Annotated in this window: 100 protein-coding genes; 57 read left to right on the top strand and 43 right to left on the bottom strand. The window is 36.7% G+C overall.

The window, feature by feature from the left end:
• On the top strand, positions 1–305 hold a 305-nt coding region (locus M899_RS18615; RefSeq protein WP_021272710.1), incomplete at its 5' end, for a hypothetical protein.
• Positions 302–946 (top strand): tRNA (adenine(22)-N(1))-methyltransferase TrmK, encoded by a 645-nt coding sequence (locus M899_RS16570; RefSeq protein WP_021272688.1) that lies wholly within the window; start codon positions 302–304, stop codon positions 944–946. The genes M899_RS18615 and M899_RS16570, both read left to right, overlap by 4 nt.
• Here M899_RS16570 and M899_RS16575 read toward each other — a convergent pair.
• The 3 genes from M899_RS16575 to M899_RS16585 all read right to left on the bottom strand — a co-directional run bounded on the left by M899_RS16575 (position 943) and on the right by M899_RS16585 (position 2,154).
• On the bottom strand, positions 943–1,224 hold the full coding sequence (locus tag M899_RS16575; RefSeq protein ID WP_021272684.1) for a hypothetical protein: 282 nt from the start codon (positions 1,222–1,224) through the stop codon (positions 943–945). The two genes, M899_RS16570 and M899_RS16575, sit on opposite strands and share 4 nt — an antisense overlap.
• Positions 1,225–1,312: 88 nt before the next feature.
• Positions 1,313–1,633: an AzlD domain-containing protein gene (locus tag M899_RS16580; protein ID WP_021272735.1), complete on the bottom strand. Its 321-nt coding sequence runs from the start codon at positions 1,631–1,633 to the stop codon at positions 1,313–1,315.
• Positions 1,630–2,154, bottom strand: coding sequence for an AzlC family ABC transporter permease (locus tag M899_RS16585; protein ID WP_021272739.1), 525 nt, complete (start codon positions 2,152–2,154; stop codon positions 1,630–1,632). Before M899_RS16585 ends, M899_RS16580 begins: the two co-directional genes overlap by 4 nt.
• Positions 2,155–2,249: 95 nt before the next feature.
• Here M899_RS16585 and M899_RS16590 point away from each other — a divergent pair, with 95 nt between their 5' ends.
• Complete coding sequence (locus M899_RS16590) at positions 2,250–4,361, top strand: patatin-like phospholipase family protein (RefSeq protein WP_021272740.1); 2,112 nt, start codon at positions 2,250–2,252, stop codon at positions 4,359–4,361.
• Between the two features lie 98 nt (positions 4,362–4,459).
• Positions 4,460–5,215: a ZIP family metal transporter gene (locus M899_RS16595; RefSeq protein WP_155897252.1), complete on the top strand. Its 756-nt coding sequence runs from the start codon at positions 4,460–4,462 to the stop codon at positions 5,213–5,215.
• A 42-nt stretch (positions 5,216–5,257) separates the two neighbouring features.
• Here M899_RS16595 and M899_RS16600 read toward each other — a convergent pair whose 3' ends face one another.
• On the bottom strand, positions 5,258–6,130 hold the full coding sequence (locus M899_RS16600; protein WP_021272708.1) for a trypsin-like serine peptidase: 873 nt from the start codon (positions 6,128–6,130) through the stop codon (positions 5,258–5,260).
• A 226-nt stretch (positions 6,131–6,356) separates the two neighbouring features.
• On the opposite strand from M899_RS16600, the gene M899_RS16605 reads away from it, so the two are divergent.
• The 5 genes from M899_RS16605 (at position 6,357) to M899_RS16625 (ending at position 11,007) form a co-directional block, all read left to right on the top strand.
• Positions 6,357–7,556: a hypothetical protein gene (locus tag M899_RS16605; protein WP_021272728.1), complete on the top strand. Its 1,200-nt coding sequence runs from the start codon at positions 6,357–6,359 to the stop codon at positions 7,554–7,556.
• An 85-nt stretch (positions 7,557–7,641) separates the two neighbouring features.
• Positions 7,642–8,415 (top strand): ABC transporter substrate-binding protein, encoded by a 774-nt coding sequence (locus tag M899_RS18620; protein ID WP_021272718.1) that lies wholly within the window; start codon positions 7,642–7,644, stop codon positions 8,413–8,415.
• Between the two features lie 12 nt (positions 8,416–8,427).
• Positions 8,428–9,102, top strand: coding sequence for an amino acid ABC transporter permease (locus tag M899_RS18625; protein WP_021272736.1), 675 nt, complete (start codon positions 8,428–8,430; stop codon positions 9,100–9,102).
• Between the two features lies 1 nt (position 9,103).
• Positions 9,104–9,868 carry an amino acid ABC transporter ATP-binding protein gene (locus M899_RS16620; RefSeq protein ID WP_021272669.1) on the top strand — a complete coding sequence of 255 codons (765 nt, stop codon included), beginning with the start codon at positions 9,104–9,106 and terminating at the stop codon, positions 9,866–9,868.
• 98 nt (positions 9,869–9,966) lie between these two features.
• Positions 9,967–11,007, top strand: coding sequence for a hypothetical protein (locus tag M899_RS16625; RefSeq protein ID WP_021272651.1), 1,041 nt, complete (start codon positions 9,967–9,969; stop codon positions 11,005–11,007).
• Here M899_RS16625 and M899_RS16630 read toward each other — a convergent pair.
• Together M899_RS16630 and M899_RS18125 are read right to left on the bottom strand one after the other, a co-directional pair.
• Positions 10,988–11,329, bottom strand: coding sequence for a DMT family protein (locus M899_RS16630; protein WP_034730139.1), 342 nt, complete (start codon positions 11,327–11,329; stop codon positions 10,988–10,990). The genes M899_RS16625 and M899_RS16630 overlap by 20 nt on opposite strands.
• Positions 11,326–13,281, bottom strand: coding sequence for a DEAD/DEAH box helicase (locus tag M899_RS18125; RefSeq protein WP_021272645.1), 1,956 nt, complete (start codon positions 13,279–13,281; stop codon positions 11,326–11,328). The genes M899_RS16630 and M899_RS18125 overlap by 4 nt, the downstream gene beginning before the upstream one ends.
• Positions 13,282–13,424: 143 nt before the next feature.
• On the opposite strand from M899_RS18125, the gene M899_RS16640 reads away from it, so the two are divergent.
• The 3 genes from M899_RS16640 (at position 13,425) to M899_RS16650 (ending at position 17,437) form a co-directional block, all read left to right on the top strand.
• Positions 13,425–14,315 carry a CorA family divalent cation transporter gene (locus M899_RS16640; RefSeq protein ID WP_021272672.1) on the top strand — a complete coding sequence of 297 codons (891 nt, stop codon included), beginning with the start codon at positions 13,425–13,427 and terminating at the stop codon, positions 14,313–14,315.
• 87 nt (positions 14,316–14,402) lie between these two features.
• Positions 14,403–16,211, top strand: a complete 1,809-nt coding sequence (gene recQ / locus M899_RS16645; RefSeq protein ID WP_021272674.1) for a DNA helicase RecQ — start codon at positions 14,403–14,405, stop codon at positions 16,209–16,211.
• On the top strand, positions 16,211–17,437 hold the full coding sequence (locus M899_RS16650) for a DEAD/DEAH box helicase (RefSeq protein ID WP_021272737.1): 1,227 nt from the start codon (positions 16,211–16,213) through the stop codon (positions 17,435–17,437). The genes recQ and M899_RS16650 overlap by 1 nt, the downstream gene beginning before the upstream one ends.
• Here M899_RS16650 and M899_RS16655 read toward each other — a convergent pair whose 3' ends face one another.
• The 3 genes from M899_RS16655 to M899_RS16665 are packed head-to-tail and all read right to left on the bottom strand — an operon-like array spanning position 17,438 to position 19,646.
• Entirely contained in the window at positions 17,438–18,178 is a 741-nt protein-coding gene (locus M899_RS16655; protein ID WP_021272711.1) for a Bax inhibitor-1/YccA family protein, read from the bottom strand.
• A 3-nt stretch (positions 18,179–18,181) separates the two neighbouring features.
• The gene (locus tag M899_RS16660; protein WP_021272730.1) at positions 18,182–19,018 is read right to left on the bottom strand and encodes an ion channel; all 837 of its coding nucleotides are present in this window, start codon (positions 19,016–19,018) and stop codon (positions 18,182–18,184) included.
• Between the two features lie 40 nt (positions 19,019–19,058).
• Positions 19,059–19,646, bottom strand: a complete 588-nt coding sequence (locus M899_RS16665; protein WP_021272726.1) for a YkgJ family cysteine cluster protein — start codon at positions 19,644–19,646, stop codon at positions 19,059–19,061.
• 135 nt (positions 19,647–19,781) lie between these two features.
• On the opposite strand from M899_RS16665, the gene M899_RS18130 reads away from it, so the two are divergent.
• Complete coding sequence (locus tag M899_RS18130; protein WP_021272671.1) at positions 19,782–20,819, top strand: YceI family protein; 1,038 nt, start codon at positions 19,782–19,784, stop codon at positions 20,817–20,819.
• Positions 20,820–20,847: 28 nt separating this feature from the next.
• Here M899_RS18130 and M899_RS16675 read toward each other — a convergent pair whose 3' ends face one another.
• From M899_RS16675 to M899_RS16695, 5 genes are all read right to left on the bottom strand, one after another.
• Positions 20,848–23,358, bottom strand: coding sequence for an ABC transporter permease (locus tag M899_RS16675; RefSeq protein WP_021272709.1), 2,511 nt, complete (start codon positions 23,356–23,358; stop codon positions 20,848–20,850).
• The gene (locus M899_RS16680; RefSeq protein WP_021272647.1) at positions 23,336–24,013 is read right to left on the bottom strand and encodes an ABC transporter ATP-binding protein; all 678 of its coding nucleotides are present in this window, start codon (positions 24,011–24,013) and stop codon (positions 23,336–23,338) included. The genes M899_RS16675 and M899_RS16680 overlap by 23 nt, the downstream gene beginning before the upstream one ends.
• Positions 24,010–24,627 (bottom strand): arylesterase, encoded by a 618-nt coding sequence (locus M899_RS16685; protein WP_021272661.1) that lies wholly within the window; start codon positions 24,625–24,627, stop codon positions 24,010–24,012. The genes M899_RS16680 and M899_RS16685 overlap by 4 nt, the downstream gene beginning before the upstream one ends.
• A 92-nt stretch (positions 24,628–24,719) precedes the next feature.
• Complete coding sequence (ilvA, locus tag M899_RS16690; protein ID WP_021272713.1) at positions 24,720–25,928, bottom strand: threonine ammonia-lyase; 1,209 nt, start codon at positions 25,926–25,928, stop codon at positions 24,720–24,722.
• Between the two features lie 68 nt (positions 25,929–25,996).
• Positions 25,997–26,512, bottom strand: coding sequence for an FxsA family protein (locus M899_RS16695; protein ID WP_021272741.1), 516 nt, complete (start codon positions 26,510–26,512; stop codon positions 25,997–25,999).
• A gap of 174 nt (positions 26,513–26,686) precedes the next feature.
• On the opposite strand from M899_RS16695, the gene M899_RS16700 reads away from it, so the two are divergent.
• Entirely contained in the window at positions 26,687–27,157 is a 471-nt protein-coding gene (locus M899_RS16700) for a GAF domain-containing protein (RefSeq protein ID WP_021272698.1), read from the top strand.
• On the opposite strand, the gene M899_RS16705 is transcribed toward M899_RS16700, so the two are convergent.
• Positions 27,149–27,568 (bottom strand): pyridoxamine 5'-phosphate oxidase family protein, encoded by a 420-nt coding sequence (locus tag M899_RS16705; RefSeq protein ID WP_021272699.1) that lies wholly within the window; start codon positions 27,566–27,568, stop codon positions 27,149–27,151. The genes M899_RS16700 and M899_RS16705 overlap by 9 nt on opposite strands.
• 108 nt (positions 27,569–27,676) lie before the next feature.
• On the opposite strand from M899_RS16705, the gene M899_RS16710 reads away from it, so the two are divergent.
• Complete coding sequence (locus M899_RS16710; RefSeq protein WP_021272652.1) at positions 27,677–28,315, top strand: hypothetical protein; 639 nt, start codon at positions 27,677–27,679, stop codon at positions 28,313–28,315.
• 410 nt (positions 28,316–28,725) lie between these two features.
• Here M899_RS16710 and M899_RS16720 read toward each other — a convergent pair whose 3' ends face one another.
• From M899_RS16720 to M899_RS16735, 4 genes are all read right to left on the bottom strand, one after another.
• Positions 28,726–29,103, bottom strand: a complete 378-nt coding sequence (locus M899_RS16720; RefSeq protein WP_081653875.1) for a response regulator — start codon at positions 29,101–29,103, stop codon at positions 28,726–28,728.
• A 104-nt stretch (positions 29,104–29,207) separates the two neighbouring features.
• On the bottom strand, positions 29,208–30,578 hold the full coding sequence (locus M899_RS16725; protein ID WP_021272700.1) for an NAD(P)H-binding protein: 1,371 nt from the start codon (positions 30,576–30,578) through the stop codon (positions 29,208–29,210).
• A 3-nt stretch (positions 30,579–30,581) separates the two neighbouring features.
• Positions 30,582–31,577 (bottom strand): DUF2817 domain-containing protein, encoded by a 996-nt coding sequence (locus tag M899_RS16730; RefSeq protein ID WP_021272706.1) that lies wholly within the window; start codon positions 31,575–31,577, stop codon positions 30,582–30,584.
• A 19-nt stretch (positions 31,578–31,596) separates the two neighbouring features.
• Positions 31,597–32,397 carry an SDR family oxidoreductase gene (locus M899_RS16735; protein ID WP_021272742.1) on the bottom strand — a complete coding sequence of 267 codons (801 nt, stop codon included), beginning with the start codon at positions 32,395–32,397 and terminating at the stop codon, positions 31,597–31,599.
• A 61-nt stretch (positions 32,398–32,458) separates the two neighbouring features.
• Between M899_RS16735 and M899_RS16740 the strand changes: the two genes are divergently transcribed.
• The 7 genes from M899_RS16740 to M899_RS16770 all read left to right on the top strand — a co-directional run bounded on the left by M899_RS16740 (position 32,459) and on the right by M899_RS16770 (position 41,521).
• Positions 32,459–34,183: a DEAD/DEAH box helicase gene (locus M899_RS16740; RefSeq protein ID WP_034730144.1), complete on the top strand. Its 1,725-nt coding sequence runs from the start codon at positions 32,459–32,461 to the stop codon at positions 34,181–34,183.
• 43 nt (positions 34,184–34,226) lie between these two features.
• On the top strand, positions 34,227–37,292 hold the full coding sequence (locus M899_RS16745; RefSeq protein ID WP_021272657.1) for an AAA family ATPase: 3,066 nt from the start codon (positions 34,227–34,229) through the stop codon (positions 37,290–37,292).
• Positions 37,282–38,109, top strand: a complete 828-nt coding sequence (locus tag M899_RS16750) for a mechanosensitive ion channel family protein (RefSeq protein ID WP_021272683.1) — start codon at positions 37,282–37,284, stop codon at positions 38,107–38,109. Before M899_RS16745 ends, M899_RS16750 begins: the two co-directional genes overlap by 11 nt.
• Positions 38,110–38,289: 180 nt before the next feature.
• On the top strand, positions 38,290–39,630 hold the full coding sequence (locus M899_RS16755) for a sensor histidine kinase (RefSeq protein WP_034730147.1): 1,341 nt from the start codon (positions 38,290–38,292) through the stop codon (positions 39,628–39,630).
• A gap of 209 nt (positions 39,631–39,839) precedes the next feature.
• On the top strand, positions 39,840–40,142 hold the full coding sequence (locus tag M899_RS16760; RefSeq protein ID WP_021272712.1) for an RNA recognition motif domain-containing protein: 303 nt from the start codon (positions 39,840–39,842) through the stop codon (positions 40,140–40,142).
• Positions 40,143–40,266: 124 nt separating this feature from the next.
• Positions 40,267–40,974, top strand: a complete 708-nt coding sequence (locus M899_RS16765; protein WP_021272697.1) for a pirin family protein — start codon at positions 40,267–40,269, stop codon at positions 40,972–40,974.
• Positions 40,975–40,984: 10 nt separating this feature from the next.
• A complete protein-coding gene (locus M899_RS16770) occupies positions 40,985–41,521 on the top strand; it encodes a YceI family protein (RefSeq protein ID WP_021272673.1) in 537 nt (178 codons plus the stop codon).
• A 31-nt stretch (positions 41,522–41,552) separates the two neighbouring features.
• Here the strand turns inward: M899_RS16770 and M899_RS16775 are convergent, their stop codons facing one another.
• On the bottom strand, positions 41,553–42,440 hold the full coding sequence (locus M899_RS16775; protein WP_021272686.1) for a LysR family transcriptional regulator: 888 nt from the start codon (positions 42,438–42,440) through the stop codon (positions 41,553–41,555).
• A 104-nt stretch (positions 42,441–42,544) separates the two neighbouring features.
• On the opposite strand from M899_RS16775, the gene M899_RS16780 reads away from it, so the two are divergent.
• The 3 genes from M899_RS16780 to M899_RS16790 all read left to right on the top strand — a co-directional run bounded on the left by M899_RS16780 (position 42,545) and on the right by M899_RS16790 (position 46,422).
• A complete protein-coding gene (locus M899_RS16780) occupies positions 42,545–43,882 on the top strand; it encodes an MATE family efflux transporter (RefSeq protein ID WP_021272677.1) in 1,338 nt (445 codons plus the stop codon).
• A gap of 60 nt (positions 43,883–43,942) precedes the next feature.
• Positions 43,943–44,149 (top strand): hypothetical protein, encoded by a 207-nt coding sequence (locus tag M899_RS16785; protein ID WP_021272721.1) that lies wholly within the window; start codon positions 43,943–43,945, stop codon positions 44,147–44,149.
• A 104-nt stretch (positions 44,150–44,253) separates the two neighbouring features.
• Positions 44,254–46,422: a UvrD-helicase domain-containing protein gene (locus M899_RS16790; RefSeq protein WP_021272704.1), complete on the top strand. Its 2,169-nt coding sequence runs from the start codon at positions 44,254–44,256 to the stop codon at positions 46,420–46,422.
• Here M899_RS16790 and M899_RS16795 read toward each other — a convergent pair.
• On the bottom strand, positions 46,419–47,036 hold the full coding sequence (locus tag M899_RS16795) for a 2OG-Fe(II) oxygenase (protein ID WP_021272724.1): 618 nt from the start codon (positions 47,034–47,036) through the stop codon (positions 46,419–46,421). The genes M899_RS16790 and M899_RS16795 overlap by 4 nt on opposite strands.
• Before the next feature lie 199 nt (positions 47,037–47,235).
• Here M899_RS16795 and M899_RS16800 point away from each other — a divergent pair, with 199 nt between their 5' ends.
• Positions 47,236–48,201, top strand: coding sequence for a deoxyhypusine synthase family protein (locus M899_RS16800; RefSeq protein ID WP_021272646.1), 966 nt, complete (start codon positions 47,236–47,238; stop codon positions 48,199–48,201).
• On the opposite strand, the gene M899_RS16805 is transcribed toward M899_RS16800, so the two are convergent.
• A complete protein-coding gene (locus M899_RS16805; RefSeq protein WP_021272675.1) occupies positions 48,202–48,441 on the bottom strand; it encodes a hypothetical protein in 240 nt (79 codons plus the stop codon). It lies immediately after the preceding gene.
• 125 nt (positions 48,442–48,566) lie between these two features.
• Between M899_RS16805 and M899_RS16810 the strand changes: the two genes are divergently transcribed.
• Both M899_RS16810 and M899_RS16815 read left to right on the top strand, forming a co-directional pair.
• Positions 48,567–49,283 carry a protein kinase domain-containing protein gene (locus M899_RS16810; protein ID WP_021272667.1) on the top strand — a complete coding sequence of 239 codons (717 nt, stop codon included), beginning with the start codon at positions 48,567–48,569 and terminating at the stop codon, positions 49,281–49,283.
• 69 nt (positions 49,284–49,352) lie between these two features.
• On the top strand, positions 49,353–49,745 hold the full coding sequence (locus M899_RS16815) for an HIT domain-containing protein (RefSeq protein WP_021272663.1): 393 nt from the start codon (positions 49,353–49,355) through the stop codon (positions 49,743–49,745).
• On the opposite strand, the gene M899_RS16820 is transcribed toward M899_RS16815, so the two are convergent.
• From M899_RS16820 to rimI, 3 genes are read right to left on the bottom strand one after another with little or no spacing between them, the layout of a single operon-like run.
• Positions 49,742–50,233 carry a GreA/GreB family elongation factor gene (locus tag M899_RS16820; protein ID WP_021272681.1) on the bottom strand — a complete coding sequence of 164 codons (492 nt, stop codon included), beginning with the start codon at positions 50,231–50,233 and terminating at the stop codon, positions 49,742–49,744. The genes M899_RS16815 and M899_RS16820 overlap by 4 nt on opposite strands.
• The gene (locus M899_RS16825) at positions 50,226–50,495 is read right to left on the bottom strand and encodes a GIY-YIG nuclease family protein (protein WP_021272732.1); all 270 of its coding nucleotides are present in this window, start codon (positions 50,493–50,495) and stop codon (positions 50,226–50,228) included. The genes M899_RS16820 and M899_RS16825 overlap by 8 nt, the downstream gene beginning before the upstream one ends.
• Positions 50,492–51,592, bottom strand: a complete 1,101-nt coding sequence (gene rimI / locus M899_RS16830) for a ribosomal protein S18-alanine N-acetyltransferase (RefSeq protein ID WP_021272658.1) — start codon at positions 51,590–51,592, stop codon at positions 50,492–50,494. The genes M899_RS16825 and rimI overlap by 4 nt, the downstream gene beginning before the upstream one ends.
• An 86-nt stretch (positions 51,593–51,678) precedes the next feature.
• On the opposite strand from rimI, the gene M899_RS16835 reads away from it, so the two are divergent.
• The 10 genes from M899_RS16835 (at position 51,679) to M899_RS16880 (ending at position 61,930) form a co-directional block, all read left to right on the top strand.
• Complete coding sequence (locus tag M899_RS16835; protein WP_034730158.1) at positions 51,679–53,163, top strand: RimK family protein; 1,485 nt, start codon at positions 51,679–51,681, stop codon at positions 53,161–53,163.
• Positions 53,164–53,210: 47 nt separating this feature from the next.
• Entirely contained in the window at positions 53,211–53,456 is a 246-nt protein-coding gene (locus tag M899_RS18815; RefSeq protein WP_369795344.1) for an HNH endonuclease, read from the top strand.
• A 130-nt stretch (positions 53,457–53,586) separates the two neighbouring features.
• Positions 53,587–55,206, top strand: coding sequence for an ABC-F family ATP-binding cassette domain-containing protein (locus tag M899_RS16845; protein WP_021272653.1), 1,620 nt, complete (start codon positions 53,587–53,589; stop codon positions 55,204–55,206).
• The gene (locus M899_RS16850; RefSeq protein WP_021272731.1) at positions 55,206–55,478 is read left to right on the top strand and encodes a peptidylprolyl isomerase; all 273 of its coding nucleotides are present in this window, start codon (positions 55,206–55,208) and stop codon (positions 55,476–55,478) included. Before M899_RS16845 ends, M899_RS16850 begins: the two co-directional genes overlap by 1 nt.
• 36 nt (positions 55,479–55,514) lie before the next feature.
• Positions 55,515–56,195, top strand: a complete 681-nt coding sequence (locus tag M899_RS16855; protein WP_034730163.1) for a hypothetical protein — start codon at positions 55,515–55,517, stop codon at positions 56,193–56,195.
• Between the two features lie 84 nt (positions 56,196–56,279).
• A complete protein-coding gene (locus M899_RS16860) occupies positions 56,280–57,746 on the top strand; it encodes a sodium:solute symporter family protein (RefSeq protein WP_021272691.1) in 1,467 nt (488 codons plus the stop codon).
• Between the two features lie 44 nt (positions 57,747–57,790).
• Positions 57,791–59,194: a coniferyl aldehyde dehydrogenase gene (locus M899_RS16865; protein WP_021272665.1), complete on the top strand. Its 1,404-nt coding sequence runs from the start codon at positions 57,791–57,793 to the stop codon at positions 59,192–59,194.
• Positions 59,195–59,265: 71 nt separating this feature from the next.
• Positions 59,266–59,484, top strand: a complete 219-nt coding sequence (locus tag M899_RS16870; protein WP_021272727.1) for a heavy-metal-associated domain-containing protein — start codon at positions 59,266–59,268, stop codon at positions 59,482–59,484.
• Complete coding sequence (locus tag M899_RS16875; RefSeq protein WP_021272723.1) at positions 59,484–61,652, top strand: heavy metal translocating P-type ATPase; 2,169 nt, start codon at positions 59,484–59,486, stop codon at positions 61,650–61,652. The genes M899_RS16870 and M899_RS16875 overlap by 1 nt, the downstream gene beginning before the upstream one ends.
• Positions 61,652–61,930, top strand: coding sequence for a metal-sensitive transcriptional regulator (locus M899_RS16880; protein ID WP_021272676.1), 279 nt, complete (start codon positions 61,652–61,654; stop codon positions 61,928–61,930). Before M899_RS16875 ends, M899_RS16880 begins: the two co-directional genes overlap by 1 nt.
• Here the strand turns inward: M899_RS16880 and M899_RS16885 are convergent.
• Positions 61,910–62,437, bottom strand: coding sequence for a hypothetical protein (locus tag M899_RS16885; protein ID WP_021272678.1), 528 nt, complete (start codon positions 62,435–62,437; stop codon positions 61,910–61,912). The two genes, M899_RS16880 and M899_RS16885, sit on opposite strands and share 21 nt — an antisense overlap.
• Complete coding sequence (locus M899_RS18135) at positions 62,430–62,954, bottom strand: RNA polymerase sigma factor (protein ID WP_021272745.1); 525 nt, start codon at positions 62,952–62,954, stop codon at positions 62,430–62,432. The genes M899_RS16885 and M899_RS18135 overlap by 8 nt, the downstream gene beginning before the upstream one ends.
• A 160-nt stretch (positions 62,955–63,114) precedes the next feature.
• Between M899_RS18135 and M899_RS16895 the strand changes: the two genes are divergently transcribed.
• The 8 genes from M899_RS16895 (at position 63,115) to M899_RS16930 (ending at position 72,506) form a co-directional block, all read left to right on the top strand.
• The gene (locus tag M899_RS16895; RefSeq protein ID WP_021272664.1) at positions 63,115–64,332 is read left to right on the top strand and encodes a TolC family protein; all 1,218 of its coding nucleotides are present in this window, start codon (positions 63,115–63,117) and stop codon (positions 64,330–64,332) included.
• Complete coding sequence (locus tag M899_RS16900) at positions 64,322–65,677, top strand: efflux RND transporter periplasmic adaptor subunit (protein ID WP_021272725.1); 1,356 nt, start codon at positions 64,322–64,324, stop codon at positions 65,675–65,677. Before M899_RS16895 ends, M899_RS16900 begins: the two co-directional genes overlap by 11 nt.
• Complete coding sequence (locus tag M899_RS16905) at positions 65,677–68,793, top strand: efflux RND transporter permease subunit (RefSeq protein ID WP_034730167.1); 3,117 nt, start codon at positions 65,677–65,679, stop codon at positions 68,791–68,793. The genes M899_RS16900 and M899_RS16905 overlap by 1 nt, the downstream gene beginning before the upstream one ends.
• The gene (locus tag M899_RS16910) at positions 68,793–69,275 is read left to right on the top strand and encodes a DUF3347 domain-containing protein (protein ID WP_021272648.1); all 483 of its coding nucleotides are present in this window, start codon (positions 68,793–68,795) and stop codon (positions 69,273–69,275) included. Before M899_RS16905 ends, M899_RS16910 begins: the two co-directional genes overlap by 1 nt.
• A gap of 43 nt (positions 69,276–69,318) precedes the next feature.
• Positions 69,319–69,672 (top strand): hypothetical protein, encoded by a 354-nt coding sequence (locus M899_RS16915; RefSeq protein ID WP_021272687.1) that lies wholly within the window; start codon positions 69,319–69,321, stop codon positions 69,670–69,672.
• A gap of 69 nt (positions 69,673–69,741) precedes the next feature.
• Positions 69,742–70,812 (top strand): hypothetical protein, encoded by a 1,071-nt coding sequence (locus M899_RS16920; protein WP_021272662.1) that lies wholly within the window; start codon positions 69,742–69,744, stop codon positions 70,810–70,812.
• 8 nt (positions 70,813–70,820) lie between these two features.
• Positions 70,821–71,693, top strand: coding sequence for a metal ABC transporter substrate-binding protein (locus M899_RS16925; protein ID WP_021272743.1), 873 nt, complete (start codon positions 70,821–70,823; stop codon positions 71,691–71,693).
• Between the two features lie 12 nt (positions 71,694–71,705).
• The gene (locus M899_RS16930; RefSeq protein WP_021272649.1) at positions 71,706–72,506 is read left to right on the top strand and encodes a metal ABC transporter permease; all 801 of its coding nucleotides are present in this window, start codon (positions 71,706–71,708) and stop codon (positions 72,504–72,506) included.
• On the opposite strand, the gene M899_RS16935 is transcribed toward M899_RS16930, so the two are convergent.
• Complete coding sequence (locus tag M899_RS16935) at positions 72,499–74,487, bottom strand: prolyl oligopeptidase family serine peptidase (RefSeq protein ID WP_021272654.1); 1,989 nt, start codon at positions 74,485–74,487, stop codon at positions 72,499–72,501. The genes M899_RS16930 and M899_RS16935 overlap by 8 nt on opposite strands.
• Before the next feature lie 195 nt (positions 74,488–74,682).
• Here M899_RS16935 and M899_RS16940 point away from each other — a divergent pair, with 195 nt between their 5' ends.
• The gene (locus M899_RS16940) at positions 74,683–76,077 is read left to right on the top strand and encodes a S8/S53 family peptidase (protein WP_021272744.1); all 1,395 of its coding nucleotides are present in this window, start codon (positions 74,683–74,685) and stop codon (positions 76,075–76,077) included.
• A gap of 33 nt (positions 76,078–76,110) precedes the next feature.
• On the opposite strand, the gene M899_RS16945 is transcribed toward M899_RS16940, so the two are convergent.
• Positions 76,111–76,869 carry a nucleoside-specific channel-forming protein Tsx gene (locus M899_RS16945; RefSeq protein ID WP_021272701.1) on the bottom strand — a complete coding sequence of 253 codons (759 nt, stop codon included), beginning with the start codon at positions 76,867–76,869 and terminating at the stop codon, positions 76,111–76,113.
• 60 nt (positions 76,870–76,929) lie between these two features.
• Positions 76,930–78,690, bottom strand: a complete 1,761-nt coding sequence (gene adeD, locus M899_RS16950) for an adenine deaminase (RefSeq protein WP_034730222.1) — start codon at positions 78,688–78,690, stop codon at positions 76,930–76,932.
• Between the two features lie 88 nt (positions 78,691–78,778).
• Between adeD and M899_RS16955 the strand changes: the two genes are divergently transcribed.
• Positions 78,779–79,558 carry a hypothetical protein gene (locus M899_RS16955; protein ID WP_021272717.1) on the top strand — a complete coding sequence of 260 codons (780 nt, stop codon included), beginning with the start codon at positions 78,779–78,781 and terminating at the stop codon, positions 79,556–79,558.
• On the opposite strand, the gene M899_RS16960 is transcribed toward M899_RS16955, so the two are convergent.
• Positions 79,555–79,809, bottom strand: coding sequence for a zinc-ribbon domain-containing protein (locus M899_RS16960; protein WP_021272696.1), 255 nt, complete (start codon positions 79,807–79,809; stop codon positions 79,555–79,557). The genes M899_RS16955 and M899_RS16960 overlap by 4 nt on opposite strands.
• 82 nt (positions 79,810–79,891) lie before the next feature.
• On the opposite strand from M899_RS16960, the gene M899_RS16965 reads away from it, so the two are divergent.
• Together M899_RS16965 and M899_RS16970 are read left to right on the top strand one after the other, a co-directional pair.
• On the top strand, positions 79,892–80,653 hold the full coding sequence (locus M899_RS16965) for a sulfite exporter TauE/SafE family protein (RefSeq protein WP_021272666.1): 762 nt from the start codon (positions 79,892–79,894) through the stop codon (positions 80,651–80,653).
• Positions 80,654–80,666: 13 nt separating this feature from the next.
• The gene (locus tag M899_RS16970; RefSeq protein WP_021272659.1) at positions 80,667–81,746 is read left to right on the top strand and encodes an esterase-like activity of phytase family protein; all 1,080 of its coding nucleotides are present in this window, start codon (positions 80,667–80,669) and stop codon (positions 81,744–81,746) included.
• Here M899_RS16970 and M899_RS16975 read toward each other — a convergent pair.
• Complete coding sequence (locus M899_RS16975) at positions 81,730–82,485, bottom strand: trypsin-like serine peptidase (protein ID WP_021272650.1); 756 nt, start codon at positions 82,483–82,485, stop codon at positions 81,730–81,732. The two genes, M899_RS16970 and M899_RS16975, sit on opposite strands and share 17 nt — an antisense overlap.
• 162 nt (positions 82,486–82,647) lie before the next feature.
• Between M899_RS16975 and M899_RS16980 the strand changes: the two genes are divergently transcribed.
• Entirely contained in the window at positions 82,648–83,688 is a 1,041-nt protein-coding gene (locus M899_RS16980) for a cell wall hydrolase (RefSeq protein ID WP_021272685.1), read from the top strand.
• Positions 83,689–83,693: 5 nt separating this feature from the next.
• Positions 83,694–84,089: a hypothetical protein gene (locus M899_RS16985; protein WP_021272690.1), complete on the top strand. Its 396-nt coding sequence runs from the start codon at positions 83,694–83,696 to the stop codon at positions 84,087–84,089.
• Here M899_RS16985 and M899_RS16990 read toward each other — a convergent pair whose 3' ends face one another.
• From M899_RS16990 to M899_RS17010, 5 genes are all read right to left on the bottom strand, one after another.
• Positions 84,090–84,995: a spore coat protein U domain-containing protein gene (locus tag M899_RS16990; protein WP_021272707.1), complete on the bottom strand. Its 906-nt coding sequence runs from the start codon at positions 84,993–84,995 to the stop codon at positions 84,090–84,092.
• 12 nt (positions 84,996–85,007) lie between these two features.
• Positions 85,008–87,422, bottom strand: a complete 2,415-nt coding sequence (locus M899_RS16995; protein ID WP_021272705.1) for a fimbria/pilus outer membrane usher protein — start codon at positions 87,420–87,422, stop codon at positions 85,008–85,010.
• Positions 87,415–88,104 (bottom strand): fimbria/pilus periplasmic chaperone, encoded by a 690-nt coding sequence (locus M899_RS17000; protein WP_021272716.1) that lies wholly within the window; start codon positions 88,102–88,104, stop codon positions 87,415–87,417. The genes M899_RS16995 and M899_RS17000 overlap by 8 nt, the downstream gene beginning before the upstream one ends.
• 70 nt (positions 88,105–88,174) lie before the next feature.
• Positions 88,175–88,453, bottom strand: a complete 279-nt coding sequence (locus M899_RS17005) for a hypothetical protein (protein ID WP_155897253.1) — start codon at positions 88,451–88,453, stop codon at positions 88,175–88,177.
• 94 nt (positions 88,454–88,547) lie between these two features.
• Complete coding sequence (locus M899_RS17010) at positions 88,548–89,015, bottom strand: hypothetical protein (protein WP_021272733.1); 468 nt, start codon at positions 89,013–89,015, stop codon at positions 88,548–88,550.
• Positions 89,016–89,305: 290 nt separating this feature from the next.
• On the opposite strand from M899_RS17010, the gene M899_RS17015 reads away from it, so the two are divergent.
• Together M899_RS17015 and M899_RS17020 are read left to right on the top strand one after the other, a co-directional pair.
• On the top strand, positions 89,306–89,893 hold the full coding sequence (locus tag M899_RS17015) for a MarC family protein (RefSeq protein ID WP_021272702.1): 588 nt from the start codon (positions 89,306–89,308) through the stop codon (positions 89,891–89,893).
• A 223-nt stretch (positions 89,894–90,116) separates the two neighbouring features.
• Positions 90,117–90,953 (top strand): helix-turn-helix domain-containing protein, encoded by an 837-nt coding sequence (locus tag M899_RS17020; protein ID WP_021272695.1) that lies wholly within the window; start codon positions 90,117–90,119, stop codon positions 90,951–90,953.
• A gap of 4 nt (positions 90,954–90,957) precedes the next feature.
• On the opposite strand, the gene M899_RS17025 is transcribed toward M899_RS17020, so the two are convergent.
• Complete coding sequence (locus M899_RS17025) at positions 90,958–92,097, bottom strand: MFS transporter (protein WP_021272720.1); 1,140 nt, start codon at positions 92,095–92,097, stop codon at positions 90,958–90,960.
• A 17-nt stretch (positions 92,098–92,114) separates the two neighbouring features.
• Positions 92,115–94,601 (bottom strand): U32 family peptidase, encoded by a 2,487-nt coding sequence (locus tag M899_RS17030; RefSeq protein WP_021272714.1) that lies wholly within the window; start codon positions 94,599–94,601, stop codon positions 92,115–92,117.
• 138 nt (positions 94,602–94,739) lie between these two features.
• Here M899_RS17030 and M899_RS17035 point away from each other — a divergent pair, with 138 nt between their 5' ends.
• Together M899_RS17035 and M899_RS17040 are read left to right on the top strand one after the other, a co-directional pair.
• Positions 94,740–95,315, top strand: a complete 576-nt coding sequence (locus M899_RS17035; protein WP_021272692.1) for a glutathione S-transferase family protein — start codon at positions 94,740–94,742, stop codon at positions 95,313–95,315.
• 3 nt (positions 95,316–95,318) lie between these two features.
• A complete protein-coding gene (locus M899_RS17040) occupies positions 95,319–95,930 on the top strand; it encodes a LysE family translocator (RefSeq protein ID WP_021272660.1) in 612 nt (203 codons plus the stop codon).
• A gap of 26 nt (positions 95,931–95,956) precedes the next feature.
• On the opposite strand, the gene M899_RS17045 is transcribed toward M899_RS17040, so the two are convergent.
• The 4 genes from M899_RS17045 to rlmN all read right to left on the bottom strand — a co-directional run bounded on the left by M899_RS17045 (position 95,957) and on the right by rlmN (position 99,757).
• Positions 95,957–96,649 carry a DUF481 domain-containing protein gene (locus M899_RS17045; protein WP_021272668.1) on the bottom strand — a complete coding sequence of 231 codons (693 nt, stop codon included), beginning with the start codon at positions 96,647–96,649 and terminating at the stop codon, positions 95,957–95,959.
• Positions 96,650–96,722: 73 nt separating this feature from the next.
• Positions 96,723–97,712: a hypothetical protein gene (locus M899_RS17050; protein WP_021272680.1), complete on the bottom strand. Its 990-nt coding sequence runs from the start codon at positions 97,710–97,712 to the stop codon at positions 96,723–96,725.
• 11 nt (positions 97,713–97,723) lie between these two features.
• Positions 97,724–98,584: a DUF4423 domain-containing protein gene (locus tag M899_RS17055; protein WP_021272738.1), complete on the bottom strand. Its 861-nt coding sequence runs from the start codon at positions 98,582–98,584 to the stop codon at positions 97,724–97,726.
• Between the two features lie 87 nt (positions 98,585–98,671).
• The gene (rlmN, locus tag M899_RS17060; RefSeq protein WP_021272682.1) at positions 98,672–99,757 is read right to left on the bottom strand and encodes a 23S rRNA (adenine(2503)-C(2))-methyltransferase RlmN; all 1,086 of its coding nucleotides are present in this window, start codon (positions 99,755–99,757) and stop codon (positions 98,672–98,674) included.
• Between the two features lie 198 nt (positions 99,758–99,955).
• On the opposite strand from rlmN, the gene M899_RS17065 reads away from it, so the two are divergent.
• On the top strand, positions 99,956–100,560 hold a 605-nt coding region (locus M899_RS17065), incomplete at its 3' end, for a hypothetical protein (RefSeq protein WP_155897254.1).

Consider the following 100,560-nt stretch of genomic DNA (forward strand, 5'->3'; position numbering starts at 1 on the left):
TGAATGTCGAAAAACTTAAGAAAAAAAGAATCGATGCGATTATTATCGATCAGTACAATCTTTTCTATCTTGATCCCAAGCACCAATTAAAAGTTTTACCTAATTCCCTAAAAGTTTTGCCACTAATGTTAGCGGGTAAAAAAGAGAATGTTGAGTACTTCAATAAACTTCTTATTAAATATAAAGAAAAGAAAAGTATCCAAGAAATGATAGAGTTGAGGTTGAAAGAGTTAGGTCACTTTTATATCGCAAATCATAGAAATTATTTTCTTACTCAATATTTTAATATGCCTTCTTATCTATGAAAAAAGTTTCTAAACGTATTGAGATCATCGCAAATATCCTTGAGGCAGAAGATAAAAATGTCTGGGATTTATGTTGTGATCACGGACAGCTCGGTTCCTATTTACTCGAAAATAAAAATGTTCGAAAAGTTTTCTTTGTGGATAGAGTTCCAAAAATTATGGATTCATTAGAGAAAATTCTTAATCACTCTTTTTCTAAAGAAAGGTTTGAATGTCAGACTCTTGATGCTCATGAAATTGATCCTACACCTAATGATGTCATTACAATTTGTGGCGTAGGGGGACAGCTCGCGATTTCTTTGATGAATGCTTTTTTAAAGAAATTAAAAGAAAGTGAATCGACTTATCTTATCTGTGCTCATTATCATATGTATGATTTGCGTTTGTTTTTAAGAGATAATCATTTGAAATTAATTTCGGAGAAATTAATTGAGGATCAGGGGAGAATGTATGAGCTTCTCTATGTTTCACATATGGGAAGTGAGGAAATTCCTCTTATTGGCAGTAAAATGTGGGATTTTTCAAATCTCCATCATATACGCTATTTAGATAAAACTCTTTCTCACTATCAAAAAAAAGGGCACCAAGAAAGTGCCCCATATCTTTTGTACAAAAACTTAAAAGATTCTCTTAAAAATTAATATGATTCGTAGTCTTCAGAAGAATCATAGACTTCTTCGCTCTGAGGCTCTGTCATGGGAGCTTCTCCAGATTCTTCTTCATCATATTCTTCTTCATTCATTTTCATATTAGGCTTTTTCATTTCGCCTTCCATGGGATTTACCATTGAATCCATAGAATCAATTGTTGGTTCTTGTTCCATCATCTCTGGTTCACTTTCGTAATCCTGCGCCATTGACGGCACATTGAACGCCAAAAGAAAAACAAAGAGGGGTAATAGGCCAATTAACTTCTTCATTAACACGTCCTTTGTTATCTCTTCATATTTTAACCAAAAATGTAGGATATTCAATTTTAAAAGACTCTGCCTCTCTAAGTGTTGAGAATTACGATGCAATAAATTTCAATAAGGTCATATAAATGGCCGTGGCAGAGAAAATACTCAAGAGAGTTCTTTCAAAGAGATAGTGAATCGCGAAGGCATAAACGCCTACAGCAACACGGATAATGTATTCTGGATTAGTTGAAAAATCGCGGTAGCAATAGACGATTAGAAAGAAAATGATTAAGTCTGTTAAATTCTTTTTGAAAAATTTATGAGCAAAAAATTTCGAAAAACTTTTTTGAAAAATTAAAGGAAGCAGTCTCGTAAGTTGAGTTGAGACGATGAGAATTAGAGTGAATGCAATTTTTTCAGTTATCGTCATATTTTCTTTCTCTTCATATTAGCGGCAAAGATAACAATAAAAAGAGCGATCAAAGAAAACTCGGCACCTTTACTCATTTCAATTACTGTTGCTGGTGCCATACTTCCAGCGACACAACCCAATATCCAGTAGAAGTGATTTAAGGCAAAAACTTTAAACCATTCATTATTAGTAAAGTTAACTTCATCATAAAAACTCATCATCCCATAGTTTTCATCTGTAAGTGCCATTAGCAAATAGGTTCGTTTCCAATTCTTTTGAAAGAGTCCTATTTTATTTAAAACATAGAAAATATGGCGTAAATTTAAAGTGAAAATTGTTATGAAGAGAAATGTCCAACTATAATCTGCTTTATAAAATTCTAGAGCGATAAATTGCGCTGCCCCTGCAAAACAAAATGTCGCAATCAAAAGTGCTTCAAATGGACTACCACCTTTGGCCTGAAATAAAATTCCGTAGGTCAATCCAAGGGTAAGATAACCTGTAGCAACGGGTAGAGATTTTATAAAATATTCTTTCATAGGAATATTTTAAAGATATTAATCAGCGCCGCAAGATTTTTCTTAAATTGATTTGTTTCTTTCCACTATCAAATCCTTTCATTACAATATTTTTTATGAAATTAATTACACTTTTCTTTTTTTTACTTCTAAGTACAAGCACAATTGCGGCGAGAAATTTTTCGCAAACAACAAGTGGAGGCGTTTCCCTTGGAGCTTACCAATCTGGGTATTTGTACTATCTGTCTAATTTTATAAAAAAAGAAAATGGCGCACACGTTACCACTGATGTTTTCACTGGTGCATCTGCAGGGGGAATTAATTCACTTATCACATTGATGGAAACATGCTCTGAAGATTTCTCGAATCCTATGGATTCTACGCATTGGAAATTTTGGGAGGGAATTGGATTAAATTCTATTTTTAAGGACAAAGATGTTAAGTCCTATAGTATTTTTAATAGACCAAACTCTCTTCCTTCATTGCAGGCATTAAGACTGAAATGGTTTAGAGGACTCAAAAAGGGATGTACTGTATACCTAGGTCTTTCAGTCACTCGTTTAAAAGAAGAGATTGTTCATTTAAATGAGAACTTAACTTTGGCCAAGCTTAAAGAGAATCTATCTTTCAAAATCACTGGTCAAGGACCAGGGATTGCACCGAAAGTCGAAAATTTTCCAATTAATCACAGTGGAAATATGGCCCTACCATTTTCAAAAAATGATGATTTAAAAAATTATGATTTACTTGAAAATATTCTTTATGCTTCTTCTGCTTTTCCTTTGGCCTTTTCTCCTGTTGAGGTTCAATACTGCTTAGTCAAAGCAGGTGAAAGAAGTTGTGAAGGAAAAGAAATTAGAGATAGCTTATTTGTAGACGGAGGAATTTTCGATAATACTCCTCTAAATTTTGCTAATAAAATTTTAAAATATTTGAAAAAGGATCAGCGATATGAACATATTGTTATGGATTCGAGTTCACATATTCTCACTGTGGAAAATAACGATAAAAAAGAGGCCCTCTCTGATGTCGATATTACAGAACTGACATACTCTTTATTTTCACGTTTTGTTAATGCTTCACAAAATTATGAGCTTTTAGATTTTGTTAATAATAACCCAGAAAAGTTAAAGAAAGTTCTCGGCACACGAAATGAGTATTCATTAATTAGTACTCCTTTATTTCATTTCTTTGGCTTTTTTGAAACAAGTTTCAGAGAGTTCGACTTCTACTTGGGAATGAATGATGCCCGTCAATTCATTCAACACCAGTTAAAACTTGAAGACACTCTTCTAAAAGAGCTTACAGCTAGAGATCAGTTGAAACTATCGTGTTTGGAAAACAAGGTGCATTGCTCTAAAGTTAATGACCAAAAATTCTTACAGCTTTTTCAAATCTCTCTTTATAAACTTTATTCATATTGTGACCCCAAGATTTTAAAGGACAATGAAGTTAAGGTCTTTAGTCATGAATGTAATCTTGCATTGAAAGGTAATAGTGTTCCCATTGTTTATAAGCACAAACTGAAAGATTGGCGTAAATTTGATGATGAAGGACCTCTTAGTTATTCAATAAGACTTCTTACCGCCCTCGATTTTAAATTCGATGAAATTATTAAAAGTGATGATCGCAGAGTTGTATTAAAAGATATTAAGAGCAAAATTAATCATATGCTTTCAATTTTTATCAGTAAGCAAAAAGACGATTTCTTTTTCAAGCGTGAATCTCTTGGGAAGAATGTTGTTGATTTAATTGCATACACGACTAAAAAGAATTATTGGTTTGTAAATTTTGGAAAATCACTTGAAATTGGCTACAAGTTAAATCCATCGGATTCAATTTTTTTAGATGATTTCAACTTGAGTCTTTCATTGATGTATCAAAGTACATTTCCATCAATAAACTCGGATCGTGTTGAACAGTCACTCATTCCAATGGCCGGTCTTTCATATCAAGTACCTTATTTAAGTTCTCTGGCCTATCAATTTTCATTGGGCCTTAAATATGGTTATCAATTTTCAACAGGAGATGATTCAGGAAAAGGAGAGTGCCAAAATGATTCTAGAAGCATTGTAGAATGCTCCACCAGCGTGAAGCAGTTTTATGCTTCATTGATGTTTTTAGATAAGTTAGGGCTGACCTATGCTTATCAATTTTATAGAAACCCTATAACTGACTCACATATTAGAGATAAGTACCTGTTTTTAACGGTTTACATCGATCTTTAATAGATTTAGCTTATTGGTCCATCACTATTATATAATTTATTTCAATCGCCTTTCTTGCGATCATAGATACATGACCACTTTGGGGTGGGGGAGTTTCTATGAATACAATTTTTGGATTAGCAGTGATAGGTGGGGTGGTGAGCTTATTAAGTACATCGCTCGGAGCTGCATTAACCACATTTTTCACATCATCAAATTCTAAGGTAAAAAAGCTGAGTATATCGATGGATTTTACTTTAGGGGTTATGCTTTCAGCAGTGGCCTTTTCCCTTGTCGGCCCTGAACTTGTTGCTTCTTTTAATGAACAAAGCAAGCTGAGATTAGTATTAGCATCTTTCTTTGTGGGGATTCTTTTCATTGGTCTTCTAAATAAGTTTGTAAATTTCAAGATGGATCACAATAAAGGACAAAGCAAAGTTTTTAATTCATCAAAGATTGTTTTGGCGTTGGCACTTATTTTACACAATTTGCCAGAAGGTATGGGGGCCGGAGCTAGTCTTGCGGCCATGGACTTTGCAAAAGCTCTTCCTATTCAAGTTGTCATTGCTGTTCAAAATATCGTTGAAGGACTTGTTTTAGCATTGTGTTTTATATCTTTTGGTCTTTCTACTAAGAAGGCCATAGCGTTTAGTATTGGATCAGGTCTCGTCGAATTATTAGGTGCCATTATCGCAGGAATCGCATTAAATTTCTCATTAATGTGGTTGCCAGCTCTTTTATCAGTGGCCGGTGGGGCAATGTTGATGTCAGTGCTTATTGAATTTCAAGAGGGGATTAAAGAGTATCGAACTTTTTCTAAATATCAATTTTTATCGGGGATCTTAATAGTGCCTGCTATCAATATGTTTTTTTAGGTAAAAAAAAAGGGTGTCTAAGACACCCTTCTTTTTTAGATATTAGTTTCTAAAGAAGTCGATACTTGTGATTTTTGTAACGTCTTCACCGCGGCACTCTTCCATTCCACAGTAAACAGGAGCTTGACATGACTTACCGTCTTCCCCTCTTCTCCAAGTATAGTCAGTGTGACCTCTTACAAGGATACCTTCAACTTCACCACTTGTAGCATTGAATACAGCTGAACCTGAGTTACCAGCAAATGTATCAAGGTTTGCTACGAAGTAAACATCATTGCTACTTGTTCTTACGAATGCATCGTCAGCAACTTTTGTTGGAAGACCTGTTGGGTGACCAATAACAAGAATTTCCTCTCCAACTTGAATATCCCCAGACTTTCTGAAAGTAAGGGCCTCTCTGTCAGTAACAACTCTATCAAGTTCAATAACAGCGTAGTCATCTTGAGTTGAAGAAATTAGTTTTCTTTCAACTAGTTTAGAACAAGTGTATACACTGCTCTTAGGAACAGTATATTCAGTTTGGTTTTCAGAAGTTTTAGCAAAGTCGAAAACCCAAGCAGTTCTCTTACATGCAGATTGAGAAGTAACACAGTGACCAGCAGTTACCATATATTGCTTATCATTGTGCTCAACTAAGAAACCAGAACAGCTTGCAGAAGTTACCTGACCATTAAATTTCTCATCAGAGCAAACTTTAAGTTTTGATCCAGTTAGTTTGTATGTATCGCTTGAAATTTCTTGTAGGTTGCCAGTACTAACCATACCAGCTGTTGATTTTGCTAGTTTAAGGTGTAGTGGGTTAGTTACTTCGAAAATGTCTAATCTATTATCTTCTCCATAAACTACCTTATCCATGGCGTTTACGTTCACGTTAAGAAGTAAAACAGATGCTGTAAAAATCGTCCATAATTTCATAAATCATCCTTGTAATTTTGTTCGAGGTTTCATTATCAGTGATATCAATCTTTTTATGAAGTACTTTTTAGTACTTGTTTCTTGTTGAAAGAAAATATTAGAAATGTAGAAGACTGTTTTAGTTGGTTATTTGAGAATTCTTAAATTCTGTTTTTCTAATTACTTAACTTAAAGAATCTCAATCTAAGTCCGATAAACAGGGAAAGGTTTTTTATTAGGATTTGAAATGAGTCAAAAAGAAGCAAAAGCTGTTTGGTGGATATTCTGTGTTATTTATTTCATCATACTTCTTGCGGTATTCGTTCTCCATGCAGCTGTTGGATTCAATATTGAGAACCTAGGTTCTTTAAAATATACGTTAGTCTTTATGGTGCTGGTCTACTTCTTTATTAAGATGATCGCAAAGCACTTCCACGCTCAATGCAGCCCTGTTAAGTATTACTTTATTACTTTGGTCATTTTAGGATTGAATTTTCTTTTTCAGAATTCATATGTGAACAAGTACAATTATACTTTTAAAATGGAAGATGAGAAATTCAACCATATTGGTCCGTTCAAAATGGCCAAACTTCCGTCTACAAGAGTTTATCTGGCCATATATGGCGCAGTTGATGCTCTTTCTTTTCGCAGCATTGATAAGGAGATGATGGATTATATGAGAGAACATCTCGTTGAGTTTTCTCTTTATGAAGAAATGAAAATTCTTTTAGATCCAGAGCATATCAAAAATACATGTAAGTTTTTTGCTAATGAAAATAATCCTGAAATAGAGTGCGCTAAGCATTTGATGACGACAATTAATGATCGTTATACTTTTTTGGCCACTGGAACATTTCTAAAAATCCATTTGTTATCAGATTTTGCAAGACTGTGTCTGGAGAGAAATTCAAACGAGAGATTTCAAAAAATTCTCGATCTTAGAATGGCAAATTATGCATACCGCCTCATCTATGAAACGATGGATATTGATCTCAAGACTATGAAAGAGGCCTCACTTTTGGGCTTTGGTTACAGACATGAAAATAAAAATAAACTGACACGTGTGGATCGATATCTTGTTTTAAGAGATATTCAGGCCATCCGCGAAATAGTATTAAATCTTGAAAAAAGTGGGCAAGACACAGTAGATAGTTATCTCCAAGATAAAGACTCTTCTGAACTCTTGCGTTTTAGTGAACTTTGGTACGATGACATTGCTCGTTTAAAAATTGCCGCAAAAAAATATAGTGGTCCACTCTACAGTGAATCTGAATCTGATTTTATGGAAATCTTTTCAAAAGTAAGATCAGAGTCATTGGTCTATAAATTAATGTCTCAGGTATTTTCATTGGAAACCAATCTTGATGGAAAGAACTATTTACTGGGCCTAGAAAAAAATTCTAAACAGAATCGTTTCATTAAATTGGTACAATCTTTAGATAAATAGTGACCGATCGTTTTCGGCGGATATTTTTTATTCTGGATATCTAGACAAAATGCTCCTAAAATTAAATAAATTTTAGGAGATTATTATGAAACACATTCTTATTTGTCTATGTTCTCTCTTTTTAACTTCTCAACTTACATTTGCAAAAGGTGATCTTGCTGCTCTTCAAAAAAGAGGAGTTCTAAAGGTCGCTGTTGATACGACGTATCCCCCAATGGAATACGAAGATGAAAATGGGAAAACGATTGGCTTTGATGTTGATATGGCAACAGAGCTGGCTAAACGCATGGGTGTTAAGGCCGAATTTGTTGTTATGCCATGGGATGGTATTTTGGCCGGACTAACGGGGAAGAGATACGATGTCATTATATCGAGTATGAATATTACTCAGGACAGATTAAAAGTTGTTAACTTTGTTGAGTACGCAAAAATGGGACAGATCTTCATCTCAAGACAAAAAGATGAACCTGTAAAGACCGTGAAAGATCTTGCAGGAAAAGTTGTTGCAGTTCAACGAGATACAACTTCGAGTGAAGCTGTAGATGGTTTCAAAAAAGATGTCAAAATTAAAGATATTAAAACTTTTGTCGCTGCAACGGATACATTCTCAGCATTGAAATCACGTCAAGCTGATGTCATCGTAATTGATGAGCCTGTTGGAAATTATTATGTGGCCCTTGATTCTAAAACATTTGTTGTTACTGGACAGGCCATTGCTCCTGAGCCTATTGGTATTGCAATTCGTAAATCTGACAGCGAAGTTTATGCTGAGATTTCAAAAGTAATGGCGGCGATGAAAAAAGATGGTTCATTTAATACAATTTATAAAAAATGGTTTGGGACTGAACCAAAAAATTAAAAGTAGGATAGTTTGGAACAGTTAGGATTTTTAGATTTTTCTTTTCAAGTCGTTATCCCAAGACTCATTCAGGGGATGGGGATAACGCTTCAATTAACTCTTATTAGTGCGGCCTGTGGGCTTTTTATTGGATTATTACTCGCTCTTTTTAGAATTAGTAAAAATCCAATACTAGGTGCTTTCTCTATAAGCTATATTACTTTCTTTAGAGGGACGCCGCTTCTTTTACAAATTCTTTTCATCTATTTCGCAGTTCCCACTATCTTTGATATCACGCTGGATTCATTTCCCGCAGGTGTTCTGGGGTTGAGTTTGAATTGTGGTGCTTATTTTGCTGAGATCTTTCGCTCGGCCATCGAGTCTGTGCATAAAGGACAACTCGAAGCGGCCAGAGCACTTGGTCTTGGTTACTGGCAATCAATGATTAGAATCATTATCCCACAAACTTTTAAGAGACTTATTCCACCTATTGTAAATGAGCTTGCGGCCCTATCAAAAGATACATCACTTGTCTCTGTTATCTCTCTTGCTGAACTTCTCTATACAACTCAGAGATTAGGGGCAAAGTATTTAAGACCTTGGGAAGTCTATTTTTGGGCAGCAGTTGGTTACTTATGTATTGTTTTGATGTTCACACTCATCTCAACATATGCTGAGAGACGATTAGAGAGTAAGGGTGGAGTTTAATATGAAAGAAATCATTCAAGTTAAAAATTTGAGAAAAAGTTTTGGCCACCAAGAAATTTTAAAAGGAATTGATCTCTCAATTAACAAAGGTGAAGTTCTGGTTGTCATCGGCCCAAGTGGTTCAGGGAAATCAACACTTCTTAGATGCGTAAATCACTTAGAGGTTCCAACTTCTGGTGTCGTTTATTTCAATGGTGAATCTATTGGCGTTATCGAAAAAAATGGTAAGCACGTTAAGAGAAAAGAAAGTGAACTAGATAAGCAGCGCTCACATATCGGAATGGTTTTTCAATCGTTCAATTTATTTCCACATATGACTGTTTTGCAAAATATTATTGAAGCGCCAATTAGGGCAAAGAAAATGGATAAGGATAAGGCCATTGCTCTTGCAAAGGAGCTTTTGGCCAAAGTTGGCCTGGATGAAAAGGCCGATGCTTATCCGCGCTCTCTATCTGGAGGCCAACAACAGCGTGTGGCCATTGCTCGTGCCTTGGCCATGGAGCCAACTGTTATGCTCTTTGATGAACCGACTTCGGCCTTGGATCCTGAGCTTGTGGGCGAAGTTCTTGAAGTTATGAAAGATCTCGCAAGAGAGGGCATGACCATGATGGTGGTAACCCATGAGATGGGCTTTGCGAAGGAAGTGGGCACCGAAGTGGTTTTTATGGATCATGGCCAAATAGTTGAAAAAGGGAAGCCTGAGGATGTCTTTTCACACCCTAAGGAGCCGAGAACACAACAATTTCTGGCAAAAATCCTCCATTAGAAAAGTGTCTATTAAATAGTATTACCTTATAGATTTTTCTATCTTAAGGTAAATTTTTAGGGTTTGAGGTAGGGTGAACTCCACACAATGGAGCACATATGAAATTCATCCTACTGGCCCTAATATCAAACCTTATTCTCGTTAATTGCTTTGCTATTGATTTAACTGAAGAGATAAAGCTCTTAAATCGTGACTACGGTAGAGTCATGGATTATCCCATTGTTATCTTTGATAAGAAGGAAGTTGTACCCCTGGTGGCAGGAAAATCGGAGAGTGAGAGCTCAGATATTATTAAAAAATATCTCTTAGATAAATATGAAATTCAGGCGACCGATAATGAAGCGTATAATTTAGTTCCTTATTTCACAGTCATGAATGGCTCCGCAGTTGCTCTTCCTTTTTTTCAAGGAACGTGGAGAGATAAGCGAGTTCATTTTTGTGCGGTATTACCTAATGGAAATGATAATGATCTAAAATCTGAAGTGAGACGTATCTTAGGTCACGATTCAAGAACAAACGTTTATGACGGTTTTGATTTTTCTTATTTTGAAGAGAATTTCACACTAGAAGAGCTTTATCTTTTTTCACTTTATCATGAACTTTCTCATTGTTTAGATACTTACTTTTTACCAAAAAATTATGAAGGTGAGCCAAGTGGGCACGGAGTCCATAAGTCGGAATCATTTGCTGAAGTTAATGCACTTTTCTTGCTAGCACAAAGAAAAGGCATGAAGAGGCTGGGAGCAAAAAGAAGTCTTATACGTACGACTTATTCAAAATACATGGGCCCTTATTTTGCAGATAGTGACACTCCCATTTTTGGCGGTCAGCTTGTTAAACAAGGAGGTGTGATCTACTTCCTAACGCCAGCGATCTTGGCCGCTCAGAGACAACTTGAGAATTTTAATAGAGATGTTGTTGATTACAATCTCCAGCAAACACTTGAGTTATCGCGAGAAATTGTCGATCACCACGCCATTAACTCAAGAAGTTTTCACGCTCTTTTTATGGCCTACCAAGATGGATTTGAAGATGCGGGAGATCACTACAAGAAAATGGCCCAAGAAGTTCCTGAGCTCTTTTTAAATACATACTATGATCTAATATATTATCAGACGATTATTGAGGCGAGTCTCTAAAAATAAAGAAGACGGCCATCATCAAACACAGGCCCGCATACAAATAATTTTTTGTAATGGGGGCCTTCATATAAAGAATACTAAAAACCACAAATACAATCATCGTAATGACTTCTTGAATGATTTTTAACTGCGCCAGAGTGAAGTAATTTGACCCAATTCGGTTAGCAGGGATTTGAAAACAATATTCAAAAAAAGCAATGGCCCAGCTAATTACAATAACTGTAAATAGAGGGCCAGATTTATGATTTTTGAGATGACCATACCATGCGAAGGTCATGAAGATATTCGAGAGAGTAAGTAACAGAACAGTTCTTATCATGCATTTTCAGACTTTAAGCTAATTTCAATTCGCTTAAGTCTTCCATCTCCAATTGAATTTGTTTGAACATGCGTATCTTTGCTTAGGTACTCGTGAACAACTCTTCTCTCGGCCGGATTAAGCGGCTTCATTAGAATTGGTTTTTTACCTTTTAGTACTTTACTCTTAAGACCATCTACGATGTCAGTAAGAGACTTTTCTACTTTCTTAGAGTCAGTCGAGCGTGCGATCACCTTTAAGTTTCTTGGCATTTGAGTTTTATTGATAAGGTAGGCCCTTGCCAATTGTTCAAAAGCACTTAAAAGCTCGCCGTTATTTTTAATCAGAACTTTTTCATCTGCACCTGTAAAATTTAAGAAAACAGTATTCTTTTCAAAACTAACTTTTACAAAAATTTTCAGTCTTAAGTACTTAATAATTTCGATTAAAAAAGGAGTCACTAATTTCTTATAGATTGGTTTTAAAGTTACTTCATAAGTATTAGTTCTTGGTCCAAAGAAGAAGAATTTCTTACGTCCAAGTTTTTTAATAGCAATATTTAAAAGGTCTTTGTCATTAATCTGAAAATACCCTAGAGCACTTGTGATAATATCATCTTCACTAGAGGCCATGATTTCAAAACGTCGAGATGATTTTTCTTCAGCAATTGATGGAACAAAACTAGGATATTCTGCGGCAACAATTGGCTTAAGGTTAACAGGTTTGTCGTCAAATCCTCTTTTGTCTTTTTTACCACCACGACGATCAGATGATTTCTCACTATCTTTATCGACAAGTCTAAGTGTCTTGTAATCAATTTTTGGTTTAGGACAAATATCTTCAGCAAAAGAAGATTCATCTAGATCAAGCAGAGGGATTTTTGAATTAATATATTCATAAATCGCATCAAGGCATTGGCAATCTTCAAATGAACAGAAGCTGATGGCCTCTCCCGATTTACCAGCACGTCCAGTTCTACCAATTCTATGAACATAGTTCGCAGCTTCAATAGGCAGATCAAAGTTCACCACAAAGTTAACGTCTTTAATATCAAGACCTCTTGCCGCAACATCAGTACAAACAAGAATAGTAACTTCCTTAGAGCGGAAATCTTCCATCAGTTTAGTTCTTTTTTGTTGTTGCAAACGACCAGAGATTGGCTTGGCCTTAAATCCCATTTGAATCAGCCATTCAGCAAGAAGGTGAGTCTGGTATTGTGTATTACAGAAAATAATTGCGTAAGCATCTTCATGACGACGAAGGAGATTTACAAGAAGTGGCATCTTCTCATCACTTTCAATCATCGCAATCTTATGATCAATATGATCCACAAGAATTTTATCTTCGTTAAGTCTTAGCTCTTTTGGGTGAGAGTGGAATTTGTAGGCCGTCGACAAAACGTCCATATTTGTTGTGGCCGAAACCATGACAAGTTGTCTCTCTCTTGGAACTTTATTTAAAACAAATTCGATATCTTTTTTGAAACCCATGTCGAAAAGTCTATCGGCCTCATCAAAAACAACACCCTGACATTTTGTACAGTCGATCATTTTTTGTTTAACGAGGTCAACTAAACGACCTGGAGTGGCAACGATGACTTGAGGGTTACCTTCAAGAATCTCTTTTTGCTTATCAATGCTCTCGCCACCAATAACGCAAACTGTACGTAGACCTAAGTCTGCTCCAATTTGGCTGAATACTTTATCCGTTTGTTGGGCGAGCTCTCTTGTCGGGCTGATGACAAAGTAGAGACCTTCCATATTATTTTGAATAAGCTTTTGTGTGATGGGAATGGCAAATGATCCCGTCTTACCGCTACCTGTTTCTGCTAGGGCGAAAATATCATCACCTGCAAGAACTGGTTCAAGCGTCATTTCTTGAATACCAGAGGCGTGTGTAAAACCAATTTTTTCAAGTGCGTTAATAAGAGTTGAGTCTAACTGAAATTCTGTAAATGCTAATTTTTTATCCATGGCCCTTTATACCCGAATTTTATCCTTCTGACTAAATATTGTTCGTAAAACCCTAAAAAAAACTTGATTAAGGCATTTTTGATTCCAATGTGCCCTAACTGTTAGTTATAATTACTTTAAAAGTATGAAGCTGCGGAGGAATCATGAAAAATCTAGAGGAAATTGTACAAGGGATAAATCCTGTTTATGAGCAGTATTTAAATAACCCTGAGCAACATTCTGGTTTTTTCATTGAAGATGACTTTCAGCTACTAATCTTGCGTGGATTGAAATTTGACGCAGAGGGATTACATATCCATTCCTACGGCTTTTTGATTAAAGAGCACAATATCTACGCTTATAATCGCAAGGATCAATGTTTGTATGAAATAGATAATTCTTACCTCGGTCTTTATGAGCGCATTAGGCCTTACTATGATCGAAACCATAAAATTTTGGGAAGTTATATCGAGGAGATTGATAAAGTTGAAGATGAACTTTATGCGATGAGAGCTCCTGCCCACTTTATGGAGACGTGGTTTAATTTGAAAAAAGATGTGTCGCGCATTGAGCGCTACTATTCTCGAAATATCGATGTCATTGATGAGTTTTTAGAGTGGGTGGAGAAGTTTGATTTCACAGGTCTTTCTGAGTTTAGATCTATTCGTGAGAAAATTGCTTCTCAAATTGCCCAGTGTCAGTCGCAAATGAATAAACTCGAATCGCTATATAATTATTTTATTTCAATCAAGAATGACCGATTAAATAAAAATATTTATCTGCTCACAATCATTTCGGGGATTTTCTTACCGCTAAATCTTATTGTAGGTTTTTTCGGTATGAATACTGAGAATCTTTTTTTCAAAGAAAATCCTTTTGGAACTAATTATGTGCTTATGATATTGGCTGGGGTCTTCTTGTTTTTCATTATCGGTTTTCCGATCGTGAAATTTGCTGATTTTATCTTGTCTAAGGTTTTTGGGCGTAGCCGCATTTACAAAAACATTTCCAAAAAAGTAGAAAATATCTCAGATGCATTCAAGCTCGACTTGTAATTTCAGTTAACTAGCATATCTGGAGGCCCCATCGTATTGGCTAGACGCATAAGCTGTGGTAGTTTTCGTTAAATCAAGTTGGGAATAATGGACAGACAGAAACAACTCAAAAAATTGCTCAAAGAAGTCTTTGGCTACAAGGACTTTCGTCTTGAGCAATCTAATATCATAAATTCAGTTCTAGATGGCAATGATACCATGGCCATTATGCCTACAGGTGGTGGGAAGTCTTTGTGCTATCAGATACCAGCACTTTTTGGCGATGGGCTTTGTGTTGTAATCTCACCATTGATTTCTTTGATGAAAGATCAAGTTATCAACTTGAAACAAAATGGTGTCGAAGGCCATTTTTTAAATAGCTCCCTTTCCAGCGACGAAAGAAGGGAAGTTGAGAGAAAATTGAGAAGAGGGGAAGTTAAAATCCTCTATATCGCTCCCGAAGGAATTTTATCTCAGTATATTTTAAATCTTTTAAGTGAAGTGAAGTTGAATCTCTTTGCTATTGATGAGGCTCATTGTGTATCACAATGGGGCCATGAGTTTAGAAAAGATTATACAAAACTCTCAATTTTGAAAGATACTTTTCCAAGTGTGCCGATCCTGGCCCTTACTGCAACTGCTGATAAGCGTACCCGTGAGGATATGGCCCATCAGTTGCGATTGAAAAACTTCAATACCTATATTTGTTCTTTTGATAGACCAAATATTCAATATACGATTTGTGAAAGAGAAAATGAAATTGAACAGCTTGATGAATTCATTCAAAAATTTCATAAAAATGACACTGGTATTGTGTACTGTCTTTCGCGGAAAAAAGTTGAAACGATTACAGAGAAGTTAAAAGATCTTGGTTATCACGCCATTTCCTACCATGCAGGTCTTTCGTCTGAAGAGAGAAATCGCAATCAAGAAATTTTCTCAAGTGCAGATCAAGTAATCGTCGTTGCAACAATTGCTTTTGGAATGGGGATTGATCGTCCTGATGTGCGCTTTGTTGCCCATTTAGATTTGCCCAAGAGCTTAGAGAGTTACTATCAAGAAACGGGTCGTGCTGGACGTGATGGAAAAGAGGCCAGCGCTTGGATGCTTTATGGCCTATCAGATGTGGTAAAGCTTTCTCGTATGCTTGAGATGACAGAGGCCAGTGAAGAATACAAACAGTATGCCCGCTTTAAATTAGATTTCATGTTGTCATTATGTGAAACAACTAGTTGTCGCAGAAAAATGCTTCTAAGTTACTTTGATGAACATATTGATGATTGCGGCAACTGTGATTGTTGCCTAGAACCTCAAGAAATGTGGGATGCCACAAAAGAAGCGCAGATGATGCTCTCATGTGTTTATCGTACAGGTCAGCTTTATGGTTCTAGCTATCTCATCGAAGTTCTAAGAGGCAGCAAAAATGCCAAAGTTCTCGATAGAGGTCACGATACTCTAAGTGTTTATGGCATAGGTAAAGATGTCGATAAAAAAGTTTGGGATGCTTTATTGAGACAGCTTCTCATGACTAATTATATTGCCATTAAAAATTTCGAATATAGAACACTCGCTCTAACTTCTCGTAGTAAAGAACTTCTAAGAGGTGAAGTGTCTCTTAAACTTCGTAAGAAAAAAGAAGAAGGCCAAGTTAAAATTATTCAAAAAATCCTATCGGGAAGTGCTCATACAAGTCATGGGCGCGAGGATCTGTTTGAAAAACTAAGAGGCCTTCGAATGGATATTGCTAAAGAAATGAAAGTCCCACCTTATGTGATTTTTAACGACAAAACTCTTCATGATATGTGCAATATCATGCCAAGATCAAAAGATGAGATGTTGATGGTTAATGGCGTAGGGCAAAGTAAGCATGAAAAATATGGTGACCAATTTTTAAAGGTCATAGGAGAGTATATTTAATGAAATTCAGTGATATGGCCCTTTGTGAAACTTTGCTGAAAAATGTAGAAAAGCTTCACTATAAGAGTCCAACACCTATTCAAGAAAAATCTATTCCTCATCTATTATTAGGAAAAGATCTTATTGGAGTAGCTGAAACAGGTTCAGGAAAAACAGCTTCGTTTTTATTACCGCTTCTTCAATATTTTCATTTGAATCCTCGCGAATTGAATGAAAAGCGCAAGATTAAAGCTCTTATTTTGGCCCCTACAAGAGAGCTTGCTCATCAAATCAATGATAGTATCTCTCGTTATGGGAAAGGTCTTGGGCTTAAGTCGACAGTTATCATCGGTGGTGTTGGTCCCAATCCACAGCTTAAAGAGATTAAATTAGGTGTTGATATTCTCGTTGCAACAACTGGCCGCTTAGTTGATTTTTTACGCACAGATGAAGTCGATCTTTCTCTCGTAGAATATTTTGTTTTAGATGAAGCTGATAAAATGCTTGATCTTGGATTTAGTGCAGACGTTGAGAGAATTGTAAAAAAACTCCCTAAAAAAAGACAAACGGCCATCTATTCGGCAACAATGCCTGATCGTGTAGATGAGTTGTGTGAGAAAATTCTTACTGATCCAATTCGAGTTGAAGTTGGAATTCAAAATGTTCCAATTGATAGAATTGAGCAGAAAATTTATTTTGTTCGTACAGAGAAAAAAGAGCGACTCTTGGCCGTTCTTCTTGATAAAGAGAATATTAAAAAGGCCCTTGTCTTCACTAGAACAAAAGAAGCCGCTAATCAACTCGTTATCGATATAGCAAGGCATGGATTTAAGGCGCTTGCTATTCATGGCAATAAAACAAATGGTGCCCGCATGAAATCACTTAATGATTTCAAAAAAGGGGAAATTGAAGTTCTTATAGCTACCGATATTGCGGCCCGAGGAATTGATGTTCCTGATGTTGAATGTGTTTTTAATTTTGAACTTCCAAATGAAGTTGAAAACTATGTCCATAGAATCGGAAGAACAGCGAGAGCAGGTAAGAATGGTCGCGCTATTAGCTTTTGTGATATGGATGAAGAAGAAGAATATCTTACAGCTATTGAAGATTATTTAGAGTTTTCAATCCCTGTTGATGAAAATCTGCCTTATCTTGGTGGAAATAATGTCATCAAAAGAACAAAGCACAATAAAAAAAGGCCACAACAAAAAGGTGGCCCTGTTAAGAAGACAAATAAGAGAAGGTAATTACCTTCTCTTATTTAATTTTGATAGAAGTCTTAGAATTTCAAGATATAACCAAATAAGTGTAATCAGTAGACCAAAGGCCGAGAACCATTCCATATATTTTGGAGATCTCATTCTGGCCGATTGCTCGATAAAATCAAAATCCATAATTAAATTCAAGGCCGCAAGACCAACTACAAATAAACTAAAGCCAATTCCAATTGGGCCAGCTGAGTGAATCATTGGAATTGATGTTCCAAAAAATGACATGATAAAGCCTACGAGATAGACAATACCAATGGCCGCAGTCCCAAAGAAAACACATTTTTTAAACATTGGAGTGGCCTTTAGAAAGCCCCAACGATAACTCAGTAGCATTACGGCAAAAACAGCAAAAGTCAGAGTTACAGCATTGAAGACAATTCCAGGCATACGCAGTTCATACATTGAAGAAATTGTACCAAGAATAACACCTTCAACTAGTGCGTATACAGGTGCCGTGATTGGGGCCCAATTCTTTTTGAAGATCGTCACTAAGTAAAGTACGAAACCAAAGATAGCACTTCCAATAATCATTGGCATAACATTGCCAACGAGTCCTTCTGTCATTATTTGGTTCCATGTATAAATAAAAGTACAAAGAAGAAGTGCAAAGAGAATGAGCGTTTTATTAACAGTTCCAGTGATTGTCATATTATCACTTGAAGCTCCTGCCATATTATAGTTTTTTGTTTGAAGCATTGGATTTGATGATCGGAACATAAGTTACTCCTCGTATACTTTATTAAAATTTGCAAAATCAATTGTGCGTGATCCATCTTCTTCACGATTTAAAATATCAGCGAAGCGAGCACCACAGATGATGTCGTTAGATTGATACATTTTCACAGCGTGAATTGTTTGACCATAAGTATCGTCAAGACCTAAAAGTGAAACAACAAGTTCAATTGTCGAAGAAGAAATTTTTTCATCTGACATTTCAAATAATGGGCTATTCTCATCTATGATGTGAACACCTGTTAAACTTAATGAGAAAAATGGTGTTTTAGATTTTCTTAATTTTAACTCTTCAAATTTTCTAAGATGAATCCCTTCTTTAGAAACTGTATCATAGAGCATTGTAAGACCAATTTCAGCATTCATGATACGGTTGCTGCGAGCATTGGCCAAGCGAAACATTAGGGCCCTTTGTCCTTCAAAATTTGTGATAATCATATTTTTAGTGAACATGATATGGACTTTTGGCAAAGAGAACTTGGAAAAAATAAGGCCCGTCATTAAGGCAATTGAGAGCATACCGCTAAACATTTCTATGACAGAGATAAGGTTTCCGTAAAAGCTAATGGGGTGTATTGAGCCATAGCCAACAGTCGAGAGCGTTTGGACGCTAAAGAAAAAGCTATTAAGAAATGTGTGTTCGCCACTTATTGAATTTGGCATTACAAAGTACAGGGTGGCGAAAATAATATTTAATGAAAAGTACACTAAAAGAAAGAAGAGAATGAACTTAGCCCAACTTAGTTTCATCAGGTGAAAGTAAAGATCATCTTTTAATGAAAGAGGGGCATTCTTTTTCTTTATATTGTATAGGTTTTCGCGCATGTATTAATTCTAGTGGTAGTCTTTAACATACGCAATGACTCTAGGCGCTACGATTTCCTTCAAAATATGTAATGGACAGAACCTTTATAAGGGCCAATTTTAGGGCCTCATTTATAGGGTAAAGCTTATTGCCTAAATAGGGGTCGAGGAGTGTGATTTTTTTTGCGAAATCCCCAATGACAGGAGCGTCAATGGGGTCTAGGTTTTTTATTGTTTCAGGAAAGGCTTCCTTAATATATTTACAGATACTCATGCTTTTGTTGCCGTTTTTATCTCTCAGGGCGGCGGCCCCAAAAGATCGGCAAACAGATGGTCGAAACTCGTAATTCGTGCAATGTCCTTTTTTACCGTCCAGCGAAAGGCGTTTGTAGAAGACACAGACAAAGTCTTGTGAATTTTCTAATTGTTGTAGAAATTGTTCTGCGAACTCTACGCCGTTTTTATCTACAACTGAAAACGCCGTTGGAAGCATTTCTAAAATACTTGCACTGATTTCAGGACTAAGGCAGCATGCCCCGCACCCACTTAAACAAGGAAGTCCCATTTGTTGTTGATAGTTGGAGAAAGTCTCATTGGACTCTCTATAGATCGACTCAATATGCCCCGCGATTTCTCTATGCCAATTCATTGCAAAACCTACACACGTAAAAGCCGAGACGAATTCTATTTAGAAATAAAATTTTGGCAAGAAAAATCGTTCGAAATAGGTGTCCCACCTGTCTTTTTTTCAGTAGAATGGCGGTGTTTACTTAAAGGAGTTCATATGAAGTTTTTAATAGCTAATATGCTGTTTCTATTGGCATTTAATGCCTTTGCTAGTGAAAAATGGGCCATCAACCGCCACCATTCAGAAATTGTTTTTAAAGTTCCCTATATGAGTCTTTCAGAAGTCTCTGGTCGTTTCCAGATGTTTAGAGGGAGTATGGACTACGATAGAAATAGAGACGAGTTTAATAATGTCTCAATTGATATTGACGTCTCTTCAATTTTCACTGGCAATAAAATGCGTGATGAGCATTTACGAGAAAATGATTTTTTCGCTGTTGGGACTTATCCTACAATTACTTTCAAATCAAAGAGCATTGTTGAAAATAAGGGTGAGTTGAAAGTGATCGGAGATATGACAATTCATGGAGTCACAAAAGAGGTGGTCTTTACTGGAAAGAAAACGCCATTAGAAAGAGATACATGGGGTTACGAAAATATTTTTGTTGGCCTGCAAACAGATCTTCAAAGAGAAGATTTTGGACTTGTTTGGAATAAGACATTAGAGGCCAGTGGTTATCTTGTAGGAAAGACTGTCAAAGTTAATGTTACTTTTCAAATTCAACCTCTCGCTCGAATGACTCCTTTTAGCAAGCATAAGATTCCAGATACAAAAACGATACGTCTGCGTGAACAATATGCTCGTGGTGAAATCTCATTAGAGAAATATAAAGAATTATCAGGTGAGAAAACGGCCTATGAGGTGATTGTAGACACAGAAGATAAGCCTGTTAAAGAAGTTGAATTACTAAAAGAAAACGATAAACCTAAGGCCATTATTGCAGAAGCTCAGTCTCATAAAGAAAATTATCAACAGTTTAATAAAAACGGTCCACTGTACTACCTTAGTTCAATTGCTCTAGGTGTATTGGCCCTTTTTGGAACCGTTTCTTCATTTGTCTTTGTTGGAAGAAAGTTCTCTAATGTTGGTTTGAAATACACCCTTCAAGGTGTCATTGTTGTGATCTTTTCGTTGGCCTTCTATATTGTTGTGTTCGACGATTTTATGGCCTTAACAACATCTTTGTTTCAATAAAGTATGCCTCTTACGAGGCATACTCATTTTATAGATCAGAAAAAACGTCGTGTACTTTTTTTGTAACGATTCTTGATACAACCGTAGAGTTGATAAAGTAAATTACTGCCAAGATTGTAAGAGAGATAATACTTATTTCTAAAGTATTGAATGAGAATGTGCTCTTAAAGATGACTCTTGATAATGTAAAGGCCATCACTAGGCTCATTGTGACTCCCGCTAAAACTCCCAAGAATGATTGGATCAGAATTTCTTCATTGAGAATGCGAGAAATTCTTTCTCCTTTTAGACCCAGAATTTTGTATAAAGATATGTCTACGGCCCTTGTTCTTGCCTGATGGGAGATCAAAGAGAATACGACTAAAAGACCCGCGACAAAAGTCACTGCGGCCATGATAAGTAGAATTATACTCATGCTCTCTATGATGCCAGAAATCTTATCGACAACTCTCTTAACATCAATAACAGAGACGTTAGAGAGATCTTTTGCCGTTTCACTTTGAAAGGCATTAATGTCACTATCTTTGGGGTTTGAGAGGGCCATAAGATAAGTTTTTGGAGCATCTTCAAGAACACCTGGTCCAAAGTTGATAAAAAAGTTGGGAAGAAAGCTCGTCCAACGAACTTGTCTAAGTCCAACGACCTTGGCCTTAATGGGTATGTCTAGAATATCGAAGAGAAGCATATCATTTAATTTTGCTCCAATTCTTGACGCATAGTTTTGTTCTAGCGTGACCTCTGCAAATGGATCTTCTGGTGAATAAGAATGAGGAAGCCTTCCTTCAATTAATATTTCACTTGGTCCAATTGTATTTCTAAAAGTCAGATTGACTCCTCTGTTTCTCATTCGAACTTCACGCTGTTCTTCACGAGTGAGGGCCTCTTTTGTATCTGTTTTGAGGATTTCTCCATTAATTGAAATAAGTCTGGCACTTACCATTGGTGAGAGGCTTAATTCTCCCATTTCATATTTTTTTGCCAAAGAAGTTAGACTGCCAATTTGTTCTTCTTGAATGTCAAAAAGAAATAAAGATGGGCCATTCCCTTTGGTTGGCATTTCCAGCTCTTTTTCAAGTGAGCTTTTAATTGTTGGGATAAGAATCATCAAGAATGTAGAAAGAAAGATCGAACTAAAGACAAAAAGTGTCGTTACTCTGTGGCGTACAATATAAGTAAGAGCAAGCTTTCTTTCGAGTGGCCTTTTAGAGCGAGGGACACTGATTTTTTGAAGTAAGATATTTCCCAAAGGAAAGCCAATAATAGTCAGAACGCTAAATGTTCCTACAAAAATTGATCCAATGATAAATGAATTAGAAAGATAGACACTGACTACCCAGTAAAAAAGTACCATTGGCAAAAAGAGAAAATAATCGCGCCATTTCTTTTGAACTTCATCTGTAAAAGAAAAGAGAATCTTATAATCAATTCCAAGATATGGCAGTAAGAGTGCTGGAGCAAGTATTAGAGTCGAACCAATTCCAATTGCCAGTACTACAAAGATGCTTTTCATATTTAGTGAAAAGCTAACTTCTTGACCAGATACGCTAGTCAGTATCGTTGAAATAAGTGGAGAAGCTCCAAGTCCAAGAAGTGTTCCAATAACACTTCCGACTAATCCTAAAATGAGAAGTTCTCCGAAATAAATGAAGAAGATTTTACTTTTTTTGAGTCCAAGGAATTTAAATATGGCAAATTCCTTTCTTCTTTCGTGAAGAAAGCTTCTAAATAGATAGATGAGACCAAAAGAACTTAGAAAGAGCCCACATAGGCTAACGAGACCTAAAAAATCATTGAGATAAGTAAGAACTCTCGACACTTGCTGGCTTGTTGTCGCAGGAATTTCTACACGTATAGCATTGTCATCGATCTCTTTTGTTATTTCTTCTTTAACTTTATCGAGGTCTTTAACTTTGTTTCCAAGTTTAAAGTAATATGAATAAAATGCGGTTGAGCCTTTTTGAAGAAGTTTTGCTCTTTCTAATCCTTCAAGTGAAATATATCCACGTGGCGCCAGAGCACCAAATTGCATATTTTGACCTGGATCATCGGCAATAAAATCTTTTACCTTGAATTGGGCCTCACCAATTTTAAGAAGCTCTCCAACTTTCAAACCCATTTGTGGAATGAGCTCCTGATACAAATAGATCTCGTCGTCTTTCATATCTTTTAGTTCATTACCACTTAAAAGAGTGATCTTTCCGTAATAGGGAAAGCCTTCACCCATGGCCTTGATATTGATTAGTTTTGACTGTCCATTATAAAGACCCATGGAAAAGAGTGAGACGACCTTAGTGCTTGCTTCTACAGGAAGTCTTTGGCGGATGAGTTCTTCTTTGTCTGAATGAATTTTAATGCGTGAGCTTAGGGCCAAATCTGCACCTAAAATCGCTTTGGACTTTGAGGCAAGCTCTTCATTAAAACCTTGTTTTAAAAATTCAATGGCCGCAAGACCCATAAGACCAATCGCTAGGTTTAGAACAAATAAGAGTATAAACTTTGGAGAGCTCTTGAGTTCTCTATGAATTATTTTCAAGATCATGAAGAGTTCCATTTTCTAGGATTAGAATTCGATCACATTTGTGAGCTAGCTCTTGGTTGTGAGTCACTAGGATAAGCGCCATATCTGTGTTTTTAACAAGATCAAAAATAAGTCCCATCACTTCGTCACCAGTCTTTTCATCTAAGCTTCCACTAGGCTCATCGGCAAGGAGAACATTGGGTGTGTTGACAATTGATCTGGCGATAGCAACTCTTTGTTTTTCACCACCACTTAGTTCAGAAGGAAAGTGAGACGCTCTTTGATCTATTCCAACTTTTTTTAGGGCCTCGATGGCCTTTTCTTCTGCTGCTTCGACATTATTAATTTCAAGAGGAAGCATTACATTTTCTAGTGCACTTAAATGTTCAATCAGATGGAATTGTTGAAAGATAACGCCAATTTTTTTTGAGCGAAGCTCTGTGATTTTGTTTTCGCTTAAGTGAGTGATCTCTGTGCCATCGTAAAAGATTTGACCAAAGTCAGCTCTATCAATTCCACATAAAAGTGAAAGAAGTGTTGATTTTCCACTACCTGATTTTCCGAGAATAGCGATGGATTCTCCTCTTTCTACTGCGAGATCTAGGCCTCTAAGTACTTCAATGATATTTTGACCTTGTTTGTATTTTCTTTCTATTCCTACTGCTTCAATAATCATTTCTTTTCCTTTAAAACCGAAAGTAGAGTTGGCATAACATTCTTGGCCATTTGCACATGACCTTTCTCATTAGGGTGAATTCCATCTTCTTGGTTGTAGTCTTTTTCTCCGGCCACTTTTTCCAGAAGAAAGGGAACAGACTTTAGATGGTGTTTTGTGAGAAGATCGCTAAACATTTTTTTAAATGAACTCGTATATTGTTCTCCATAATTTGGAGGCATTTGCATACCGACTAAGATCACTTGGATATTATTTTCTTTGGCAATACTGATTGTTTGTTCAAGATTCTTTTTAGTGTCTTCTACTTTAAATCCGCGTAGACCATCATTGGCCCCAAGAGCAAGCACTAAGACTTGTGGTTTTGCTTTCAAATACCATTTAAGTCTTGAAGGCCCACTTGCTGAAGTTGAACCGGAGATACTGCCATTGATTATTTTGGCATCAATTTTATGAGTTTCTTTTAACTCTTTTTCTACCAGTGAAGGGTAGGAGTGTTCTTTTTGAACTCCGTAACCTGCTGTAAGAGAATCCCCGATGAAGAGGACATTGGTTTGCGCAAAAGTAATTGTATTTAGTAAAACTAAACTTACAATTAGAAGGGGTTTCATATTCATTGTTCAATCCTTGTAAGCAATTATTTTAACCCGAAACTGCACTTAGTGTCCTAAGTGCAATGTCAATTCTTTGTCATAAGTTCAATTCACGTTTAAGAGCGAGTCACCTCAAGCCCTTTATCTTTGATGGCCTTAATCACAGTTTCAATGTGTTCTTGGCCCTTCGTCTCAAGAGTGAAGTGAACGGCCGTTTGACCGAGATGCGTATTTGAGAATGTTCTGTTGTGATAGATATCAACAATATTAGCGCCAAAGCTTGCCACAATTGTTGCAATTTCCGCAATGATTCCAGGAGAGTCAGGAACTATAATTTTAAGACTACAAAGTCTTCCATCCTCAGAAAGTCCTCTTTCAAGAACTTTTGAAAGGAAATTCAAATCAATATTTCCACCTGAGATAACAATTCCAACTTTTTTATTTTTTATATTATCAATTTTTCCGGCCATAAGAGCTGCAAACCCAACACTTCCAGCACCCTCAACTAAAACCTTTTCAATTTCTAGAAGTTTCATAATAGCATGGGCCATTTCAAGCTCTGTAACGGTGACAATTTCATCAACGTATTTTTTAACAATCGAAAAAGTATTCTCTTTTACTGTTGTAACGGCAATGCCGTCAGCAATTGTTTTTTTCTTATCGATTGTAACAATCTTTCCTTCTTCAACCGATTTTTTCATGGCCGGCATTTGTTCTGCCTCAACACCAACGATGCGAATATTCGGATTTTGTTCTTTTAATGCAGTGGCCACTCCTGAAATAAGACCGCCACCACCGATCGGAACAATAACAACATCTAAATCTTTATTGGCCTCATACATTTCTAGACCAATCGTTCCTTGGCCAGCAATAATATCAAAATCATTAAAAGGGTGAATAAATGTTTGACCGGTTTGTTTTTGAATTTCTAATGCTTTTTGGTAAGCATCATCATAAAAATTTCCATGAAGTATTACTTGGGCACCAAATTTTTTTGTCCCTTGGATTTTGGAAAGTGGAGTTGTTTCAGGCATTACGATTGTCGCCTTTATTCCAAATTTCTTGGCCGCAAGAGCTACACCTTGAGCGTGATTTCCTGCCGAAGAGGCAATGACACCTTTACTTCTTTCTTCTTCAGATAGTTTGCCAATTCTATTTAAGGCACCACGAACTTTATAGGCCCCTGTAAACTGCAAGTTTTCTAATTTTAAGTAAACTTTGCAATCAACAAGCTCACTTAACATCGTTGAGTAGGTGGTAGGTGTTTTGATAATTTGCGAGTCGATACGCTCTTTGGCGTTTTCAATATCATTTAATGTGATCATAGGGGTCTCATAAGTTATTTTGTTCCCCTATGATAGTTCACACAATGTCTTTAGAGAAGAAAATGCGATTATTTTTTTTCGTGAAATTCCGCCTCAAATGTATCTGGTGCAACTTGTCTTGGACCATTCGGGCGAGCGTAGTTTGTCCCATTTTCATAGCTGTTATATGAAAAACCACCACCACGCCCCATGCCAAAAGTTGAAAATTGGACATTTCCTGATTGGATGGCCTTGGCAAAGTATTTTTGAGCAAAGGCGGCCAGAATGTGACGTGAACCTGGAACAACCATGGCAAGTCCCATAATATCAGTGACAAAGCCCGGAGTCATAAGAAGAAGACCACCTGCGAAAATCATAAGTCCATGGATGATTTGTTGGGCCGGGATTGCGCCAGTCTGAAGTTTTTGTTGGATTTCCGCTAAGATACTAAGACCTTGCGAGCGAGCTAGTCCAGCACCAACAAATCCTGTCGTTAGAACGATTATCAATGTATTTATTCCCCCAATTTCACCGCCAATAGAAAAAAGTAGATAAATCTCCAAGGCCGGCAAAAGGGTAAATAGAAAAACTAAAGGTAAAAACATAATGCCTCAATTGTTATTTGTAGAACCATAAAATGGTATTGCTTACATATATGTCAAGGTTTGAGGCCAATTTATCGAAATTCCTACAAAAAATTTACATTTAATTGATTTGTGAAAAAAAAGTGTCACATTTAAAATAGGTTCAGCACAGATGTTTATTTTGAAAAGGTCAATATGAGTAACAAAACGAAAGAACAAAACTACGAACTCCTTTTAAAAGAAGCGAAGGCGCTCTTGTTGCCAAGTGATCACTTTGTTTCTCGTTTAGCAAATGCTTGTGCTCTTATTCAAAAATACTTCAATCACCATTGGGTTGGTTTTTATCTCGTTGATGATAGTAAAAATATGCTTTACTTAGGCCCATTCCAAGGACCTATTGCCTGCACCCAGATTCCTTTTGATAAGGGAGTGTGTGGATCTGCTTGGGCAAGAAGGGAAACGTTGGTTGTTGATGATGTTCATCAATTCCCTGGGCATATCGCTTGCAGCTCTCTTTCAAATTCTGAGATTGTTGTTCCAATGATTAACGATGAGAACAAAGTGATAGGAGTTCTAGATATTGATTCAGTTAATTTTGGCTCGTTTAATAAAACCGACAAAGAATCTCTAGAGTCTTTGTGTCGTATGATTTGCCAATCAGTTTAAATCAAGCCAATTAATTTTTCCAAAACCTTGAATGAAGTGGGCCTGTGAAATTGTAATTTCACAAAAGTAGAAACCGTGGGTATTTGAAAAATTCTTAGAATTTGGAAATTGTTCGAAGTATAAATCTTGATATTTGAAATCACCTTGATGAATTTTTGCTTCTCCCATTAGGCATATTCTTTTTTCACTTTGTGGATTTTCTTTAGAACTATCGTAAAGAGTAAATGAAGTTTTAGAATTACTTACAATATTTTTATAATGTTGGGCGAGAGTAGAAATATAGATAATAATTTTGTTTTCATGGCGAACAAAGGGGACTATCGAGCCATAAGGATGACCGTCCATAAGTGTTCCTAAGACTGCACTTTTTTGAGTATCGATGAAATTAAAGGCCTCTTGTTTTAAAGTCATTTCAAATCCTTATGTAGTTTTATAAAGTATAACTATCTTCTTTGTTAATTTGAAGACATCTTATCGAAAATTGTCTATCATAACTCAAAATAATTGAAGGATTGAATGATGAAATATATAGCACTTTTTTTTACGATGGTATTTTGTTTTACATCTGCTTCATTGGCCAATAACTGGCAACATGTGGCCACCTATGAAGGTGTAGAGCTTTATAGTATGGAACACAATGAGCAGGGGCTTCTACCATTTAAGGCCGTAAGAGAATCAGAATTTCCGATTGAAAGCTTTGTGAAGTTGTTGATTGATTATGAACATAAATCAAAATGGGCACCTAAGTTAAAAAATGTAAAACTTCATAAAGAGCTTGGGGCCAATAAATATATCTTTAGTGAATATTACACAACTCCATGGCCGTTTTATGATCGCGAATTTTTACTACAAGGTGAAATTAAAAAAGTTGGTAGCAAAGTTATTTTTGAAGGAATTGAAATTCCTGATGATTCATTTAAAGATAATGATCATGTGAAGGCCAATGTACGTGTGCTAACTGTAACACTAACTCCTAATAAGTCTGGGACTCATATTGAATTTGAATTTATTGGCGACATGGGTGGGGCCATCCCTCATTTTGTATCGAATATTATTCAAAAAAAATGGCCAGTGCGTTTTATTCAAGCAATGGAAAAAACAATTAAAGAAGGCGACGTGAGAAATACTAAGGCCTATAACTCATTTGTCGCTAATTAATGAAATCTGCGAGTGTTCTATTTGTTATATTATTACATTTAATAATAGGGCCACTCGCTCAAATTTTTGTTCTTGTCTTTGTTCTTTACCTCTTTTTTGAAGTCTTATTTTCGAAGCGAAAAAGAAAAAATAGTGCGCTATCAATTCCAATGGTTATTCTTTTAGGTGTGAGCTTTAGATTTTACTTTATTTGGTATGGAGACTATCGCTTAAAAGAAGAAGGGGACAAGGTAAGAAAATATTTCATTAAAAATTTGCATTATCCCACAAAAATTGATGCTAGGCTTTTTACCTGCTTATTTTGCGAGGGGGTTAAGTATGAAACAAAATTGGACAATCAAAAGTATCCTATACTCTATTACAATCTTTCTTATCCATTTGAGCGAAGACGGTTTGTCTTTGATCCAAATTCAAGCGACAAGATCAAAGATTTTTGAAATTAGAGTGTGAAGTTGATATGGCTTCACCAGTGCAAAGCTAATTTCTTTTCCAATCAATTTAACCAACTCCTCCGTGAAAAAGGCACTTACCATAATTACTGGAGTCGCCACATTAACATGTTTGTAGCTTGAGCGAATGGCATAGATAAAGTCTTTGCCCGTCCCAGTCTTCAAATGCATGTCTGTCACAATACAATCGAATTTTTGCATGGAGGCCTTAAATAGTGCTTCACTCAGAGTCGCACAGTGAGTGACATGAATATTGTTCTCACTGAGCTCATCAATCAAACACTCGGCAAGCATGGGATCGTCTTCAATGTATAAAATGTTTTTCCCCAATTTATTCATATAGTAATTGTAAATTATTCTTGAAAATCTGAGTCAAGCAAACACACTTACAGGAGGTTAGCCTCTGAAAAAAGTTAAAAAGCTGCCATGATTAAAAGGCGATCTTATTTATTATTAAGTTTTTCTTTTAGATGTTTTGAAAAAGCATTCATAACCCATTTGTGGGCCAAGGCCTGGGAAAAACGATAGACGTACCAAGGAAGAGCGGGGATGAATTCGTGTATGGCCGCCAGTGTATATTTCTTATGATCCACTTGTCTAAATTCTAACCAACCAGTATTTGTCGTGCGACTTAAAACTCCACCTACTATGTGAAATTTTCTGCGATCTTCTTCAATATCACTTGGAATATATTGTAAAATGAGAAGTGGACTCTCTATCATCGGAAGGTTGAATGAAATAATATTTTCATCCTGTTTATTTTCTTTTACATGCACAATCGTTTTCATGTAATGAGGCAGCCAATTTAAGTATTCGTCAGCAATTTCACCACAATTGGCATTTATTTCATTTCCTAATCTTTGAACAGAGCGTACAGAATTTTCTTGCTGAACAGCTCTTTGCTTTCTAGGGATTTTTTCTTCAGAAAGATTGAATTTTCCAAGCATAGAGTAGAACGTTTTGTGTTCAATTAATTTTGATACTCTTGGATCACTGTTACTCACTGGTAAATCGCAGAGTAGACTATCTAATAAAGGAGAAACAAGTTCATAAGAGGATTGACCAAAGATTGTGACCCATAGTTTTGAAAATTCAATTGAAGTAACTGGTACAGAAAGTAATAGGGGTGACTTATTAAGTTTACTGGCCATCTGAATGATCAAATCTCTGTAGTTTAAATCCTCACCCGTAACCACATTCAAGGTTGAGTTTTTAAAATCTTCATTATCAATCATATTAGATATAACTCTAATGAGGTCACTTATGTAAATGACTTGGGTTCTATTCTGAGTCCACTGTGGTAGTACCATTATTGGTAGATTCAACACAAGATGACGTAAAATTTCAAATGAAGAACCACCATTACCCACAACCATTCCTGCCCTTAGGACAGTGACAGGTACACCACTACTTCTGAGAACTCCTTCTACTTCGTTTCTACTTTTTAAGTGCTCACTAATATGGCCTTCGGGAACAATCCCTCCAAGGTAAATGATTTGCTTAATGTTATTTTCTTTTGCAGCTCTTGCAAAATTATCTGCAAGCAAAAGGTCTGTGTCTTCGAAATCACCTTGAAAAAGACGAGTAGATGGCATCATAGAATGAACGAGATAGATAGCAACATCAGCATCTTTAAGTGAATTTGATGTGCTTGTTAATGAGAATAAATCAGTTTTACGCCATTCAATATTATCTTCGTTCTTTCTATCGGAGCGTGAAAGGGCAATGATGTCAAAATCAGTTTTAATTTTTTCAATGAGATTTTTTCCAACAAAGCCTGTGGCGCCGGCAATGGCAATTTTCAATTTTTCCATGGCCTATTTTACAGCAGCACTTGTAGTATTTGGAACCTGTATAGGCTTTGTCGGGCCGAATTTTTTTATACTTTGAGGTGTTCTTTCGATTTTCTTAAGAGAGTAGAGCAAAGATCTTACAATGTGGGTCATCATCTTCATTTGCCTTTGGGGAGGCATTTGCTTTTCACCTTTATTTGTTTTCAACATACCTGGATATTCAAGAGTATAAGAATAGGGAATACCTAGATTGTTATAATATGTTTTTAGTGTGCCTAAGGATTGGGAAAGAGTCTCACCTGGGGAAAAAAGTGTATAGGAGCCATTTTGCCCAGGAAATTCATTGAGTCTTTCTCCTTCTTCGGTTTTGGGAAAAAGGAGGTCCTTTTTTTGCAATGACTTTAGCGCCTCTCTGGCAAGCCCTCTGTCTTCATCGGCCTTAATGGCAAAGAACTCACTCTTGGTATTTGCCCCATGTAAGTCAATGGCCATATCAAAGTCACTATCTTTTGCTAAAAGCTCTCTTAGAGCACTTGAAGCTTCAACCCAATGCCCATCTTTAAATGATCGATTTAAGTCGATATCGGCCCTTGTTCTTCTTGTACTATCGATAAGTCCCGTTGGATTTATCATAGGTATGAAAGTAAATTCAAAATCTTTAAACTCATCTCTATTTTTTAGAAGTGTTTCAAGAAAATTCATGGCCGTTATGACACCCATAGGTTCATTGCCATGGACGCCACTAGATATCATAATACGATATTTTTTTCTTTGATCTTTGTAATGAAAAACATTGAGGGCCAAAAGATCTTCACCTTCAGAAGTCCCAAACTTGTGAATCTTTATGTGTTCAGGAAATTGCTTTTGAATTTCATAGAGTCGTTTATAAGTTGCAGATACATCCAAAACAGGAGCAACATTTCGTTCTTTATTTTGAAATGTTGATAAAAGATCCAAGCAATTTTTGGCAAATGTATTATGAACAAAGGTAAGAATTGTAAAAATGATTAGTGCTCTCATTGAGCACTAATCGACATTTTTAATGGCGTCCTTTAAACTTTTCCATTGATGAGTTAACCCCAAAAAAAGAGAGAAGAGCATCAAAAACTCGCGGCGGCAATATCTTGATTAAAAAGATCGAGTAAACGAAAATGGGAAGGACTACTCTGTCGTCTTTATGGATAATCGCTCTGTAAATTTTCTCCACAACGTAGTCAGGTTTTAGAATGGGCAGAAGAAATGGAAACCTCGTTTTTACACCATCAAACATCCCAGTGTTGATATAAAATGGACAGATGGCCGTTGTTCTCACCCTTGATTTCATTTCTTTCAATTCTAGTCTTAGGCTTTCATCCATACTTAAAATGGCCGCCTTACTAGCAGCATAGTCTGATAGTTTCGGCACTCCAACAAGAGAGCTGGCCGAGCAAAGATTAATAATATGACCTTCATTTCTTTTGATCATAGATTTAGCTGCTGATTGTGCGAGAAAGAAGGGTGCGAAGACGTTTACTTGGAAAGTTTTTTCAACATCGCTTTTTTCCAAATCAATGAAATTCTTGCCTGAAACAACTCCAGCATTATTAACTAAAATATCAACAGGTCTCTCTCCGTTTTCTATATAGTTTTGAACTTTCACCATTTCAAACTTATCGCATAGATCGGCAGCAATAGTTGTAAAAGAGTCCGAAAACGCGATGTTTTCGTCCGCGAAGTTGTCAAGGCCAGTTTTATTCAAATCAATTAGTGTTACATAGAGACCGTGGGTTAAACATTTTTTTGCGAGAAGTTTTCCTATTCCACTGGCCGCGCCTGTGATGACGATATGCTTTTTACTCATATTTTCCTCTGTCAAAAGATTATCTCTTGCTATTTGGATATGGTACTGGCACTTTTTCAATATGTACAAATTAAGACCTTATCAAAATGAAGCTGTGGCCAGTGTCGTCAAACACTTTAGGCGCCATAAAACACCTGCGGTTGTCGTTTTACCAACTGGAGCGGGGAAAAGTTTGGTCATTGCTGAGTTGGCACGTATAGCCAAAGGTCGTGTTCTTGTACTTACTCACGTCAAAGAGCTCGTTGAACAAAATTATCTAAAATACAAAAGTTACGATCTCGTTGCGGGCATTTATTCCGCAGGACTTGGGCGAAAAGAAAAGAGCGAAAAAGTTATCTTTTCTTCAATTCAATCCGTTGCCAGAGCATCGGAAGATTTCTTTGAGAATTTCTCTCTTGTGATTGTCGATGAGTGTCACCGCATTTCTCTAGATGAAAAAACTCAATATCAACAAGTCTTTGATATTCTCAAAAAGAAAAACGACAAAGTTTTCTTCTTGGGACTTACCGCCACTCCCTATCGTCTTGGAATGGGGTGGATTTATAACTATCACTATAAAGGCTCTCTCAAAAGCGAAGGTGATTGCTTTTTTCGCGACTGTATCTATGAACTCCCATTAAGTTATATGATCGATAATGGCTATCTCACTCGACCTGTTAAGATCGATTCACCTGTAGCTTGTTATGATTTTAGTAAATTAGAACTTGATAAAAAGACTGGGCTCTATTCTATTTCAGATATTGAAGAAATTCTAAAGGATAATGAACGGGTTACTCCTGGGATTATTGGCCATATCATCGAAACGGCCCAAGAAAGACAAGGAGTGATGATTTTTACCTCCACAGTTCGCCATGCTCGAGAAATTTTGGGCCTACTGCCTCTTGGTCAAAGTGAAATTGTTACAGGTGATACTCCGATAAAAGAAAGAGATGAAATCATCAATAACTTCAAAGATAAGAAAATTAAATATCTTGTGAATGTCTCCGTTTTAACAACGGGCTTCGATGCCCCCCATGTTGATCTTATTGCGGTTTTAAGACCCACCGAATCTGTTGGTCTCTATCAACAAATCGTGGGCAGGGGGCTGCGTCTTGCTGCCAATAAAGAAGACTGCCTGATTCTTGATTATACTGGGCAAGGGCATAATTTATTCTCGCCAGAAGTAGGCGATATCCCGCCAGATAAAGAAAGTGTACCTGTTGAAGTTCCATGTCCAGAATGTGGGCATAATAATTTATTCTGGGGAAAAGTGGATGATGAAGGTGAAGTGGTTGAGCACTTTGGAAGAAAGTGTAGAGGTGCTCACGAAGATCCAGTCACCCTTCACATTGAAGCTTGTGGTTTCCGTTTTCGTTTTAAAATTTGTGAAGATTGTGGCGCTGAAAATGATATTGCCGCAAGAGTCTGCAATGGATGTGATGCGACTTTAGTTGATCCAGATAAAAAACTACAAGAAGCGATGAAATTAACGAATGCTCATGTGCTACGAGTTGATTTTATGGATTTCATGAAAACAACGGATCGCAAAGGCAGAGAAAGATTAGAAATTCGCTATTATGATTACGATGGCCAATTCTTGGCAGAATTCTATTTTTTAAATGGAAAGTCTTCTCAGTTAGCGTTTTATCATAATTTTGTACGACCTCATTTGAAATATCCGGGAAGAGTTTATGATTCTTTGGACATAGACAGAGCGATTTTATTAAAAGATCACTTTCGAACTCCTAAATTTGTCATAGCTAGAAAAGTTGAAAGATATTGGAAAATTAGGGAAAAAGTTTTTTAAAAATACCGATGACTTTATTTTTTTTCTTCTCTAAGATTAAGAGATGAAAAGAATATTTATTGTCTTATTGTACCTCATTCCTTTTATCTCATTTGCAAATTCAACTTGCCCAGTTAAGAGTAAGTTGATTGATCAGTACGAAACGAAAAAGGACTTTTATTCAAAATCCATCGAAGGAATCGATCAGATTCTGAGTGGGAATTTCACAACTCAGATGCCTTTAACCACGATTTTTGGTCCTGAAATCGCGGGCGAGGATGTTCAAACTCTAATAACGACATATAAAAAACAAGTAGAAGACATTTCACACGTCCCTGATGAATTAGAATATCTTGCCAATTGCCTAAGAGAAGTTAAAGAAGATACCAAGTATATTGAGTTGATCAATTCTTGGCGCAGACTTTATTTAAAGAAAATTGAGCTTCTTGAAAAAAACAGCAATTTAGATAGCCTCTTGAAGAAGACCATGGCCAATGCTCAGGCGCTACCTGAATTTGCAGATAAAATAAGCCGTGAAAAAGAACAAGATGAAAAACTAAAGCAAGAGATCACTGAAAAGATTAGTGATACCCAGGCCCAAATGGTGGCCACAGAAGATCAAAATTTAAAAGACATAAAAGCGGCCATTGTTGAATTGGAAAAAGTGAAGGTTCAAATACTAAATATCAACTTGGCCCAAGCAAAAATCCTTGAAGATGAATTGCGCTTTTATAAAGACAAGTCTCTTGTGGTTGGCCGCGTTTCCGGAGAAATCGACAAGATTAAAGGGGTGGCCTTAGAAGATACTTTCTTTGAAGTTACGACGATTTGGGAAGATGTTGTAAAAAAAGGATTTCATCTTTTTTCAAAACAGTTAAAGTCCCTAAACTTTCCAGAAATGCCATCGAGATCAAATTTTGCTGAAAGTAGTGATGAGGCAAAAAAAGAAATTGAAAATATAAACCGTGTTGTTCTTGAAATAGAAAATCTTAAAGAAAAGACTCTCGCATCTATTTCATTGAAGAGTGATCAAGAACTCCAAATGCACTACAATTTGTTGTTTCAGGTTAGTTCCACAAGACAGGCCCTTTATGAAAGGTTAGGAAAGAGTTTTATTTTTGAGAAAGTCTTTACCATGAGATTTTGGCAAGATTTAAAATATGAGCTGTTGTCAGTGCCCTACAAGATTGTATCTTTTCTGTATTCGCGAGTCATTTATGTCAAAGATGCACTTTCTCTAGGTAAAAAAGGAGTGCGTCGCCTTATTTTTGATGGGCTTGGATTTGTTGTATTTTTACTTGGTCTTTACGTCATTTCTCTGGGTGTTAATTATTCAGAACATAAAATTGATAAAGTAAAGAGTGCGCTTCTAATCTCTGAAAAATTTCGTTCTACAGGAAGACTGTTTTCTATTTGGTGGCAAAGGTTACGCCCGGCCTATCGCTTACTCTTATGGCTCTATATTACTTATCTTATAGAGAATCATTATTACTTCACTCATATTGAAGATTTGCGCTTTATTATCCCATTTGTACAAGTCTTTATTGTCTATTCAATCTTTAAAATTGCCATTGTTGGTTTTTTAAGTTCAATTGCTATTCTCGAAATTCGCAATATCCACGCCTTTAGAATTAAGGCCTATCACTCTGCCAATTCACTCGGAAAGATTTTCCTTTACTACTTTATTTCATTAATTCTACTGGAAGAAAGTTTGGGGAAAGTTTACGTTTATTCAATTATTTCTCTAATGGCCTTTGGTCTTACTCTTTATAGAGTCAGTATTCTTGCGACAGATTGGCACGACACTATTTTAAGATTTCTTGAAAAGAAAGTTTCGACAAAGGTTTACACTCTAATTGAGATGATTGAAAAAAAATGCCCTCCCTGGATGGCCTCTTTTGTTCTCTTAATTATCAGTGTTATTGTCATGCTCTTTAATGTCTTTATTTCATTAACAGAAAATCTCGAAGTTTCTAAGAAATTATCGGCCAAGTTATTTAGAAGACAACTTGAGAACATTGAAGTCGCAACAGTTGAAGTCGGTCGTGATAAATTACCCCAAGATTACTTAGATATTTTCACGATACGCTCTCTAGAAGAGTCAGATCTACTCATTGCTCCGGACCCTCAATTATCCCAAGGTATTTGTGATGAGATCAATGAATGGCTGGGCGAGCGCGCTGAAGAGCATTCACTGGTTCTCTATGGTGACAAGGGTGTTGGGAAGACGACGCTCATGAAATATGTCATGAGTACTTATGAGGACAACAATGATGTGAATGTTATCTATCATAAGGTTCCTGCCAAATTAGCGACGAGAGATGGACTGCGAAATTATATTAAAGAACTTCTTGGTTTCAAAGAAGAAGAGCGATTTGATATTTTAAGTATCGATAATAGATTAGAGAAAAAAACGGTGGTCTTTTTAGATGAAGTTCAAAATGTTTTTTTATCTCGCTCTGGAGGATTTGAGGCCTATAACGAGCTAATAAATCTTGTGAATCTTGGGACAAAAAATATATTTTGGTGCTTTTCTTTCAATCGTTATAGTTGGATTTACTTAGATAGGGCCTTTGGAAGAAATCAGTTTTTCAGAAATGTTTTTGCCTTATCAGGTTGGTCTGATGAGAGAATTAAAGAGCTTATTATGAAACGTCATAATAAGACCGATTATAAATTGTCTTTTGATTTTCTCATTAGCGCCACAAATGGAAGTGAAGAAATTGATAGTTATGCTTCCATTGAATCCCGTTTTTTTAAACTTCTATGGGAGCTCTCTAACGGAAACCCTCGATGCGCAATCTCTCTATGGGTTTCAGCCCTGAGAAAAAGAGGAGAGAAGTCATTTGTCGTAAATGTTCCCAAACTCTACGATGGTGATGAATTAATGGGTCTTTCTGATGATACGCTCTTTGTTTTGGCAGAGGTCTTAAAGCATGAAAACCTCTCAGCGAAGGAAATTACATTAACAACATATTTACCAATAGGTCTTGTACGCAATGCTATTAAAGTCGCCTCTGAAGGGGGGCTACTCTATAAAGACACAAGAGGGCGTTTTATGCTCGATATCTTGAGTCAGTACAGTATTATTAAATTTTTAAAGTCAAAGAATTTCATCTATGGAAACTAATTCAGAAAAAAGCGTTCTCTATGTTTTAGACATTTTGAAGATTGATAAAATCATCATGTTTGCATTGGCCATTTTTGCCATTGTGCTCTTTGTGAGACTACTCAACCACTGGTCTATATATGTGCAGAAGAAGTTTTCATCTAAGAGATTAATGATCTTACAAGTTACAACTATCATCTCATTCATTGCATATCTTTTTGGCTCAGTTGGTTTTTTCTATATAATATTTGAGCCCACAAAAGAAATTATGGTGGCAGTTGGTGGTACTGCGGCCGTAGCTTTCGGTTTTGCTCTAAAGGATCTCGTTGGTTCTGTTATTGCTGGTTTCATTTTATTATTTGATCGTCCATTTCAAGTGGGAGATCGTGTTGAATTTGATAGCTATTACGGTGAAATTAAGAGTATTGGCCTACGAACAGTTCGTTTACAGACCTTAGATGATAATCAGATTACAATTCCAAATTTAAAATTTTTATCTGACTGTGTATCAAGTGGAAATACTGGTGCCCTAGATATGATGATTGTTAGCACTTTTTATGTTTCCATTTTTGAAGACTTATCAAAGGTCAAAGACATCCTCTATGAAGTCGTTATCACAAGTCGATTCGCTTATCTCGAAAAGAATGTTTCTATTGCGTTTGAAGAGATCGCCATTTCAAATACTTTTGCCATCAAAGTTGGGGTAAAGGCCTATGTTTTAGATGTAAAATATGAAAAGGCCTTCCAAAGTGATGTGGTTTCCCGTGGTAATTTGGAGCTCAATAATCATGGCATAAAAAGGCCAATATTGCCTCAAGTTCAAGGCGAGAGCGTATAAATTAGATTTCCTAATAATTGCTCTGCTAGAAACCAATTGATTAGGATACTACTATCTAGATTTCTTGATGAAGATGTAAAAAAGTATATGAGGTTTTACTCTTTTTGTTTTTAAGCATAAATTGGCTTATTATTTTAAGTTATCAAATGGCCATTTTTATAAATGAGATAAGAAGGGAAGATGAATATTAACCTCAATTTAGTAGGTGAATTCAAAGATAAGGTTAGTGAATCTTATTTCCAGAATGAACTCTGGAAGAAGAATAAGCACTATACTTTTCTTTCTTACTTCCTATGCTGCCTCTTCTTTCTTTTCGCAGGGATTCTAGGCGATTATCAGCGCCCCTTTTACTTTGGTAGTGCCAACGATCTTTCTGTCATCAGAATTGTATTACTTGTTTTTTCGATAGTGTTCTTCATTGTTGAACGCAATAGTGTCACTCGCCCAAAGTTTCTTGAGTGGTGGTTAGGCACAATGAAGATAACTTCAACTCTTGTTATTCTTATTTTAACGATTTGGACTAAGGGGACAAGCTTAACTCTTCTTCCAGGAATTATGATGATGGTCGGTTCATTTTTTATGATTCTACCCGGTCGTATTCATTCAACAGTTTTTTGCGCCATCATTTTATTTTTAACATTTACCTTTTTCCAAGAACCAACGGCAACTTTTGGATTTCAACTGCATCGCTATATGATTTTCATGCTTTTTGCGATTGAAGTTCTATTATTGTTTTTCAAAATTAAATCAGACTCTTTATTGCGTCGTGAATTTATGACAAATCTCAATTTAGAAGAAGTCAATTTGGCCAAGGATAAAATTCTTGCGACTCTTGCTCACGATATTCGCAATCCTCTTTCAATCATTCAAATGCGCTCTGAGAGGTCATTAAAACGTGCAAATAATATTAATGATGAAATGATCATTAAGGACCAAAACTCAATTATGGTTTCTATTCGCAATATCGATTCGCTCATTAAAGAGCTTCTTGATTGGGCCTTAACTGAATTAACACATGGTAGTTTGGTATTAAAAAGTGCCTCAGTGAAATCGACCATCAAACATGCCATCGACTTTTTAGATGAAAGCATTATGGATAAAGGAATCGTTTTAAAGTTTGATGCTGAAGATTGTGTTTTCGAACATGATCCAAAAATGCTTGCGACTTGTGTGCGCAATATTGTTTCAAATGCGATTAAATTTTCTCCCTCAAAAAGTTGTATAAGTGTGCGTGGTATGGCCAAAGATTCGGCCCGCTATATAATTGAGATTCAAGATGAAGGTAACGGCATCTCTCATGAAGTTATGGAAAAGATTCTTTCTGGTTCATTAACTATTTCTCAAAAAGGTGAACGTGGTGAAAAAGGGGTGGGTTTAGGCCTAAAGTTGGTCCTAAATGTCATCAAAAGGCATCGTGGGAAGATGGAAATTGAGTCTGAAAGGGGGAAGGGGACGACCTTTCGACTTGTCCTGCCTTTAGAGAACCTTCGTAAAAACATAGGGTTATCGGAAATAGTATAAAAAAATATTTTTTTTACGATGAAATATCCTCTACCCGCATCAAATAGATTATGATACTTAAGTATTGTTTCTTTTTCTGTGAGGCGAAAAGGTCATACCGACCTGAAAATTTAAGTAACTAATCTAATAAAAATTCCATTACATTTTTTATATAAACTTTTTCCCTATTGGGAAAAGATAAATAACGAGTTTGTTTTTAAGGAGCAACAATGAGCGCAAAAATTTATGTAGGTAACCTTTCTTATTCAGTTGACGATGCACAACTTACTGAGTTGTTCTCTCAATTCGGGACTGTAAAGTCTGCAAAGGTTATCAAAGATCGTGAAACTGGTCGCGCCAAAGGTTTCGCGTTTGTAGAAATGTCTTCTGCTGATGAAGCACAAGAAGCTATTTCTGAACTAGATGGTAAAGAGTCTTTCGGTCGCAATCTTAAAGTTAATGAAGCTAAAGATGACGATCGTCCAAAAAGATCTTTCAACGGTCCAAAAAGAAATTTTTCTGAAAGAAGATAATATCTAAGAGGGTCGGCCAGTCCGGCCCTTTTTTTAATGATAGCTTAAATCTATCATTTCGTTTCAAAAGTAATAATATCTATAAATCGAATCTTAGTTCACAATAAGTCCAGTGGAGGATTTTATGAAGACAACAAGATTTGATTCAAACTCAAGAGGTCACGCCAATCACGGTTGGTTAGAGGCCAGACATACCTTTAGCTTCGCAAACTATTACAACCCTAAGAGAATGGGCTTTGGTGCCCTGAGAGTTCTCAATGACGATATTATAGCTCCTAAAATGGGTTTTGGGCTTCACCCCCACAGCAATATGGAGATCATTTCAATTCCTTTGGCCGGCTCTCTTGCACACGCCGATAGTATGGGTCACGAGAAAGTTATCCGTAAAGGTGAGGTTCAAGTTATGTCTGCGGGAACAGGAATAGTTCACAGTGAGTACAACCACTCACATCAAGAAAATGTCAATTTATTGCAAATTTGGGTTCTGCCTAGAGACATAAATGTTGAGCCCCGTTATGATCAAAGGGAGTTTTCTTTAGAGCAAAGAAAGAACAAATGGCAACTTGTTGTTTCGCCAGATGGCCGTGACAACAGTTTGATGGTTCACCAAGATACTTTCTTTTCTTTAACAGAATTAGATGCTCAAACTGAAATCAATTACAGTTCACCCGTTTCTGGGCTTGGAACTTATGTTTTTGTAATTAGTGGTAATATTGAACTTCTTGGGGAAGAACTCGACAATAGAGATGCTTTATCGATTGAAGGGACCCAAGAACTAAAAATAAAAGCAAATGAAAAAAGTGAAATTCTAATTATAAATGTACCTATTTAAGGAGATTAAAATGAAAAGGTTATTTGTATTAATTGCAGCGATGGCTTCTCTTACAGCATTTGGTGCTGATGTTGATGTAAAAAACAGTGTTTTCCAATGGACAGGAAAAAAAGTAACTGGACAACATACGGGAAAAATCTTTCTTAAAAGCGGAAGTGTTGAAGTTGAAAAAGAAAAGTTAACAGGCGGATCATTTGTTATTGATGTAAATACAGTAACTGTTGAAGACCTATCTGGTGAATGGAAAGATAAATTTCTTACTCACATGAAAAGCCCGGACTTTTTTACTGTAGATAAATTTCCTGAAGCAAAACTTGTTATCAAGTCTGTGAAAGGAAATGATGTTACTGCTGATTTAACAATCAAAGGGAAAACAAACCCAGTTAACTTCAAATACAAAAAAGATGGAAATGCATTTTCTGGAACTCTCGTTTTTGATAGAACAAAATTTGATATGGTTTACGGTTCGGGAGACTTCTTCAAAGGTCTTGGCGATAAGATGATCTATAATGATGTTTCACTTGAATTTAAAGTCGTAACAAAATAAATAAGGAAGGCCACTTTTGTGGCCTTTTTTATTAATCAAATACATATTTCTTTTCTTCTAAATATTCTAAAAATGCTCTAGTTTTCGATGAAAGAAACTCTCTAGAAGGATAAATTGCATATAGGGGAACATCTCCCGCTTGCCAGTCTGTCATAACTTTATTCAAAGGCCCATTTTTGAAATCAGATTGAAACATAAAGTTTGGTAGCAAACCAATGCCAACTCCATTAATAATTGCATTACGAATGATCAGAAGATTGTTTGCCCCAAGACGCGGATTTTTTATCAAGAGCTGACATTCTTCTTCTCCATTTTTTAATTTCACATCTTTAGCGTGGAGACTCATATTAGTTACCCATGGCAGAGACTCTAATTCTTTGGGGTGCTTCATTTGTTTTATTTTTTTAGCGAAATCGTTATTGGCAACAATTGAAAATTTACCAAGGCCAACTTGTTTACAGATAAGATTTGAGTTTTGAATTTTCCCTGGCCTTAGGGCCAAATCAAACCTTTCTTTAACGATATCTTTTTTAATCGTAGAGATGTCTAAGTCAATTTGGATGTCGGGATATTTTTTGAGAAAGCCTGGGATGATTTCAAATGAAACAAATTGTCCTAATGCAATGGCGGTCGTAATTCTAAGTCTTCCTTGGGGTGCACTGTTTAGTGATTGCACCGCCATCTTTGCATCATTGAGACCATCCATTAAATTATGTGTTCTTTCGTAAAAAGCTCGACCCTCTTCGGTCAAAGAAAGTGAACGGGTGGTTCTGTTAAGGAGCTTAACTTCGAGAGCTTTTTCGAGATTGGCGATGCGACGACTGACAAGAGACTTTTGTAATCTCAATGATTCAGCTGCTTTAGTAAAGCTTCCATACTCAAGGAGCTTCACAAATAAATAAACATCATTCAAGTCCATAGACCCTCCCATTGTCCTAATTATAGGACAATGAGTTTTATTTTAAAGCATTTATTTCAGTATCTGAAACTAATATACTAGTAATGTTGCTATGGAGGCCTACCTTGAAAGCTAAACTCACTACAGGCAATGAAGTGAAACATCTTTTGAATCTCTCTCTACCCATGATGGTAGGCATCCTCGCAATATTCGGGTTTAACCTGGTTGATACGTATTTTGTCGGTCAGCTTGGTAGCACTGAGCTGGCCGCCATCTCTTTTACCTTTCCAGTCGTATCCATTTTAGGAAGTATCGCTTTTGGCCTAGGCCTTGGTGTTACAAGTCTTATTTCCCGTGCAATTGGCAGGGGGGATCACGAGTATGTAAAAGAGATTGCAACAGATGGATTGTCCCTCGCTTTTTTAACGATTACAGTTGTCAGCGTAATTTGTTACTTCAACATTGATCCTATTTTTAGACTTCTCGGTGCTAGTGATGAGCTTCTTCCCTATATTCGCGACTACATGGAAATTTGGTTTTTCACGATGCTCTTTGTTGTCGTACCAATGGTAGGCAATGGGGCCATTAGAGCAACAGGAAATACAAAATTTCCCGCTATCATTATGATCGCTGCTGGAGTGATTAACTTTATTCTCGATCCGATTATGATTTTTGGACTTTATGGAATGCCGAGAATGGAGTTGCAAGGGGCCGCTCTTGCGACTGTGATTTCACGCTTTTTTTCTATGTGTGCAGCTATTTTCTTTTTGCACTATAAACTCAAGATGTTAACGAATCCGTTTCGTCAATTCTCTAGTGTTCTTAAAAACTGGCGCGCCATTTTAGACCTTGGGATTCCAGGGGCCCTAAATAATGCTATTATTCCGCTTTCGCTTGGATTTATCACAAGACTTGTATCGGCCCATGGTAATGACGCCGTGGCAGGTTTTGGTGTGGCCACACGAATTGAATCTTTCATTATGATTTGTATTATTGGGGTGGCAGCGAGTTTGTCTCCCTTTATTGGCCAAAATTGGGGAGCAAGAGAATTTGCTCGTATTGAAAAGGCCATGCTGACTTCAAATATTTTTGCTTTCTTGTGGTCTATATTTGCTTTTGGTGTTTTCTATATTTTCTCAGGTCCGATTGTGGCCGCTTTCTCTCAAAGTGCGGCCGTTCAAAATGTGGCGAAGTTTTATTTAGAAATTATGATTTTGACCTTCATTTTTGCAGGCATCATGCTCAATATAAATTCTTCATTTAATGCGATTGGTCGACCAAAGGTTTCACTAGTTCTGACCCTTGTAAGGATTGGAATTCTTTATGTGCCTCTGGCCTATATCCTAGACAGCTTTTTCAGTGAGAAGGGGATTTTTGTTGCTGGGGCCCTAGCAAATGTCCTTGTTGGTCTAGGGGCCATGGTTGTTTATAAGAATAAATTTTTTAACAGTAGGACTTTGTAGTTTCCCAATCCCTTGAAATTTGCTATCAGTGTTTAAATTTCTTTTATGGAAGGAGCATTGATGAAAGATTTTAGTGATTTAAGCGAATGGAGCCCAAAGAGATTGAGAACTCTTCGCAACAATCTAAATAACAGAATTGAAACGTTTAAGAATAATCCAAATAACCCAAAAGCACTTCAACCAAGTCACGCGCTTTATGGTATGGAAGAAGGCGAGTGCCAAGAGCTTCTTAAAAAAGTAAGAGAATTACTTCTTAAATTAAAATAAGGTCCAAAGTTGGACCTTTTCTATACTCTCGATTCAATTGTTCTAAAAATGTTCTCATTATTCACATTTTCATTATAATAAAAGGGATAGACTAAGGAGTCCCATTGTCCGCAGAAAGTTTGAATTCTTATTTTCAAAAAATTGAAGAACATCTTGTCCAAGTACAAAATGTTATCAACAAAATTCCCACGCTTAATCTCGATACTCTCTATCGTTTAGAAAAAGATATGGAGGCCCTACGCCTTGAGGCAAAATATTGTAAGGCCGATGATTTGCCTGGGATTATGGATCAGATGAACAACCTTCATAATCTCATTGTGAAGTTTTCAAAACCATTGAAACTCCCAGATGGCGCTTCACCGTTTTTTGGGCATATGAGAATTTTTCAAGATAAAAAAGAAAAAGATATTTATCTTGGCCACGTTTCTTTGATGCATGAACAAATGAAATTCAAGATTATCGATTGGAAACGCGCACCACTGGCGAAAGTTTTCTATCAATACGATGAAGGCGATGACTTTGACTTTGATGTAGAAGATCGAACAGTTGAAGGACAAATCTTAGAAAAATCCGTTATTACAATTGTAAATGGAAAGTTGTATCGCATTGATCGCAACGATGAGACCTATGTGAAGAAAGAGGGGAAATGGACTTCTTCAAATGAAGAAAAAGTTCATCTCTCTGGTGGTCAAGGTCAGTCTTATGGTGAGATTGCCATTGGGACAGGAAATACTGATCACAAAAATCCTGATGTTATTTCAATGCTCGATAAAGAGCAGTTTAAAATCGTTGAGGCCGACGCTAAGGCCCCTTTACTTATTGTTGGGGGAGCGGGAAGTGGAAAAACGACAGTTGCCCTTTATCGCATGGCAAGGCTGCTTGAAAATAGGGCCTTTGGTGAGAGCGAAGCAGTGATTATTGTTCCAAATCTTGGGCTTATTCGACTTGCTGAAACTCTTTTAGAGAAAATGGGACTCTACTCAGTCAAAGTTCGCGCTTTAGATGAAGTCTTTTCAACATTAGTAAGACAGGCCGTAAAGGGTGTTCCTGCTAAGGTTTACGAAGAAGCACCATTGGTATCAGGAATAATTAAAAGACATCATTCGACACTACACATCTTATCTCGTTATGTGCAAAAGATTGAAAGAGACCTTATCCACGATTTGAAAAAAATTGATCTGGATCTAACTTTCCAAAGGATGAAAGGTCCTGTGGGCAGAAGACTTGAAGAGCTCTCTTTTAGGGCCGATGGAATTAAAGCGATTAAACTTAAAGAAATGAGACAAAATCTCAATAATATTTTAGAGCTTTATTTTAATTTCCTATCTAGTTCTGTTTTTCAAGCTCAGATTGTTGAGGCCTCTGGTGATGTCATTAGTCAGCGCATGATGAGTGAATTTAGTCATCACTTCAATCGTCAAATTAATAGCTTTGATAGTGATAAGGAATATCTTGAAAGAGAAATTGAAGGCGTTCAAAAGAGCCATGGTCATCTCGATATGGATGACTATCCATTGTTGTTGGAATTAAGAAGACAAGTTTGGGGATCGTTCTTAAGTGATCGCTCTGGGGCACAAAAACAATACAAGCATATTTTCCTCGATGAGGCGCAAGAGCTCTCTCCTGTACAATTGGGAATTGTTGGTGGCCTTATTCATAAGGAAGGAAATATCACTGTTGCTGGAGATGCTGTTCAACAAATTGATCCAACGATTAGTTTCGATTCTTGGGATAAAGTTCTTGATCATCTTGGTGTTGAAAATGTCGGAGTAACAGAGCTTAATGTTTCATACCGCTCGCCAAAAGAAGTTGTGGAATTTTCACATCAGGTTCTTGGACCTCTCAGCACAGGGGAGCTTCCTAAGACGAAGAAAACATCTGGACCTGTTGTTAAAACTCAAATTCAACATCTTGGTCATGCAACTGTGGTTATTGGTAAGGCCCTTGAAGATCTCGTTAAGAGGGAGCCAAAAGCGACTGTGGCCATTATTTGTAATAAGCTCGACGCTGCAAGAACTATTGCTGACGACCTTGGTGACTTGCCAAATGTAAGACTTGTGGAAAATGCCGATTTCAAGTTTACACCGGGAATTGATGTGACGAGCGTTGATCAAATTAGAGGGCTCGAGTTTGATTATGTCATTATTCCAGATTGTGATCGTGTGAATTACCCAGAAAATGCTCGCGCTAGAAAGAGGCTTCACCTTGCGGCCACTAGGGCCATGCACCAGTTGTGGGTTTTGTATCCAAGTGAGAGAACTCTTTTATTCTAAAAGATCATCTCATCATCGCGCACCCAAGACGTAATGGCCCATCTTTCATCATGGGATACAGTCACTTCATGATAAATATCCTCACTTAAAAAACAGACAAAGGTCCCTGATTCAGGGGCCACGACGGTCTCAACTTGCATCTTGTCTTCGGGGGAGTAAATAATGAGCTCGCCTTCACCCTTTGGTGCGGTATTGAGGTAGAGGATACAGGTTATTTTCCTATTCTTAGAGTCTTGGTGGAAATCGATATGCTTTTTGTAAAAGGAGCCATTTTTATAGAGTGAAAAATGGGATTCGTGTCGTTTTAATGATTGGAAGAAGTGGTAGTTAACGGCCTCTCTGAGCGATGTTAGGAACTCATCGTAGAGGCCTAACTGCGGGATCTCGTCCCAGCTCTCTATCCACATAATATTATCAGTTCGAATGTTTGTGCGTTGTTTTTGGTTTGTTGCCCTGCCTGTTTCGGCCTTTTTGAAGAGGTCCATTTCCCACTGCTTTTGGGCATAAGCAGTGAGTTCATGGCAAAAGTCTTGGTCGATAAGCCTCTTTCCCACAAAGTATTTCTTTGTCTCAAGGGACTCTAAAATTGTTGAAAAGCTCTCAATCAATGCCATGGGTGGTTCTCTAAAAATGTTCGAGATAAATACACCGAATTAATAGTGTAATTCAAGCGGAAAGTGGCCGTGTCGTCAAAATTAGTTTAGACTCCAAAATATACATTCATTTGTCAGCATTTGGTCGAATTTGATTGTCAAAAAATCACTTTGGGACTAAATGATGGGACTAAAATTAAACACTTTCCACGGGAATTGCATGAGCACTATTACTAATTTTATCGAGCACAATTACAGACACTTTAACGCTGCTGCATTAAGAGATGCTGCTAGAGCGTACAAGAAGCATATTGAAGATGGTAAGCCAATGATTATCACTCTTGCTGGTGCTATGAGTACTGCAGAATTAGGTCTAAGCTTAGCAGACATGATTCGCGAAGGAAAAGTTCAAGCGATTTCTTGTACAGGTGCAAACTTGGAAGAAGATGTATTCAACCTTGTTGCTCACAATCACTATGAGCGTATCCCTAACTATAGAAACTTAACAGAAGAGCAAGAAGAAGATCTTCTTAATCGTCACCTAAACCGTGTAACTGATACTTGTATTCCAGAAGAAGAGGCCATCAGAAGAATTGAGCGCGCTGTTTTAAAATCGTGGCAAAAAGCTTCAGATGCAGGAACGTCAAAATTCCCACACGAGTACTTATACGAAATTCTTCTTTCTGGTGAACTAGAAGAAAAATATCAAATTGATAAAAAGAATTCATGGCTACTTGCTGCTGCTGAAAAAAATCTTCCAATGATCGTTCCGGGTTGGGAAGATTCAACTCTTGGTAATATTTTTGCTGGTAGAGTTATCGAAGGAAAAATTAAAAGAGAGTGTATGAAGACGGGAATCGATTATATGATCTTCCTATCGAAGTGGTACCCTGAAAACTGTGGAAAAACAGGAATTGGTTTCTTCCAAATCGGTGGAGGTATCGCAGGTGATTTCCCAATTTGTGTAGTACCAATGATTGAACAAGATCTTGAGCTAGATGTTCCTAAGTGGAATTTTTTCTGCCAAATCTCAGACTCAACAACAAGTTACGGGTCTTACTCTGGAGCGGTTCCTAACGAGAAAATTACTTGGGGTAAACTAGAGACAAGCTCGCCTAAGTTTATTATTGAGTCGGACGCAACGATTGTTGCGCCCCTGATTTTCGCTTACGTTCTAGGACGTTAATTACTCAACTTCGTAAATTTCTTCAGAAGGGGCATCAGCAGGTGCTGTTGATTCCTCTTCTTCTTCAGAAGTTACTGAAAACGGTGAAGATTCAGATGAAGAAGATGATTCTTCATTGTATTGTTGAGAGTTTGAACTGTCCGTAGTTGTGGTAGAATCATCCATGGCCATTACACCAACGTTAAGTGTAAGAGCAACTAGGGCACAAAGTAGAGAAGAGATTAAGTTTTTTCTATTCATTGAGGTCTCCGCGTTAATGAATAACAATATCAACTTATTTTCGCTCTTTTTTTAGTTCGTGATAAATCGTTTTAATGCCATGGATTATTAGTTTAAAGTTAATTATAAGGTATAGGTTTAGGTAAATGAAAAATGAGATTGCGGCCTTTGACTTTGAAGAAGGAAAGATCCTTTCTAGCAAGTATGAAGTTGTCTCAAAACTCGGTGGTGGTTATGAAGGTGAGGTTTACCTCGTCAGAGAAATGGGGACGGGAATTGAGCGCGCAGCGAAGTTTTTCTACCCTAAGCACCAGTGGAATACTCGTACAATTCAGGCCTATGCTAAAAAACTCCATAAATTGAGATCTTGTAATTCTCTAATTAAATATATTTCTAAGGAAACCCTGAAATATAAAAATCATGAGATCACATACCTCCTTTCTGAATTCGTAGAGGGTATGACCCTTACTGAATATCTTAAGACATACCACCCCAAGGGGATGCCTTTCTATCAGGCCTTACACTTGATGTATGCCCTTGTGAAGGCCACCGAAGAACTTCATCTTAAGAAAGAATCCCATGGTGATATCCATGAGGACAATATCATTATGCAAAAGAAGGGGCTTCACTACGAATTGAAACTTATTGATGTTTTTCATAAGCGTAGAGGTTCAGTTCAAGCGGATGTCATTTATTTGTGTCAGTTATTGCATCTTATTTCAGGTGGCCCGAAGAAGTACGCAGGCCAGCCTCCCATTATTAAGAGTATTTGCTTAGGCCTAAAGCAAGGGTTAATTCGTCGTAAGTTCAAGAACTCGACCATGCTTAGGGTTTATCTTGAAAATACTCCATGGGAAGAATAAGAAAGTCATTGAACTCTATTCTAAAATTCACTACTCTCTAGGTGTAACCAATTTTAGCGGAGTCTAAAAATGTATAGCCTTCATGAGAGATTAGAAAACGATACTATTCAATGTACACAACTAGAGCTTTGTGAACTTAGGATTATGCCTGATTCAGAGTGCCCTTGGGTTGTTCTTATTCCAAAGAAAGATAACGTAAGGGAGATTTTTCAACTTACTACTGATGAGCAAGTTAAGCTTATTAAGGAAATCGCCCTCGTTTCTAAAAAGCTTCAAACAACTTTTGATGCTGATAAAATGAACGTAGGAGCACTTGGAAATATGGTTCCTCAGCTTCATATTCATATTATTGCGAGATTTGAAAGAGATCGCGCATGGCCAGGGGCCCTATGGGGTGTTCCTGATGAGTACGATGATGAGAAAAAAGATCGTTTCGTTCAAAAAATTAAGGCCCTTTTTTAATAAAGGGCCAGTATTTCAACTTCTTTAACTCCACCAGGAGTTTCAAGTTCAATAATGTCATTTACTTCTAGTCTCATCAATTCACTTCCTAGGGGAGAGTGGATTGAGAGGACCTGAATTTCCTTGCCGTCACACTCTAGAGTTACGCCACCATTCGAAGGAACGATAAAGTAGAGATGATCTTTTTTCTTTTTTCCCATGGTCTCACAACAGTGAACGAGGGCGCCGGGGCCGATTTCATCGTCATCAGTGTACTCAAGAAGTTCAAAAGCTTTAAGTATTTGGACATCTTGTTTTAAGATTTCAAGGCGGCGACCTTGAGCTCCGGCCAAGTAACTGGCTTCAATGCGGCGGGTGTCGTATTTGCCTTCTTGCTGCATATCCTTTTCTGAGATGTAGTCTCTTGCTAAGGCAACAGTTGTTTCTACTTTTTCTTTTTCATGCTCAAAATAAGCTAGAAGATCCGCGAGGATTTTACTCTTATTCATTTTTAGATTCCTTAATAAGCGCATCTTTTTGGGGGCGAGTGAGCGATTTTATATGGGCCTCTCTTTTACTGGCCTCGCTGCGATTTTTGCAAACTTCCGTGTACATAATTTTTACGGGGGTGTTGCCTCTAAAGAATTTTGCGCCTTTTTTACCTGATTTATGCTCTTCAAAACGTCGCTCCACATCGGTTGTAATACCGGTATAGAGCTTATTGTTTTTAGTTTTGATGATGTAGAGAAACCAGTTTTTTTCGTTTGTCATTTCTTATAAATGGCCACGATTGATTTAATTTGTTTGCTCCCAAATTTGGCCATCTTTTCAAATTCGTCACGTCTTACGGGAACGTCCATATTATCGTAGGCCGTTTGGTCTTTGGCAAGGTCTGGGTCTGGGTCATGGAAGTAAATAAAGTCGTCTTCAATACCCGTTATTGTAATCCAGTGGGGAGACTTGGTTTCAGTAAGGCGATATGAACTAATCAGAACTAGAGGGATTCCGCCATTGGCAAAAATACGTTTTAGGGTTTTCCAGTCGTACTCGTCATAAATCACTTTGATTTTGTTCTTTTTGATTTCTTTTTCAAAGCCTTCTTGAACAATTTTAATAATATCTTTTTTCTCTTCATCGCGAACGCTGTTTACAAAGAGATATGATTTCGTATTGAGGTAGAGCTCTACTTGAAAGCCGCGATGATGGGCCGAAAGAGCTAAACCATGGGGACCACAGCCCCCGTGACCTGAGGTCATAAAAACTGTCGTCGCTTCACGCCAGATTTGAATTTCTTCTAGTCTAGAAAATTGGATTTTTTTATTTAAGGCCTTCATTCCCATCATTAAAGATGAAGGGCCACAAGTAAATTCTGTGGTTTGCATATAGTAGGGAACTTTAACAATTTTTTTCGTAACTTGTTTACGAATTTTTTTCTCGTAACAAATGGCATCTTTATGATCTTCGTAATAGTCAACTTTGTGAGCAAACTTGCGATAACCCAGTTTTTCATACAACTTTATGGCGCCAATATTGTCGGTGCGAACTTCTAGTCTGATGTAAGTACTTTCTTCACCTAGGGCCACCTTTTCAAGATGTTCCATAAGGTGGCGCCCAACTTTTAGGTCGCGAAAATTAGGGTCAACAGCAATGGAGTAGAGTCGGGCCAGGGAAGTCGAGCGGTGAAAAAGCAGCAGCGCATATCCCGCCAGTTCTTTATTGTACTCTGCGACAATAAGAGAAGCATGGGCCTTCTCTAAGAAATACTTAAAATTTTTGTCGCTTAGTTTATCCGACTTGAAACATGCGTTTTCAATATCGACTAACTTCTTGATATCACCATGACCTGCAGGTCTAAACTTGATCACCATTTTTCCCACTCCAATTAGAATATAGGCTACCTCACTTTTGATTTTTGGTATATTGTTTCTATAAAAATATTTAACCGGAAAAGGGTGTGAAGGACTTAATTTTAATTGTAGACAAAAAAGAAGATTGGCAACCGTTTTATTCGACTGATCAGGTGGTAACGGCCGAAGAATATCTTTTCGAAGCGAAGTATCAGATCAAAGAAAAATTTCAAGTTATTAACTTGTGCCACAATGTTCGTTATCTCTCGTTGGGATATTATTGTTCACTTTTAGGAGAGGCTAAAAAACATAAGATCTTTCCAAATATTAAAACGATTAATGACCTTAGTAAAAAACGTTTTTACCTCTATGATCTTGAAGAGCTTCAGCATGCAGCGGAACATCTTGCTAAGAGAAAAGTTGGTAATGATAATCATATCAAGGCCATTGGTTTTAGAATTTTCTTTGGTCAAACGAAAGATCAAGAATTTAAATCTCTAGCAAAACAAATTTTTGATGCCTACCCAGCACCTTTATTAGAAGTAAGGATCGTTCATAAAGGAAGTTGGCAAATTGATTCTCTGGTTCCTTTTGGGATTCGTGATCTTACTGAAGTCGAAGAAGATTTTTTTGCAGAAGCACTTGATCGCTTTAGTTCGAAAATTTGGAGACTGCCAAAACTTAGAAAAATTTATCGCTACGATCTTGCTGTTCTTCATGATCCAGAAGAAAAACTTCCTCCGAGTGATCCGAAGGCCCTTAAACTTTTTCAACAGGCCTGTAAAGCTCAGGGGATTTACTGCGAGTTTATTACGAAAAAAGATCTGCCTCGTATTTCAGAATTCGATGCTCTTTTCATTCGTGAGACTACGGCAATTAATAATCACACTTACAAATTTGCTAAACGTGCAGAGAATGAAGGCCTTGTTGTTATTGATGACACAAGATCAATTATCAAATGTACGAATAAAATTTTCTTAGACAACTTGCTTACAGGTCACAACGTTCCTTGTATTCCAAGTTATTTTACATCAGATGCGGACGATGAAACCATTGATCTTCTTGAGAAGAAATTTGGCTTTCCAATGGTTATGAAAATTCCCGATGGCTCATTTTCTATTGGTGTAACAAAAGTAAAAGATAGAAAAGAGTTGCAAGATAACTTGAAGAGAATTTTAAAACAAACAGCTCTCGTTCTTGTTCAAAAATTTCTTTACACGTCATTTGACTGGAGAATTGGTGTTCTTAATGGGAAACCTCTCTTTGCTTGTAAATACTATATGAGTAAAGATCATTGGCAGATTTACAATCATGCTAAAAAGAACAACGAGGTTTCTGGGGCAGCCGATACGTTGGCCATTGAGGACGTTCCTAAGCACGTAATGAAATCTGCTCTCGATGCTGCAAACTTAATTGGTAATAGTCTTTATGGCGTGGATATTAAAGAGGTTGATGGCATAGCTTACGTTGTTGAAGTTAATGACAATCCAAATATCGATCACGATGTGGAAGATCGTGTGGGCAAAAAAGATATTTATGCGACTATCGTGAGTGAATTTATTCGTCGTATAGAAGAAAGCAAAAATAACTAATGACCCAGCTTGCTCATTGCAACCTTGGAAGAAGATGGCACATGTGGATGAAGACAAAGACATGTGCCCTTTGCCACCAAGAAATCGTTTCTTATGAAGATTGCTCCGTTGATCACATTGTCCCCAAATCCTTAGGGGGAAGTGATCACGGGAATAATCTGCAAATCACTCACACCTGGTGCAACCATCTCAAAGACAATTTGTCTCCATGGCAGGCCAAAATTTTCTTTTTCATTAACCGCTACTTCTTTCCCATTAAAAAAGGAAAGCTCTCGCGCCGCCCTAAATCGTGAAGAATTGTTTATTGCAAAGAGTCTTTATCATTATTTTTTGCTTATATTGGCAAAAATACAGGTCCGTGCAGTGACACATAGAGCATAATTTTGTAGAATTTTGCGAATTCAATTAAATCGAGGTTTATCTATGTTAAGCGTGGCCAATATCACTAAGGCCCAAAGTGGGGAAGTTCTTTACTCTGGGGCATCATTTCAAATCAATCCTGGGGAAAAAGTTGGTCTTGTTGGTCCAAACGGCGCCGGGAAAACAACACTTTTTAGAATGATTATTGGTGAAGAAAGACCTGATGAGGGACAAATTTCTCTTCCTCAACAGACACGTTGGGCCTATTTCTCACAAAAAGTGGGTGAGATGGCCGGAAAGACAGCACTTCAAGAAGTTATGGACGGTGATAAGAAAATTGCCGAGCTTCAAGTGCAACTCAAAGAATTTGAAGAAAGACTTGTTGATTGTGCCAATATGTCTGACGATGAGATGAATGATCTTCTCGCAAAAATGGGGGACGTTCAATCAGAGTTTGAAAAGCGTGGCGGATACGATTTAGAAAATAGAGCAGAAGAAATTTTAACAGGTCTTGGTATCACTCCTGAGGAGCATAGAAAACAAGTTCAAGAGTTTTCTGGTGGATGGAAGATGAGAATTGCCCTCGCGAAAGTTCTTGTTATGAATCCAGATCTGATCATTATGGATGAGCCTACTAACTACCTTGATATGGAAACGATTCTTTGGATTGAAGAGTGGTTGAAGAATTTCAAAGGTGCGATCTTCATGACAACTCACGATCGTGACTTCATGAATAACGTTTGTAAAAAAATTATTGAAATTTCTCACGGTAAAGTGACTACTTACTCTGGGAACTATGACTTCTATCTTCAAGATAAAGAAGTTCGTATGCAACAGTTAAAGGCCGAAGCAGCAAGACAACAAGAGATGCTTTCAAAAGAAGAAGAATTCATCGCTAAGTTTAAGGCACGCGCCTCTCACGCAGCTCAAGTTCAGTCTCGAGTAAAGAAGCTTGAAAAAATTGATCGCATTGAAGTTCCAACTGAAGAAGAGACAATCAGTTTTCAATTCCCAACTCCTCCAAGAGGTGGTGATGACGTTGTAGGAATTGAGTCTCTCTCTAAAAATTGGCAAACTCCAAATGGTGAAGTGAAAGAAGTTTTTAATGGCCTAACAACATTAGTTAAGCGTTTGGATAAAATTGCTGTTGTTGGTGTTAACGGGGCCGGTAAGTCGACTCTTCTAAAGTGTCTGACTGGATTTACTGAACCAACAAGTGGTGAAGTAAAAATTGGGCCAAGTGTGAAGATTGGATACTTTTCTCAATACTCACTTGAAGTTCTTGAACCAGAAAATACTGTTTTTGATGAAGTAAGAAAGGGCCTCGCTGCGGCCAGTGATGGTTATGTCAGAAACCTTCTTGCTGCATTCTTGTTTCGCGGTGACGATGTTAAGAAAAAAGTAAAATACTTATCTGGAGGGGAGAAGTCGAGACTTGTGCTTGCTGTTCTACTTTCTCAAAATAATAATTGTCTTGTTCTGGATGAGCCTACCAACCACCTTGATATTAAATCTCGTGAAGTTCTTCTAGATGCTCTTAAAAGATATGAAGGGACAATTATTTTTGTAAGTCACGACCGTCACTTCTTGCATGCACTTGCAGAGAAAGTATACGAAGTGGATAAGGGTGAAGTTAGAATTTACCCAGGAAATTATAGTTACTATCTTGGAAAGGTGGATTAGTGAAAACTATCGTCGCTTCTCACATTTTAGTGGCCCATGAATATGAGGTTTCTGATTTACAAAGAAAGTTAAGTGAAGGGGTAAGCTTTGAAGAGCTTGCCCGTGATTATTCTCTTTGTCCTTCTGGTAAGCAAGGCGGAAATTTAGGACGCTTTAGTCCTGGTCAAATGGTTAAACCTTTTTCTCTTGCTGCTTTTAAATTAGAAGTGGGAGAGATTTCGGAACCTGTTCGCACTCAATTTGGATTTCATTTAATTAAAAGAATTGAATAGCTTGAGTCAAACTTTGATGTCGGTTATACTTTTTTGGTGACTAAATTATCTGATAAACTCATTTGGAATAACGATTTTGACTTACTTGTTCGTAAGCTTTTGGACTCTCTTAATATTGGAGAGTCTGCTACGCTTTGGCAAAATAATGGTCAAAAACGAATCACTGCAGAGGGAAGAATTGAGAGTATCGACCCTGAAAAGCGTGAGATTTTTATTACCCACACTAGTGAGAATGCAAAATTATTTAATCCCAATGATTTTCTTTATTTTCACTGTCCTCGTACAGGACTTTTGTTTAAAACCAGTTTAATCACAAGCGAAGAAAATAACTCATTAACGGCCAAGCTTCCAGACAACTATAGAATGCTTGAGCTAAGGCTTGAGACAAGACTTGCTGTGGCCCCTCAGATCATAAGGGCCCTAATGGACGTATCTTTTAGTAGCTATGAAGAAGAAGTTGAATTTGATGTCATCGACATCAGTCCAAGTGGATTGGGCCTTCTCTTGCTAAGCAGACAAAATGAATATTTTGTTGGTCAGAAGCTTTTTCTTAAAAAAATTGGTGATTTCGGTTTTGACTATGTGATGCCGAGCGAAATTGCTCATTTGACTCCGATTCGTGATTTTTCAGCTGAAAATGATGGGAAAATTCATATGGGGCTACGCTTTATTGGTGAATTACCTGCTGAAATCCTGTTTGACCTTATTGAAATCTAAATTTCCGAATTAATTTATGCCTTGCAACTAGTTAATATTTTTTTGTTAGGATATGGTTTTGCCCTAATATTTGGAGCACGAACTATGACACCTGAAATCTTTAAGTATTTGCTGGTTACACTTTTTGTAGCAGCAACATTTTGGTTTTCTTACTTAGGTATGAAGAAGACCAGCGGATTAAAATCTTTTTCAATTGGTAATAAAGATATGGGCCCTTACCTCATTGGTATCACAATGGCGGCCTCAATTTCTTCAACAGCAACTTTTGTCATCAATCCTGGGTTTGTTTATACCCACGGTCTATCGGCGTATCTGCACTATGGTGTAGGAGCATCGTTAGGGATTCTAACGGCCTTTATGCTACTCACAAGAGGCTTTAGAGAAGTTGGTGAGAAGACGCAAGCTCTAACTATTCCTGATTGGATTTACCATAGATATGGATCGCGCAAGCTGTCTTTATTTTTTGCTCTAATCAATCTTTTGAGCATTACTTTTGTAGTACTCATTCTTGTGGGCTGCTCAATTTTAATGAGCTCGATTTTCCCTGTAAGCCAGAAGATGGCCCTCGTCATTTCACTATTATTTGTTTTTAGTTATGTTTTGATGGGGGGAAGCTACGCTCACGCCTATACAAATGCCTTTCAAGGTCTAATGATGATCGCTATCAGTCTTGTACTTTTTTTCAATGGGATGAAGTATTTTGACGGAGATTTTATAGGCACACTCACACAATTTGGTGCCAACTACGCGAGTGCCTTTAATTCTGAAAGTAATCTTTACTATGATTTCTTCTCAGTATTTGGCTCAAGTTTCGTCATCAGTTTTGCTCTAATGATGCAGCCACATATCTTTACTAAGGTTCTTTACTTAAAAGAAGATAAAGATGTGAACAAGTTTATTCTGACAACGATCGTTGTTGGGGTTGTTTTCTCACTAATGCTCTTTATTGGCTTCTTTGCCAAAATTTCAGGTCTCGTGGTGGATAGGCAAGATCTTGTTGTGAGCTCTTATATCATTAAGGAGTTCGGTCAAAATGGTCTTGGTCAATACTTCCTGACCTTTGTGACCATTGGACTTTTGGCAGCTGGTTTAAGTACTCTTGATGGAATTCTCGTGGCCCTTTCTAGTATGGCCGTTAATGATATCTATATGCCTTTTGCTAAGAATAAATCAGATGATGGCAAAGCTGGGCTTCTTCTTTCAAGAATTGTTCTCGTGGGAATTGGATTGGTTTCATTCGCACTGGCCTGGAATCCGCCTCAACTTGTCGGTCTATTTGCTCAAAAAGGCGTTTATGCATTGGCCGCAGCAAGTATGGCCCCAATTTGTTTTGGTGTTCTAATTAAAAGAAAAATTCCAGTTCAAATTGTAGCGATTGCTTCTATGATTGGTTTCTTTGGCCATTTGATTCTTAATCTATTTATGGGCGTTTATAATCCGAGTGTGTCTAGCTCATATAGTATTATCGCTTCACTATCGTTCATCGTGTTCTATCTTCTTTTAACTCATGGTCCAAAGATCAATGAGTCAGTTGTTTACTTAGAAGATTAAATGTTACAATGGCACCTACTGAATAAAAAACAATAGGTGCCTATATGAAAAATTATACGATCACTAATCTTCAAGATGTTTTTTCCACTCAACGCCAAGTCTTTAGAAATAACCCATACCCAACGCGCGAATTTAGAAAAGAACAATTAAAAAAACTAAAACGATTAATTCTCGAAAATAAAAAAGAAATCATTCAGGCCATGAGTGATGATTTTGGATATCGCAGTGAATATGATTCTCTGTTTGGCGATATTGTTCCCACTGTGAATAATATCAACTACTGCATTAAGCATCTGGGAAAGTGGATGAAGACAGAGCGTAGAAGTCCTGGCCTCGCTCTTTTTCCTGCAAAAATAGAAGTCATGTATCAACCCAAGGGAGTTGTGGGTATTATTGTTCCTTGGAATTTTCCCATTATGCTCTCTCTTGCTCCTTTAGCAAATGCCTTGGCCGCAGGGAATAGAGTTATTATAAAAATGTCCGAACTTTCAGTGAACTTAACTAACGTTTTAGATAAATTATTTCGTAAATATTTTTCAGAAAATGAAGTTTTGATCTATGGTGGAGATGCTGCAATTGCAGAGGCCTTTACAAGACTTCCGTTTGATCACATTCTTTTTACAGGATCGACTCGCGTAGGAAAGATGGTGATGAAGGCCTGTAGTGAAAACTTAACTCCTGTCACACTAGAGCTTGGTGGGAAGTCGCCAGTTATCATTGATGATAAAATCGATATGGAAATGGCCGTAGAAAGAGTTATTTTTGGAAAGAGCTTAAATGCTGGTCAGATTTGTGTGGCACCAGATTATATTCTTATTCCTGAAAATAGAGTCACAGATTTCTGTGATACTTACAAAAAGCAATTTTTATCAATGTATAAAAAACTCGATAATGACTTCACTCATATAATAAATGAAGGTCATTATGAGAGGATTAGTAAGTGGAAAGATGAAGCAAAAAATAATGGTGCTTTAATTCTCGATATTGACTCAGATTCATCACAGAATCGTCGTATGACAACAAAGCTTATTCTCAATGCCCAAGAAGATGATCAAGTTTTAAAGGAAGAAATTTTTGGACCTCTTCTACCAATCGTTCCTTATCACACAATTGATGAGGCCATTAAATATGTAAATTCCAGACCTCGACCACTGGCCCTCTACTTAATGAGTATGGACCGCCACTTACAAAAGCGCGTATTAAAAGAAATTCATAGTGGTGGGGTGGGGTTAAATGAGACCCTTATGCAAGTGGCCGCTGATGATGCGCCATTTGGTGGAATTGGGCCTTCTGGGCTAGGCCATTACCACGGTAAAGAAGGTTTTCTCACTTTCTCACATGCTAAAACAATTATTAAAAGAGGGAAGTATTTCAATACAACAAAGCTTCTTTATCCGCCTTACGGAACCTTTATTCAAAGGTTTATCTTAAAGTTTTTCTTGCGCTAATTTTTTCCTTGCTTCGATCTGAACTTAGGATTATATTTTCCATATACCCCATGGGGGTATATGGAGGATGAATGAAAAATCTAATGTACACAGTAGAAGGTATGAAATGTGGAGGTTGTTCCTCTAAAATTGAAAACCGTTTTAAAGCGATGCCGGAAATTACAACAGTTGAAATTGCACTCGATGCAAAGACTGTAAAAGTAACGGCATCAGACGAAGTTTCTCCTATGAATCTTAAAAAAGAGCTAGAGGGACTGGGATTCCAAGTTGTAAAAATGGAGAAATTTTAATGTCTCAATTACAACTTAAAATTGGAGGCATGAGCTGTGCAAGCTGTGCCTCTAATATCGAAAAAAGTGTTAAGACCATTGCTGGTGTTGAAAAGGCCAGTGTTAATTTCGCCACTGAAAGTGCTGCCATTGAAGTCTCATCAGAAGATATCGCTAAAAAAGTTGAAGAAAATATCATTTCTCTTGGTTATTCCGTATTAAAAGAGGGAGGCGAAAATAAGGTCGTTCAAGAAAATGACTTTTTAAAATTTATCATCTCCTTTACATTGTCAGTTATTCTCTTTTTATTTGCCATGGGTCCGCTCATGCATTATCCCTCACATCTTGCAAATTGGTGGATTCAACTTGTTCTCGCTCTTCCAATTTGGTTATGGATTGGGGTTTCATTTCAAAAATCAGTTTTTCATTTCTTTAAAACTGGTCAATCTAATATGAACACATTGATCGGATTAGGAACGTCATCGGCCTTTTTATATAGTGCATTCGTGACAATCTTTAACGATTTTTCTATAGAGCATGGTTTAACTCAAACAGTTTATTTTGAGGCCGTGGGATTCATTATTTCATTTGTTTTCTTAGGACAATTTTTTGAGAAAAAAGCAAAGAAAAAAGCGAAAGAGGCCCTCGACGCACTTTTAAAATTAGGGGCCAAAAAAGCAACTCTTATTAAAGATGGTAAAGAGGTTGTTGTTGATATTAGTGACGTTGTGATTGGCGACATTATTAGAGTTAGGCCAGGTGAGAAAATTGCTGTAGATGGAGTTGTAACTAAAGGAACAAGTTCTATCGATGAGTCTATGATCTCTGGAGAGCCTTTACCTGTATATAAGAATGAAGGTGATAGTGTCTTCGCTGCAACAATAAATAATGAAGGAGTCATGGAGTATAGGGCCACAAAAGTTGGTAGTGATACTTTTCTTTCTCACATTGTTCAATTCGTAGAGAATGCGCAAAATTCTAAACCTTCAATTCAAAGATATGCCGATAAAATCAGCTCCATCTTTGTACCGATTGTTATCATTATTGCAATTTTAACTTTTGTACTGTGGTTTTTCTTAGGGCCTGAACCAAAGTGGGGTCTTTCCATTTCAAACTTAATTGCCGTTCTTGTTATTGCTTGTCCTTGTGCTCTTGGATTAGCAACGCCTACTGCAGTTGTTGTTGCAACAGGAAAAGCCAGTCAAAGAGGATTACTTATTGGTGGAGGGGAAGTTATAGAAAAGGCCACTAAAGTAGATGCCATTATTTTTGATAAAACGGGAACACTCACTGTCGGAAAACCAAGTGTTATAGAGTTTAAAGCGATCGCTGATGATGAACTGATTCTAAATCATGTCGCTTCCATTGAGGCATTCTCAGAACATCCCATTTCTAAAGCAATAGTTAAATTTGCCCAAGATAAGAATCATGATCTTGTTGAACCTGACCTGTTTGAAATAGTCGCAGGGAAAGGGATTAAAGCAAGTATTGGTGATGATGACTATGTAATAGGTTCGAAAAAGCTATTAGTAGAAAATAATATTTCGGCCGATGATAATGAGCTACATTCCAATAAAGTTGGGACTAAAGTTTTAGTCGCAAAAAACCAAAAATTGATTGCAAGCTTTACCATTGGAGATGAGATTAAATTTGAGGCCAAAGATGTTATGACTCATCTTCATGGTTTAGGAGTTGAAACATGGCTAATTACAGGTGATAACGAGTTTGTTGCTCATGATGTTGCAAAAAACCTTGGTATCGACAACGTTGTCGCAAATGCATTGCCAATGGATAAATTAGAGTATGTGAAAAAGCTTCAAGCACAAGGTAAAAAAGTTTGTATGCTTGGAGACGGAGTTAATGATGCTCCCGCTCTTAGTCTTGCGGATCTTTCTATGGCCATGGGAACAGGGACGGATGTGGCCATGAATGCTTCTGATGTCACAATCATTGGTGGAGACTTATCTAAAGTTGTGAGTTTTCTCATTCTAAGTAATAAGACGATGAGAGTAATTAAAGAAAATTTACTTCTTTCAATGATCTATAATTCGTTATTAATACCAATTGCAGCGGGACTATTGTATCCTATTAATGGACAGCTCCTGCCACCTGTTCTTGCATCAGTGGCCATGGGGTTGAGCAGTATTTCAGTTGTTACAAATAGTTTGAGAATTAGGAAGTTTATTTAATGGCACATCATGCAGATCATAAAAAAGTTGTAAACCGTCTTAAAAGAGTTGAAGGACAAGTCAGAGGACTTGTCCAAATGGTGGAAGGGGAAAAGTATTGCATGGATATTTTGACTCAAATTAAAGCTGCAAGAAGCGCTTTAAAGTCTATCGAATTAGAAATTCTTGAAGGACACGTTGATCACTGTGTTCAGCATGCCATTGAAAGTAATGATAGGAAAGAAGCTAAGAAAAAAATGGATGAAATAATGGAGCTTCTAAGAAGAAGCTCCAAGTAATCTATATTTAAGTTTTGAACTTAGAATAAAAAGAACAATCTGAGAAATAAGTGCCCCAATTGTCCAGTATATTACTGAGTTCAAATAGAACTGAGCACCAACTAAGTACATACCACTTAAGGCCGCAGCAGAAAGAGACAGAGCATAGAGATATTTTGAATTTAAAATATGTTTTCTTTCTGCACTATTAAGGACAAGGCCCGCAACAAAGGCGCCACTTCCAAGAAATATTGAACCACAAATGATCATACAAACAGAGTGGCCAAAAGTTCTGTGAAAGAAGTGAAAAAGATCATAGTTATTTGTTAAGCTCATTTCAAATTGTGGACAAAAAAGCATCGTGAGGATTCCAATGAATCCTTGCACTCCAAGAATTTTTGAAAAAACAACCGAATGAGAAACTTGAAGCTCATTTGAAATTAAAGTCATTACTTTTGAGTCAAGATGCTCTGGCGTCTTATGACTTTCATCTAAGAAATTTTTAAAATCTTTGTGGTTATTATTCATTTTCATCTCCCGTTAGGGCCTTTTTAATTTTCAAAAGAGCGCGAGAAATGATCTTTCTCGAATTCGACTCACTGGTTCCAATGAGTTGTGCCATCTCTTCATATTCTAGATCATCTACAAATCGCATTTTTATGGCCTCTTTTTCTTTTGGCCTTAGATTGTATTGATCTAAATTAATTTCTTCATCTGCATTACTATCTGTAATAGCAACTTCTACTTCTTCAACAAAGAGGGGTTGCTTTTTCTCTTTCTTAAAATAGTCGAGCAGAACACTTTTGCAAATTGTGTAAAGCCAAGGAAGAACTTCATATTTATCATCATAAAGACCTCTGCTCTTATGGAGCTTGATGAATGTTCCCTGGAAGAGGTCCTCGACAACGTCGGTCTGGACTCTCTTATAAAGGTAGGAATAGATCTTGTCTTTGTGTCTCATGTAGAGGACTTCAAAGGCCATCTGTTCTCCGTCTTTGTAGAGATTCATCAGTTTTTTATCTTCTAGATGATGAAATGGATTCACCTCTGACCTTCTTTACGACAAGAAATCACATTTTGTGACAAAAATTAAATAAATAGGTAACCTATTAATATCTCATTATTTTATCTCTTTTATTTTTTTTTGTCACAGAATTAAAACTCTGATCGTATTTGCATATGAGTTTTGATTAAAGGAGTGAACTTTGAAATTAGCACTTGCAACTTGCTCATTATTATTAGTTACATTAAGTGCCAACGCGCTTGAGGTGATTAGTTATGAGAAAGCGACTCAGGCATTGAATAATCATGAAATAGTACAAGGTGGTATTAATAGGGCCGCCGCAATATCTGCCATGGGCGAAATGGAAGGTTCTTGGGGAGATCCTGTTTTAAAACTTGGAATAAAAAATCTTCCTAAAGATAGCTTGGCCCAAGATGTGACACCAATGTCTGGAATTGATATTGGGCTTTCGCAAAAAATTGCACTCACCACAAAATATGGAAATCTTAGAAGAAGCTTTGAAATGGAATCAAAGAGTGCTCTTGCAGATTCGATGGAAGCAAAAGAAGTTCTTTTAAGGGATTTATGGAATTTATTACTTGATAAAAAGCAGGTGGGTGAGGATCTTAAGGTCATCGGTGAAAACAAAAATTGGATACAAAAGATGTTGGCCGTAAGTAAAAAACTCTACTCAAATGGAAAAATTGGTCAAGCGGCCCTTTTCGATATTCAAATTCGTAAGAATGATATTGAAACTTCTATAGCGAAATTAGAACTAAAAAATAAAGAACTTGATGCCGCTATTTCCTATTACATAGGAGAAGAGAAAGAGATTGATTTGAAATCTGTTCCTTGGAAAAAAATAGCAAAAGAATCAAAGAGTCAGAAAGATAATCGTTTAGAAAAGTTTGAGAACAAACTCAAAGGTAGAGAATATGATCTTTCTGCAAAACGCTTGAATTATATTCCCGATATCAATGTGGGATTAACATATACAAAAAGAGAAAACCTTGATGGTAAAGGTGATTTTGTTGGCGCGAGTATCAGCTTTCCTCTCCCATTTTCTGATAAAACGAGCAGTGCTCATGAGCAGTCTGCAAAAATGTTCATTGAGGCAAAAACAAATTTAAATAATTACAAAATTCAAAAGCAAAGTGCCATTCAAAGAGTCCATTTTGAAATACTTCAATTGGAAAAAGAACTTGAAATTCTTGTTGAGAGAACGCTTGACCAAGCTCGCTCTTCGAGAGACGTAACTGCAAAATCTTATGGCCTTGGAAGTGCTACTTACTTCGAATTACTGAAGTCTGAAATTCAATGGCAAGATGTTCAACTGAAAAAGAATATGCTCACGACTAAATTATTATCAAAGAAAATTCAATTAAAATACCTGAGAGGAGATTCTCTATATGAACTATAAAACTCTTTGTTTCTTAGGACTAGTATCCTTCATTACTGTATCTTGCGATAAGGTTACTGAGGAACACGCTGATCATAAGCATTCTACAATTGAATCATATTATACTTGCTCGATGCACCCGCAAGTAAAAGAAAAAGAACCTGGCAAATGTCCCATATGTCATATGAATCTTGTCAAAGTAGAAGTGGATAAGAGCAGAGAGGGCCAGTCCATGGAATCTCAACAAGCAAAAGAGATGTGGGTGTGTGAATCTAATCATGATATTACAAGTGAGCATGAAGACACTTGTCCCATAGACGGAACACCAATGATAAAGATGAAGATGGGCCCTAAACCAGCTGACATCATCTCTGAAGTAAAAATTAGAAAAGCTCAGCGAGAACATTTTAGAGCAACAGTTTTTCCTGTTTCACAGATGAAAATGGTTAAAAAAATTCGTCTACTCGGAACAGTATTACAATCTGAAGAGCGTGAGAGTAAAATTCCTGCAAGAATTGGTGGTCGAGTGGAGAAAGTTTTTATTAAATCAACAGGTAGTCTTGTTACTAAAGATGATCCTGTTGTTGAAATCTATAGTCCAAAGCTCATAACCGGTGGGGAGGAGTATCTTTTGGCCAGAAAATCTTTTGAAAGAACAAAGGCAACAGAGGCGAGAGAACTTCTAAAACAATCTGAAGAAAGATTAAAATTATGGGGTGTTCGTGAGAAACAAATGAACACTTGGTTCAAAGAAAATAAAGTTCCACGTTCAATTATTATCTATTCTGATGTTTCAGGTATAGTTCAAAAGAAGAATGCTGTTGTTGGAAGATATTTCGAAGAAGGTCAAAATCTTTTTGAGCTAACAGATATTGGTGCGGTATGGGTGGAAATGGATGTCTATGAGCAAGACTCTGCCCTAGTTAAAAATGGACAAGCGGTAGAACTTCGTTTCTCTGCACTACCTGGTGAAGTCTATGAGGGTGTCGTTGATTTCATTAATCCTATCTTAGATGCTGCTTCTAGGACGTTAAAAGTTCGCACTACAATTGAGAACACTTCTGGAAAATTAAGACCAGGAATGCTCGCTAATGCAAATCTTAAAATTGATATACCTAATATGCCTCTAGTTGTTCCAAGAAGTGCCATCATTGATACCGGCAAGAGAAAAGTCGTCTGGGTTAAAAAGAACGATGATTCTTATCAAGCAAAGATTGTTGAAACAGGTGTGGAGTCAGAAGGTTATGTTGCAGTTACGGCAGGACTTTCTGAAGATGAGAATGTTGTCATTGAAGGAAATTTCCTTCTTGATGCTCAGGCCCAGCTCATGGGTGGTTACGAAAACTTTAACCACGGTGGCCACTAATGATACAAACTTTAATAGAGCTTTCAATACGTAAAAGGTACTATGTTGTATTCTTTTTTATGTTTATTGCAGGCCTTTCAATTTATTCATTAAATACTGCCAGAATTGATGCCATTCCTGATGTCGGTGAGAATCAGCAAATTGTTTTTACTGAATGGGCAGGTCGATCACCAAAAGATATTGAAGAACAGGTGACATATCCCTTGAGTACAAGCTTGCAGGGGATTCCTGGAGTTAATCGTATTCGCGGGATTTCTGCTTTTGGTTTTTCTACAATATATATTATCTTTGACGATAATATTGATTTTTATTGGTCTCGCTCTCGCGTTCTTGAAAAGTTGGCAAGTATTGGAAGTATTCTTCCCGAATCAGTTGTCCCAAAACTTGGACCAGACGCAACTGGATTGGGACAAGTATATTGGTACACTTTAGAAAATAAGGCCAACTCTTCAAATCCTAAATCACTTGCAGAACTTCGATCAATTCAAGACTTCTATGTAAAGTATCTCTTGCAAGGAGTGAAAGGGGTGAGTGAAGTTGCCAGTGTTGGTGGCTTTGTTAAAGAATATCAAATTGATGTCGATCCCAATAAACTTTTTGCATATAATATTCACTTCTCTCAAATTTTAGCTGCTGTTAAGGAGAGTAATATAGATGTTGGTGCCGAAGTCGTTGAAGAGGGGGATCGAGAGTTTATTGTTAGAGGTAAAGGTTTTTTTAAGTCACTTGAAGATATAGATAATGTTGTTGTTACTTTAAAAAATAATGTCCCTGTTCGTATCAAAGATGTTGCTACAGTTCAAATCGGACCAAGCTTTAGGCGAGGTGCCCTTGATAAAAATGGCGAGGAAGTTGTTGGTGGCGTTGTTACCATGCGTTTTGGAGAAAATCCCAAAGAAGTTATTGATAATGTAAAGTCTCGATTGAAGGAAATAAAAGCTGGTCTTCCAAAAGATGTGGAGATTGTACCTTTTTATGACAGAACAGAGTTGATTGAAAAAACTATTGGAACTGTTCATGAAGCCCTTTTTCAAGAAATTATCATTACAGTTGTCGTAATCCTTTTATTTCTTCTTCACTTTAAGTCATCTATTCTTGTGTCGTTGACACTACCTTTTGGTGTAGGAATTAGTTTTATCCTTATGAAAGTTCTTGGCATTGATTCTAATGTCATGAGTTTGTCTGGTCTTGTAATTGCTATCGGTTCGATGGTTGATATGGGTATTATCATGACTGAAAATATCTATTCCAACTTGGCCAATCATCCAAGGGCCGATGATCTTTCTAAGGATGAGAGATTTGAGCTTGTCGTTAAAAGTGCTCGTGAAGTTGGACCAGCAATTTTAACTGCCGTTGCAACAACAATTGTTACTTTTCTTCCAGTCTTTGCATTAGAAGGTAGTGAAGGAAAGTTATTCACACCACTTGCATGGGCGAAAACTCTTGCAATGTTTGGTTCTGTAGTCGTAGCGATTTTTCTTGTACCAGCGCTTTCCACATTCTTTCTCAATGGAAAGTTGACTCCTATTGAAAAGAACCCTGTAAGTAAGAAGATTGTCGACTTCTATAGACCGGCATTAAATTGGGTTTTAGATAATAGAAAAATATTTATTATTTTTCCAACCTTGACTGTGTTGTTAGGTCTATTTGGCTACAATCAAATTGGTCGCGAGTTTATGCCTTCATTAAATGAAGGTGATATCTTATATATGCCAGTGACAACACCTGATGTGAGTATGACAAAAGCTAAAGAACTCTTGTCGTATACAGACCGAATTCTAAATGAACATCCACTTGTAGAAATGGCGGTTGGAAAGCTTGGTCGAGCTAATACCGCTATTGACCCTGCTCCTGTGGCCATGTTTGAAACAGTTGTGAAATTAGTGCCAAAAGAAAAGTGGCCCAAGGGCATGGATATTTATGGCATTATGGAAGAGCTTGATGCAAAACTCCAAGTGCCGGGTCTTGTTAATTCTTGGGATTTTCCAATTCAAACAAGAATCGGAATGATTTCAACTGGGATAAAGACTCAAGTTGGAGTCAAAGTTTTTGGAAAAAATCTTGAAGAGATAGAAGGCCTTGCCAGAAAAATTGGAAATGTTGTTGAAAAAGTTCAAGGGGCCAGTGGTGTCTATGTCGAACAGATCACAGGAAAACCGTATATCGAATTTGATATCGATCGTGTGGCCGCAAGCCGATTTGGAATTAATACTGCAACAGTGAATAAGATTTTGCAAACAGCTGTTGGTGGAATGCCTATTGGTGAATTTATCGATGGACGCCAACGCTATCCAATTCGAGTTCGCTATAAAAAGGAATTACGCGATCGTATTGATGAACTAAAAAGAGTTCTAGTTCCAAGCCCAATCGGACAACATATTCCACTTGAGCAATTGGCACAGATTAAGATTGTGACAGGTCCAGCAATGATTCAATCTGAAAATGGAATGTTGCGCTCACTTGTTTTATTAAATGTCGTTGGTCGAGATGTTATTGGTTTCGTAGACGAGGCCCGTGCATTAGTTGAAAAAGAAGTTGAGCTTCCTCACGGCGCTAGTATTATTTGGGCAGGACAATTTGAAAATCAAGAAAGAGCAAATAAGAGACTTATGCTTTTGATCCCTTTTTCATTATTGATCAATCTTTTCATCATTTATCTTGGTATAAAATCTTTTAGAAATAGTACGATCATTTTTAGTGCAATTCCCATTGCCATGGCCGGAGGTTTGATCCTTTTATGGATTGGTGGCTTTAATGCCTCTGTGGCCGTTTGGGTAGGGTTTATTGCACTCTTTGGTATTGCTGTTGATGATGGGGTTGTCATGATGACCTATTTACAAGAAAGTATCAAAGAAAATGCTCCAAAGAATTGGACGGAGCTTAAAGAATCAATTCTTGAGGCCGGTACACGACGAATTAGACCACTTGTTATGACAACAACCACTACGATTGTGGCGCTTGTTCCTGTGATGTGGTCAACGAGTACAGGAAGTGAAGTTATGAAACCTATGGCCATTCCAACTTTAGGAGGTATGGTCGTAGAATTGATCACGTTATTTGTAGTTCCAGTAGTCTTTTCATATTTTGAATACAAGAAAATTAAGGAGAATGTGTAATGAAAAAATTATTAACTGTTATCACACTTGGACTTTCATTAATTAGTTTTGCAGGCCCGCGCAAGGCCTTAGATGAGGCCACAAAGTCTCAGCTAATAAAAGTTCTAGAAAAGAACGAAGCTCTTCATGCCTCATTTTTTGAATATAAAGGGGAAGAAGTTGAAAAAAATGCCAAAGAACTAATAAATGCAATCTCTGAAGTTAAAAATGAAGAGGTTGCAAAACTTCTTAAGTTTTCATCAGAAAAATTAGCAACATTGACTAAGGATGAAGATCGTCAAAAGAATAATGATACATATGGATTATTCTCTGCAGCGTTAGTCCATGTTGTGAATACTTATGATGTAGGTGAGGGATATAACGCTTATCAATGTCCAATGGTAAAAAAGAAGTGGGTGCAAAATTCAAAGAAAATGAACAAGGTGCACAATCCCTACGCTCCAGAAATGCCGAATTGTGGGGGCAAGATCACTCGCTTTTAGATTGTACTTGATAAATCATTAAGGTTAGTGATACCAATTTAGTGTGAAAAAGTTTGTCGTATGTTTGGCCACATTATTATTGTTTGTCTTTTCTCTTTTTGGTGAAGAGCTACACAGGCTATCACACGCTCACGAACAAGATTGTCACGTTCATATCGTAGACAATTGCCACGAAGTTTCTAATGATATTGGCCAAAGTGAAATAAAATTTGCGGATAATCCGTGTCCTTTGGCCATCTCTTTACATATTGTTCGCACTCTTAAAAATGATGCAACTCCTGTTGTCGATTTAACGGCGACAGATCTTTTTGAAGTTCAATCATTTTACAAAGATCAAATATTCATCTCTTTTTTCTCATTTAATAGAGCATCTGCTCGCGCACCTCCTATTTCATAATCCCTAGAATCATTATTTTTTAATTATTTAGAAATTTGTCTATAAAGACATTCGTATGGAGATTATTATATGCGCTCAATGTTATCTATTGCTGTTATTGGTTTATTAACTTCTGGAAATATTCATGCCGAAGGCCTTGCAAAAAGAGCTCGTGGCAATTCTTTTAACCCTCAAATTGGTTTAAATTCTTTATTTAGCTATAAAAATTCTAATAAAAATTCTTCAACTGACGGGTTTTCTTTTGATGAAGCAGAACTGCAATTCTCTTCAGATGTGGATGCTTATTTTAGAGCAGAAGCAACAATTGCTATTCATAAGGAAATTGAAGAAGAAGAACATGATGGCCACACTCACAATCACACAAGCTATGCTGTAGAGCCTGAAGAAATCTTTGTTGAGACAACTGCACTTCCTGTTTTAACAGTTAGGGCCGGAAAGTTTTTAACTAGTTTTGGTAAGCTAAACACAACTCACACTCATGCTCTACCATTTGTTGATAAAGGACTTTTACAAGAGAAAGTATTTGGTGATGAAGGTCTTTCAGAAGTAGGTGCAAGCGTTTCTGGACTACTTCCACTTTCATGGTTTAGTGAACTAACTTACTCTGCTCTCCAAGGTGATAACGAAGATGTTTTTAATGCTGAAGATAAGCATTCATTAGGTCATGCTGCTCGTTTTACAAATCTTTTTGAACTATCGGACAGTGCAACAATTGAATTTGGATTATCTGGTTTAACTCAAAAGGCCCATGAAGAAACTAAGACTGATATTTACGGTGCTGATCTTACGTTCAAGTGGAAACCAGTAAATCTTGGAAAATATAATTCATTTTCTTGGTCAACTGAGTATATCAAAAAAGATAAAAAAGGTGAGGACAGCTCAAGTGAAGTTAAAGGCGTAAGTTCTTATTTAAAATACCAAACTTCTCAAAGAACTTTTGTTCAATATCGCTTTGAAGATCTGAAAGTCGATGATGTTAAAAATACAGCTCATTCTGCACTTGTTGCTTATGTGCCTTCGGAATTTTCATCTATCAGACTGCAGTTTGATAGAATTGATGACAACTCTGAAGAAAAAGAAAATAAATTGACTCTTCAATTTAATATTTCTATTGGTGCACACCCGGCCCATAATTACTAGGACGAGTTATGTTGCGATTGATTGCACTCGTTTTGATTGTTGCCTTTGCGGGGGATAATTCCCTTGCAAAGCTTCATATCATGACAACAACAGCAAATTTAAAATCTCTAGTCAGTGAAATCGCCGGTGATAGAGCAGAAGTTGAGTCCTTCTGCCTTGGTCCCCAAGATCCTCACTTTCTAGAGGCAAAACCATCATATACTTTAAAGGCCTCTAAAGCAGATCTTCTAGTAAGTGTTGGAATGGATTTAGAAGTAGGATGGCTGCCTTTGATTATTAGAGGGGCCAGAAATCCGAAAATAAGAGAAGGCCAAAGTGGGCATCTTGTTCTAGGTCATTATGTGGATGCTATCGAGAAACCCCACGGTGAAGTTTCTCGAGCCGATGGAGATGTTCACCCAGAAGGGAATCCCCATTTTATGTTAAGCCCTAAGCGAGTCGTAAAACTTGCCGAAGTGGTTAGTGCAAAGTTGACAGAAATTGATCCTGAAGGGAAAGAATTTTTTGAATCTAATAAAATTAAATTCTTGAAAAAAATTGAACCTTTTGTTCAGAAGAAAATTTCGAAGATAGAAGTTGTTACTCATCATAAGACATTAAATTATTTTTTACATGACTATGGGTTGGATAATTCTATCTACTTAGAGCCAAAGCCCGGAATTCCTCCTAGTGCCACTCACGTTTTAAGTGTTATTGAACAAGCAAAGGTAAAAAAAGCAAATATCGTTCTGGTTGAGAATTATTTTGATCAAAGTGCCGGCCAAAAAGTGGCAAAGGCCTTAGATATAAAATCTTATTCAGTTCCAGTCGCTGTCGGAGGTAAGGAAGGTATTTCAAATCTATTTGACTTATATTCTGACTTATTTTCGTATTTTAAATAGAAAGGTAAAACTATGAGCGAGCTATCATATTTTCTTCCCGCAATTGTTCTATTGCTTTGTCTTATTGGGATTCATTGCTACCTAGGTCTTCATGTCCTCATGCGTGAAGTTATCTTTATAGATCTCTCTTTGGCCCAAGTTGCGGCAATGGGATATGTCGTTTCTCTCATTCTTGGTTTTGAGTTAGGAACGTGGGGAAGTTATGGGGTGGCCCTGCTTCACACTATGGGAGGGGCATTGCTATTTGCCTATTGTAAGCGTGTAGAACACGAAATCTCCCAAGAATCCCTCATAGGTATAACGTATGCATTTGCCGCTTCCATGGTGGTTTTGCTATTAAATAATGTTGGACATGGAATGGAGCACGTCAAAAATATGCTTGTTGGTCGAATCCTTTGGGTCGATTGGCACGATGTTATTAAAGTCGTTGTTCTCTATTCTATTGTAGGGCTTATTCACTATTTTTATCGTCAACGCTTTTTTTCATTGTCGAAGAAAGAGAATATTCAAAATGCCATTTTTTGGGATTTTATTTTCTATGCACTCTTTGGTGTTGTTATTACTTCATCAGTAGGAAGTGCAGGTCTTCTTTTGGTCTTTTCACTTTTAATAGTACCAGCTCAGATTTCTTCAGTTCTTTTTAAGGCAATTAAAAATAGATTGTTTTTTGGTTGGGGGTTAGGGTTACTTATTAGTGTGATAGGACTTTTTACGAGTTTAAAAGTGGATCTTCCAACTGGGGCCGTTACAGTATTTTTCTTTACTGCCACGGCCATAGTTTTTACTTTTATAAGAGCATTTTTAGCTAAGTAAGTTGTTGGTGGAAGAAAGTGTATTCAAGGGCCATTTGACGGGCCTTTTCAGTAAAGTCACTGCTTCCACCATGTCCCCCTTCCATATTTTCAAAATAGTAATAGGGAAGATTCATTTCTTTAATTTTCGCTGCCATTTTTCTGGCGTGACCTGGGTGAACACGATCATCCTTTGTTGATGTATAAAGGAGTATTGTCGTATCTTGGATTTTTTCTCGGACAATGTTTTGGTAAGGTGAATAACTCTCGAGATAAGTTTTCTCTTCTTTATTATCGACACTGCCGTACTCAGCAACCCAACTTGCTCCGGCGAGAAGTTTATGAAAGCGCAACATATCAAGTAGAGGAACTAAGCAATCGATGGCCTTAAAAAGATCTGGTCGTTGTGTGTAACATACTCCCATTAGTAACCCACCATTACTTCCACCTTTTGCTCCAAGATGATGACGGGATGTAATTTTCTTATTAATCAAATCTTCAGCAATACTGAAAAAATCTTGATAGGCCTTATGACGATTAAGTTTCAGTGCGGCCTGATGCCATTTGGGGCCATACTCACCACCACCTCTAATATTAGCGAATGCAAGAACACCGCCACGCTCTAGCCATAAGGGGGCGATGACTTCATTAAAAGCTGGAGTAACAGAAATATTAAAGCCGCCATAACCATAAAGAATAGTCGGATTTTCACTGTTGTACTCGATGTCTTTTTTATGAACTATAAAATAGGGAACTTTTGTACCATCGAGACTTGTGGAAAACTCTTGTTTGACGACATAGTTTTCAAAAGGATATTTGGATTCGAGCTGTTGATTGATTGTTACAATATTTTTTTCAACATCGACGTAGTAATAGGTCGATGGGGAATTGAAACTTGAGTAATTGCAAAACATTTCATTTGTTTCTTCTGAAGTTGAAATCCCCGTAATTGATCCAAGTTCAGGAAGCGACAACTTTTCACTTATCCATTTTTTATTTTCTCTTTTAAACTTAATGATAGTTGAACTGATATTGTCGAGTAAGTTTACAACAAGATAATCTTTTACGTTGGCAGTCATCTCGATACTTTGTGTTTGAGATGGCCTTAGTACCAGTTCATAATTCTGATCAAGAATATTATAGGAGATAAGATCATTTGCTTTAAATTCATTCCAATCTTCCATGAGATTGAAAAAAACATATTCATTGAGATTTGACATTAAATTACAACGATTCGGAAGCTCTAGTTCCTGGAATTTTTGGTCTTTTTCTATGTAATGTCTTCTTTCAAAAAAAGTAAGATTTTTCATCGCAATAATGTATGTCTCATCTTTGTAATAAAAGGGGGCGATGTACAAACTGATATCTTCTTTGCTTATAGAAAAAATCTCTTTGGCCTGCGAAAGTTCTTGTCCGCGCTCCAATGCTCTTAAAAATCGTCCATAACCTGAATTATTTTTATCATCTTCAGATATGGCCATATTGTAATAAAGGAGATCTTCATTGATCCATTCTGCATATCCTTTCGCCTCAGGAAACTGGAATCCTCCTTCAATTAATGCGGCCTTCTCTAAATCGAATTCCCAGCAATGATGGGCATCGAGGCCACCTCTTGAAAGATATAATAGTGCTTTATTCGTATTCTTGTAGCGTAAGAATCCATGGAAGACCCATTTGATTTTGTCTTGTTTTGATTTCTCATCAAGATTAATAAGAATTTTCCAATTTAACTTTTTGCTTTTGAAATCTTCAAGCGATAGGCATCTAAGAATTCCTTGAGGATTATTCTCATCTTGCCAAAGATTGAAAACCAAATCTCCTTGAATATTGACACCTAAAATTTTATCTTTGCGATTTAAGATCTCTAAACATTGATTGAAATTATTTTTAAAATCTTCAAGATTTTCAAACTTCTGTATTGTTCTTGAATTTTCACTCTTAACCCAATTTAAGGCCTTGTCTCCTTCGACTTCCTCAAGCCATAAGTAATCGTCATGATACATCTATGCTCCTTATTAGATTCATTATTCTAGAATGTTAGAGATCCAAGTTGTGAGAGGCAACTTTATTTAGCTAAAATTCTTAACTATCTGTAATTACGACTGTCACTTCACTGTACACGGGTGCATTTTTTTCACATTTATAAGAGATTTTTCTTTAATAAGTGTATTTTTTTAAGACTAGCAAAAGGAGCTCAGATGAAGCACTTATTAATCTCTTTTTTACTTCTTCAAAGTGCAATGACATATGCAGATGGTAGAAATGAAGACAGACAAGTATTAGAAGTTGAAGGTATGAGATTGTCTCCTTTTTGGGCGCAAGAATATATTGGTGCAGACCTTGTGAAAAAGAAAATGCGTAATCGCGATGATCTTAAGCGCATTGCTTTTGCTATCTTTGATGTTGGATTTGAAGAACAATTTGTAAATCGAACATTAGATATTCCTGTAGATTTTGGCATGAATGGACGTCGCAGAATTACCGCCCATCACGGAACGAGTGTGGCCAATAATATTAATGGTCACGGTCATATGGGTGTCAGTGAAATTGTGGATTATGTGCAACTGGCGAAAGTTTCGCCTTCTGTATTTTATTTTGGAGCCGTATCATCTCTAAAACGTCTTGAAGTGAAGCCCATGATTATTTCTAATTCAGTAGGTTGGAGTGGAGATCTAATTAAAGATCTGGCAACAGAAATTGATGATATGGGAATCATTTGGGTATTGGCCGCCGGTAATGATTATCCTAATGAAATGGCCGTTTTTGAAAGAGAGGCGCCTGTTATAAAAGTGGGTTCATATTCGCCGTTTGGACAGCAAACAATATACTCACAAGAATCTGAACAGTTGACGATCATGGCCCCTGCTGATGAATATTTGGCATCACTTGATGGCAAAGGAGAGAAGGTTCTCTTTGGTGCTACAAGTGGGGCAACACCTCTCGTGTCAGGCATGATTGCTAATGTGAAATCATTGATTCCTTCATTATCAAGATTGCAAGTTGAAAAACTTATTCAAAAAACTGCGATCAAGTCGATTAATTACCACTACCGAAAAATCAAGACTGGTCTTTTTAATGGTCTTAAATTTTATGAAGCAGTTTCTCTAATTAAAAGTAAATGTGGGACTGAAAATCAATCTTGTATAGAGCGAGAAATTGAACTGATTAATGACGATACATTTTCTCAAAGATTTTCTCATGAAGGAGCAAATCTTTATTGTTCAGGTTCTAGTGAAGATTTATCGGCCCAAGAGTTGGATGAACTCAGAGAAGATGTCATGCTAAGACCTTCTGATAGAAATTTGCCAAGATTGTTAGCGTGTGTTTATAACAGAATGAATCTAACGTTGAATGGTGATTACTATGAGAATATATATCTCACTTATCATAATCCTGAAATGTTAATGAAAAAAATCACAGAAAGAGCAAAAAACGCTGCGATTTCAAAATTTGAAAATTCAAGTGCACTAAGAGATGTTGAGCTCTTTGACGAAGAAATGATCGATTTATTAAATGATATTGCTCAAAAAGATTATGGTATTGGCAGTTATAGAGCGAAAGAGTTATTAGAGAGAGTAACACAAGAGCTATAAAAAAGGCCTTCACAGCGAAGGCCTATTACAAAATTAGAAAACCCATTTGGCCATATACTTTAAGTTATTTTCCACTGGGCCACCTTTGATTCCATATTTTCTGTTCCAATATTGATATTCAAAACCCATAAAAATAGTATTTGCACTATTCCATAAGTTTCCAACATCTAAGAGAAGCTGTTGACCTGATTGGAAGTGTCCTTGTCCAAGAGTGTTGTCACTCTCACTTCCTTCATCGCCAATTACATGATCAAAATATCCTCCCCATGAGAGTTGGAATTTTTCAGAAAATGAAAAAGGTAATAGATAGGCCGCTGTTGTTTGGAACGATGTTCCTGATTTATTGAGAGTATCTCTTAGGTAAAAGTTAATTTGGAAAAATTTAAAATAAGGAATGTTCAGATCAAAACCGATACCAAAAAGTCTTGCATTGATTGCTGTATTGTATGTGTTTCGCCCCCATTCAATAGTGTTACTTTGCAAAACATCTTTAATAAAACGATTGTCGTCATAGAAACCAAATATCTTTCCTAGTGAAAAGCGAGGAGACCATTCTCCGTAAATTTCTGTCTTATTTTCACCACTGCTGTTTTGTGGATCAGTAATATCAAACCAGAAGAAGTTGTCGCCATAATTATAGGCAGAGGCATGCTCTAGTGTTACTTCTGTTTTACTTTGTGTTCCGAGTTTGAAATTGTTTCCGCGAAGAAAACTAATTGAAGTGTTGCTCCAATTTGCAGCAAGAGTTGCATGCACCGTAAGCAACATGACAAGTGTCATGAGTTGTTTCATAAAAATCCCTCCCTGAATTTATTAAAAAATTATAATAGAGTTTTCAGGAAGGGGAAATACTTAATCGGCCTTTAGAGAAATGACTTTGAAAGTCGTTACATCCACTAGACCTTGATCTGTAATTTTGAGCGTAGGAATCACTGGTAAGGCCAAAAAGGCCATTTGAATAAATGGTTCAGAAAGAATAATTCCGATCTTATTACAGGCAACCTTTAGATGAGAGATTTTGTCCGCTATGAAATCCCCCGACTCAAGACTAATAAGTCCTGCAATTGGAAGTTCAAGTCTTGAAAGAAGTTTTTGATTTTCAACAACGCAAAAACCACCACCACATTCAATTAGAGAGTTCGCGGCCATGATCATATCATCTTCATTATCACCGATAACAATAATATTGTGAGAGTCGTGGGCCACGCTCGATGCGATTGCACCACTCGTTAGGCCACTGCCTTTGACGAGACCATGGGCGACAGGTCTGTTTTTTCCATAACGTTCAACGACTATTATTTTTTTAATATCATCTTCTTGAAATTTTTCATCTTTAAATTCGATCTTCAAATGATTCGTGATAATTTCATCTTTTACAATTTCAATGACATTGTAGTGAGCACCATTTTCAAAATTATAATTAATGTCTTCTTTGGTTAAACTCTTACGATTCATTGTATTTTCGTTAGGTGGGCAAGAGGCAAGGAGTTTGTCATCAAGTTCTTCTTTCAAGGGAAGTTCACTTACGAGTTTTCCGCCAATGAAGACATCATCAATCTCGACAGACTTTAGATCTTTTAGAAGAACGATATCCGCTTGTTTTCCCGGAGCAATTAGGCCGAGTCTTTTTAGACCAAAATGTTTTGCCGCTGAAAACGAAGATAATCTATAGGCAACATGAACTGGAATATTCAGCTCATTAATCATTTTCTTAATCATATAGTTGATATGACCTTCGTGGGCCATTTCAAATGGATTGCGATCATCTGTGCATAAAAAGCACTGATTTGAATTAAATTCAGTTACTAGCGGTGCTAGCGTTCCTAAATTTTTAGCAACAGAGCCTTCTCTAATTATTAGGCTCATCCCTTTCTGTAATTTTTCAAATCCTTCTTCTTTTGTCACTGTCTCGTGACAGTTTTGAATACCTGCTGCAATGTAGGCATTGAGTTCTTTACCTCTAAGCAGAGGGCAGTGACCATCAAGGTTCATATCTTCGAACTCTTCGATTTTATCGAGGACTTCATCATTTCCAAAAATGACACCCGGAAAGTTCATCATCTCGGCAAGTCCCAATGTGTTTGGGTGCGCCTTATATTCTTTCATATTTTCTAGTTTAAATTCCCCTCCATTTGTCTCAAAACCTGGCAGGGCAGGGACACAAGAACTTACTTGAACAAAGAGATTTTGGTTCATTTTTTCACTACATCTTAAAAACCAACTAAATCCTTTATCTCCTAGAACATTAGTGATCTCATGAGGATCACAAATAGCAGTTGTTGTTCCAAGTGGTAGAGTAAGACGTTCAAACTCAAATGGATGCATTAAAGATGATTCAATATGAAGGTGTCCATCAATAAAGCCCGGAACTGCAACAGCGCCCTTTGCATCTATAGTGCGTTTTGATTTTTGAGTAAGATATTCAAGTCCAATTCCTGCAATTGTTTTACCTGAAATGGCAATTGCAGAATCAAAGACACCACCGTTGACTAGATCGAGGATTTTTACATTTGTAATAAGAAGATCACACTCTTGATCACCACGAGCGACAGCTAATACATTTTTCATCTCGTTTCTATCAAGTTGTTGTGTTCTTTTTTGTCCTAAATTCATGTGTTTCATGGGGTCTTCATCCTATCCAATAAATCTTGTAAATTTGCACTAAAAGTAACTATATGCTAGTTTGATCGAAAGGACAAAAATGAAACCTTCTAATATCGATACTCTAGAAACTCTTCAGAGTTTTTATGAGACAAAGTGCACAAACCATTCTGAAGTAAAGTCCTTTATCAAAGATTTCTCCAATTTTACATTCCAGCATAGCGACTATGCACAAATTCAGATGCATTCGCAGTTAATTGATCTAATTTTGGATTCAAATGCCTGTGATATCGAAGAACAAATGACAGAAATTGCACGTGAAAAATGGCCAGATGGCTCTGTTAGAACATGGGGTCGCAACAGTCATGATGGAGTACAGACTTATATTGGATTATGCCCTGAGCAACTACAAACTCCATACGGTGAATTTGCTAATATTATTGAGGTGGCCAGTCCTAAGCAGGGCGATGTGGTTGTCGACTTAGGGGCTGGACATGGCCGATTAGGACTTGTTTGTCATGCTTACGATCAGGGCATTGAATTTAGAGGTCTAGAATATGTAGAGCAAAGAGTGCAGGAAGGTAACCGCCTTTTTGAAACTTTTGATCTTTCTCTGTGCAAGATGGAACAACAGGATTTAAGTTGTCCTAATTTTATTATGCCAGCGGCTGATCTTTACTTTATGTATGAATATGGTGATATGACACATGTCAATCACAGCCTTAATCAACTCCAAGAGATATCCAAAAATAGAAATTTTCGTATAGTTTGTAGGGGTCGCGGCAGTAATAATTTAATTTGGTCAAAGCATCCGTGGCTCACGGTTTTCGATTCTATACAATTGGAAAATTCTGTTATCTATTCCACTTCAGGCGATTAATCGAGATCATCTAGACTTAGCGAAAGCGAAGATTTCTGTTCTGCACATTTAGGGCACCATGAACCTTTTTCACTTTTCTTACCAAGAACTTTTAAGGCCGTCTCTTTCCACTTATGTCCATTCTTACATTTCCAAAGATAGAGCGTCGTGGAGTTGATAAATTCCTTTGCGAGACATTCTCCGCCGCGTGAGAAGGCATAATCTTGTAAATCTTCTAGAGTAAAAGTACGGCGAGTTTGATTATTTTTCATAGTTATAAATGACCTCTATTGATTTATAGAAGCGGTCCCTTTTTTAAAAGACTTTATCACAGAAATCCCTTAATTTATATGTATGGATTTAACCCTTATTCAGTATTTTTTCCTCTTTGCTCTTGTGGCCTTTGCGGGCTTTGTGGACTCAATTGCCGGTGGAGGAGGATTGATAACTGTGCCTACTTATATGGCCTTAGGTGTTCCCGCAGAATTTATCTTGGGAACCAATAAGTGTGTCAGTACGACTGGTGGGACACTTTCAATTTTTCGCTATATCAAAAATGGTGTCGTTGATTTTAAACTTATGATCTACGGTATTGGTACGGGGTTTCTTGGCTCTTTAATTGGTGCACGCTTAAGTACTGTTCTCGATAATGATAAAATGGTTTATCTCTTAATTATTGTGGTGCCTATAATTATCACCTTGAATTATTTTAAGAGTAAAATTGTTGCTGATCGTAAAGAAATTCCAACCAATTCATTAATTCTTCGAACACTTCTGATTGGTCTCGTTATCGGTTGTTATGATGGTTTTTTTGGTCCAGGTACTGGGACATTTTTAATTATTGCGATGGTTTTCTTTTTAAATATGTCTATGGTTGAAGCGAGCCCAAATGCGAGAGTAATCAACTTTACAAGTAATGTTTCGGCCTTTCTCTTTTTTCTTTTTAAAGGAATGATCCTATGGAAAGTGGCCGCCATTGCTATTCTCGCTTCACTCACTGGAAATCACTTGGGCAGTGGAGTTGTCCTTAAAGGCAATCATCGCCTTGTGCAATATGTTTTTAATTTCGTCCTAGTTCTATTATTATTAAAGTCATTATATGGTTTAGTTTTTTAATAAAGGTTTATCAGTGAAGTTTCTATCTTTTCTTGTTTTCTTTCTTTCGTTTTCAACTCTAGCACAATTAAAACTTGAGTATATTAGTGATCTTAGTATCTCTTCTGATAATAAACTCCATGGAGTACTTCTAGGAGGCCTATCAGGTATTACGAAATTACATAATGACGTTTATGTTGCCGTTAGTGATGACCGTGGTAAGCATGGTGTGCCAAGATATTATGTTCTTCAGATTACTGAGAGTGATAATAAATTTACGGTTGTACCAAAAAACTGGATTGAATTAAAAAATGAAAATGGCAAAAGCTTTGCTGATGGTGATGTGGATTTTGAAGGAATCGCAAAACTGGCCAATGAAAATATTCTTATTAGTTCAGAAGGTGACCCGCGCAAAGATCCAAAGGTGGGACCAAGTATTACCGAATATACTTTATCTGGAAAATTTGTAAAAAATTGGCCAATTTCTCCTAAATTACTTCCAACAGATAAGTCGGGAATTCGCTACAATTTGAGTCTTGAATCATTAGCGGCCACAGAAGATGGTCAGTATCTTTTCACTGTTAGTGAGGAGCCACTTCTGCAAGATGGCAGTGAACTTACTCATATATCAGGACCTGTTAGAATTTTTAGATATAAAAATGGTGAATTAGAAAATGAATTTGTCTATATGGCGTCGGCTTTTCCACGCAAAGGAAAAAAAGACAAAGGTAATAATGGAGTCGTTGATATCCTTGCGCTTTCTTCAAATAAAATTCTCGTTTTAGAAAGGGCCTATATTGAAAATTTAAACCAAAACGTTATTAAAATTTTTGAGGTTGATCTCACTGAAGCACAAGATGTTTCTAAGGTTGATTCTCTAAAAAATTTGAAGAAAAAGAAAATTAAAATAGCAAAGAAAAAGCTTGTTTTTGATATGGCCCCACTTGAAGGAAAGTTAACTGGAGAGATGAAAAGATTGGACAATATTGAAGGTCTGACTTTTGGACCAACTTTGGCCACAGGTGAGCGCACAGTTGTTCTCGTGAGTGATAATAACTTCAGCAAAAATCAAAGAACTCTTTTTGTCTTTTTAAAGCTTACTGGTCATCAGTAAGACATTGGTTGATGGCCTTAATAAGGTCATCATTTCCAGTTATCAAAGTCCCTTTATTTCCGGCATATTCTCCAATACAACCACCATGAGAGTGTATGCCGATAATTTCATTGGTTGTAGCATTCACAATAGCAGAACCAGAATTTCCACCTGTTGTATCTACTCTGTAAATCAAAGTCGTTCGGGCGTTTTCTACCTGGATCAATGGCCCAAAAGATTCTTGTTGAGCATTGTTGTATCGTTTTTCTGAGTCTGTTCCATAGCCAGTAATTTGCAATTCAATTCCTACTTCAGGTAGCTCGAATGAGATTGAGTAGGGTGAATATAGTTCTCCTGGAAGCTTATTTGTATAAGAGTTGGCCTTTACTGAGTACACCAGCCAGTCTTTTCCAACATAGGCATCAAGCACACCATATATTTTATCTAGATCATAGATATCTTCTTTGTTGCTGTGGATGAGTTTTCCTGTCACAGGGCTTGAAAGTGGAGTGTTAAATTCTGTAATCCAGTTGTTTTTAGAAGGTTTGCAATGTCCGGCCGTTATGAGACATCTTTTGCCAATGAGGGTGGCCGTACAAGGTGAGTATGATTTCTCATTTTCTAGCATTCTGGCCACTGCCATATTTTGTGAAACTTCTCTGTTATCAATCTCACACAGAGATTTTTCATCAGAAGATGATACGTTTTGCATATTAAAGTTGGCATGTGAACTTAGAGATAAGAGGGCGAGAAGTAGCATTTTGTTGATTCCTTTTAATGGCCCTAAGTATTAAATTTCATGAGGGTTTGTAAACTTTAAAAAGCAATAAAGCGCACATATTCACACTTTTCGGAGCAATTAAGTCCAATTCTTTTATGTTTATTTCTTAAATTCCGATAAATTAGAGAGTTAGGAGAGACCATGAAGTACCTAAATTTTATTTTATTTGGACTTGCCCCTTTGCTAGTCCTGAGTGCTTGCCAGCAACAGTCGGGAAATACCCCTCAGCGCTCATTTGGAATTAAGCCACCTCTTGAATTTGAAGAGGTTCGTAAAGAGTTAGGACTTAGTCCCAACACAATTCCATCAACCCATGAAGTGCAAAAAGGGCTTGATAATATTTTGAGCGGACCTGTTTCTAAAGAATGTGGGCGTGAAGAACGTGAGATTAAACTTCAGGATCGAGATTTGCGTCCTCCAATTCTTTTGGCAAATGATGAAGAGGTTGAAGATGAGAACGTTAAAGAAGAGGATATCGCTGCTTTATCTAAGTCTCGCAAAGGTTGTGAATCTCTCTACTCTGTAGTCATGGTTAAAACGGTTGATGATTTAATGATGTGTTATCAGTCGCTGAGAGCGGCCGTAATTGAAGATGCAATTGTGAAATGCTCGCCACAATCAAAACAGAAGGCGCCTTGTATTGATCGTAAAAAAGCATTTTCAAATATGTATACTAAACTATCTCCTCAAGAGCAGTCATTTCTTGCAATGACGATGACTGCGCAAGGAGAGGCAGGAATCCTGGCCCCTCCTATTGAAGAGATGATGATGGTCATGAAGGTTATTCAAAATAGAAAAGAGTATGCTAATTCTCGCTCTATTTATAGAGATGCAAACGAGCTGGATGTTGTATTACAACCTTGGCAATTTTCAATGTACAATGCTAACGATCCGAACTGGTCTCGAGTCTTAAAGTCTGATCCAAATAAGAATAAACACGTAAGATATGCTGTTGAGGCCTTTGTTAATTATGATAAGTCTAATTTTACACCGAGTAGTGTATTTGATGACGTTTGGCACTACCATACGAATTATGTTTCACCTGATTGGTCAACGCCAAGTATGCAGGCCAGAAATATTGAAGTAAATGGAATTGCTCCTAAAAAGACAAACCCAAGACACTTGTTTTTACAAAATGTGGCATGGTCGTTTGCGTATAATGATTTTAGACCAAGGAATTAGGTTCAATGTTTAAATTAGTTGTCTTTGTTTCTTTATTAAGTTCTTCTGCATTTGCAATGACGATTCAAAAAGAGAAAAATTCTTTCTTTCTTGTAGAGAAAGATTTGAAGATTGAAGTGCAAAGCTCAGGGGGAGATCCCACTTTTCTTGAAAAGAAAGCTATTAATGATAGAGTGGAGCTTCTTGTCTATAATTCCGGAATGGCAGGAACATCAATGCCTGTTGGTATTATTCGCGCTGTGATTATAAGTAAAGAATCTAAAAAAAACATCGGTGACTATATTTACAAGTTGAACTACCCAGAAAAGGTAAGCGGTGACCAACCGAAATGGGACTTTACTATTCCAGGTGTCATTTCAATTCTTACTACAGACGGTATTCTAAAAAAAGTAAACTACTAATTACTCAGTCGTCATAGCAGTTACTGTGATATAGTCCGCGTATTGGCCATATTTTTGTCCATTCACATTTCCTATTTTAACAGTAACTCTATGGGCCTTTCCACCAGGCACAGTAACACCAGTGCCGGAAGCAGCATTGGAATTTGCATTTGTAAGAGACTTCGTTGCACTATCCACTGTAAGTGTATAGTTGACTTTGTCACCTGAGGCGTTGACCATTTTTCCTTTATTTTGTGAGTCAAAGAATATGGCATAACCTGCGTTCGCCTGAACTCTCAAGTCAAAGCTTCTTTCTTCTCCTGTTTCAAGTTCTCCAAAGTCGAGTGTTTGAGAAGTATCATTTATATCAAACGGCGCTCCGACATCCACAAGAGAGATGTCGACGATTTTTGGAACATAGGTTTGAACAACAAAGGTTTTTTGCCCTTGAAGAGTATGTGATTGACTCGGTCTTTTATCATATAAAGAAACAACGACAGTGTCTTGGTAAAGTCCTCCTCTGATGAGGGGAGCATTTGTATCAGTCGGTACGAGAAGCTTTGTGTGAAAAGTCGAAGTTGCGTAACCATGCTTGAAGCTATTTGCCAGATAGTCGTTTGAATTTATAATATCAGACTTATCTTTAAGTACTTTTGTTGCACTAGAATCAGAGTATATATTATAGAGTAGGTGACCAGAATAGGTATTTGACATTTTTCTATCATAGGAATTTGCTGTTCCTTTAGAAAATGTAAGGAAATAGCGGTTACAATTTCTAACACTTCCTTGATTGACGTTGATGTTAACTGGAACAATGCTATCTTTTTTACTCCAATCAATTGAAATATTAGATAACGAAAAGCTATAGTCACAATTTGCAGCAAAAGCATTTGTCGTAAGAGATAGTGCAATTAGTGTCCACTTCATAAAGCAAATTCCTTATTTGATATCAATTTGACCTAGATTAATACTACCAGTTTGATCCGCATTAATTTTAACTGGTATTTTCTTATTATATCCAGAAATCGTCATTTCGTATGTTCCTGCAGTTATTCCTTCCACAAGAAATTGTCCACGAGTACCAGTGAAAAAGTAAAAACTTTCTTCTGTATTGATATTGATGAGAGCACCTGTCTTTAATTTATAAGGAGTGCCCTTGTTCACTATTTTTCCTTCTAGTACAGCTTGTCCAGGTTCTCCAACCTCAATCAAATGCCCCGACTTATATTTAGGATAGAGAGCAATTTGCTCTTTTTTAATCGTATGGCCAGGAGTGAGATTTGAAGTATCTAGGGTTAGGAGCCTATAGTTATAAGGAGTCAAATTTGTGATAACAATATCATTTCCAAATAGGTTTTCTCCCTCATTGAAGCCTGAAGTTGATCTCACGCCAATCTTTTGCCCTTTTAGGTATTTGTTAGGAGAAACGATTGCAAAACTTCCATCGACGGGAGGAGCAACATGAATTCCTTTTTTAGTAAATAACATTGAGCCTTTAAGGTTTAGCTTTGTTAAATCACTTTCGCTTTTGTCATTGTTTTTTCTATGTCTATGAGAAACCTTCATATTAGCAATTGATGATCTATATTCAAAACGTGCTTCTACATCGCTTTCTTGATTGTTGTCAGATATTGAAATATCACTATTTAGTGAGTTCACTTGTTCTGAATTCGTTTTACTCCAAGTCACTCTCTTCGTTTCACTTGGGTAGTCATAGTAGCTGGAGAGGTATTGATTCGACTCTGGAATACTATAAGTTAGAAAGGCATAAATTGTTGTGGCCCAATTGTTAAATTCATTTTTCTCTCTCATATAGAATGAATTGAAATTCAGACTTCTTGTGATTCTTGTTGCGAAAGAAATACTGGTTTGAAATTTGTCGTTTAAAGAATCTTCGCGTGTTAGGCCATAGCTAAAATTAACGCCAATAGAACTTGAACTTGGAAAAGAAAAGTTCATACCAGTTGAGAAAATATTACTAATATTATTTGTTGCTAATAAAGTTCCAAAAGGGGCAAACTCTTTAGATAGGTATTCAGATCCAAAGACAAAACGATAATTAGTCTTTTTTTGTGAATAGTTTGTAGACTTCTCGTAGTTAAGTTTAAGGGCAAGTCCTTTGTTTTTATTCTCTTTAATATAGCTTGTTGCGCTCGATAACGAAAAGATACCTAAGGAATGAGAATAGAGACCTTGCACTCCTGCGAGATATTGTTTTTTATCAAATTGAGTATAACCTTTTGCTGTCAGATTATTTTTAATCCCTTTTCCATAGTAAAAGGATGTTGTAACTCCTTCGTCTTTGAGATACTTCTTATTCTCTGTCGTATCATCGCTTGGAATCCCTACAGCTAAGTTGTAATCGATAAGTCCTTCAGATAAAAGTTCTGTGGATGACGTTTTTGTGAAATTATAAACTTGCTCTTTACCTGAATTACCTTTTACTTCTACTCGAACGTCATTAATCCCTGTTTCTAACGGGAGACCATTAAGAATATGTTTACCTGCATTGAAAAATGAAGCACGAATCAGCCTTCCATTGATATAAATTTTAACGAGAGATCGCTCATCGAGAAAAATAACTTCTTTTTCATCAGGAGTATTTGTTTTGTAAGGATTTAATGAAAAGTTGCGATTCCAATTAATACCTAGGAGAGTTCGGTAGCTTTGATAACCAATAACTCCATAGTTTAAATCTCCAACAGTAATAGACTGTGTATTTTTTGGTTCATTCCATATAAAACGCGTATCAGATCTTTTCCACTTTTTATCCTCGCTCTCATAGAAATGAAAACTTTCTAATGTCGTTGAACGAAAATTATATGAGGGATTTAAGTCTGCCCTGATTTTTGATGTGGATGACTTTTCATTATTTGCGATATCGTAAGTGATATCATAATTTATTATTCCTGAATGGTTCTGCGGTCTCATCGCCTGTTCGGCCCATAGAGGTATTCCAGCATCTAAACTTAATTCTTCAGGTCTTCGAATATTTACATCAACTGTAATAATGAGCTTAAATTCTTCAGGAAGATAGCGAAGAAGGATTCCCTTTTGTTTTAAGCTTTCTACAGAAATATTCTCTTCATCCGAGAGCGTGGCCATAATCTCTTGACTTATGAGATTGAATAAAATTTTTTTTATTTTTTCCGTACTGACACGTTGAACTTTTTCATTGGCAATAGTGACTTTGATATCGCCAACGTATAAACCTTCAAAGTAACTCGGAACCTCTATGGATTTTGGTGCTTTCTTCTTTCCAAAAACTTTTTGAAAAAGAAGCTCTTCATTTGTCTGAGCAAATGCTTGAGAACTTGTGGCCAATAAAAGTAGAGTACTAACTTCTTTAATCATTAAATTTTAAACGTATTTTTTCTATCTTATTTGTGGTTGGAATCTTTATTTCAAATTCTCTTGTGTTTTTTGCCAGGATGTTTTCTCCTGCAAGATTCTTCAATTCTTCAGTTTTGATTTTAAACTCATTTTTTCCACTATATAGTATGATTTCAGCATCTTTTAGAATCTGATGTTTTGTTCCCTTGTTATCAATTTTAATTGAAAGCTTATTTTCTTTTTGAGCGATGATGGCCGTTTGAATATCAGATTTATTATCATCACCAGTAACATAAATGGCGGCAATATATTTTAATAAAAGTTTGATCCCAGCTTTCTTTTTACCATCAATTTCAATCGGAAGTTGTTCTGCAATTAATCTAAAGGCCTGTTCTGATTCTATTTTTTTGTCACCTTTCCATGTTACACGAATACTACGCTTTTGTTTTGGCGTCAGGATGATTTGAGCTGGATATATTTCAAACAATGAGTTTGCTTCGGGATGAGTTTCACTTCCTTTTGTATCCATGACTCTTTTTGCCATTGAGATTTCTATGGCAAGAGGTTCTGAACTTTCATTTTGTACTTGGATTGTTCCTTTGAACTCAGAATCTTTATCTAAGGTTATAGACATAGGAGAGAGTTTAAAGGCATATGTGTTGATTGAAATTAGTGTTATGAATAGGGCAAATATATGTCTCATCGAGTTCCATCCTTGGTCTCTATTGATAATAGTGTAGCGAACTTCTTAGTTATTTTGAAGTAGCAGAGTATTAATTATTCATTATATTGATTGTAACGTGAGATGGTAGTGAACGACCATTTTTTTTCGGAGAGATTGTTTGGATTTTTTTATTTTTGAGAAGAGCAACGTCTTTTAAATGAACAAATTTTTCATCTTTTTTTGAAATAAAAATTTTTACCTTTTGATCATTATTGATAAATGATTCGATTGTGTAGTTCGTGTGTTCTGAATTTGTTTCTTTAATTGTGGTAGAAAAGCTTTTTTGAACAACGCCTCTAAGCTGCAAACTCGAGTTGTTCGCGGCCATGATTGAAAAAGAGAATAAGGAAAATAAAAAGGCCAACTTCATCAGTTGGCCTTTCGGTATTTTTTGAATGTAACTTTAAAATTCTTAAAATGTCCTAGTTTGCCATGATCGTAAATTGCACTGTATCTGAATATTGACCTGCAACTAATTGATTTTGGCTATCTCCGCTATAAGAAATAGTTACATCTTTTGAATCGTTGTAACTTCCAGCTTGGTTTTGTGAGATATCCTGCGCTGAACCTAGGTTTACAGCTGTATTACCGTACTTAAGAGTGTAGGCAACATTAGAAATATTGGCACCGTCTTGGTGAACTAGCTTACCTTTGTTTTGCGATTCGATTTTCACTTTATAACCAGTTCTTGAATTTGAAATTTCTTTAACTGTGGCCACCTTGTAGTTGTTTGTATCAGCACTAAGGTCAAGGTTGCTTGCTCCTGCTTCTGCAGTAACTTCGATTGAAAGAACTTGTTGAATAACACCTCTTAGAGTCAATGTGCCTTGAGTTGCGGCCATTGCAGATGCTGTTGCTAAAAGTGAAAGTCCTAAAATTAATTTCTTCATATTCTCTCCGTTTGTTAATTGAACAAAACCGTTACCTGCAAAGTTTAGAGCAAAACAAATGCCAATTTTAGTGGGAAGAAAATGAGGACTTGCATCTTGTTTCTAAATTTAGGTGTCAATATGACTGCAGAGTGCATTAAGAATTGGACACTTTTTGGCCATAGGTAATGAATTTTACTCAACTGTGAATGTTTGTTGAACCTAAGTTTTCATTACATACTAATGAAGGTTTGACTTGGTTTTATCTTGAGGTTGAGTTATTAAAGAAAGAGTAGGCACAAGAGGATTTTATGTTTGGACTTAGCTTAAAAGAAGTATTCTCAGTCACACTTATTTTATTTTCAGTCATCGATATTTTGGGAGCTATTCCTATCATTATTGATTTGAGAAAAAAAGAAGGTGAGATCGAATCTGGTAAAGCAACGATTGTGGCCGGAATTATCATGTTCGCCTTTCTTTTCATTGGAAGTTCTATTTTATCTCTCTTTGGAGTAGATGTGGAGTCGTTTGCTGTTGCAGGTGCACTGATTATGTTCTTATTAGGTTTAGAGATGGTTTTGAATATTGAAATTTTCAAATCAGAACCTGAAGAGGAGAGGTCTACAAAATCGACAATCGTCCCTCTTGCTTTTCCACTTCTGGCCGGTGCGGGAACAATGACAACATTAATTTCTCTTCGCGCAGAATATGAGAGAAATAATATTATCGTGGGTGTTATCGTCAATTTGATTATCGTTTATATCGTTTTGAAGCTATCTGGAAAGATTGCCGAGGTTATCGGAAAATCGGGAACGATGGTTTTAAGAAAGATTTTTGGAATAATTCTGATCGCTATTGCCATAAAATTAGGTAAGAGCAATTTCATAATGCCTGTCTAAATTAAAACTGCGATTTTTTCCCCTGTTTAATTATTCTAATCAGCATGAAAATTCATGCTGACCACCTTATTGTGTCTGTAAAATCAATATTTTATAATTTAAGGAAATATTAAGATTAAGAAAAGTTAATTATTCTTAGAAAAAGTTTTAAAACTGGTGTAAATTTATTTTAGTGGGAATAAATCGATTTTAGTGACGAAGTCGGATTTCAAGGAGAATAAAAATGCTGCCAGAAGAAAGGGAAGCCGCGAAACGGGCCGCTAGGGTCATTCGCTGTGCTCGAAAAATGAACAACCTCACCCAGACAGATATTTCTGAGATGTTGAAAATTTCTCAGGGGACTGTGAGTAAGGTTGAGAGCGCTGATTTGATATTAAGTTCATATCACTGGATGCGTTTTTGTGAAATTTGTGGAATTGCCATGGAGACTATTGGAACTGGTTATATTGAGCAGTTCGGTTTTTCGCAGGTAACAAGCAATCGAAGAGTAGGGAAGTTTCAGCTTTCTGCTCGTTATTCGAATAATGCCGGAATGAAAGTTAGAGATTTTCTGCCACTTCTCGATGCACTTTCTAAAAAGGTTGGAGCTGATGAATATTCGAATATTCTTAAAAAGAAATTTAAAATTGATGAAGATTACTTCGTTAATTTAGATCACCAATTATCTTTTTATTTTGTTCAAGATTTAATGGAAGAAATAAAAGGCCAAGGGATCATCATTAGTGAAGATGATCTTGCCAATGTTCCCTATCTTGAAAAACTGAAAAAACAAATTGTAGGATTGAAAAATAATCCTTTTGATCAAATTAGATTTCCAGACAAGTACTGCCGTTACTTGAATGGTGATTTCAGTTTGATGCCATTTGAAGAGAAAGAGAATGAAATTCACTTTAAATATTCTGCCAAGAAACATTTGAATGGATTTAGAATTAATTCAGAGGCCGCAATGATGTACTTTGATTATAAGAAGGCCTATTTCCAAAGTCTATTCCAGCCACTACGAATTGAACTTGTGGATTCAAATGGGCTAGAAGGAAACTTCATCGCCCACGTTTCATAAATTTTTATTGGCCCACTTTTTGTGGGCCTTTCATTATAAAAAGTAAAATGAAGCAGAGTATTTGAAAGACAAGTACTAACCACAATCCAGACAATGTCCCGAAATGAGCAGAGATCACACCAAATAGATAGTGATTGATACTTAATGAAATACTTATGGCCGTCATAATATATGTGGTCATCCTATCTGTATTTTCTTGAAAAATTGAACTTAAAAACTCTAAGGCCACAGGGAAGAAGTAGCTCATCGTTATTCCTAGTCCTGATAAGAATAATGGGTGTATAAAAACCCCAAGACCTAATAGGATTAAAGATCCTACAATAGAGAGTTTTAGCAGATTAACTGCTTTAAAAGGAATTTTAACAAAACTAAAAAAGAGCCGACCACCAGCTAAAAAAATAAAAAATAGAGATAAGGCCTTCGCAGAATCTAGTTTTGAATATGAATAGACCGATTCCATTATAAGTGAAAGCCTAGATGAAATAATCAGCTCTGAGCTTACATACATTCCAAAAAATATTCCAAAAAGGAAAATATCTTTTTTACTCGCTTTGAATGAGCTTTCTCTGTAATTATCAATATGCAAATCTTGCGGTTTCTTTAAAATATTAAATAATAAAACTAAGATAACAATAAGTGCACTTGCGAGAAAGTATTCTTTCCATCCCATTGAAAGAAGAATAAATCCATTAAGTAAATAAGGTGCTATAAAAGAAGTAACGCCATAAACAGAGTGCAAACCAGCAAAAAGTTGTCTTCTATTTTGGTCATTTGATCCTCTGGCCACTAAGATATTCATGGTAATAGTACAAAGTGAGAGCCCAATTCCTAAAAGAACCGAAGCAATCATAAGTACAGAGAATGAATTCATCTCACCACTTACATAATAGGCGGCCCCACCTAAGGCCAGTGAAATCAAAGATAGGTATGTGGCCTTGATGGCGCCAAGAGACTTGAACCATATTCCACTTGTTAAATTGATTGCCAGTCCAGAAAAACTTGCCAGCGAAAAAATGAGAGAGCCTTTAGTCGCATCAATTGCAAAATCTTTCAAAATGTCTGGGTAGGCGGGCCCTCTTCCATTGTCTAATAAACTTAAGGCAAACAATGAAGTGTAGGCGAGAATAATGTAGGCTTTATTCATATAATCTTTCTTTATTATTACTTTTGTTTTCTATCTTTATATTGGTCATTTTTTAATATTTGACCAGACGAAAGCCCGTATTTTTCAAGAGAGCCAACACTGTAATTCAGCCCTTCTTTATCTAACTTTTCTTGGAAGAATTTAATATAGGCGTTGATTTTCTTTGTTAGCTCTTCAGCCTCTTCATGAAGGGCCTCAAAGCGGTAATGTGAAATACCTTTTTCAAGCATATCTCCAAGCAATTCATTCGAACTTTGTGACTTTGCATTGAACATTGTATTTCTACATTCCGTATCAACTTTGATGTAATGAGAATTTCCAAATTGATCTTTCAATTCCATTTTATGCTTTTCACATGGGCGACCGCAGTCCTTAAAACTAGAACCCTTACTTAAAAAGGCCGCAAACACACAATGTTCCATATGAAAGCTTGGCATATATTGGTGGATGGTGATTTCGACTTTTGAAGTATCAGTGTGATCGAGAAGATCAAATAGCTGGACGCTATTTAAATCATAACTAGGAACAAATCTTTCAATCCCTTTATTGAGCAGGTAGTCTGCAGTAATTGAGTTGGACACGTTCAAGCTGAAGTCACCATGAATTTTAATATGAGGTGCATTTTCTTTTAAGTATTGAACTGAACCTAAATTTCTTGCCAAAATAAAATCAGGATTAAGATTGATAAGAATTTTTAAATTGTAATATTCTTTTGGCTTTAAGATTCGTGTTGTAGCAACACCAATAGTTATAGGTAAAGCTCTCAAAGAAGTGATGGCATCAGCAAAAAACTTTGCAAATTCAAAGTCTAAAATAACCGCTTCGAGACTTGTTAGTGCTTCAGGGTTTTGGATAAAATAACTTTTTACCGCATCAACTTGATGTGGTTCTCTTAATAGAATCGTTAGTTTAGGATTTTCAGCTTTTGTCGTGTTAAATGATTTTTTTATCTGTAACACTTCTTTTAATTCTCGACCATGTTCAGTTCTTTTTGCATTTAGTGCTTCAATGGATTTTTGCTTTAAATCTTTTAAAGTGCTATTTGGTAAAAAGGGATGCTTATCGAGTGTGAGAACTTTAAATTCAGAACATTCATAGGCCGTTTGAGAAAGGCCTGTGAGAGTTTTTTTGACGAGATCAATTTGAAGCTCTTTTTTAGCTTCTTCTGTGACATAGTCAGAATTTATTGTCACAGTGTTTTGTCCATCGCTAACAGTAAGAGATAAAGCTTTACCAATTTCTGCATCAAGGGTCATTGAAACAGGAATTCTCTTCCAATAATCACGAGAGTTGTAGCTTCGATGAGCTTCTTTATCTAATGAAGATGAATAATTTAAATAGATGTCATCTTTGTATTTTAAGTTTTTAAGATTGAATTCTTTGGCCAAGAAAATCTCAACTTTAGAATTATCAACTGATTTAATATCGTAGACTTTTGAACCAAATTCTTTTTTGAGACCATTTTCAAATCGAGCAAATAACAGACCGTCACCTTTTTCAATCGTAATATCACTTCCAATGACGACAGAGCCTTTATTTACTTTTAAGACTTGCCCAATTTTTAAACCACGATTACTACTGAATGTACCGTCTACAAGCTTTTGATGATCAACTCCGTGTAGCCAGCCCGAGAAGAATCCTCTAGAGTAAGATACGGCCATTTTATTAATATCATCTTTCAAAGAATTGTTTTTATAATTTTTTGTGATGGCATTTTTGTAGGCCCTGGCCGCTGTGGCAACAAATGAAGGGGCCTTTAGTCTTCCTTCAACTTTGAAGCTTTCAATTCCAAGCTCCATTAGCTCATCGATTTCATTGATACCACATAGGTCTTGTGGCGAGACAAGATATTTTTGGTCTACTAAGTCTTTAGGCTCACCATCAATGATCATCTCATATTCAAAGCGACAACTTTGGGCGCATTGACCTCTGTTGGCCGAACGTCCTCCAATTGATTCCGAAGTAAAACATTGTCCTGAATAGGCAACACATAAGGCGCCATGAACAAAAACCTCTAGCTCTTTATCAGTGGCCGATTTTATCTCTTTAATATCTTTTAGAGAGTTTTCACGTCCAAGGACGAAGCGTTTGATGTCGAGATCTTTTACAAAATCGATGGCATCACCATTTGTAATAGTCATTTGTGTCGATGCATGAACGACTTGCTCTGGACATAGTTCCTTGATGATTTTAACAAGGCCGAGGTCCTGTACAATGAAGGCATCAGGTCTTAAAGGGATGATTTTTTTGAGAACATCAATGGCCTTTTCAAGCTCATTTTCGAAAATAAGAATATTAAACGCGAGATTGACCTTCACTCCGTACAGGTGACAAAAATCGATGATCTCTCGCAATGAGTCTATGTCGTGATCAATTGTACGTCCGCGTGCATTGAAGCCAGGGACACCAACGTAAATGGCATCGGCCCCATTATGTACGGCGGCCTGGCACATTTCCATATTGCCTACGGGAAGGAGAAGTTCTGGATTGTATGTATGATTCATAGGGCAAATCAATAGCAAATATCTGAAATTTAAACAATAACAAACTCTTGGGTAGCGAGAGAATACACTATCTAAGATATTGATTCTTGGAGCTTTTTTTGCTTGAATGGAAGAACATTCCTAAACCCGAGGTTTCCAATGAAATTATATGGTTCAATTCCTTCTCCCTTTGTTCGTCGCAATAGAATTTTTTTAGAGGATATCGACTACGAATTCGTGGCCATGAATATCTATGAAAAAGACCAGCGAGAGCAACTCTCGGCCCTAGGACCTATTAAACAAATCCCAATTCTTGTAGATGGGCAGACAACTGTTTACGATTCTCGAATCATTTTTCGTTACTTAAACGATAAGTATAAAAAAGAAAATTTAACGATTCATGATGAGAATATTATTACAATGATTGATGCTTGTAATGATGCTCAAGTTTTTCTTTTAATGTTGGTTAGATCAGATATTGATATCAGTCAGGACAAGCTTTTCATAAATAATCAAAAAAATCGTATTGTAGATACTTTAGCTGAGCTTGATAAGCTTGCGTCTGGAAATGAGTTTGACCAATGGAACTTCAAAGCGATTTGTCTTTACTCACTTCTTGATTGGATGGAGTTTAGAGAGCTTCAGGATTTAACTGGATACAAAAATTTAAAACAGTTTTTGGTCAATAATAAAGATCGTGAGTTTGTTGTAAAGACTGACCCAAGGAATTCTTAATACATGAGTCTTGCAAGTTTAGTCGTTATTATGTTTTTCGCACAACTGAGTCCAGGGCCAGACATGGCCTTGCTTTTAAGAAATATTTTGACCTACGGAAGAAAAGCATCACTTCTCACAGTTCTTGGAATTGTTGTAGGGCTGTCGTGTCACTTTACTTTTGCCTCATTTGGACTTGCGCTTATCATTAAAAGTTCTCCCTTCATTTTTTCTCTCATCAAGGCCCTTGGATCACTTTATCTAATTTACATTGGAGTGATGGGATTAATAAGCAAGGGGAGTGGAGAACAAACAGAAGAAGATTCTCTGAGAATCCTTTCTAGTCGAGATGCATTTACTCAGGGGTTTTTGTGTAATCTTTTGAATCCTAAGGCGACACTTTTTATTTTTAGTCTTTATACGGGATTAATTACACATGGAGTAAAAACCAGTGTTCTTCTTGGGCACTCGGCCGTTTTACTTTTTGAGGCCTTTGTTGTTTGGAGTTTGTTTGTCTATATTGTGACAACTGAAAGAATAATTAAAAAATTAAAAAAGATTGAGACTATTATTAGCAAAGTTCTTTGCATAATACTTTTGGGGCTTGGGATTTTTTCTTTATTAAGTTTGATATAGTCCCACTTTCGTGGGACTTTTTATTTCTAGAATTTCGCGATAAGACCAGTTGTAAACTTTCTGTCATAAGGAGTTGCTCCTGTCACAGGTAAATTATCTTTTGCCCATTCATAAGATAATTTCAATGAAAAGCTCGAATTAATAGCATTGTATAGGGAAGTTTTAACTTTCATTTCCCAATCCTCTGAAGTTGTGAAGTTCGCAACGTATTCTAATCTTGATTCAACTTTAAGAGCTTTGCTATGTTCATACGTATGACCAAGGGCTAAGAGTGCTTTGTTGAAGTGATCAGTAATATCAAGAGTATTTTCTTCAACTGTATATCGATAGGCCAATTCTGAGTCGATATTATTTTTTTCGGTTTTAAATAATGAAACCTTCGCACCTAAGTCTGTATTATAGCGAATTTTTATTCCGGCAAATTTATTTCCTTCAACTTGTTCCAAAAATGTGAGGGATACTTTCTCACTTAATTTATGATCAGCACCAGCGAAAATATCCCAGTCCCTTGCGCTTAAATTCTTGTCAGCAGTGCCGTATGTGTAATGGCCACCAAGTTGAAATGAATTGGATTCTAATTCAATTTTAGATTTTGTTTTACCAATATAGTTTTCAACATTTGAATTTCCACTAGTGTTCACAAGACTAAGTTCAGATTCATTTGTAAATGTTGCCATGGCGTTCGAAGAAAGTAGGCAAATGAGAAGTAGCTTTTTCATAGATTTTTCCTTTGTTGTTTAAATATACTAACTTCGACAAAGGAAAAAAAAAAGGTGGGAAACCCACCTTCTTTTAATAAATTTTGACTCTAATCATGTCATTCAGTACGAAATCATCATCTGATTCAGAGCGATAGAGGTAGAATTCCATATTCATATCTCTTTGAAAAAATCTTACAGTCTTCGTTTCTTTGTTTTCACAGAAGAAAGTCAACCAAGATTGGAACTGAAGTAAAACTCTATGGAGAATGATATTGGGCTTTGAAAAATGTCCATTTTCAACGTTGAATCCGAGCAATTCAGAGTTGATAGGACAATGAATTTCTTCTGTAACTTTATTAAGTAATGGAATACTTTTATTGTTGAATGAAACATAAAGACCAGGTTTTGAAAGTTTATTTGCACCTGAGTTTAAAACAGCAATATTAAATTTTCCGTTTACGATCTTAATTCCAAAATTGTCTTGCTGAGCGATTGTTTCACGTCTTAATGCTTGCCCTAAAAAATCAAGGTAGCCATGATCAATAATACCTATTTGATGCCCAACTTCGTGGATAACAATAGCGATCATCGCGCCAAAGTCATAAGTAAAGCTTTCATTACGGTAGGCAAGATTTAAGTTTATAAGAATTGGAAAGCTTGGATCAAATCCTGTTTTAGCAATTCTTGTTTCATAATCTCCTTCATCATTGAAGAAATCTTCAAATTGTGCAGGAATGAACTTTAGTCTCTCTTTGTTGCCCCAATTACTGATAATTGTCAGTTTAATCTCTTCTAAAGTTGAAAGATCTTCGGCATCGATATCGCAATTCTTGTATACTAAGCAGTGATCAATAAGATCTGCGGCCTTATCATAAGCATACTGAAAGTTTTGTTCTACAAGTCCTCCACCATTACCAACGATATCTCCAGATCCTCCTCTTGCATGTAGATCCGCAAGTTTTTCAGAGAATTCCTTATTGTAATAGGCTTTTTCAAGAACATTCAATCTTCTTGCTGCCGCCTTTGTAGCGAAGGCATTGGCCATAATTGAGAGAGAAAATAGAGCGATGAGAACTTTCATTTATTTTCCACCTATTCTGATAATTCTTTTGTGTGCGAAAAGAACTGTAAATTGAGCTGATACAGATCATTTGAGTCTATTGCAGAGTATTTTTCATTAAAATCTTTTAAAAAACTGAAGATGGCCTGTTTTGCTTCAGGAATTGTATCCTTTTTAATCTTCAATGTCATGGAACTGATTTGTCTTTTGTTAACATTTTGTTCATCGATGGCCTCCATCGCTCTTGTTAACATTCCGTAGTGATGTTTTCTAATCGCTTGTGATGGAACATCGTTACTTGTAACCAAACCTTGACGTACTACACTCAATTTACCTGACTCATCTAGAGCAATGATCCCCATATCCAGCATATCATTTATTGCTTGGCGTATTTGGTTTACTTGAACTTTCTTTCTTAGTTTCTTGTAAATCCAAACGTCATCATTTCTAAAATCTGGTGTCTCAATAAGTTGCTTGATAACAAAATAGTACCATTCACTAATCGTTGAAAATTCCTTCAAAGACATTGTGAATGTATCAGATGGTATTGGGATTTCTTTGATTCTCTCTAGAATCTTAGATGTGTCTCTACCTTTGTTCTTGGCCTTCTCTAGTTGAATGAGTAATTCAAAATACTCACGTTCTCTATAATTGAGATCAAGATCTTTGGATAAAGCGTTAATCATATCAAAACTAGGGAAGCGCTGTCCCTTAAGAACCATTGATAAAGAGCTCGGTGATTTGTATCCCAAGCGATTGGCCCAAGATAAAAGATTATTTGATGTGTGGCTATAAAGGCCGTCCGGCATTCCTACTGCAATGAGAAAATCTCGATAACTTTCAAAATTAAAGATTGATATTTTTGGCAGCTCCGACTTAACTTCCGTGTTCATAAACTCCTCATTTATTTCCGATAAAAATATTTTGAGTTATGGCCGTGCGAATGACAATTTTTTTTCGCAGAAAATAGAAATAAGTTTTCACAAATTATTTTTGTTTTTCTCGTCTCTTAATTTTTTTGCTTGAGTGATTTCGTCTAAGACTTTCAATTGACCACAGGCTGCCAGAATATCATCGCCTTTAGTTGTGCGAACGGTTGTAGGAATTCCATTTTCTTCAAGTATCAATTTAAAGCGATCAATAGATTCTACACTTGGTCTTTTATACGGAGAATCTGGAAATTCATTGAAGGGAATAAGATTAACAATGGCCTTCTTACCTTGTAACAGCGTCGCAAGCTTCACTGCATCCTCAGAAGAATTATTCAGATCTTTTATGAGTAGGTATTCAAAGTTAACAAATTGTCTTTTTAACAAGGGAATTTTTCCAAGCGCATTTAAGACCGTTTCAATATTGTAACTTCTATTTAAAGGGATCAATTCATTTCTAACGCTATTGGTAGGAGAGTGAAGTGAAAGTGCAATATTGACTCGTGCCATCTCATTTAATCTTTCTATTCCTGGTAAGTATCCTGCTGTCGAAAGAGTAATTTGGCGCGGACCTAGATGCAGACCTTCAGTTGTGAGCATGATATCGATGGCCTTTTTTACTTCATCAAAATTGTGAAGAGGTTCGCCTTGCCCCATAAAGACGATATTTGGGCACACAGATTTTTCAGGTCTATTTTGTATCAGCCACTGCCACGCAACGAGATATTGACCAATGATCTCTTGGGCAAGTAGATTTCTTTTAAGACCCTGCGTCCCTGTGTAACAAAAGCTACAATTCATAGCACAGCCAACTTGAGAAGAAAGGCAAACAGTAAAACGTTTGTGAAATGGGATTAAAACTGTTTCGACCTTTAGGCCATCTTTCATTTCTAAGAGAAACTTCGTTGTTCCGTCTTTTGCGTTTTGCTCTCTGACAATTTTGGGCAAACTAAAGTCAAATACTCCCAGGGCATCTGTGATTAATGGAGTATCAAAGTCTGATTTTTGGAAATTAAAATTGAGTTTCTTATATATCTCAGTGAAAACCGTTTGGGCATGAAACGGCTTAACATTATTTTGCAAGAAGTGATCTTTTAAGTGACCAAGAGTCAAAGAGTAGAATGATACATTGTCCATTTCTCACTTATATTATGGTGACCACTGGCAGTCATTAGAAAAAGTAAAATAGCTTGATTCTTGCACAGGTTAACGTATTATTTTTATATGGGACTTAAGAAATTATATTTATCAATATTCTTGGCAGCATTTTTATGTTCGTGCTCTTCCTATCGCAAGATGCACCCCCTGACTCATTCTCGCAGCGAGACTTTGGGCATGGGCGTGACAAGTGCCGGAGTTTCAGTGGCCCGCTCCTATAGGCTGCAAGTGGCCGAGGATTTTAGAGCTGATCCAGTTGTCCATTCTCCCGACGTAAAAGAGTCACTAAGTGTATTATTCTATTTTAATAGAGGGCTTTTTGATGGGCTTGATTTTGAGACTGGCTTTGGACCTGATCTTCCATTGTATGCAGGAATCAAACTGCGCCCTTTTAATTTCGGAAATTTCTCCCTTTCATTCAAGCTAGGTACAAGTATCGCTGTCAGTGCGGGAAAGGTCCCCGCCTCAGAGATCCAAACGACGAGTTCTGTCCGTACGTCTCGTGAATGGGTACTTAACAGCTACTCTTTTTACTTTGGAGCAGTTGCCGGCTATCGGATTTCGGGTCCTATTTTAGTGTACGGAGGATATTCGAAAGAAAAATTTGGTCAATTTGTACGCTTCGAAACAGGCATTGCTGATGAAATCTCTTTAGATGGGGTTCAAGAAATGCTCTACCTGGGTGTCGGCTACCGACTTGGGGCCTTAAAAATTGGGCTTCAAGGGGGGCGAACAGATATTGCTTTTGACCAGGACCCTAGCAAGAATAATGATATGATTTT

This window comes from Bacteriovorax sp. BSW11_IV (genome assembly GCF_000447755.1).
Lineage (GTDB): Bacteria > Bdellovibrionota > Bacteriovoracia > Bacteriovoracales > Bacteriovoracaceae > BSW11-IV.

Excerpts from the sequence above, each read along its gene's own strand:
- M899_RS16570 (WP_021272688.1), top strand. The coding sequence starts at position 302 with ATGAAAAAAGTTTCTAAACGTATTGAGATCATCGCAAATATCCTTGAG.
- M899_RS16575 (WP_021272684.1), bottom strand. The coding sequence starts at position 1,224 with ATGAAGAAGTTAATTGGCCTATTACCCCTCTTTGTTTTTCTTTTGGCG.
- M899_RS16580 (WP_021272735.1), bottom strand. The coding sequence starts at position 1,633 with ATGACGATAACTGAAAAAATTGCATTCACTCTAATTCTCATCGTCTCA.
- M899_RS16585 (WP_021272739.1), bottom strand. The coding sequence starts at position 2,154 with ATGAAAGAATATTTTATAAAATCTCTACCCGTTGCTACAGGTTATCTT.
- M899_RS16590 (WP_021272740.1), top strand. The coding sequence starts at position 2,250 with ATGAAATTAATTACACTTTTCTTTTTTTTACTTCTAAGTACAAGCACA.
- M899_RS16595 (WP_155897252.1), top strand. The coding sequence starts at position 4,460 with ATGAATACAATTTTTGGATTAGCAGTGATAGGTGGGGTGGTGAGCTTA.
- M899_RS16600 (WP_021272708.1), bottom strand. The coding sequence starts at position 6,130 with ATGAAATTATGGACGATTTTTACAGCATCTGTTTTACTTCTTAACGTG.
- M899_RS16605 (WP_021272728.1), top strand. The coding sequence starts at position 6,357 with ATGAGTCAAAAAGAAGCAAAAGCTGTTTGGTGGATATTCTGTGTTATT.
- M899_RS18620 (WP_021272718.1), top strand. The coding sequence starts at position 7,642 with ATGAAACACATTCTTATTTGTCTATGTTCTCTCTTTTTAACTTCTCAA.
- M899_RS16620 (WP_021272669.1), top strand. The coding sequence starts at position 9,104 with ATGAAAGAAATCATTCAAGTTAAAAATTTGAGAAAAAGTTTTGGCCAC.
- M899_RS16625 (WP_021272651.1), top strand. The coding sequence starts at position 9,967 with ATGAAATTCATCCTACTGGCCCTAATATCAAACCTTATTCTCGTTAAT.
- M899_RS16630 (WP_034730139.1), bottom strand. The coding sequence starts at position 11,329 with ATGATAAGAACTGTTCTGTTACTTACTCTCTCGAATATCTTCATGACC.
- M899_RS18125 (WP_021272645.1), bottom strand. The coding sequence starts at position 13,281 with ATGGATAAAAAATTAGCATTTACAGAATTTCAGTTAGACTCAACTCTT.
- M899_RS16640 (WP_021272672.1), top strand. The coding sequence starts at position 13,425 with ATGAAAAATCTAGAGGAAATTGTACAAGGGATAAATCCTGTTTATGAG.
- recQ (WP_021272674.1), top strand. The coding sequence starts at position 14,403 with ATGGACAGACAGAAACAACTCAAAAAATTGCTCAAAGAAGTCTTTGGC.
- M899_RS16650 (WP_021272737.1), top strand. The coding sequence starts at position 16,211 with ATGAAATTCAGTGATATGGCCCTTTGTGAAACTTTGCTGAAAAATGTA.
- M899_RS16655 (WP_021272711.1), bottom strand. The coding sequence starts at position 18,178 with ATGTTCCGATCATCAAATCCAATGCTTCAAACAAAAAACTATAATATG.
- M899_RS16660 (WP_021272730.1), bottom strand. The coding sequence starts at position 19,018 with ATGCGCGAAAACCTATACAATATAAAGAAAAAGAATGCCCCTCTTTCA.
- M899_RS16665 (WP_021272726.1), bottom strand. The coding sequence starts at position 19,646 with ATGAATTGGCATAGAGAAATCGCGGGGCATATTGAGTCGATCTATAGA.
- M899_RS18130 (WP_021272671.1), top strand. The coding sequence starts at position 19,782 with ATGAAGTTTTTAATAGCTAATATGCTGTTTCTATTGGCATTTAATGCC.
- M899_RS16675 (WP_021272709.1), bottom strand. The coding sequence starts at position 23,358 with ATGATCTTGAAAATAATTCATAGAGAACTCAAGAGCTCTCCAAAGTTT.
- M899_RS16680 (WP_021272647.1), bottom strand. The coding sequence starts at position 24,013 with ATGATTATTGAAGCAGTAGGAATAGAAAGAAAATACAAACAAGGTCAA.
- M899_RS16685 (WP_021272661.1), bottom strand. The coding sequence starts at position 24,627 with ATGAATATGAAACCCCTTCTAATTGTAAGTTTAGTTTTACTAAATACA.
- ilvA (WP_021272713.1), bottom strand. The coding sequence starts at position 25,928 with ATGATCACATTAAATGATATTGAAAACGCCAAAGAGCGTATCGACTCG.
- M899_RS16695 (WP_021272741.1), bottom strand. The coding sequence starts at position 26,512 with ATGTTTTTACCTTTAGTTTTTCTATTTACCCTTTTGCCGGCCTTGGAG.
- M899_RS16700 (WP_021272698.1), top strand. The coding sequence starts at position 26,687 with ATGAGTAACAAAACGAAAGAACAAAACTACGAACTCCTTTTAAAAGAA.
- M899_RS16705 (WP_021272699.1), bottom strand. The coding sequence starts at position 27,568 with ATGACTTTAAAACAAGAGGCCTTTAATTTCATCGATACTCAAAAAAGT.
- M899_RS16710 (WP_021272652.1), top strand. The coding sequence starts at position 27,677 with ATGAAATATATAGCACTTTTTTTTACGATGGTATTTTGTTTTACATCT.
- M899_RS16720 (WP_081653875.1), bottom strand. The coding sequence starts at position 29,103 with ATGAATAAATTGGGGAAAAACATTTTATACATTGAAGACGATCCCATG.
- M899_RS16725 (WP_021272700.1), bottom strand. The coding sequence starts at position 30,578 with ATGGAAAAATTGAAAATTGCCATTGCCGGCGCCACAGGCTTTGTTGGA.
- M899_RS16730 (WP_021272706.1), bottom strand. The coding sequence starts at position 31,577 with ATGAGAGCACTAATCATTTTTACAATTCTTACCTTTGTTCATAATACA.
- M899_RS16735 (WP_021272742.1), bottom strand. The coding sequence starts at position 32,397 with ATGAGTAAAAAGCATATCGTCATCACAGGCGCGGCCAGTGGAATAGGA.
- M899_RS16740 (WP_034730144.1), top strand. The coding sequence starts at position 32,459 with ATGTACAAATTAAGACCTTATCAAAATGAAGCTGTGGCCAGTGTCGTC.
- M899_RS16745 (WP_021272657.1), top strand. The coding sequence starts at position 34,227 with ATGAAAAGAATATTTATTGTCTTATTGTACCTCATTCCTTTTATCTCA.
- M899_RS16750 (WP_021272683.1), top strand. The coding sequence starts at position 37,282 with ATGGAAACTAATTCAGAAAAAAGCGTTCTCTATGTTTTAGACATTTTG.
- M899_RS16755 (WP_034730147.1), top strand. The coding sequence starts at position 38,290 with ATGAATATTAACCTCAATTTAGTAGGTGAATTCAAAGATAAGGTTAGT.
- M899_RS16760 (WP_021272712.1), top strand. The coding sequence starts at position 39,840 with ATGAGCGCAAAAATTTATGTAGGTAACCTTTCTTATTCAGTTGACGAT.
- M899_RS16765 (WP_021272697.1), top strand. The coding sequence starts at position 40,267 with ATGAAGACAACAAGATTTGATTCAAACTCAAGAGGTCACGCCAATCAC.
- M899_RS16770 (WP_021272673.1), top strand. The coding sequence starts at position 40,985 with ATGAAAAGGTTATTTGTATTAATTGCAGCGATGGCTTCTCTTACAGCA.
- M899_RS16775 (WP_021272686.1), bottom strand. The coding sequence starts at position 42,440 with ATGGACTTGAATGATGTTTATTTATTTGTGAAGCTCCTTGAGTATGGA.
- M899_RS16785 (WP_021272721.1), top strand. The coding sequence starts at position 43,943 with ATGAAAGATTTTAGTGATTTAAGCGAATGGAGCCCAAAGAGATTGAGA.
- M899_RS16795 (WP_021272724.1), bottom strand. The coding sequence starts at position 47,036 with ATGGCATTGATTGAGAGCTTTTCAACAATTTTAGAGTCCCTTGAGACA.
- M899_RS16800 (WP_021272646.1), top strand. The coding sequence starts at position 47,236 with ATGAGCACTATTACTAATTTTATCGAGCACAATTACAGACACTTTAAC.
- M899_RS16805 (WP_021272675.1), bottom strand. The coding sequence starts at position 48,441 with ATGAATAGAAAAAACTTAATCTCTTCTCTACTTTGTGCCCTAGTTGCT.
- M899_RS16810 (WP_021272667.1), top strand. The coding sequence starts at position 48,567 with ATGAAAAATGAGATTGCGGCCTTTGACTTTGAAGAAGGAAAGATCCTT.
- M899_RS16815 (WP_021272663.1), top strand. The coding sequence starts at position 49,353 with ATGTATAGCCTTCATGAGAGATTAGAAAACGATACTATTCAATGTACA.
- M899_RS16820 (WP_021272681.1), bottom strand. The coding sequence starts at position 50,233 with ATGAATAAGAGTAAAATCCTCGCGGATCTTCTAGCTTATTTTGAGCAT.
- M899_RS16825 (WP_021272732.1), bottom strand. The coding sequence starts at position 50,495 with ATGACAAACGAAAAAAACTGGTTTCTCTACATCATCAAAACTAAAAAC.
- rimI (WP_021272658.1), bottom strand. The coding sequence starts at position 51,592 with ATGGTGATCAAGTTTAGACCTGCAGGTCATGGTGATATCAAGAAGTTA.
- M899_RS18815 (WP_369795344.1), top strand. The coding sequence starts at position 53,211 with ATGAAGACAAAGACATGTGCCCTTTGCCACCAAGAAATCGTTTCTTAT.
- M899_RS16845 (WP_021272653.1), top strand. The coding sequence starts at position 53,587 with ATGTTAAGCGTGGCCAATATCACTAAGGCCCAAAGTGGGGAAGTTCTT.
- M899_RS16860 (WP_021272691.1), top strand. The coding sequence starts at position 56,280 with ATGACACCTGAAATCTTTAAGTATTTGCTGGTTACACTTTTTGTAGCA.
- M899_RS16865 (WP_021272665.1), top strand. The coding sequence starts at position 57,791 with ATGAAAAATTATACGATCACTAATCTTCAAGATGTTTTTTCCACTCAA.
- M899_RS16870 (WP_021272727.1), top strand. The coding sequence starts at position 59,266 with ATGAAAAATCTAATGTACACAGTAGAAGGTATGAAATGTGGAGGTTGT.
- M899_RS16875 (WP_021272723.1), top strand. The coding sequence starts at position 59,484 with ATGTCTCAATTACAACTTAAAATTGGAGGCATGAGCTGTGCAAGCTGT.
- M899_RS16880 (WP_021272676.1), top strand. The coding sequence starts at position 61,652 with ATGGCACATCATGCAGATCATAAAAAAGTTGTAAACCGTCTTAAAAGA.
- M899_RS16885 (WP_021272678.1), bottom strand. The coding sequence starts at position 62,437 with ATGAATAATAACCACAAAGATTTTAAAAATTTCTTAGATGAAAGTCAT.
- M899_RS16900 (WP_021272725.1), top strand. The coding sequence starts at position 64,322 with ATGAACTATAAAACTCTTTGTTTCTTAGGACTAGTATCCTTCATTACT.
- M899_RS16905 (WP_034730167.1), top strand. The coding sequence starts at position 65,677 with ATGATACAAACTTTAATAGAGCTTTCAATACGTAAAAGGTACTATGTT.
- M899_RS16910 (WP_021272648.1), top strand. The coding sequence starts at position 68,793 with ATGAAAAAATTATTAACTGTTATCACACTTGGACTTTCATTAATTAGT.
- M899_RS16920 (WP_021272662.1), top strand. The coding sequence starts at position 69,742 with ATGCGCTCAATGTTATCTATTGCTGTTATTGGTTTATTAACTTCTGGA.
- M899_RS16925 (WP_021272743.1), top strand. The coding sequence starts at position 70,821 with ATGTTGCGATTGATTGCACTCGTTTTGATTGTTGCCTTTGCGGGGGAT.
- M899_RS16930 (WP_021272649.1), top strand. The coding sequence starts at position 71,706 with ATGAGCGAGCTATCATATTTTCTTCCCGCAATTGTTCTATTGCTTTGT.
- M899_RS16935 (WP_021272654.1), bottom strand. The coding sequence starts at position 74,487 with ATGTATCATGACGATTACTTATGGCTTGAGGAAGTCGAAGGAGACAAG.
- M899_RS16940 (WP_021272744.1), top strand. The coding sequence starts at position 74,683 with ATGAAGCACTTATTAATCTCTTTTTTACTTCTTCAAAGTGCAATGACA.
- M899_RS16945 (WP_021272701.1), bottom strand. The coding sequence starts at position 76,869 with ATGAAACAACTCATGACACTTGTCATGTTGCTTACGGTGCATGCAACT.
- adeD (WP_034730222.1), bottom strand. The coding sequence starts at position 78,690 with ATGAATTTAGGACAAAAAAGAACACAACAACTTGATAGAAACGAGATG.
- M899_RS16955 (WP_021272717.1), top strand. The coding sequence starts at position 78,779 with ATGAAACCTTCTAATATCGATACTCTAGAAACTCTTCAGAGTTTTTAT.
- M899_RS16960 (WP_021272696.1), bottom strand. The coding sequence starts at position 79,809 with ATGAAAAATAATCAAACTCGCCGTACTTTTACTCTAGAAGATTTACAA.
- M899_RS16965 (WP_021272666.1), top strand. The coding sequence starts at position 79,892 with ATGGATTTAACCCTTATTCAGTATTTTTTCCTCTTTGCTCTTGTGGCC.
- M899_RS16975 (WP_021272650.1), bottom strand. The coding sequence starts at position 82,485 with ATGCTACTTCTCGCCCTCTTATCTCTAAGTTCACATGCCAACTTTAAT.
- M899_RS16980 (WP_021272685.1), top strand. The coding sequence starts at position 82,648 with ATGAAGTACCTAAATTTTATTTTATTTGGACTTGCCCCTTTGCTAGTC.
- M899_RS16985 (WP_021272690.1), top strand. The coding sequence starts at position 83,694 with ATGTTTAAATTAGTTGTCTTTGTTTCTTTATTAAGTTCTTCTGCATTT.
- M899_RS16990 (WP_021272707.1), bottom strand. The coding sequence starts at position 84,995 with ATGAAGTGGACACTAATTGCACTATCTCTTACGACAAATGCTTTTGCT.
- M899_RS16995 (WP_021272705.1), bottom strand. The coding sequence starts at position 87,422 with ATGATTAAAGAAGTTAGTACTCTACTTTTATTGGCCACAAGTTCTCAA.
- M899_RS17000 (WP_021272716.1), bottom strand. The coding sequence starts at position 88,104 with ATGAGACATATATTTGCCCTATTCATAACACTAATTTCAATCAACACA.
- M899_RS17005 (WP_155897253.1), bottom strand. The coding sequence starts at position 88,453 with ATGGCCGCGAACAACTCGAGTTTGCAGCTTAGAGGCGTTGTTCAAAAA.
- M899_RS17010 (WP_021272733.1), bottom strand. The coding sequence starts at position 89,015 with ATGAAGAAATTAATTTTAGGACTTTCACTTTTAGCAACAGCATCTGCA.
- M899_RS17015 (WP_021272702.1), top strand. The coding sequence starts at position 89,306 with ATGTTTGGACTTAGCTTAAAAGAAGTATTCTCAGTCACACTTATTTTA.
- M899_RS17020 (WP_021272695.1), top strand. The coding sequence starts at position 90,117 with ATGCTGCCAGAAGAAAGGGAAGCCGCGAAACGGGCCGCTAGGGTCATT.
- M899_RS17025 (WP_021272720.1), bottom strand. The coding sequence starts at position 92,097 with ATGAATAAAGCCTACATTATTCTCGCCTACACTTCATTGTTTGCCTTA.
- M899_RS17030 (WP_021272714.1), bottom strand. The coding sequence starts at position 94,601 with ATGAATCATACATACAATCCAGAACTTCTCCTTCCCGTAGGCAATATG.
- M899_RS17035 (WP_021272692.1), top strand. The coding sequence starts at position 94,740 with ATGAAATTATATGGTTCAATTCCTTCTCCCTTTGTTCGTCGCAATAGA.
- M899_RS17040 (WP_021272660.1), top strand. The coding sequence starts at position 95,319 with ATGAGTCTTGCAAGTTTAGTCGTTATTATGTTTTTCGCACAACTGAGT.
- M899_RS17045 (WP_021272668.1), bottom strand. The coding sequence starts at position 96,649 with ATGAAAAAGCTACTTCTCATTTGCCTACTTTCTTCGAACGCCATGGCA.
- M899_RS17050 (WP_021272680.1), bottom strand. The coding sequence starts at position 97,712 with ATGAAAGTTCTCATCGCTCTATTTTCTCTCTCAATTATGGCCAATGCC.
- M899_RS17055 (WP_021272738.1), bottom strand. The coding sequence starts at position 98,584 with ATGAACACGGAAGTTAAGTCGGAGCTGCCAAAAATATCAATCTTTAAT.
- rlmN (WP_021272682.1), bottom strand. The coding sequence starts at position 99,757 with ATGGACAATGTATCATTCTACTCTTTGACTCTTGGTCACTTAAAAGAT.